The sequence below is a fragment of the Proteus mirabilis ATCC 29906 genome (genome assembly GCF_000160755.1).
Taxonomy (GTDB): Bacteria; Pseudomonadota; Gammaproteobacteria; order Enterobacterales; family Enterobacteriaceae; genus Proteus; species Proteus mirabilis.
In genome coordinates this window covers 69,888-168,513 of the sequence record NZ_GG668582.1, presented here as the reverse complement: position 1 = coordinate 168,513, position 98,626 = coordinate 69,888, and the positions used below count along the sequence as shown (strand labels likewise).

General features: G+C 39.1%; 84 protein-coding genes and 2 pseudogenes. 46 read left to right on the top strand and 40 right to left on the bottom strand.

Features of this window, described 5'->3' with window-relative positions; all coding sequences use genetic code 11:
• Window positions 1–1,266: 1,266 nt before the first annotated feature.
• The 8 genes from HMPREF0693_RS15730 (at window position 1,267) to HMPREF0693_RS15695 (ending at window position 13,640) form a co-directional block, all read left to right on the top strand.
• A complete protein-coding gene (locus tag HMPREF0693_RS15730; protein WP_004246554.1) occupies window positions 1,267–1,662 on the top strand; it encodes a hypothetical protein in 396 nt (131 codons plus the stop codon).
• A 147-nt stretch (window positions 1,663–1,809) separates the two neighbouring features.
• Window positions 1,810–3,924, top strand: coding sequence for a UDP-forming cellulose synthase catalytic subunit (bcsA, locus tag HMPREF0693_RS15725; protein ID WP_050765219.1), 2,115 nt, complete (start codon window positions 1,810–1,812; stop codon window positions 3,922–3,924).
• Window positions 3,925–3,926: 2 nt separating this feature from the next.
• Window positions 3,927–6,275 carry a cellulose biosynthesis cyclic di-GMP-binding regulatory protein BcsB gene (bcsB, locus tag HMPREF0693_RS15720; RefSeq protein ID WP_004246552.1) on the top strand — a complete coding sequence of 783 codons (2,349 nt, stop codon included), beginning with the start codon at window positions 3,927–3,929 and terminating at the stop codon, window positions 6,273–6,275.
• A 10-nt stretch (window positions 6,276–6,285) separates the two neighbouring features.
• On the top strand, window positions 6,286–9,972 hold the full coding sequence (locus HMPREF0693_RS15715; RefSeq protein ID WP_036932490.1) for a cellulose biosynthesis protein BcsC: 3,687 nt from the start codon (window positions 6,286–6,288) through the stop codon (window positions 9,970–9,972).
• Window positions 9,973–9,987: 15 nt separating this feature from the next.
• Window positions 9,988–10,458 carry a cellulose biosynthesis protein BcsD gene (gene bcsD, locus HMPREF0693_RS15710; protein WP_004246549.1) on the top strand — a complete coding sequence of 157 codons (471 nt, stop codon included), beginning with the start codon at window positions 9,988–9,990 and terminating at the stop codon, window positions 10,456–10,458.
• A gap of 38 nt (window positions 10,459–10,496) precedes the next feature.
• On the top strand, window positions 10,497–11,402 hold the full coding sequence (locus HMPREF0693_RS15705; protein WP_004246548.1) for a sensor domain-containing diguanylate cyclase: 906 nt from the start codon (window positions 10,497–10,499) through the stop codon (window positions 11,400–11,402).
• A 173-nt stretch (window positions 11,403–11,575) separates the two neighbouring features.
• On the top strand, window positions 11,576–12,538 hold the full coding sequence (gene galU / locus HMPREF0693_RS15700; protein ID WP_004246546.1) for a UTP--glucose-1-phosphate uridylyltransferase GalU: 963 nt from the start codon (window positions 11,576–11,578) through the stop codon (window positions 12,536–12,538).
• 73 nt (window positions 12,539–12,611) lie between these two features.
• Window positions 12,612–13,640 (top strand): family 8 glycosyl hydrolase, encoded by a 1,029-nt coding sequence (locus HMPREF0693_RS15695; protein ID WP_004246544.1) that lies wholly within the window; start codon window positions 12,612–12,614, stop codon window positions 13,638–13,640.
• A gap of 148 nt (window positions 13,641–13,788) precedes the next feature.
• Here HMPREF0693_RS15695 and HMPREF0693_RS15690 read toward each other — a convergent pair whose 3' ends face one another.
• The 7 genes from HMPREF0693_RS15690 to fdnG form a co-directional block, all read right to left on the bottom strand.
• Entirely contained in the window at window positions 13,789–15,438 is a 1,650-nt protein-coding gene (locus HMPREF0693_RS15690) for an LTA synthase family protein (protein ID WP_012368625.1), read from the bottom strand.
• Window positions 15,439–15,546: 108 nt separating this feature from the next.
• On the bottom strand, window positions 15,547–17,409 hold the full coding sequence (selB, locus tag HMPREF0693_RS15685) for a selenocysteine-specific translation elongation factor (RefSeq protein ID WP_004246541.1): 1,863 nt from the start codon (window positions 17,407–17,409) through the stop codon (window positions 15,547–15,549).
• The gene (selA, locus tag HMPREF0693_RS15680; protein WP_004246540.1) at window positions 17,406–18,797 is read right to left on the bottom strand and encodes an L-seryl-tRNA(Sec) selenium transferase; all 1,392 of its coding nucleotides are present in this window, start codon (window positions 18,795–18,797) and stop codon (window positions 17,406–17,408) included. Before selA ends, selB begins: the two co-directional genes overlap by 4 nt.
• Window positions 18,798–18,812: 15 nt before the next feature.
• A complete protein-coding gene (gene fdhE / locus HMPREF0693_RS15675; RefSeq protein WP_004246539.1) occupies window positions 18,813–19,733 on the bottom strand; it encodes a formate dehydrogenase accessory protein FdhE in 921 nt (306 codons plus the stop codon).
• A 198-nt stretch (window positions 19,734–19,931) separates the two neighbouring features.
• A complete protein-coding gene (gene fdoI / locus HMPREF0693_RS15670; protein WP_004246538.1) occupies window positions 19,932–20,588 on the bottom strand; it encodes a formate dehydrogenase cytochrome b556 subunit in 657 nt (218 codons plus the stop codon).
• A complete protein-coding gene (fdxH, locus tag HMPREF0693_RS15665) occupies window positions 20,585–21,523 on the bottom strand; it encodes a formate dehydrogenase subunit beta (protein WP_004246537.1) in 939 nt (312 codons plus the stop codon). The genes fdoI and fdxH overlap by 4 nt, the downstream gene beginning before the upstream one ends.
• Before the next feature lie 11 nt (window positions 21,524–21,534).
• On the bottom strand, window positions 21,535–24,582 hold the full coding sequence (gene fdnG, locus HMPREF0693_RS15660; RefSeq protein ID WP_080633831.1) for a formate dehydrogenase-N subunit alpha: 3,048 nt from the start codon (window positions 24,580–24,582) through the stop codon (window positions 21,535–21,537).
• 179 nt (window positions 24,583–24,761) lie between these two features.
• Here fdnG and fdhD point away from each other — a divergent pair, with 179 nt between their 5' ends.
• Complete coding sequence (fdhD, locus tag HMPREF0693_RS15650) at window positions 24,762–25,592, top strand: formate dehydrogenase accessory sulfurtransferase FdhD (RefSeq protein WP_004246534.1); 831 nt, start codon at window positions 24,762–24,764, stop codon at window positions 25,590–25,592.
• Here fdhD and HMPREF0693_RS15645 read toward each other — a convergent pair.
• The 3 genes from HMPREF0693_RS15645 to umoA form a co-directional block, all read right to left on the bottom strand.
• The gene (locus tag HMPREF0693_RS15645; RefSeq protein WP_036919413.1) at window positions 25,589–26,350 is read right to left on the bottom strand and encodes a GNAT family N-acetyltransferase; all 762 of its coding nucleotides are present in this window, start codon (window positions 26,348–26,350) and stop codon (window positions 25,589–25,591) included. The genes fdhD and HMPREF0693_RS15645 overlap by 4 nt on opposite strands.
• Window positions 26,351–26,369: 19 nt before the next feature.
• Window positions 26,370–27,245 (bottom strand): ATP-grasp fold amidoligase family protein, encoded by an 876-nt coding sequence (locus HMPREF0693_RS15640; RefSeq protein ID WP_004246527.1) that lies wholly within the window; start codon window positions 27,243–27,245, stop codon window positions 26,370–26,372.
• Between the two features lie 291 nt (window positions 27,246–27,536).
• Window positions 27,537–28,079, bottom strand: coding sequence for a flagellar biogenesis regulator UmoA (gene umoA / locus HMPREF0693_RS15635; RefSeq protein ID WP_004246526.1), 543 nt, complete (start codon window positions 28,077–28,079; stop codon window positions 27,537–27,539).
• Window positions 28,080–28,286: 207 nt separating this feature from the next.
• On the opposite strand from umoA, the gene HMPREF0693_RS15630 reads away from it, so the two are divergent.
• The 6 genes from HMPREF0693_RS15630 to HMPREF0693_RS15605 all read left to right on the top strand — a co-directional run bounded on the left by HMPREF0693_RS15630 (window position 28,287) and on the right by HMPREF0693_RS15605 (window position 36,953).
• Entirely contained in the window at window positions 28,287–29,258 is a 972-nt protein-coding gene (locus tag HMPREF0693_RS15630; RefSeq protein WP_004246525.1) for a nitrilase family protein, read from the top strand.
• A gap of 124 nt (window positions 29,259–29,382) precedes the next feature.
• Window positions 29,383–30,270: a LysR family transcriptional regulator gene (locus HMPREF0693_RS15625; protein ID WP_004246524.1), complete on the top strand. Its 888-nt coding sequence runs from the start codon at window positions 29,383–29,385 to the stop codon at window positions 30,268–30,270.
• A 414-nt stretch (window positions 30,271–30,684) separates the two neighbouring features.
• A complete protein-coding gene (locus tag HMPREF0693_RS15620; protein ID WP_004246523.1) occupies window positions 30,685–31,497 on the top strand; it encodes a Slam-dependent surface lipoprotein in 813 nt (270 codons plus the stop codon).
• Window positions 31,498–31,671: 174 nt separating this feature from the next.
• Complete coding sequence (locus tag HMPREF0693_RS15615) at window positions 31,672–33,024, top strand: surface lipoprotein assembly modifier (RefSeq protein ID WP_004246522.1); 1,353 nt, start codon at window positions 31,672–31,674, stop codon at window positions 33,022–33,024.
• A gap of 44 nt (window positions 33,025–33,068) precedes the next feature.
• Entirely contained in the window at window positions 33,069–36,122 is a 3,054-nt protein-coding gene (locus tag HMPREF0693_RS15610) for a TonB-dependent receptor domain-containing protein (protein ID WP_004246521.1), read from the top strand.
• A 27-nt stretch (window positions 36,123–36,149) separates the two neighbouring features.
• Window positions 36,150–36,953, top strand: coding sequence for an energy transducer TonB family protein (locus HMPREF0693_RS15605; protein ID WP_004246520.1), 804 nt, complete (start codon window positions 36,150–36,152; stop codon window positions 36,951–36,953).
• 53 nt (window positions 36,954–37,006) lie between these two features.
• Here HMPREF0693_RS15605 and HMPREF0693_RS15600 read toward each other — a convergent pair whose 3' ends face one another.
• The 10 genes from HMPREF0693_RS15600 to rpmH all read right to left on the bottom strand — a co-directional run bounded on the left by HMPREF0693_RS15600 (window position 37,007) and on the right by rpmH (window position 46,590).
• The gene (locus HMPREF0693_RS15600; protein ID WP_235046430.1) at window positions 37,007–38,863 is read right to left on the bottom strand and encodes an insecticidal delta-endotoxin Cry8Ea1 family protein; all 1,857 of its coding nucleotides are present in this window, start codon (window positions 38,861–38,863) and stop codon (window positions 37,007–37,009) included.
• 136 nt (window positions 38,864–38,999) lie between these two features.
• Window positions 39,000–39,929: a metallophosphoesterase gene (locus HMPREF0693_RS15595; protein ID WP_004246518.1), complete on the bottom strand. Its 930-nt coding sequence runs from the start codon at window positions 39,927–39,929 to the stop codon at window positions 39,000–39,002.
• Window positions 39,930–40,113: 184 nt separating this feature from the next.
• On the bottom strand, window positions 40,114–40,578 hold the full coding sequence (locus HMPREF0693_RS15590; protein WP_004246516.1) for a DUF1097 domain-containing protein: 465 nt from the start codon (window positions 40,576–40,578) through the stop codon (window positions 40,114–40,116).
• Window positions 40,579–40,980: 402 nt separating this feature from the next.
• Window positions 40,981–42,294, bottom strand: a complete 1,314-nt coding sequence (locus HMPREF0693_RS15585) for a type II toxin-antitoxin system HipA family toxin (RefSeq protein ID WP_004246515.1) — start codon at window positions 42,292–42,294, stop codon at window positions 40,981–40,983.
• Complete coding sequence (locus tag HMPREF0693_RS15580; RefSeq protein WP_004249771.1) at window positions 42,295–42,552, bottom strand: helix-turn-helix domain-containing protein; 258 nt, start codon at window positions 42,550–42,552, stop codon at window positions 42,295–42,297. It abuts the gene before it with no gap.
• Between the two features lie 148 nt (window positions 42,553–42,700).
• Window positions 42,701–44,065: a tRNA uridine-5-carboxymethylaminomethyl(34) synthesis GTPase MnmE gene (mnmE, locus tag HMPREF0693_RS15575; protein WP_004246513.1), complete on the bottom strand. Its 1,365-nt coding sequence runs from the start codon at window positions 44,063–44,065 to the stop codon at window positions 42,701–42,703.
• Window positions 44,066–44,202: 137 nt separating this feature from the next.
• Entirely contained in the window at window positions 44,203–45,843 is a 1,641-nt protein-coding gene (gene yidC / locus HMPREF0693_RS15570) for a membrane protein insertase YidC (RefSeq protein WP_004246512.1), read from the bottom strand.
• Between the two features lie 2 nt (window positions 45,844–45,845).
• Window positions 45,846–46,106, bottom strand: coding sequence for a membrane protein insertion efficiency factor YidD (gene yidD / locus HMPREF0693_RS18675; protein ID WP_012368639.1), 261 nt, complete (start codon window positions 46,104–46,106; stop codon window positions 45,846–45,848).
• Entirely contained in the window at window positions 46,070–46,429 is a 360-nt protein-coding gene (rnpA, locus tag HMPREF0693_RS15565; protein ID WP_004246510.1) for a ribonuclease P protein component, read from the bottom strand. Before rnpA ends, yidD begins: the two co-directional genes overlap by 37 nt.
• A gap of 17 nt (window positions 46,430–46,446) precedes the next feature.
• Window positions 46,447–46,590, bottom strand: a complete 144-nt coding sequence (rpmH, locus tag HMPREF0693_RS15560) for a 50S ribosomal protein L34 (RefSeq protein ID WP_004246509.1) — start codon at window positions 46,588–46,590, stop codon at window positions 46,447–46,449.
• Window positions 46,591–47,312: 722 nt separating this feature from the next.
• On the opposite strand from rpmH, the gene dnaA reads away from it, so the two are divergent.
• Genes dnaA through gyrB form a run of 4 tightly spaced genes read left to right on the top strand, consistent with a single transcriptional unit; the run spans window position 47,313 to window position 53,356 of the window.
• Window positions 47,313–48,713: a chromosomal replication initiator protein DnaA gene (dnaA, locus tag HMPREF0693_RS15555; RefSeq protein ID WP_004246507.1), complete on the top strand. Its 1,401-nt coding sequence runs from the start codon at window positions 47,313–47,315 to the stop codon at window positions 48,711–48,713.
• A 4-nt stretch (window positions 48,714–48,717) separates the two neighbouring features.
• A complete protein-coding gene (gene dnaN / locus HMPREF0693_RS15550; RefSeq protein WP_004246506.1) occupies window positions 48,718–49,821 on the top strand; it encodes a DNA polymerase III subunit beta in 1,104 nt (367 codons plus the stop codon).
• Window positions 49,822–49,832: 11 nt separating this feature from the next.
• On the top strand, window positions 49,833–50,921 hold the full coding sequence (recF, locus tag HMPREF0693_RS15545; RefSeq protein ID WP_004246505.1) for a DNA replication/repair protein RecF: 1,089 nt from the start codon (window positions 49,833–49,835) through the stop codon (window positions 50,919–50,921).
• Window positions 50,922–50,941: 20 nt separating this feature from the next.
• Window positions 50,942–53,356: a DNA topoisomerase (ATP-hydrolyzing) subunit B gene (gyrB, locus tag HMPREF0693_RS15540; protein WP_004246504.1), complete on the top strand. Its 2,415-nt coding sequence runs from the start codon at window positions 50,942–50,944 to the stop codon at window positions 53,354–53,356.
• A gap of 79 nt (window positions 53,357–53,435) precedes the next feature.
• On the opposite strand, the gene asd is transcribed toward gyrB, so the two are convergent.
• Window positions 53,436–54,542, bottom strand: a complete 1,107-nt coding sequence (gene asd, locus HMPREF0693_RS15535) for an aspartate-semialdehyde dehydrogenase (protein ID WP_036932487.1) — start codon at window positions 54,540–54,542, stop codon at window positions 53,436–53,438.
• A 499-nt stretch (window positions 54,543–55,041) separates the two neighbouring features.
• On the opposite strand from asd, the gene HMPREF0693_RS15530 reads away from it, so the two are divergent.
• Complete coding sequence (locus HMPREF0693_RS15530; protein ID WP_004246502.1) at window positions 55,042–55,605, top strand: class I SAM-dependent methyltransferase; 564 nt, start codon at window positions 55,042–55,044, stop codon at window positions 55,603–55,605.
• A gap of 275 nt (window positions 55,606–55,880) precedes the next feature.
• Window positions 55,881–56,780, top strand: a complete 900-nt coding sequence (gene murQ / locus HMPREF0693_RS15525) for an N-acetylmuramic acid 6-phosphate etherase (RefSeq protein WP_004246500.1) — start codon at window positions 55,881–55,883, stop codon at window positions 56,778–56,780.
• Between the two features lie 356 nt (window positions 56,781–57,136).
• On the opposite strand, the gene HMPREF0693_RS15520 is transcribed toward murQ, so the two are convergent.
• From HMPREF0693_RS15520 to HMPREF0693_RS15500, 5 genes are all read right to left on the bottom strand, one after another.
• Window positions 57,137–58,375 (bottom strand): type II toxin-antitoxin system HipA family toxin, encoded by a 1,239-nt coding sequence (locus HMPREF0693_RS15520; RefSeq protein WP_004246499.1) that lies wholly within the window; start codon window positions 58,373–58,375, stop codon window positions 57,137–57,139.
• Between the two features lie 12 nt (window positions 58,376–58,387).
• Window positions 58,388–58,702 carry a helix-turn-helix domain-containing protein gene (locus tag HMPREF0693_RS15515; RefSeq protein ID WP_004246498.1) on the bottom strand — a complete coding sequence of 105 codons (315 nt, stop codon included), beginning with the start codon at window positions 58,700–58,702 and terminating at the stop codon, window positions 58,388–58,390.
• Window positions 58,703–59,108: 406 nt separating this feature from the next.
• Window positions 59,109–59,492, bottom strand: a complete 384-nt coding sequence (locus tag HMPREF0693_RS15510) for a type II toxin-antitoxin system death-on-curing family toxin (RefSeq protein WP_004246497.1) — start codon at window positions 59,490–59,492, stop codon at window positions 59,109–59,111.
• Entirely contained in the window at window positions 59,489–59,710 is a 222-nt protein-coding gene (locus tag HMPREF0693_RS15505; RefSeq protein ID WP_004246496.1) for a type II toxin-antitoxin system Phd/YefM family antitoxin, read from the bottom strand. Before HMPREF0693_RS15505 ends, HMPREF0693_RS15510 begins: the two co-directional genes overlap by 4 nt.
• A gap of 244 nt (window positions 59,711–59,954) precedes the next feature.
• Window positions 59,955–60,818 (bottom strand): YicC/YloC family endoribonuclease, encoded by an 864-nt coding sequence (locus HMPREF0693_RS15500; RefSeq protein ID WP_004249947.1) that lies wholly within the window; start codon window positions 60,816–60,818, stop codon window positions 59,955–59,957.
• Window positions 60,819–60,944: 126 nt separating this feature from the next.
• On the opposite strand from HMPREF0693_RS15500, the gene rph reads away from it, so the two are divergent.
• Both rph and pyrE read left to right on the top strand, forming a co-directional pair.
• Entirely contained in the window at window positions 60,945–61,661 is a 717-nt protein-coding gene (gene rph, locus HMPREF0693_RS15495; RefSeq protein WP_004249946.1) for a ribonuclease PH, read from the top strand.
• An 80-nt stretch (window positions 61,662–61,741) separates the two neighbouring features.
• On the top strand, window positions 61,742–62,386 hold the full coding sequence (gene pyrE, locus HMPREF0693_RS15490; RefSeq protein ID WP_004246493.1) for an orotate phosphoribosyltransferase: 645 nt from the start codon (window positions 61,742–61,744) through the stop codon (window positions 62,384–62,386).
• Window positions 62,387–62,704: 318 nt separating this feature from the next.
• Here the strand turns inward: pyrE and slmA are convergent, their stop codons facing one another.
• The 3 genes from slmA to coaBC all read right to left on the bottom strand — a co-directional run bounded on the left by slmA (window position 62,705) and on the right by coaBC (window position 65,080).
• Entirely contained in the window at window positions 62,705–63,310 is a 606-nt protein-coding gene (gene slmA, locus HMPREF0693_RS15485; protein ID WP_004246491.1) for a nucleoid occlusion factor SlmA, read from the bottom strand.
• A gap of 119 nt (window positions 63,311–63,429) precedes the next feature.
• Window positions 63,430–63,888, bottom strand: a complete 459-nt coding sequence (dut, locus tag HMPREF0693_RS15480) for a dUTP diphosphatase (protein ID WP_004246490.1) — start codon at window positions 63,886–63,888, stop codon at window positions 63,430–63,432.
• Complete coding sequence (gene coaBC / locus HMPREF0693_RS15475; protein WP_004246488.1) at window positions 63,872–65,080, bottom strand: bifunctional phosphopantothenoylcysteine decarboxylase/phosphopantothenate--cysteine ligase CoaBC; 1,209 nt, start codon at window positions 65,078–65,080, stop codon at window positions 63,872–63,874. The genes dut and coaBC overlap by 17 nt, the downstream gene beginning before the upstream one ends.
• Before the next feature lie 286 nt (window positions 65,081–65,366).
• Here coaBC and radC point away from each other — a divergent pair.
• From radC to HMPREF0693_RS15440, 7 genes and pseudogenes are all read left to right on the top strand, one after another.
• Window positions 65,367–66,039, top strand: a pseudogene (radC, locus tag HMPREF0693_RS15470) (RadC family protein).
• A 247-nt stretch (window positions 66,040–66,286) separates the two neighbouring features.
• Window positions 66,287–66,523 carry a 50S ribosomal protein L28 gene (gene rpmB / locus HMPREF0693_RS15465; RefSeq protein ID WP_004246485.1) on the top strand — a complete coding sequence of 79 codons (237 nt, stop codon included), beginning with the start codon at window positions 66,287–66,289 and terminating at the stop codon, window positions 66,521–66,523.
• 11 nt (window positions 66,524–66,534) lie between these two features.
• The gene (gene rpmG, locus HMPREF0693_RS15460; RefSeq protein ID WP_004246483.1) at window positions 66,535–66,702 is read left to right on the top strand and encodes a 50S ribosomal protein L33; all 168 of its coding nucleotides are present in this window, start codon (window positions 66,535–66,537) and stop codon (window positions 66,700–66,702) included.
• Window positions 66,703–66,851: 149 nt separating this feature from the next.
• On the top strand, window positions 66,852–67,979 hold the full coding sequence (locus tag HMPREF0693_RS15455; protein ID WP_004246481.1) for a glycosyltransferase family 4 protein: 1,128 nt from the start codon (window positions 66,852–66,854) through the stop codon (window positions 67,977–67,979).
• Window positions 67,980–68,117: 138 nt separating this feature from the next.
• Window positions 68,118–69,119: a glycosyltransferase family 9 protein gene (locus HMPREF0693_RS15450; protein WP_004246480.1), complete on the top strand. Its 1,002-nt coding sequence runs from the start codon at window positions 68,118–68,120 to the stop codon at window positions 69,117–69,119.
• A 3-nt stretch (window positions 69,120–69,122) separates the two neighbouring features.
• Window positions 69,123–70,229 (top strand): glycosyltransferase family 4 protein, encoded by a 1,107-nt coding sequence (locus HMPREF0693_RS15445; protein WP_004246479.1) that lies wholly within the window; start codon window positions 69,123–69,125, stop codon window positions 70,227–70,229.
• On the top strand, window positions 70,226–71,404 hold the full coding sequence (locus tag HMPREF0693_RS15440) for a glycosyltransferase family 4 protein (protein ID WP_004246478.1): 1,179 nt from the start codon (window positions 70,226–70,228) through the stop codon (window positions 71,402–71,404). Before HMPREF0693_RS15445 ends, HMPREF0693_RS15440 begins: the two co-directional genes overlap by 4 nt.
• Here HMPREF0693_RS15440 and rfaL read toward each other — a convergent pair.
• Entirely contained in the window at window positions 71,397–72,665 is a 1,269-nt protein-coding gene (gene rfaL, locus HMPREF0693_RS15435; protein ID WP_004246477.1) for an O-antigen ligase RfaL, read from the bottom strand. The genes HMPREF0693_RS15440 and rfaL overlap by 8 nt on opposite strands.
• A 121-nt stretch (window positions 72,666–72,786) precedes the next feature.
• Between rfaL and mutM the strand changes: the two are divergent.
• Window positions 72,787–73,612, top strand: a pseudogene (gene mutM, locus HMPREF0693_RS18990) (bifunctional DNA-formamidopyrimidine glycosylase/DNA-(apurinic or apyrimidinic site) lyase).
• Here the strand turns inward: mutM and coaD are convergent.
• Genes coaD through waaA form a run of 3 tightly spaced genes read right to left on the bottom strand, consistent with a single transcriptional unit; the run spans window position 73,609 to window position 76,140 of the window.
• Window positions 73,609–74,094, bottom strand: a complete 486-nt coding sequence (coaD, locus tag HMPREF0693_RS15425; protein ID WP_004246474.1) for a pantetheine-phosphate adenylyltransferase — start codon at window positions 74,092–74,094, stop codon at window positions 73,609–73,611. The pseudogene mutM and the gene coaD sit on opposite strands and share 4 nt — an antisense overlap.
• Window positions 74,084–74,863, bottom strand: a complete 780-nt coding sequence (locus HMPREF0693_RS15420) for a glycosyltransferase family 2 protein (protein ID WP_004246473.1) — start codon at window positions 74,861–74,863, stop codon at window positions 74,084–74,086. The genes coaD and HMPREF0693_RS15420 overlap by 11 nt, the downstream gene beginning before the upstream one ends.
• Window positions 74,863–76,140 carry a lipid IV(A) 3-deoxy-D-manno-octulosonic acid transferase gene (gene waaA / locus HMPREF0693_RS15415; protein ID WP_004246472.1) on the bottom strand — a complete coding sequence of 426 codons (1,278 nt, stop codon included), beginning with the start codon at window positions 76,138–76,140 and terminating at the stop codon, window positions 74,863–74,865. The genes HMPREF0693_RS15420 and waaA overlap by 1 nt, the downstream gene beginning before the upstream one ends.
• A gap of 217 nt (window positions 76,141–76,357) precedes the next feature.
• Between waaA and rfaQ the strand changes: the two genes are divergently transcribed.
• From rfaQ to HMPREF0693_RS15380, 7 genes are read left to right on the top strand one after another with little or no spacing between them, the layout of a single operon-like run.
• Window positions 76,358–77,422: a putative lipopolysaccharide heptosyltransferase III gene (gene rfaQ, locus HMPREF0693_RS15410; protein WP_004246471.1), complete on the top strand. Its 1,065-nt coding sequence runs from the start codon at window positions 76,358–76,360 to the stop codon at window positions 77,420–77,422.
• The gene (locus HMPREF0693_RS15405) at window positions 77,419–78,549 is read left to right on the top strand and encodes a glycosyltransferase family 4 protein (RefSeq protein ID WP_004246470.1); all 1,131 of its coding nucleotides are present in this window, start codon (window positions 77,419–77,421) and stop codon (window positions 78,547–78,549) included. The genes rfaQ and HMPREF0693_RS15405 overlap by 4 nt, the downstream gene beginning before the upstream one ends.
• Window positions 78,546–79,661, top strand: a complete 1,116-nt coding sequence (locus HMPREF0693_RS15400; RefSeq protein ID WP_004246469.1) for a glycosyltransferase — start codon at window positions 78,546–78,548, stop codon at window positions 79,659–79,661. Before HMPREF0693_RS15405 ends, HMPREF0693_RS15400 begins: the two co-directional genes overlap by 4 nt.
• Window positions 79,661–80,749: a glycosyltransferase family 9 protein gene (locus HMPREF0693_RS15395; protein WP_004246468.1), complete on the top strand. Its 1,089-nt coding sequence runs from the start codon at window positions 79,661–79,663 to the stop codon at window positions 80,747–80,749. Before HMPREF0693_RS15400 ends, HMPREF0693_RS15395 begins: the two co-directional genes overlap by 1 nt.
• A complete protein-coding gene (locus HMPREF0693_RS15390) occupies window positions 80,740–81,831 on the top strand; it encodes a glycosyltransferase (RefSeq protein ID WP_004246467.1) in 1,092 nt (363 codons plus the stop codon). The genes HMPREF0693_RS15395 and HMPREF0693_RS15390 overlap by 10 nt, the downstream gene beginning before the upstream one ends.
• Window positions 81,828–82,790 (top strand): polysaccharide deacetylase family protein, encoded by a 963-nt coding sequence (locus HMPREF0693_RS15385; RefSeq protein ID WP_004246466.1) that lies wholly within the window; start codon window positions 81,828–81,830, stop codon window positions 82,788–82,790. The genes HMPREF0693_RS15390 and HMPREF0693_RS15385 overlap by 4 nt, the downstream gene beginning before the upstream one ends.
• A 1-nt stretch (window position 82,791) precedes the next feature.
• The gene (locus tag HMPREF0693_RS15380) at window positions 82,792–83,868 is read left to right on the top strand and encodes a glycosyltransferase family 9 protein (protein WP_004246465.1); all 1,077 of its coding nucleotides are present in this window, start codon (window positions 82,792–82,794) and stop codon (window positions 83,866–83,868) included.
• A 16-nt stretch (window positions 83,869–83,884) separates the two neighbouring features.
• Here the strand turns inward: HMPREF0693_RS15380 and rfaC are convergent, their stop codons facing one another.
• The 3 genes from rfaC to rfaD are packed head-to-tail and all read right to left on the bottom strand — an operon-like array spanning window position 83,885 to window position 86,841.
• Window positions 83,885–84,844: a lipopolysaccharide heptosyltransferase RfaC gene (gene rfaC, locus HMPREF0693_RS15375; protein WP_004246464.1), complete on the bottom strand. Its 960-nt coding sequence runs from the start codon at window positions 84,842–84,844 to the stop codon at window positions 83,885–83,887.
• Window positions 84,841–85,893 (bottom strand): ADP-heptose--LPS heptosyltransferase RfaF, encoded by a 1,053-nt coding sequence (gene rfaF, locus HMPREF0693_RS15370; RefSeq protein WP_004246463.1) that lies wholly within the window; start codon window positions 85,891–85,893, stop codon window positions 84,841–84,843. The genes rfaC and rfaF overlap by 4 nt, the downstream gene beginning before the upstream one ends.
• 9 nt (window positions 85,894–85,902) lie before the next feature.
• Window positions 85,903–86,841 carry an ADP-glyceromanno-heptose 6-epimerase gene (gene rfaD, locus HMPREF0693_RS15365; protein ID WP_004246462.1) on the bottom strand — a complete coding sequence of 313 codons (939 nt, stop codon included), beginning with the start codon at window positions 86,839–86,841 and terminating at the stop codon, window positions 85,903–85,905.
• Window positions 86,842–87,108: 267 nt separating this feature from the next.
• Here rfaD and HMPREF0693_RS15360 point away from each other — a divergent pair, with 267 nt between their 5' ends.
• Window positions 87,109–88,308 carry a glycine C-acetyltransferase gene (locus tag HMPREF0693_RS15360; protein ID WP_004246461.1) on the top strand — a complete coding sequence of 400 codons (1,200 nt, stop codon included), beginning with the start codon at window positions 87,109–87,111 and terminating at the stop codon, window positions 88,306–88,308.
• A gap of 9 nt (window positions 88,309–88,317) precedes the next feature.
• Window positions 88,318–89,343 (top strand): L-threonine 3-dehydrogenase, encoded by a 1,026-nt coding sequence (gene tdh, locus HMPREF0693_RS15355; protein ID WP_004246460.1) that lies wholly within the window; start codon window positions 88,318–88,320, stop codon window positions 89,341–89,343.
• A gap of 539 nt (window positions 89,344–89,882) precedes the next feature.
• On the opposite strand, the gene HMPREF0693_RS15350 is transcribed toward tdh, so the two are convergent.
• The 4 genes from HMPREF0693_RS15350 to HMPREF0693_RS18665 form a co-directional block, all read right to left on the bottom strand.
• A complete protein-coding gene (locus tag HMPREF0693_RS15350; protein ID WP_036932486.1) occupies window positions 89,883–90,848 on the bottom strand; it encodes a divergent polysaccharide deacetylase family protein in 966 nt (321 codons plus the stop codon).
• Window positions 90,849–90,850: 2 nt separating this feature from the next.
• Window positions 90,851–92,143 (bottom strand): murein hydrolase activator EnvC, encoded by a 1,293-nt coding sequence (gene envC / locus HMPREF0693_RS15345; protein WP_004246458.1) that lies wholly within the window; start codon window positions 92,141–92,143, stop codon window positions 90,851–90,853.
• Window positions 92,144–92,362: 219 nt separating this feature from the next.
• Entirely contained in the window at window positions 92,363–93,694 is a 1,332-nt protein-coding gene (gene rimO / locus HMPREF0693_RS15340; RefSeq protein ID WP_004246457.1) for a 30S ribosomal protein S12 methylthiotransferase RimO, read from the bottom strand.
• Window positions 93,695–93,759: 65 nt separating this feature from the next.
• On the bottom strand, window positions 93,760–94,047 hold the full coding sequence (locus HMPREF0693_RS18665; RefSeq protein WP_004246456.1) for a hypothetical protein: 288 nt from the start codon (window positions 94,045–94,047) through the stop codon (window positions 93,760–93,762).
• 3 nt (window positions 94,048–94,050) lie between these two features.
• Between HMPREF0693_RS18665 and HMPREF0693_RS15335 the strand changes: the two genes are divergently transcribed.
• The 6 genes from HMPREF0693_RS15335 to HMPREF0693_RS15310 all read left to right on the top strand — a co-directional run bounded on the left by HMPREF0693_RS15335 (window position 94,051) and on the right by HMPREF0693_RS15310 (window position 98,525).
• Entirely contained in the window at window positions 94,051–94,488 is a 438-nt protein-coding gene (locus HMPREF0693_RS15335; RefSeq protein WP_004246455.1) for a rhodanese-like domain-containing protein, read from the top strand.
• A 70-nt stretch (window positions 94,489–94,558) separates the two neighbouring features.
• Window positions 94,559–95,032 carry a protein-export chaperone SecB gene (gene secB, locus HMPREF0693_RS15330; RefSeq protein ID WP_004246454.1) on the top strand — a complete coding sequence of 158 codons (474 nt, stop codon included), beginning with the start codon at window positions 94,559–94,561 and terminating at the stop codon, window positions 95,030–95,032.
• Window positions 95,032–96,045 (top strand): NAD(P)H-dependent glycerol-3-phosphate dehydrogenase, encoded by a 1,014-nt coding sequence (gene gpsA / locus HMPREF0693_RS15325; RefSeq protein WP_004246453.1) that lies wholly within the window; start codon window positions 95,032–95,034, stop codon window positions 96,043–96,045. Before secB ends, gpsA begins: the two co-directional genes overlap by 1 nt.
• 111 nt (window positions 96,046–96,156) lie before the next feature.
• Window positions 96,157–96,978 carry a serine O-acetyltransferase gene (gene cysE / locus HMPREF0693_RS15320; RefSeq protein ID WP_004249733.1) on the top strand — a complete coding sequence of 274 codons (822 nt, stop codon included), beginning with the start codon at window positions 96,157–96,159 and terminating at the stop codon, window positions 96,976–96,978.
• Window positions 96,979–96,980: 2 nt separating this feature from the next.
• Window positions 96,981–97,538, top strand: coding sequence for a serine acetyltransferase (locus tag HMPREF0693_RS15315; RefSeq protein WP_004246451.1), 558 nt, complete (start codon window positions 96,981–96,983; stop codon window positions 97,536–97,538).
• A 9-nt stretch (window positions 97,539–97,547) separates the two neighbouring features.
• The gene (locus HMPREF0693_RS15310; protein WP_004246450.1) at window positions 97,548–98,525 is read left to right on the top strand and encodes a glycosyltransferase; all 978 of its coding nucleotides are present in this window, start codon (window positions 97,548–97,550) and stop codon (window positions 98,523–98,525) included.
• The last annotated feature ends 101 nt before the right edge of the window (window positions 98,526–98,626 follow it).

The following is a 98,626-nucleotide window of genomic DNA, read 5'->3' as shown; positions in this document are numbered from 1 at the left end:
GCATTTTGTGATCTTGTCAGGAGGTGAAACGTTTTTTCTAACCCCATTTTTAATAGAAAAAACTATCATAAAATGACTAGTTTTTAGGTTTTAATAAAGAAAATATGGATTAATATGATAGGAATACTCTTAAAAGGAGTGGTTCCGAAAATGTTATCGTTAACATTATATCTAAAATAGATGGTTGTTATTTGATGTATTTTTATTAGTATAAAAACGTAGTTAAGTGCTATTTAATGATATAAAAAAACAAAAATATACGTATTAATACTTGTATATAGTAATAGTATCTACAAGGTGTGTATTATTTATTATAAATCAGTCAGTTAAAGATTCATTGTTATTATAGTGTTAAAGTTAATTAATGTATTCGTATCTAGTATATTTATTCTTTTTATTAAGTATTATTAACAATATTATTTAATACGTAAAATATAATCTTGGTTAATTATCCTGATTTTATGGTTAATGATAGTTGTTTTTCCTATTAATAAACAATAAAGAATATTGTTATTAAATCATCTCTTTTAAGTTATTTTTTTTAGATTATCTTAATGGGTCTGAATAAATAAAGTTATTTTCTTTTTATAGCATGACAATGTGTTAGCTACTCTATGAAAAAAATACACTTTTCGCTTATAAAAATGTGTCTTTTTTTGATGATGATCAACACAAAAAAACAACATCGCATTTTGCTTTGTGAGCCATATTTTACATTTAAAAAAGATCAGTAGCTGAAAAATTTCATATTACTTTTCTCAATGTTTTTTCTTCTTAGAATAAATTATATTACAAGGTAATAATTACAGGATTTTATTTTTATAAAATTTATACAATTTGTTATTAGTTTTATTACGTTATTAGATGGGGAATTAACCTGCTTTTTTACGTTAAAAAGAGACTTTTTTTTTGTGTTTTTCATTAACATTGTATTAAGTAAAAATACACAGTTAGATAAAATAAAATACAATCTGAGCGAAAAATAGTTATTTTGAAGGCGTTGTATTTCCTATTAAAATAATTATACAATTCAAATTAAATAATCATTACTTACAATTAGACAGTGTCTTTTTTATTAGATGAAATATTTTACAAGTAAAATTACTCTGCATGATTTAGGTTTGTATAAATAAATGAAAGTTGTCCTGCAACTCTTAGGTGTTAGCTTTTAAATAAGCTTATTTTAATTGTTTTTGTATCCTTATCTTGGTGAGGTTTTTAATTGTTTGACAAGGTATTAGGTGCGATTATTTAAGGGTTCATATTATGTATGATGATATAGATAATTTAAAAAATAAGTTTCAGGAAGAGGGGTTTACTTTTCAAGATTTCTCTTCTCAAACGACAGGTAATATAGCCTGTAATATTAGTAATAGTGTTATAAATCAACAGGATAATAAAGACTCCCTATCAGGGGATAATGAAGAGTTCTTGAATATATCTAAAGTTAAAAAGAGACAAAAACAAACAGCTAATATAGCGACTTCTCTTTCTTATTCACAAGATTTAGCCTCGGAAGTAAAAGAAAAAAATAGAGTTAATAAGCAAAGTAAGTGTTTGCTAGATAATCAGTTATTTGAAAAAAAAACCACAGATAAGTGCCTAGTAAATGAAAAGCTCTCATTGCAAAAGATATTTTTATTTATTGCATCAGCTAATTAAACAAGCTCTTAAATATAAATAATATTGACTTATGTCAATTTATAGCTATTGGTATTTTCTTTTTTTAAAAGAATTTATTGGTCTATCGTACCAAGAATGAATTTTTTCTTAAAAAAGAAAATAATAGCAATGGCAAGGTATGGGGTTATGAATAAATTATTTAAACTATTAATAACAGCTTTTTTATTAATAACAATGTTTTCGCTTATTGTTATGCCAATGAGTGCTAAACAACAATATATATTTGGAATAATTAATATTCTGCTGTTATTTATTATTGGCTCTAAAAAATCAAAAAAACGATTATTAACAATGATTTTTTTATCATTGTTAATGTCTACACGTTATCTGTATTGGCGAGCAACCCACACACTTAATTTTAATACCTCTATTGAAGGGATATTGGGTACAGGATTATTTTTGGCTGAGATCTACTCTTGGATTATTTTAGTTTTAGGTTATTTCCAAACAGCTTGGCCATTAAATAGAAAAATAGCGCCATTACCAAAAGATATCTCGTTATGGCCAACAGTGGATATTTATGTACCCACATATAACGAAAGTTTAGATGTGGTACGTGATACGGTTTTAGCTGCACAAGGTATTGATTATCCAAAAGATAAAATGAAAGTTTATCTTTTGGATGATGGTAGCCGTGAAGAGTTTAAGCAATTCGCCAATGATGTTGGTGTGACTTATATTGAGCGTGAAGAGCACGATCACGCTAAGGCAGGTAATCTAAATCACGCAATGGCATTAACTGATGGTGAGCTTATTTGCGTCTTTGATTGTGACCATATCTCTACCCGTATATTTTTACAGGCAACGGTGGGTTATTTCCTTGAAGATCCAAAATTAGCTTTGGTGCAAACACCACACTATTTCTATTCACCCGATCCTTTTGAACGTAATTTAAGTGCCGCCAAAAACGGCCCTCACGAAGGTGCACTTTTTTATGGCCCTGTTCAACGAGGTAATGATAATTGGAATGCAACCTTCTTCTGTGGTTCATGTGCGGTAATGCGTCGTAGCGCCCTAGAAGAAATTGGTGGTATTGCGGTTGAGACAGTCACAGAAGATGCCCATACGGCATTAAAATTACAACGTTTAGGTTGGAATTCGGCATTTATTGATATTCCTTTAGCTGCAGGTCTAGCAACAGAGCGTTTAGCATTACATGTTAATCAACGTATTCGTTGGGCTAGAGGAATGACACAAATCTTTCGTGTTGATAACCCTATGTTAGGCCGCGGCTTAACGTTTCCTCAGCGGTTATGTTATCTCAATGCGATGATGCATTTTCAGTATGGGTTGCCTCGGATTATCTTTTTAACCGCACCTTTACTGTTTATGTTATTCAACCTCAATATTATCGCCTCTTCTGCCAGTATGATTTTTGCCTTTGCATTACCACATTTAATTATGTCGGTGTATGTAAACTCACGAAATATTGGTAAATATCGCTATTCTTTCTGGGGAGAAATCTATGAAACAGTGATGGCATTTAGTTTAGTACTGCCTACATTGCTCAGTTTAGTCTCACCTAAATTAGGTAAATTTAATGTCACTGATAAAGGCGATTTGCTTGATAAAAGCTATATGGATTATCTAACGGTACGCCCTTTGATTATTACTGCACTGCTTCTAGTTATGGGTATTTCATGGGTCATCATTCGTTATTTATTAAATGATTTTCAAGGCATCGACCCTTTAGTCATTGTATTGAATTTGGTTTGGGCAACTTATAGTTTATTTATTGTGTTGGCATCGATCGCAGTAGGTAAAGAAACACGCCAAATTCGTAAAAATACCCGCATTAAGGCATCACTTCCTATCACTTTACATTTTGATGATGGCGCTGAATTACAAACTACCACCGAAGATATTTCGATGGGGGGAGTGCGTATTGCGATTAATAAAATAGCTGAATTACGCCAGCGTACCGTTAATAGCATTACGTTAATGGTGCAACGTGATGTTGTTACGCTTCCTGTGGAAATGGTCAGTTTAGAAAATAGCCAGTTACGTCTCGCTTTTTTACCAATGGATTTAAATCTACGCCGTAAGTTAGTACGGGTGATCTTTGGTCGTGCAGATGCTTGGGTTCATCAAACACAATATCAAGACAAACCATTAAAAGAGTTAGGTGCTATCACTGGCTGTATTTTTGAGTTGTTCTTTGGTCGTCGTCAAAAAGTAAAAGCACCGGTAAAAAGAGCAAAAACCTCTCTCTCTGTGCAATCTATTAATGGGGATGACTAGGTATGAAAAAGAAACTGACATCAATACTAAGTCTGACGGTTATTGCCATGGCGAGTATTCATTTTTGCTATGCGACAACAGGAATGCTAGAGCTAGATGGTGAAGTATTACCAGAGCCAACATCTTATACTCATCCGCCACTACAACCCACAGTAAGTACGCAACTATTTGATAATGTTGCACTCTCCGAGGCGCGTAATATTGAAGAGCAGTTAACATTAGCTCAAATGGGGAGTCCATCACCAATAGTATTATCCGGTCGACGGTTATTATCCGGCGTGACATTTCGTATGGCAAATGATCTGTTTATCGATAGTGCGACACTCACCATGAAAGTGAAAGCTTCATCGGGATTAGTGCAAGCCGATCAAACGTTACATTTGATGCTAAATGGTCAACCTATGGGATTTTTGCCTTTAGAAGAAGGTGAGCAAGAACATGAGTATATGTTAGAGATCCCTGAAATGATGTTGACCAATATAAACAACTTGAGTTTTCGCCTTGCCAGTCGCGATGCTTTAGATGAAAAGCAGTGTATGCCTCCTTTAGCTGATGAGTTAAGTTTGGTGATTTCGCCCGATTCATCATTAAATTATCGAGGTCGTTGGATTAATGGCGGGTATAGCTTGGAACGACTGCCCCTACCGTTCTTTGATCCTGATAGAATGACAGCGACCTCGTTACCTATTGTTTTAGCCGATAAACCAGATAATGGGCAGGTAACAGCTGCCGCTATTGCTGCTTCTTGGTTTGGTAGTTTTAGTCATGATATTAAACAAATAGATTTACCTGTATTAATGAATCAACTACCTGATAGCGATGGTGTTTTAATTGGTTATGCCGGACAGACTATTGCAGGTATTACCTTACCATCAGGAAAAAATGGGCAGCTCACGATAGTCGATAACCCCGTTGATCCCGTATTTAAATTATTACTGATTAGCGGTGATGATGAAAAAACATTACGTCAAGCTGCATGGGCATTAAATAGTGGCAAATTACCACCAAATGACCAATTAACGGTTGCTGCTCAACATATTCCGGTACGTCAGGATTATGATGCCCCACGTTGGTTAAATACCAATCATCCCGTAACATTGGGGGAGATAGCTCATGGTCGTGATGATTTTACTCGCCAAGGAATAAATCATGCTCCTAATCAATTTTCGTTTCGTGTCTCACCCGATCTCTTTTGGTGGGATGGAGATGCGCTACCTTTAGATCTGCAATATGTTTTTCCTCATTCAGATAAAATAAATAGCCGTCGCTCTTCGTTAATTGCCTCTTTAAACCATCAATTTATTGGTGCGTTATATCCTTCTCGTTCAGAGCCATTAGGAATATTAAGACAGTGGTTAGGGATGGAGAGTGCACAGCAAAGTAGTACGCTTTATTTAGATCCACGACAAATCTACAGTCAAAATCAATTAGAATTCTATTTTGATTTACATGAGTATGATGATGCCCCCTGTATTTTAACGGATGGCCAAGGATTGATTAGTCGTATTGATCCGCAATCAACCTTACAATTTAAAAATACGTGGCACTATTCCAGAATGCCTAATTTAGCCTATTTTTCAGGTGCATCGTTCCCATTTAGTCGCCGGGCAGATTTTTCTCAAACCACATTATTATTGCCAGAAAATCCCACAACTGAAGAGCTATATACGTTAGTTAATTTAATGGCGAGATCGGGCTATTCAACCGGTACACCTGTTTCTTATATTTCTGTTTTTCTTGGTGCGCAAGACTTAGAAAAAAATCAGTTAGCACAAAAAGATATCTTGGCGATTGGAGAGTTAGGTAGTAACGGCTTTTTGCCAAGTGCTTTTTCACAAAAAACCTTCTCTTTTATAAATAACCAACTTGAGATCCAATCTCCCTCATTGATAGATAAAGCTAAAAGTTGGTTAGCCGGTGATCCATTATCACCAAGTAGTGATGCGGCAAATTATCTTGCTCCGTTAAATGATTGGCGGGGAATGATGAGTTTTATCTCTCCTTGGGCTAAAGATCGTGTGGTTGTTTTAGTGACTGCAAAAGGTAATGACTCAATTAAAAACATCATTGGTGATTTGAACCATGCAAATGTTAATGCCGCTATTAAAGGGGATCTGACTTTAATTAGTGGTCAAGATACGGTGATGAGCTTCCATTTAGGAGAACATTTTTCACAGGGAGACCTGCCTCTATTACAGCAATTTCTTTGGTATTGCACCAGACATGTCTATTTGCTTGGCATGTTGGCAGTCGGTTTTTGTGCGCTAACAGGGAGCGTGGTTTATTGCTGGTTACAACGCCGCTCAACGCGTCGCCTGAGTGAAATATCAAAGCGTCATGTTGATAAATAGGGGGAATAAAATGAAAAAACAGACACTTAATATGATTGTTAAAGTGATTTATGCCAGTTGCTTATTAGGCGTTACCCATTCCACGCTTGCTAATGCAACAGATGCGAATATTGTCAGCTCGTTAATAGAGCAAGCAAATTACTGGCATGGAAAAGCGCATGATGAACGAGCCATTGAAGCGCTACAAAAAGTGCTGATCATGGAAAATAATAATCAAGATGCGCTGTATTTAATGGCTTTTTTTACTGCGCAACAAGGAAATGAAAAACAAGCCAGCTATTGGCGTGAAAAACTGGCACGGATTGCACCTCAAGATCCGCGTATTGCGGGATTAAAAAATATTCGCTCATCTCAATTTAGTGAACAGCAATTGGGTTACGCGAGAGAATTAGCCCAAAAAGGGCAACATGAAGAGGCAATAAAAGCCTATCAGCGCTTATTTGTCACACATGAACCACCTGATTCGCTATCACTTGAATATTATCAAACTATGGCTGGAATACCGGCAATGTTGCCACAAGCGATTGCTGGGTTAAAACAACGTGCTCAGCGGATGCCAGATAATAAAGAAACACAAAAAGCATTAGGATTAACATTAACTTATAACGAAGAAACTCGCCGTGAAGGGATTGCTATTTTAAGTAAGATTTCTGGTGATGAAACGGCGAAAAATGGATTAAGACAAGCCTTACTATGGCTTAATGTACGTCCTGATGATGAAGGGCTGTATCAATCTTATCTACAAACTAATCCTCACGATAAAGCTATTGCACAGCATTACCAAGGAGCAATACAAGGTAATGCCCGACAAGCAGGTTATGAAGCGCTAAACACAGGCAACCTAAAGCAAGCAACAACTTACTTTAAACAAGCATTAACGGTCGATAGTCAAGATGCTCAAGCGTTAGCAGGATTAGGTTATGTGGCTCTACGTTCAGGTGATTTGGCAACCGGACAAAAGTTATTAAACCAAGCCTCTCAGTCAGGGGGGGAACAAGGGCAAAAATGGAAACAACAAGCAGAGGATGCGGGTTTTTATTCTCAATTACGAGAAGTGCAACGACAAGCTAAGCAAGGTAATACTCAGCAAGCACTGGATAAATTATTACCTTTAACTCACTCATCGGGTGAAAAAGGATTATCAGCACATTTATTGCAAGCGGATTTATTGCGCAAACAAGGTAATTTACCTGCTGCTTATCAGCTATTATCTGAACTATATCAACAGCATAGTCAAAATGAAAAAGTTATTTCCGCATATTACTACTTGCTTATTCAACAAGGAAAAAACAGCCAAGCTGAGCAATTAGTAGCAAAACAACCCGCATCTTTACGACAAAAATTAACGGCAAATACTGATCCATCAGAAAGATTACGTCGTGATGCGCAAAAGGCGTTAGAAAATGGTCATCGCACTCAGGCAAGACAATTATTAACTCAGGCACAACGTAAAAACCCGCAAAATAATTGGGTATACCTTGATTTAGCCCGTTTAATGATAGCCGAAGGTGATAAAACGCAAGCGGATCAGCTCATTTTACAACTTGAACGTCGTCAAACACGTGATGCCAATTATATTGCGGCGCTCTTTTATGTTGAACAAAAACAGTGGGATAAAGTTTTTACCCTACTGAACAGTCAACCTCAACAAAATGAGGCGGAAAAAGCGTTATTAGAGAGAGCGCGTTTTTATCGTCAACTGACACAAGCTGAGCGTTACTATAAAACGGGCAATCTCGTTGCGATGCGCAATACGCTACGTCCTTTAATCAACCAAGTGGCTGATTATCCAAATGATGTAGGGGAATTAGCTGAAAAACTGGTAAATAGTGGTGCACAAGATGAAGCACTGCAATTGATTGAAAATGATCTGGCTAAAGGGACTAAAGGCTCCGTGGGAAATTATGCAGGGCATATCAATGTGTTTAATGCGTTAGGACGTTATGCACAAGCCTCGAGCTTGATTAATGATCCAGCATTACAGCAACAAACGCCAGCAGCCGAGAAACAACGTTTAGCTATACTGACAAATGTTGCGCAAGCGGATAGTTTACGGGAAAAAGGTGAAATCAAAGCCGCTTATCAAACTCTCGTCACCTCATTAAAGGTAAGTCCTGATGATCCAGACTTATTAATGGCATTAAGTCGTGTGTATTTAGCGCAATCTATGCCAGAGCAGTCAAATAAAATTCTCTCTTACCTTGAAAAACAGCAAGGGAGAGATAGCAAATTACTTCAAGCACAAATTGAAGTTGCTCTGGCGCAAAAAGACGGTCGTAAAGCCAAAACACTGTTACAACAAATACCGACATCTTCACAACCTGCTTATCTATTACAAGCAGCACAAGTAGCGCAATTAAACGGTGAAAATCGTCAGGCATTGGCGTTATTGCGTAGCGCACAATGGCAAACGACAAATAACACAACAGGTACGGTGAATACCGCAGCAGGGCAGTTAATGGCACTAGAGAGTGAAAATAGTGTGATGACTGGCTCTATAAATGAAGATAAACAGATGGTTGCTGTTCAACGCTCCATTCGTCAATTAGAGCAGCAGATATCTCCTTGGGTACAAGGTGGTATTGCTATTCGTCATCGTAATGGTGATAAGGGATTATCAAATTTGACTGAAATATCGGCACCGATTGCTATCTCAAGTGTTCCTGGTGAAGATTGGCGCTGGCAATTTAATATTAATCCCGTTTCAATCACCAGCGGTACGGCTTCTGGAGAGCGCGCTAATCGCTTTGGCTCGGGGCAATTGCAGCATGCTGAACGTTTTGCGAAAAACAGTGATAATCATGATGAAAAGAACAAAATAAACGCAGATGATGCGGGAAGCCAGCGGGCTTCAGGTGTTGAATTAGGATTGATTTTATCTGATCACAATACACGTTTTGATGTTGGAACAACACCTTTGAATAAAGATAGTTCCACTATTGTTGGTGGACTGACTTACTCACCAAAAATTGGCCAAAATGGACAGTTAACATTAACCGCAGAGCGTAGAGCGATTAAAGATAGCTTACTTTCCTATATGGGACGTACCGATCCTATAACGGGAGAAACCTGGGGACAGGTCACGCGTAATGGTGCTAAAGCGCAATATGCATGGGATGATGGCAAAGTCGGTGCTTATATTGGTGGGGGATACTATAACTACCAAGGGAAAAGTGTTGAAAGTAATGAAGAGGTAAAAGTTTGGCTTGGCTCTTATGCAAACTTCTACAAAGATGAGCAACAAGAAGTCAAAGCAGGTGTTCATGTGGACTATATGAACTTTAAAAACAACCAAAATTACTTCTCATTAGGGCATGGGGGGTACTTCAGCCCACAAGATTATGTCGCTGTCTCTTTGCCTGTTGCTTATACCCGTCGTTTTGAAAAAGGAGAGGTATCGCTAAATGGTGCGATAGGGGTACAGAGTTACAAGCAAAAGGGGAGTGATTATTTTCCAACCCATGCTTATATGCAAAATGCGTTAAACAAACGTCATACGAGTGACTCACGTATTAAATCTCGTTATGAAGAGCAAGATGAAACCAATATTACCTATCGTTTAGGGCTCGATGCTAAATATTATTTAAATAAAGAGTCAGAATTAGGGCTCAGCTTATCTCATGATACATCGGGTGATTATGCTGAAGATAATATGTGGTTATATCTAAAATACACCCCAGACTTTTTATCTAAATAATTAAGGAGATAAGTAATGAACCAACATGATAGCGATATATTACAGTTACCTTTTGAAAGCGGTTGGCAAGATCTGACACAACTATTATTTTTTCAAATAGTTAGTGATAACGATATTACGCAGGCCGAAAATAAATTAAGAGATATCGGGAAAGATATCGCTCAACGTTACCCATTACCTGATAGCGAAAATATCCAGTCATTAGAATCACATATCAATCAAGTTTTAACACTGTTTAAGTGGGGCTTTGTGACTATCTCTCCAGCAATGAGTGAGTTGCTATTAGTGCACTGTGCATGGCCACATTTTTCAGCAAATGAAGAGGAAGCTAATTGGCGTGCAGCGAGTGCCAGTGTATTAGAAGGGCTATATGAAGGCTGGCTTACTCATCAAGGGGGAAATGATAAAATGCATGTGCACCGTCAAGCTACAGATGCAAAAGATGCCTTTATTTTTCGTTATGCGAATAGTTCATCAGATAAATAATAAAAACTATGCTTTATTGATAAGCATAGGAGGAAAAAATGAGTGAATTAGTAATTAATAATAATATTGTTAATGACTTATTAATAAAGCAATTTACTAATTATGTATTTATGATGATAGTAACAGATATAAAAGGTAATATTATCTACGCTAATAAAAAATACTGCCAATTTAATCATATTAATTTTGAAAGTATAAAAAATAAAAGATATAACTTGTTTTATTTAGTTGATGAAAATCAAGATGTGTTTTCTAACATTAGTGATAATAAAGAGGTAATAAGATTAGAGGCAAAACACCCAAATAAAAATAAACAAGAAGTATGGGAAGATATTAATATCGTTCCAATTTTTGATAAAAATAATCTAATTTCTCATTATGCATTTTTAAGTTTAGATATCACGGATAAAGTAAAGTTAAGAAATGATTTATTAAATAAAAGCTATATTGACTCTTTAACTGGAATGGCTAACCGTCTAAGTATTATTGAGAAAATTGAACAGGAGCGATTAAATATTGCGACACCTTCATCTTTTTGTCTTGGGATTATTGATTGTGATAAATTCAAAACGATTAATGATCAATATGGCCATGCTATTGGTGATCATGTTTTATGTGAGATAGCGCAGCGTTTATTAGCCTTAGAACGCCAGCAGGTTTACTGTGGACGACTTGGTGGCGATGAATTTGCGGTACTTTTCCCTGCTGGATTACGTTCTTGCTCTTTATTGTTATTGGAGATCATCGAATCGCTATGGCGAGGAATGGAAAAACCGATAAAAATCAATAAAGAAAAAACAATTGTTCCTTCTATTAGCTTAGGTATTGCTGAATACCCTAAGGATGGCAAGACATTATCTGAACTATTAAAGTCAGCAGATAAACAGCTTTATGCAATAAAAGAGAAAGGAGGAAATAAATACGGTTTTTATTCAGAGTATTAAATAACACTATATTTCAAATAAAAGTCATTATTAATAAATAAAAATCTCCTTATCTGGAGAGGGATACTTATATTTTAAATAGAGAGTTTTTTAGGAAAGAAAATAAAAGAAAATTATTTTCAATTAATAACAATGTATTGTTTTTATATAAATAATTATTTGAGGAGTATATTATGATGAAAGCTGTTATTCCTGTCGCTGGATTAGGCACACGTATGTTACCTGCAACTAAATCCATTCCAAAAGAAATGTTACCGATAGTTGATCGTCCTTTAATTCAATATATTGTTGAAGAGTGTGCACAAGCGGGCGTTGAAGAAATTATTTTAGTGACACATTCATCTAAAAACTCAATTGCTGATCATTTTGATACCAGCTTTGAATTAGAGAATATGTTAGAGCAACGAATAAAAAATAAATTATTAAAAGAAGTTCGCTCTATTTGTCCTGAAAATGTAAAAATTATCCAAATTCGCCAAGGGCAAGCATTAGGATTAGGGCATGCCATTTGTTGTGCTCACCCTGTCATTGGTGATAATCCTTTTATTGTATTACTCCCCGATGTGCTATTAAATTCTCACTACTGTGATCCTTGCCATGATAACTTATCTGCCATGATCAAACGCTTCCAAAAAACAGAGCGTAGCCAAATTATGGTTGAACCTGTCGCTCTCACTCAAGTACATCAATATGGAATTGTTGATTGCCAAGGTGTTTTTTGCCCACAAGGTAACTGGGCGCCTATTCGTCGTATTGTGGAAAAACCTAATCCAGAACAAGCACCTTCTAATCTTTCTGTGGTGGGGCGCTATGTTTTCTCTGCAGAAATCTGGCCGTTACTCGATGGGTTGCCTGCGGGGGTTGGCGGCGAAATCCAATTAACGGATGCTATTGATCTCTTATTGAAAAAAGAGGTTGCCGAAGCTTACACCTTAGTTGGTAAATGTCATGATTGTGGTAATAAACTCGGTTATATGAAAGCCTTTGTTGAGTATGGTTTACATAATAGCGAACTGAAAGAAGAGTTCGCTCTTTGGATACAAGAGTTGTATGCAAAAGATGTATTATCCCAAACTATGGCCAATAATCGCCCAACACTAAAAGAAGTCGATAACAGTGTGATGACAATTTTTTGAGGCTATTTTGCAATAATCAGTAGTATGCCGACCGAGTTCATTTAGCGGTCGGCAAAAGAAGGAGAAAGAGACAATGTCCATAAGACAGTTATCTCGATTGACTCATCGACTTGGTATTTTGCTAACACTAAGTGTGATGTTAATGATATCCCCAATGGCACAAGCGACAGAAACCCAAGCTGGATGGCAACAATTTAAAGCGCGTTACATTACTCCCGAGGGGCGTGTCATTGACAGCGCTAATCAAAATATTTCACACTCAGAAGGTCAAGGGTATGGCATGTTAATGGCGGTTATGAGTGACGATCGCCAAACCTTTGCACAATTATGGCACTGGACGGCAATGTCGCTGTATCGTGGTGATCTTGGCTTATTTAAATGGCGTTATGAACCCGAAAATAACCAACATACACCCGATCTTAATAATGCAACAGATGGTGATATTTTAATTGCTTGGGCATTATTAAAGGCTGGGGAAAAATGGCATGATGAAAGCTATCTTTCAGCGTCAGATTCTATTCAGCATGCGATCCTTGAACACACTTTAGTGAAGACAGAAAACTACAGTGTACTCTTACCGGGAATTAATGGTTTTAAAATCCCCGAAGAAATTATCATTAACCCCTCCTATTTTATCTTTCCGGCATGGAAAGATTTCTATCGAGTTAGTCATGATAGTCGCTGGAAAAATTTAATTAACGATAGCCAATCCTTATTAAGAAAAATGCGTTTTGGTAAATATAAATTACCAAGTGATTGGGTAAGTTTATACCCTGATGGTCATCTTGCCCCGAGTGAAAAATGGCCAGCACGATTTAGTTTTGATGCTATTCGCATTCCTCTTTATTTAGCATGGGCACAAGATAAACTCGCATTACAACCTTTTGTGAATTATTGGCAACAATTTGATCGTGATAAGACGCCTGCGTGGATCAGTATTGATGGTAAAGAGCGCGCTGATTATAACTTAACGCCAGGTATGATGGCGGTAAGAGATCTGACAATGAAAACAGTAATTGAAAATGTTGATTTAACTAAGGATACAGATTATTACTCTTCAGCCTTACATTTATTAGCCGCCTTTGCGCAGAATAATAACTGATGATTATTAGTTAACCCCTGTGGATATAACTAATAAAATAAAAAGAGGCCAGTTATTAGCCTCTTTTTTGTTCGATATCAGGACGAGTCAATAATCGTGTTGCTACTGATTAGTAATCCCGATCACCTTTTATCAGTAAATTTGAAAATTAATTATCTTTGCCACCGGCAACGTTTAATTTGTCATAAATATAGTTCTTATAACTATTAACTAATTTTTCATCCTCACAATCATTTAATTTGCCTTGGCATAAATGGCGCATTTGAATATTGGCTTTATAGTAAGGTGATAAAGGTAAACGAGCGCGCTCTAACAACATTCCCCCTAAAAAATTAATATCCGTTAATTCTCCAGTAGAAAGGGTTGCACCTTGCGTTAAATTATCCCTTAAGGTGAATTGAGTAATATGTGCTGGATCACTAAAAGGTGATTGATAATTTTTTAGGTCAATATTAGGTTGATGATCACCAAAATAAAGAAACAGGGTGGGGCGCTCTCTATTTGCGACAAAGTGAGAAAAATCTTCAATAGCCGGATCACTGGCAATAATTTTTTCCATATAGTGGCTAAATTTACCCGGTGCATCAGGGCTTTCTGTTTGGCCAGCTAATTGATAATCATCACTATGTGAGCCTTTATAAGGGCCATGCTCATACATAGTTAAAGAAAAGATAAATAATGGCTTATCTGTATGTGTTTTTAAGATTTCTTTTAGATAATTAATCATATCTTGGGTAGGGATAGTCCATAAATTCTCTTCTAAACTCCCCGGATAACCCAATTCTTGTGGCTGGATAATCTCATCTACCCCTAATTTTTCATAAGCATATCCCGCGTGATAGGCGTTACGATTAAAGGGAGTGAGCAGTACGGTGTAATACCCTTGAGATTTGAGTTGGCGGAATAAACTTTCATTGAGTTTATCAACCACAAAATAGAACACAGAGTTTTTACGCGCACCAAAATCATCGGTATTTAGACCGGTTAATACTGAGAATTCAGAAAGCCAAGTTCCTCCACCAAAGGTTTGTACTCGTAATGGGCTTTGGGCACTGACACCTTCATCTTTTTTAAACATAAAAAGATCGGGCAAATCCACGTTTTTATCAAATTGGTAAATGCTTGGGTTTACGGTAGATTCTTGTAGTAATACAACAATATCGGGTTTTACCTCGGTTTGTGTTTCCGGTAAGACCACACGGTTGGCTTGCTCGATAAAGTAGTCTGCACTTTGTGCATAGTAAGGGGGATGATAAGCCGTTTGATAACCCGACATAATTAGATTAGTCACAGTTCCTCGACCACCGGGAAGCGTACCTTCCCACTCCGATTGCCATTTATTCACCGTAAAATGAATAGTTGTAAGGCCAATAATAATGAGTAATAAGCTACTTAGGCGTGTAGCAATAGGTGATTTACGGGAGAAACGCCACGCGGTAACCATATTAATGATTAGCCAAATAGCCATGGCAATAATCGCGACACCGGCTTCCCAATACTGCGTTAAGGTGCCTAAATTTGAGCTATCAAAAGCAAGGTTAAAATCTGAAAATAGCAGTGACTCTTTATAATAGTGGACTTTAAGCTGATTGATAAACTTGATAATGATAAAGAGTGTCCCTGTTGTGATTGCCGAGAATAGCGCGCGGGACGATAAAACAAAACACAGCGTAAAAATAATAAAATAAACACTGACAGACAGTAGTGCGGTATAAATTAGAGAAGCTTTCTCAAAGACAATAAATAATGAAGCAATAAGAACAAGCGCAAGATATATACGCCCTGATAATTTTTTCATATCTCTTCCGAGCATAGTGATTAAAAGTTTATTGATAAAGACAAGCGAAGAATACCTTAATTGGCTGAATGCTCATATCCAGCCAATCATAAAGAGTAACCAGTTAAGTTAGAATAACCCTTTATCTCGTAAGATATGAAGATCTTTTTTACGTCGAGTGAACCCTGTTCGGTCAAAATACTCAAGAATTTGTACGGCAAGTTTGCGACCTACGGCCAGTTCATCACGAAAATCGGCTGCGGTTACACTGCCGTTGGTTTCGTTATATTTTACGATGATAGCGGCAAATTTTTCTATCGAATCATGAGTATAATAGCGATCGGCAATAATGGGGATAATAAGACCTAGTTGAGCGGCTTTGCGTAATAAGCCTCGTATGACTTTTTCATCATGTTTCATTTCATGGGCGAGATCACGAACCCACCAAGGCTCTGATTGTTGAAAATAGTTTTTGGCAATCTGCCATAGTGCCTCTTGCTCTGCTGTGAAAGCTAACCCATGTGTTGGTAGATGTAGCCAGCCTCGAGTTTGCTTAATAGCGCCTTCTTGGCGTAACTGATCAATTAAGTGATAAACCAGCTCATCGTGATAAGTGGGAAGAGCCATACGTTTTAAACGGGAACGGCCCACACCCATTTGATCGTTATGTTGCTGGTGATATTCTTCTAGTGTGCGTAATAGTTTTGCTTTAGCCTGTTCGGCATTGGCTTTCGAAATGACGACGCCGGAAATAGAAATAACATCAAAGGTGGTTAATAGCGTATCAAGTGCGGTTTCCGTCAGTTGCTGTGCCCAAGCAAATTGTGTCAATAACAATTCACCTTTGGGTAAATAGAGTGCGAGGTTATCACTCACCGTGTTGGCTTTATCAAGTGCACTTAGCCAAGATAAAAATTCAGCTTGTCGTTTACCCCGACGAGGAGAGTGTAAGCAGAGCACTTTGGCCGCCGCTAAAGTTCGTTGTGCACTGATATCACGTAAAATCAGTCTATCGTTATCCACCAGCCACAAGGGTTCATCAAGAATAAGCTCTGCTAATAGCGGTGTTTCATCGGTATTATTTAATAGTGCAATACGTCCTGTAATATGGCGTGTACCATGATGAATATGAACCGGTTGCCAATGTTTAATAGATTCATCAGCTGTTAGACTGACTAATATTTTATGTGAAGGATAAAGTGGTGCTTGTGATAGTAACCAATCACCACGAGAAACCGTTTCTTTACTGACATCACCACTAATATTTATCGCAATGCGCATACCTGCACCGGCTTGTTCTACTGGCTGATTTTGCGCATGTAATGCCCTAATTCTTACCGGTTTATCTGCACCGGTTAGCCAAAAAGTATCACCTAGCGCAATTTGCCCGGCAAGTGCAGTACCTGTGACCACCAAACCCGCACCTTTAATACTAAATACACGATCAATCGCTAAGCGAAAACGCTTATGCCATTGAGGGTGTTGTTGCTCTTGCTGATGTAGGGTAACTAAATAGTCTCGTAATGGCGCGATACCTACGCCAGTTGAGGCTGAAGTGACAAAGATTTGTGGTGCTGACCAACCTAGATTAAGTAAGTGTGTGGTTATCTGCTGTTTAACTTCATCAATACGTGGTGGCTCTACACGATCTGCTTTGGTGAGGATCACGGTGATGTTAGGACAACCGGCAAGACGTAAGATAGCTGTATGTTCAATAGTTTGTGCCATCACACCGTCATCACAAGCGACAATTAATAAGGCGTGAGAAATTCCCCCAATACCGGCCAACATATTAGAAAGAAACTTTTCATGACCGGGGACATCGACAAAACCAATGACTGATCCATCGGTTTGTGGCCAATAGGCATAACCTAAATCGATGGTCATACCGCGTTTTTTCTCTTCAGGTAAGTGAGTTGTATCTACACCGGTGATCGCTTGTATTAATGTTGTTTTTCCGTGGTCTACGTGACCGGCTGTCGCAAAAATCATAGTGATAGAGCCTGTATTAATGCATTTTCATCCTCAAGACAACGTAGGTCGAGCCATAAGCGACCATCCGTAATACGGCCGATAATAGGTTTTTCTAGGTTACGCCAATGTGCCGCAAGGGCATCTAATTGACTTCCTTTCCCATCTTTGGCAGCAAAGGTAAGGGCTGCACTGGGTAAGCTTTCAATCGGTAACGAGCCACTTCCTATTTGCGAAGCACATGAGGATATTGTGATATGGTAGTTATCGCCATAATATGCCTGAAAATGAGGAAGTAACCGTTGCGCCATATCATGAATTTCGGTTTGTGTACGAGTGAGTAAACGTAATGTCGGGATATCCTTGATCATTTTTTCAGGTTGTTGATAAAGTCTTAAGGTGGCATCTAATGCTGCCAATGTCATTTTATCGACACGTAACGCTCGTTTTAGAGGGTGATGTTGGATGGCTTCTATCCACGCTTTTTTACCTAGAATAATTCCTGCTTGTGGGCCACCTAATAGTTTATCTCCTGAAAAAGTGACTAAATCTATACCCTGTTGCAAATAGTCCTGTGGCATCGGCTCGCTAGGTAAACCCAGTGCAGCCAAATTGGTCATAGAGCCACTGCCTAAGTCTATGGCGGTGGGTAAATTCATCTCTTTACCCAGCGCAGCAAGTTGTGCACCTTCAACTTCAGCGGTAAAGCCTTGAATGCTGTAGTTGCTGGTATGAACTTTCATTAGCAACCCAGTATTTTCGTTAATCGCGTTACGGTAATCTTTTAGATGGGTACGGTTAGTGGTTCCCACCTCTTTTAAACGACATCCCGCTTGGCACATCACATCAGGAATACGAAAAGCACCGCCGATTTCAACTAATTCGCCACGAGAAACAACCACTTCTTTATCTGGTGCGACGGTGGCCAGCATTAATAAAACGGCAGCTGCATTATTATTAACAATACAAGCATCTTCGGCGCCAGTTAATTCACATAACAGATCGGCAATGGCTCGATCACGATGTCCTCGAGAAGCACCATCAAGGGAGTATTCTAATGTTGCCGGAGAGCGCATGACTTGGCTTACCGCTTCAATCGCTGACTCTGCCATTAACGCACGACCTAAATTGGTGTGTAATACCGTCCCTGTTAAATTAAAAACCGGTTTTATGGCGGCTTTTCGTTGTAATGCAATACGATTTTTTAATTCTTCCGCCCAATTATCATGCCATTGCGGTAACTGATTATTTTGTCGAATAATGATACGCGCTTCTTCTTGTAGTTTGCGTAAATGTTCAACGATAAAGGTCTGCCCATAACCATCAACTAAAGTTTGAATGTCAGCCTGATGGAGCAAACTGTCTATCGATGACAGTTGACTGTAAAGTGAACGCGTATCATGTGTCATGTTAATACCTAATTATTATTCATTGGGGAATAGAAGGGGGTTAATACTACTGCGTGCAAAACCTTCTTCTTCCATTTTTGCATCAAGAATAAGGGAGGCTAAATCGTCAGCTACAGCATCGACGTTAGCATCTTTTTCTTGGTATAAAATTTTTAAATAACTACCACAATCGCCACAGCTTTCTGCTTTGACTGGCGCATTTTCACTATCAAGAGACCAGTAATTTAATTTGCCCGTTAGTTCACAATTAGTACATTTTATACGTACCACGTGCCATTCGGTTTCACATAAATTACAGTGTAAATAACGCAGTCCTTGAGTGGTGCCAATTTGTACCATACTCGATACAGGCATACTGTTACAAACGGGGCAAAATTGGCGATTTTCGCCATATTCTGTTTTCGCTTTACCGGGAATGTTTGCCGCCAGTTGCGCCCAGTAAAGTGATAATGCCGCCCAAATAAATACTGATTTATCAGCGGAAACTTTTGAGTATTCATCGTTTAATAGTGCTGTTGCCATCTCTTCTAATTCGGTTTCAGAGGCTTTAGAGAGATTTTCTAAGGCAATTTTAGCACTTTCAGGTACAACGGATTGTAATTCCGCAATGATTGAGGCGAGTAATGCATGCCAATGCTTACTACGCTTAAAGGTCTTTTTATCTAACGGCGCTATACCCGTTTGTTGAGAAAGTAACGGAGTTAAATCTAATTCAAGCGGGTTATCATGTAATGCTTTTTCTTGTGCTAAGGCAATTTCGGCAGCAAATTCAAGATAATCAGCGAAAGGATTGTCTTTGGCTAATGCTTGAAAACGTTCAGCACGACGTTGGTAGAGGTTTTTTAAATTAGGGAATAACACCGGTGGAATAAAGCTGATGCTTTTTTCTGATGGCTCTTTACCTAATTGCTCTTTAGGAACGATGCGAATACTCATAACGTTCTATCTTCCTTCATAGTGTATTACCTACAAATATTGGCATCAGAATAATGCAAAATTTTACTTGAAGCCATGACAGCAGGTAAGGATATAGTCAATTTCTTGTTTATTTACGCTTGAAGATGATCGGGTAAATAAAATAAAAACGGAGGCAACAGTCAGCCTCCGTTTGTTCAGCAAATTAGCGTTAGTGCATTATTTCTGTGACTGCTTTTCGGCTTCTTTTTTCTCTTCTTCCAGTACTTCACGATACCAGCGAGGATGGTGTTTTTTCGCCCAACCGCGAGTCACCCAACCTTCAACCATGCTACGAATTGAGCCTTTCACCCAAAACGCTGCATAAGCGTGAACGATAACGGTAATAATCAGTAAGATTGCGGCAAATGAGTGCACCAGCAATGCAATACGAATCACCGGAATGGAGAAATATTCAGCAAAATAAGGACGCCAGATGATGATGCCACTGACCGTCAGCAGGATCAAACTGATAGATAATGCCCAGTAAATGCCTTTCTGACCTAAGTTATAGTGACCAATATCACCCGCTTCTTCATTTTTTAGCACTTTATGAATATTTTTAGCCCAAACTAAGTCATCTTTATCAATAAAGTTGTACTTCAGGTATCTGAAGAACATAAAGATAAACAAAATCGCCATCGCACTCCCCACAAATGGGTGAAGTAAACGTGACAGTTGAGGCGTACCTAAAATGTTCATAAACCAGTTCAGAGATGGGAAGAAGAAACCCAAACCACTGATGGCTGTGAATAGAAATACAATCACAACAACCCAGTGATTAATTCGCTCTGATGCGGTATGGCGAAGAATTTTATCACCTTTCTTCTTCATCATTTTTGCTCCTCCTTATTCACAGAGGTCTGTGTTTTAGAAGATGCTTCCATCTCTTTTTGTGCCGCTTCTTCATCTTCTTCGGTGGTGCGGTTAGGGCCAACACCTAAGTAGTGGAAGATAGCACCTGCAAATGTAGCAGCAAAACCAACCGCCGCTAATGGTTTCCAAATACCTTTCCAGAATTTAACCGTTGAGCTAATTTCTGGGTTTTCTGGTAAACCATGGTACAGGTTGGGTTTATCCGCGTGATGAAGCACGTACATAACGTGTGTGCCACCAACGCCTTGTGGATCGTAGAGTCCAGCGTTGTCATAGCCACGAGTTTGTAACTCTGTAACACGTTCATTGGCAAGATTAATCATCGACTCTTTTGAGCCAAAATGGATAGCACCAGTCGGACAGGTTTTAACACAAGCCGGCTCTTGACCCACTTCAACACGGTCTACACACAAGGTGCATTTATAAGCACGGTTATCTTCTTCATTAATACGCGGTACGTTAAAAGGACAACCAGCAATACAGTAACCACATCCGATACAGTGCTCAGATTGGAAGTCCACAATACCGTTAGCATATTGAATGATAGCGCCTTCTGCAGGACATGCTTTTAAACAGCCCGGATCAGCACAATGCATACAACCATCTTTACGGATCAACCATTCCAATTTGCCATTCTCTTCAACTTCAGAGAAACGCATCACTGTCCATGATTTAGCCGTTAAGTCCGTTGGGTTGTCATAAACACCGACGTTAGTACCAATTTTATCGCGGATATCGTTCCATTCAGAACAAGCAACCTGACAGGCTTTACAACCAATACAGGTGGTAACGTCGATAAGTTTTGCCACTTCTTCCTTGTAATCCCGCACTTGTGGTGCGGGAGTAAGGGAATTGGTGGCAGAGCGACGAATAATGTCTTGTGATTGCAGTGACATAATTTATCTCCTTACACCTTTTCCACATTAACAAGGAACGCTTTAAATTCTGGCGTTTGTGTATTTGCATCACCGACGAATGGCGTTAGGGTATTAGCAATAAAGCCTTTAACCGCAACCCCTTCAAAACCCCAGTGGATCGGAATACCAATGGTATCCACTTTGCGACCATCAACATCAAGTGTTCTAATACGTTTGGTCACTACAGCTTTTGCTTTAATGTAACCACGTTTGGAACTGACTTTAACGGTGTCACCTTGAGAAATACCTTTTTCTGCCGCTAACCGTTCACCGATTTCGATAAATTGTTGAGGCTGAATAATGGCATTTAACAGCGCATGTTTTGTCCAGAAGTGGAAATGCTCAGTCAGACGGTAAGTCGTACCTACATATGGGAACTCTTCTGCTTTACCCATCTCTTCCCAGTCATCTTTAAACACACGTGCTGCTGGGTTTGAAACAACATTTGGATGCAGTGGGTTGGTACCTAATGGGGTTTCAATTGGCTCATAGTGTTCAGGGAATGGACCTTCTGCCATCTTGTCGATAGCGAATAAACGCCCCATACCTTCAGGTTGCATAATAAATGGACCAACATCAGAGCCTGGTGCGGCATTGCTATAGTCAGGTACATCAATACCTGTCCATTTGCTACCATCCCATTCGATTAACTTGCGTTTTGGATCCCATGGTTGACCTTGTGGATCTGCTGATGCACGGTTGTAAATAATGCGACGGTTTAAAGGCCATGCCCACGCCCAACCTAATGTGTTACCCAAACCTGATGGGTCTGAGTTATCACGGTTAGCCATTTGGTTGCCTTTTTCTGTCCAGCTACCCGCGAAGATCCAACAGCCACTTGCCGTTGTACCATCATCACGTAACTGAGCAAATGAGCTTAGTTGCTGACCTTTCTTCAAAATGATATTGCCATCAGCGTCTTTTAAGTCGACAAGGGCTTTACCATTGCTCTCTTGAGCCACTTCTTCAGATGTTGGATTATTAGGATCAAAGTAATCCCAAGTCATATTCAACACCTGCTCAGGCATTGCGCCACCTTCTTCTTTATAAAGTTGGCGTAAACGATGGAAAATACCTGAGAGAATTTCACCATCAGGCAGTGCAATTCCTGGGGCATCAGCACCTTTCCAGTGCCATTGTAACCAGCGTCCTGAGTTAACAATAGAGCCGTTCTCTTCAGCAAAACAAGTCGTAGGTAGACGGAAAACTTCAGTTTGGATATCTGCTGTTTTCACATCATTCTCTTCACCGTGGTTTTGCCAGAAACAAGATGTTTCTGTATTTAACGGATCCATGGTGATAAGGAATTTCAGTTTTGATAATGAGCGGATCACTTTGTTCTTATTCGGGAATGAAGCTACAGGGTTAAAGCCTTGGCAGATATAGCCATTGACTTCACCTTTATCCATCATTTCGAAATATTGTAGAACGTCGTAAGGTTTATCCCATTTAGGTAATAGTGAGAATCCCCAATCGTTATCACGTTGAGCATGATCACCATAAAATGTCTTCATCATACTGACGAAGAATTTAGGATAGTTACCCCAGTAGTTAACCTGCCCTTGGACGGTCGGTTTTGGCGTATTGGCTGCTAAATAGGTTTCTAACGATGTTTGCTTTTCAGAAGGCAAGGTTAGGTAACCTGGTAAGCTTTGTGATAACAGACCAAGATCTGTTAAGCCTTGAATATTAGAGTGACCACGTAGAGCATTAACACCGCCACCTGCCATACCCATATTACCTAACAGTAATTGGATCATCGCCATAGTACGAATGTTTTGTGCACCAACAGTGTGTTGAGTCCAGCCTAATGCATACAGGAAAGAGGCTGTTTTATCTTTCGCTGCTGTTTCAGCAATATATTCACAGACTTTTAAGAAATCTTCTTTTGGTGTACCGCAAATCTGAGTGACCACATCAGGTGTGTAGCGACTAACGTGTTCTTTTAATAGATTCCAGACACAACGAGGATGTTGAAGCGTGGTGTCGCGTTTAGCGAAACCATTTTCATCCATCTCGTAATTCCAAGTGGTTTTATCATATTGACGTTTTTCAGGATCGTAACCACTAAAGAGACCATCATCAAAATGGTAATCTTCGCGCACAATCAAGCTGGCATTGGTATAAGCCTCAACGTACTCTTTTTGATATTTTTTATTTTCGAGCAGATATAAGATAACCCCCGATAAGAAGGTGATATCTGTACCTGAACGAATAGGCGTATAGAAATCCGCAACAGACGCAGTACGTGTGAAGCGAGGATCAATCACAATTAACTTGGCTTTATTATGGATTTTAGCTTCCATTGCCCAGCGGAAACCGACAGGGTGTGCTTCAGCCGCATTACCGCCCATAACGACGATAAGGTTGGCATTTTTCATATCAACCCAGTGGTTGGTCATCGCACCGCGACCAAATGTTGGAGCAAGACTTGCTACCGTTGGTCCGTGTCAGACACGCGCTTGGTTGTCGACAGCCAGCATCCCAAGTGCTCTTGAGAATTTCTGGGTCAAAAAGCCTGTTTCGTTACTTGCTGCGGAGGCACAAAGCATCCCCGTTGATAACCAACGGTTTACTTCAACACCTTCTTTATTGAATTTTTCGAAGTTGGCATCGCGATCTTTTTTCATTAAGCGTGCGATACGATCAAAGGTCTCTTCCCATGAAAGTTTTACCCATTTATCTGAGCCGGGAGCACGATATTCAGGATATTGTAAACGGCCTTTACTATGGATAAAATCAACGAGACCAGCACCTTTAGGACAAAGTGCACCACGGTTTACTGGGTGGTCAGGATCACCTTCAATATGGAATATGGTTTCTTTTGCGTTTTTCGCGCCATCGCCCAGACTATACATTAATAGTCCACAACCGACAGAACAGTACGTACAGGTATTGCGAGTTTCACGGGCACGCAGTAATTTATACTGACGTGAGCCTGCTAACGCAACAGCGGGTGCAAAACCTAAGGCAGCCGCTGTAGTACCTGCCATACCGCCAGCACAGATCTTAAAGAACTGTCTTCTGCTGACCTGCATGGGGTCTCTCCTCATCATACATTGCTTTTACTGACTCTGATTTTCTTCACGAAAACAGGAGCTGATTGTTTTTTTATTCCTATTATCCTTAATAGGATCAGGTTCATTGCCTGATAGGTAGTGTAAAATCGTTTTACCCGTATTGTTATTATGTATTAATAAAATTAGGAATTCATCTTATGGATGAAACAAAATCGACAAACTTGTTAACTAAACGTGTAATTGTTGGCATAGATCAAACAACTGTGCAACACAAAGGCTCCCTTAACCAAGCAGAGCAGGATTATATTGCACTCGAAGTTCCAGTTGCATTAGTGTACAACGGAATATCTCACGTTGTTATGATGGCAAGCCCTAAAAATTTAGAGTTATTTGCTGTCGGATTTTCCTTATCTGAAGGCATTATAGGATCTTCTAACGAAATTCGCAGTATTGAAATCGTTGAAAGTTGCCATGGTGGCACAGAAGTACAAATTGAATTATCAAGTCGGCGCTTTATGCAATTAAAAGAGCGACGTCGTAGTATGGCGGGGCGCACCGGATGCGGTATTTGTGGTACAGAACAATTAGCAGAAATTTTTCGCCCTATAGCCCCATTACCTTTTACACAAACATTTTCACTCTCTTTGCTTGATAACGCACTCGAGCAACTAAAAACCGTACAGGAAATTGGCGAGCTAACAGGATGTACTCATGCCGCAGCTTGGCTATCTCCTGAGGGGCAATTACAAGGTGGTTGCGAAGATGTCGGGCGCCATGTAGCTCTTGATAAGTTGATTGGCTTAAAAACACAACAAAAGTGGACAGAGGGTGCAATATTAGTATCAAGTCGTGCAAGTTATGAAATGGTGCAAAAATCAGCAATGTGTGGTGCCGAAATTTTATTTGCGGTTTCCGCTGCTACCTCACTCGCCGTTGAAGTGGCGAATCAATATAATTTGACGCTGGTGGGTTTTTGTCGCCGTGGAAGAGCAACTGTTTTTACTCATCCACAACGACTCACTGATTAACGTATGCGGTGAAACATCCAAAGGTTGGGTTCCAGATAGACACCATATTGACGTTGAATATCGATATTTAACGGTGCCAGCCCCATAGGAATGGTGTAGTCACCACTGACAGGAAATCGTAATGAAGTCCATTGTTGCCATTTTTCTGTCGGTGCTTCAATTTTCATAGACTGTGGGGCAATTTTGATCGTGGTGGCACCTAAGCGCCAATGTGTACGTATCCAAGGATCAAAAGGCTCATTATTATCGTTTTTCCATTGGCAATATTCAGCAAAAGAGTGCAATGGATAACAATGTTTTAATGTAGGGCGTACAGGTACAGCAACACCGAGGTAACCTTGTTTTTTTGCATGCTCCTTTAAGGTATTAATTAAGCGTTGAGCAATACCTTTCCCCCGATAATGATGATCGATAGTAACCGACAAAGCAGAAATAAGATGGCAAGGTAATTGTTGTTCTTCAGCCTCCATGCCTAGCTGAAAAACACGATCCCAACCTTCATCCGGTAAATCGTTGAGAGAGTTGGTTTGCCAAGGTAACGCAATGGAGTTAATTACACCGATAACCTTTTCTTCTGTTTGCGTTTTTAATACCGCCATAAATTGGTAATGGGAAAAAGGCACATCATATAAGCGTTCCCAATAGCTATCATCAACAGAAGTTCCCATCATAAAAGCAGGCCAATGGTTGGCTATCATGGCTTCTGCTTTATCTAACAAATCGTTGCGATGGTAAAAATCGGTGATAAATATATTCATGATATACATATACCTTTTGTTAAGAAGCAATAGGTGTCCATAGTTCACCTAATTTATAGTCCCACTCTTTTGGTTTAATGGGAATGCGCCCTGCATTGGGGGTAAAGGTCATTTCACTAAACAGTAGTGTGGTTTCTGACATTAAAAAATCGACCCGACAATAGGCAAAACCGTTAGCTAATTTGTTGGCTAATGTGAGCATATTGTCAAATTGTAGCGGTTTTTCAATATATTCTGGGGTATTGGGATCTTCTAAAGTAAAAGGCTGTAATTGCCATTGTGTATCATAAACATTGATATACTCGCATCCCTTTGTATCCGAAATATCAATTTCCGCATAATGAGGCTGACCATGAAAACAGTGGATACGGCATGTGGTTGGGATCATCGGACATTGAGTATCAAAAAGGTCGATATACTCTTCACAGATAATTTGCGCACTAATATTTTTATAATGCCATTCACGAGTAACGTGGTAGAGATTTCTCTTTAAATGAAAATTAAGTTTCTTTTTTGCCATCTCCAAATCAAATTGAGATTTATCAAGGCAAATAATAGTACTGCCACTGTCATGATTACATTTTAATACGAAACGGTTAGGTAGTGTATTAAGTTCGATTTCATTTGGATGGCGATAAGTATTAAGGATTTTGACCAGATATTTTTCGCCTATCTTTTCTTTTACATACTCCCTGACACTGATTTTATCTGCTAAGCGTGTATAGATAGGATCTCTATCAAATAACATACGTGCATTGATTTTTTCATTCAATGACATGGGGTGGCGAAAATTAGGTTGATAACCTAAGTTACGAATAAATTTATTTTTTAGATAAACACGATCTGGCTGTGCGAGCGTGCGTAATTGTTTGAAATAATATTCTAAAATTTTCATATGCAACTGTTTATTTTAAATATTTAAGTAAGATAAATATAAATTTTTATTTATATAATTTTGCCTTAGGAGAAATTAATTTTTTATTAATTTAGCCTTAATGTTTTTATGTATTTATAGAAAACAAAAATACAAAAGAATACAGATATATTCTTTGTTGTATTATCATTTTTTTATATAGAATCAATGGCTTTCTAGATAAGCTTTATAGAATAAAAAAACTATTATAGAAGAGAAAGCAATATTGACATTAAGAGAGAATTAATAAAAAGATGAGAAATTAAATATATATTAATATGTAGACCAATTTGTTATATTTATAGGTCTATCCCAGCGGTTAAAACGCAATCCTTTGCCTGTCCTATTTCCATGTGTATCTAAAATCTCATAATACTCTTCAACTATTTGGCTACGACCGCGTTGCCATTCATTGGTGGTAGCAGCAGGATCGATTAAATAAATATCACCTACAACGGTATATAACTCACCTAAATAACGAACTTTACGTGTGGTGGTGGTGGAATAGTGAGAGAACATCACTTGGTAGGTTTTATAGTGTTCAGGTTGCCCATAAGGGCCATATTTCATCGCAATATAGCGAATTCCTTTAGTACCAACAGGACTCGTGCCACCTGGCGTTGGCATATCGGGTGTAATATTAAAAAGAGTATAACGTGAGCCAACCGTTGGTTGCCTTAGCGCTTGGCGATAACTATAGCTATCCATTCCTGAAGCTGTCCATGTTCTATCCACCAGACCATTTCCTGCCCAACAATAGCAAGATAAGGCGAGTAAAGGGAATGAAAGAGGGATAAACAAGGCTCTAGCCAACATAAATACTCCTTTTTATTACTATTATGATGCCAGAAAACTAGGGGGTTATTCCGTAAAATAACGCTATAACAGCGTGCCATTTCTGATGCTTATCCCTTTCCATTCCAAAAGGTTATTAAAAACAGAAAATAATTGATTATATTTTGGACAAAAAAAAAGTTTAAGATAATAAAGGTGATAAATAAGACAGTGTAGAGGTAACCGTTTATGAACCCATTAACGACATTACGTGTTGCAAGCGTACAACTACAACATAAGGCTAATGATAAAGATTATAATTTAGCCAAAATACATCAGTTTATTGAGATGGCTGCCAGTGAAAAAGTGAATCTTCTAGTATTTCCTGAAATGTGTATCACGGGATACTGGCATGTCCCTAAATTACCGGCGCAACAGGTTTATGCATTAAGTGAAAAACTGGCTGATAGCGCATCATTAAAATCCATTAAACAAAAAGCACAACAGTATGCAATGGCTATTGGTGTTGGATTAATTGAACGGGATAACAATAATAATTTGTATAATACTTGGGTTGTTTGTATGCCTGATGGTTCATTACAAAAACATCGTAAATTGCATGCATTTGAACATCCGGTTATTTGTAGCGGAGATCAATACACCGTATTTGATACCCCATGGGGGATTAAAATGGGTATTTTAATTTGCTGGGATAATAATTTAGTTGAGAACGCACGGGCGACGGCGTTATTAGGGGCAGATATTTTATTGGCTCCTCATCAAACTGGCGGAACCCACTCTCGTAGTCCACACAGCATGAAACCTATTCCAATGGCGTTGTGGGAAAATCGTCAGCAAGATCCACAAGCGTTACAAGCTGCTTTTCAAGGTGAACATGGCAAAGGATGGCTAATGCGCTGGTTACCTGCTAGAGCTCACGATAATGGTATGTTTATCATCTTCAGTAATGGGGTTGGGCGTGATGAAGAAGAGGTGAGAACGGGTAATGCGATGGTTATCGATCCTTATGGACGTATTGTAAAAGAAAGCTGTGCGATAGAAGACGATATGGTCGTCACGGATATTGATTTAACGCTTTTGCCTGAATCAACAGGGAGACGCTGGTTAACGGGCAGAAGACCAGAGCTATATCAGATCCTCACCACTCGACAAGGTAATGAACAAGATCCGATTTCCGTTCGTTTTGGTAACAAGGACTAATAGAGATAATTATAAAAAGAGCATAATTATTTATCAGACAAAAGATTAACACCTAATATTAATTTTACTAATTTATTTTATGTTAGAATAATAAAAGAAACTAATATAGGTTTGATGATAAATAATGGATACACGTTTATTAAATGCTTTTGTGGTGTTAGCTGATACAGGGCACTTTGGTGAAGCTTCCAAACAGCTTTGTATTAGCCAACCTGCATTAACTAAACAGATTAAAACGTTGGAATCACAACTGGATATCGTGTTGTTTGAGCGTGGTCGCCATGGTGCAAAGCTCACGCAAGAAGGACAATATTTACTCAATCAAGCTCAAGTGGTATTACGGGAATCCCATATTTTAGAAAAACAAGCTCGTCAATTAGTTGAGCCACAAAAAGTCTCACTTTATGCGGGATTCGGTCTGTCATCATTAAGTTTTATTACTTCACTATTGGCGAGATTTAATCAAATTGAGCCAAATATTAGCGTCAATATTGATGATATGTCTTCTCATAAAATGGAAGAAAAATTATTAATGGGTGAACTTGATGTGGCTTTTTCTCGTTTACCCGTTATGCCCCCTTTACAAGGGATAGCGTTGACACAAGAGCAACTGATGTTAGCTATTGCAACACAACATATTACGGTGTTGGAGGCAGATTATAACCCATTACATTATTTCGACTCATTAGGGCTTATTTTACTTGCTCCAGAAAAAGGGAAAAAACTGTATCAGCAGATACATGCTTTTTTACAACAGCATAAACTAGCACCGCGTTTATTACAGCAATCTCAAGATATTCAGACCCAATTAGCGCTAGTCGCGGCTGGATTAGGGATAGCATTAGTGCCTAAAAGCGCGCAATTAATTTGTGATAAACAAAGAGTCACATTGTTACCTCTATCTGGGTTATACACACAATGGAAAATTGGTGTAATTTGGAATAGTAATATTAAAAATAAAGAACGTGATCTTTTTATTAAAATAATTACTGAAAAAATTGATATTAAATAAACAATTAGCTTTCTTTATTTCTTTTAATATAAATATTATATTTCAAATTTTAGTCTCTATTAAATATTAATTAGTTTTAAAATAAATAGGAATAATCAACTGAGATCACTCTCACAAAAAATAAACATAAGTTTATAAAGGTTTTATTTAAGCTTTATGATAAAAAATAATTTAAAACATTAAGTTAAATGATTTTTGTTTTGTTAAATGTATTTAATGGGAATTAGCGTGCTTTAAAAGATCTATTTACAATAAAATAAGAATGTTTAATATCAAAGGGCAGTCAACTCAAGAAAGGTACTTGCCTTGTTTTAATATTGAGTAAGAAAGAGAGAATTAAAATATCTCTCTCATGGATAATTTATTAGTGATAATAAATTATGATCTTATGTAATAAATAATAAGGAAGTTATTATGACAAAAATAAACATTTTTACGGGTACTCTATTTGTTTTATCTAGCATAAGTATGGCACAAGCAGAAATCCATTCTAATCAAAGTGGCCCTTTAACCACCATGAGTGTGGGGGCGAGTGATCCCGTGACTCGTGGCCCTCATCAATCAGCAGGTGGGGAGCCGGGTGTCGGTATTTCTAATCTATATGGAGGGAAAAAAATTGGTTTTGCGTCATTAACACCAAATAATATGAGTGGTGGGGCGGATAGCCATGGTGTTTATACAATACAACCCAATGAAAATACACCAGCTAGCCATAGTAATATGGGGGTATTTCATTTTTCACAGGTGACTGATGCCAATGTCTATTTTGGTACTTGGGCAAAAACAGCCTCTGTTACAGATATCACTCATCAGTCTTATTATGTAGGTAAAGAGGTTACTAGTACGCTACCGACAGACAGTGCAACTTATACCGTAACAGGTATCAGTCAATATAGTGGTGATAATTTACTGTCTGGTACTTTTGATGTTGATTTTTCACAAAAGACAATTGGTGGCTCACTGGCTAATAACCTACGTACTGTCGAGTTAGAACGTGGCAATATTTATACCGCAAATAACCAAGTAACTTTCTCTGCAGATGCAAAAGAAGATACCACATCCGGTATTGTTGAAGGGGCGTTCTTTGGTGAAAATGCTGAAACATTGGCAGGTATTGTCGTCTTCCACACCGATCATACTAAAGATATTGGTTTTGGGGGAAGCAAAAATAGTGCTGAAGTAGATACTGCAACAGATAGCGTAACAGATAGTGCAGAAGCCTCTTAACGTTAGGTTTTAAGTTCGGAGCTTAAAAACAATTTAGTCCTTTTACATACGTGGTATTAGTGGTCATTAAGCTAGTTTTTAGCAACAGATAATCAAATATACGGTTATCTGTTTTTTTTTGCCTTAAAAAACGGATTGTAAGGAATAGATCTATTGTTATTATAAGGATAAACCATGCGTTATTATCAAAGGCTAATAAAGTCATTATTTATTATTAATATCTTATTTCATTCGTCACAGGGGGCGGCAACACAACCTAATCAAGAGTCACTTAATAAAGAGAAGGTCGCTCAATTAGGTCAACAACTGTATCATCATTTACAGCAACAGCAGTGGTATCAAGCGGAAAAACTACTAGTTAATTATCAGCAATTACCATTACACGAAACTTTATTAGTCTATTATGCTCAAGCACTATTAGCACAGAAGAATGGTAATTTCTTACAAGCTGAATTTTATTATCAGCAGCAACTTAAGCAGCAAGCAGATTTTATTCCGGCACAAACTGGCCTAATTCAGCTCTACTTTTCTCAAGGAGAATATAAAAAAGCACAATACCAGCTAAATCAATTAAGTCGTTTATCGGGATTATCACCTACCATTAATCAAGCAATTATCTATTATCAGAAACAGCTTAACGATTATTTTAAAGCTAGGCGTTTTTATCAAATCAGTTTTTTTTATGATGATAATATTAATCATGCACCTTATCTTGATGAGCAAATTGTTTCGCAATCAACGCAAGTCATCATGACCAGAAAAGGCGCTCAACCTATAGCATCGATGGGGGTTAGTCATCTTTTTTCTTTCTATCAGCCCACTTTTATTTACGCTAATAATACCCTATCAGGCTATTTTTCAGCACGCTACCGTGATTATTTTGCATATAAACAAGCTAATTTTACACATTTATATACTCAATTAAGTTATCAGTACCAAAAAAAGGATTATCGGTGGACCTTATCTCCTTATTATGAAATAAAATTACCTAAAAAGGCGTTTGAGTATCAATCTATTGGGGTATATACCGGGCTATTTTTCTCCATTAATAAATATCATTCTATTAATTTATCTATAAATTATTATATAAAGAAATATAATAAAGAATTAATAAACTTAAATAATCATAAGCAGATATATGCTATTAGCTATTACTATACATTAGCAGAGAATGTTCAATTAGTTAATCAATTAAACTATTATAGTAGTCGTAAAAAAAATACTTTATTAAATTATCAGCAATATGATATAAAAACGGGTGTTTATTACTTATTACCAAAAAATTGGCAAGTTTCTCTTTCTTTACAATATCAATTTAAAAGTTTTAATAATTATAATCCATTATTAAATAAGAAAAGAGAAGATAATGGCTTTGTTTTTACAACAACTATTAAAAATAAAGCACCTATTATCTGGGGGTTTTATCCAGCAATAGAATTAAGTTATACCCGTAGATTAAGCAATGTGGATTGGTTATATCAATATCAGCAGCATGAAGTCTTATTTAAATTAGAAAAACAATTTTAATTAATTTAATGCATGACTTCTTTATTAATTAAGTAGGTAACACAATGCATGTAGTGCTTTTTCACAAACGTACGTTAGTCTCCATGATGGTTTCACTCTCCTTATTTTCTCTCAATAGTTATTCCAAGACGAAGGATAATACAACCGATCTTGGACAAATTCAGGTTGCAGATAATTTAGAAAAAGATCAACAAGGTTATGCTCAAGTCTATGAAAAGGATGTGGCTAATATTTATTTAGGTAAAGCCCTTATTGAACGTTATCAAGGGGTATCGCCTGCAGATTTATTTAAAAGCGCGATAGGTGTTTATAGTGGTGAAGCCCGTAATGGAGGAGCATTGGATCCGAATATTCGTGGTATTCAAGGCCAAGGGCGTATCCCCGTTACTGTGGATGGTACTGAGCAGGCGATTACGGTTTATCGTGGTTATAGCGGTGCATCTAATCGTAACTATATTGATTCAAATTTGATAAGCAGTATCTATATAGAAAAAGGTCCTTCACTTAATCCTAATATAAAAACAGGGATTGGCGGAGGGGTTGCCATTAAAACATTAGATATACGTGATATTGTGCCCATTGGTGAGTCTTTTGGTATTAATTTTAAAGGTGATATTAGTAATAATGCCACAGGCTATAAAGATATTTATACTAATATGATTGAAGAGTACCGTTATTATCCAAAATTCTATCAACAAAATGCTTATATTATCGATCCTGCATTAGAAATAACACCTAAAAAAAGTAAAATAGAAAACTTTCAAGATTATTCATTTCGCTTAGGTGTAGGATTTGAGAAAGAAAAATTTAATTTACTTTTTGCATATGCAATACGTGAAAAAGGTAATTATTTTGCAGGAAAGAGAAATGTAGAAGAGTATAGTAAAGTAGATGAGCAATTGCTTAATTCTGTTTATATAATGGACGGGAAAAGACATTTTGAGCCTTATTTACCTTTTATTGCTCATATTTATCGACCTGGTAATGAAGTACCAAATACATCTAATCGTAACCGCTCTTTTTTAGTAAAAGGAACTCTATTTCCACAACAAACGCATCGTTTCTCCATTAATTATCGATACACCGATTTATTATTTGGCGATATTATGCCATCACGATTAAGTTGGGTTCGTTATCAAGAAAATTTAGTTAATCAATGGCCTTTGGCAAATATTACACAACAAGCAGGCACATTAACCTATCAATATAAACCAGAAGATAAAAAAACAGATTTATTACTGCGTTTATGGGGTAATTTAACGTTAGGACATACTAATACTCGGGGAGGAAAACCAAGAGAGCCTAAAATGGTTGATTTTAGAGCTAGCAGAAATACAAGGTGGGATCCCTCTATTGATACAGGCTTTTTAGATACAGCTTCTCTATATCAAGATAATAATCGTTATGGTGTTGATTTTTCATCGTTATTTAAATTATCACCTCAGTTTTCTATTTCTTTTTCCGGTCAATATCAATTGGAAAAATTAGATAGTCATGAGCTTGAACTTCCCATGGGTTTTGATTTCGTGACCGAGGGGCGAGCAGGGCAACGTCATGAAGTCAATTTAGCGTTAGCCACAGATTGGAAACCATTACCCTGGTTTGTGATGAATATTGGCGGTAAATATCATTACTATCATCTGACGGATACCTTTTTAAATAATAAACGGAAGAATAGGGTTAAAAATTACGAGAAAACAGCCCCTATCCGCGGTTATCTGATCTCTTATCGACGAGTATTAACGCCAGAAGAGTATTTACTCTATCGCGCGGTTAACAAAATTGATGTCGATACTTTACCTGACGAGTTAAAAAATTACCGAAGTTCTGCTGAGCTGAGTAAAAAAATTAGAGACTTTCAACAAGCGGTTTTAGTTTACCCTGAAGGTGGCGCTTTGCTAGAGGAAATCAAGGAGCAGGTTGCTAGGCCATATCTTCAGAGAATACAGCATGATATGGAGCATGAAGATTTTCTTCGTAATAACCATGGAAAGATGCAAATAAAAAACGCTAAAGCCATCCCGATGAAAAGAGAGTTTAGCCTTTGGTTATTTGATGAAAATGGCGTACTACTTAAGAGTAAGAATATTTTACTTAATGGTTTTCTTGATATGGAGGAAAAAGTCCCTCATCCAGTGACGGGGGAGTTAGTCTATCGCTTTGAAAAAGATGTTATTAATCCTCAGGCATTTTCTCTATCAGAAGATATTCAAGATCCCTACGCACTGGAGCCTAGCTATCAGCATGGCGCATTTTCCCCTTTAATCTCTGCCACCCTTTATGCCAACGATATGGTGCGTTTTTATGGCCGTTATACTGAGCAATTGCGTTTACCTAACTTATTTGAAGATACCAGTGGTTTTTCAGGCTCTAAAGCTCGCTATTATGGCTTTAAGTTAAAGCCAGAGCGTGCCAAAAGCAGTGAGTTTGGTGTGGTTGTTGATTTTACGCATTGGTTGAATATAGAGCGCCACGCTGATATTAAAATTAATTACTTTAAAACGAACATTGAAAATGTATTTGATAGAGATGCTAATTGGCAAATTAGACAGTTAGAAAAACAAATATTAGAAGGTGTAGAGTTACAAGCCCGGTTTGATAATGGATTTATTTTCTTTGATACCGCATTAGTGTATAGCCATAAAAATAAAGTCTGTGATGAAAATGCTTTTTATGAGCTTGATGCATCAGGATTATCGGGTATTAAAAACTGTATGACAGGGGGATACCCTGGCGGATTTTTGCGCACCTCAATGCAGCCTAAATACTCAGTTAACCTACATTTAGGCACGCGCTGGCTAAATGATAAATTAGAATTAGGTAGTCGCTGGCTCTATTCATCAGAAGTTGAAAATAAAGATGAGAAATGGCTTAAAGAAAATTTACCTAATAGCTATTTTGGCATAAATAATAATCCGATGCGTTGGGCAAAAGTATTTACTATTGATGCTTATGCAACCTATCAATATAGCCCCAATTTATCTTTTGAAATAACAGGAAGTAATTTATTAAATGAATATTACATTGATCCGCTGACCCGTTCTGGTATGCCGGCACCAGGAAGAAGTTTGCGATTAGGTGTAACAGCCCAATTTTAATACAAGGATAAAATAGGAGTTTTATTTATGTTGGCACTTTCTGTCAGACAGCCACTTAATATTTATTATTGGCTCATTGCGATATCATTAGTTTATATCAGTTTATTGAGTTGGGTACTTAATTCATGGTCTATGACAGAAAGTGCGCATCATATTGATCAGCAACAGCAAAATACATTATCGGTCTATCAGGTGATGTTTTCGCCACCTAAACAATCTACTACCATGATTGAACCGAGAATAAAGATCGAGTCACAACAACCACCTATTGCACTACCAAGAAGTGAGAACGGTGAATTGATTGAAGCGCCCAAACAACCCGCAAAAAAGCGTCAACAACAACCGACCCCAATAACACCTAAAGCGATAAAACAGGTAAAAAAACAGCCAGTAGTAGACAAAACAGTACCTATAAAACCACGTGATTTAACAAATCACAACATAGTTCAAAGTACATCACAACCATCAGCAGAAAACTTAACACAGCATACCGCGAGTTCATTGGCAGGGAGCAGTCGTGCATTAAGTGAACATGGTATTGGACAGGGAGAGTCTGAAAATCATTATATCAGTTTATTGCGCCGAGAAATTGAGCGTCATAAGCGCTATCCTGCGCAAGCTCGTCGTATGCAAGATGAAGGGCTGGTTGTTGTGCGTTTTTCATTAACCAATGAAGGCTATATTTCATCCGTTGTACTTGAGCAGACCTCAGGGGTGGCATCTCTTGATAATGCAGCACTTGCCGCGGTAAAACGGGTAAAACCAATTGGCCCGAAACCTAATAACTTATCTGATCCTTTAACTATCTCGTTAAAATTTCAATTAAATTGAATAAAAAATACCTAAGTCAATATTACACTTAGGTATTTTATGGAAATAAAACATTAGAATAAAACAGTCATATCAGCCAACAAGGTATTAGGCTCAAAGAAATAGAGATGAAAATAGAGATTTTTTTGATCTTCTTGACTAAAAATACAAGATAAATCAATTTGATAAGTATAAAAATAACTTTTATTATCGGAAATAGGATGATTAAGTAATGGGGTTATTTTATAAATAATATTATCTTGATCTGTGGTGAGCTTAAATTCAGCAGAACCAATAATAGTGCCTTGGGTCGCATCGCCCGTTCTTGCCACTATGGCTAACGATTGTTCCTGCGTAATTGCACACTGTAATAACAAGGTGATTTTTTGTGATAAACCCACTTTGCCAATCGGCTCTTCTGATGGTAAGCAAAAATAGGCATCGTGATTTAATAAAATACAATTTTTCCCCACTAACATATCACTATAGCCATATTGAGCTTTGCTTAATTGAGTCATAAATCCATGATTTAAATCGAGTTCATAGCTCTTTTTTGCTGTGGGTAAATGATTTTTAGTGTCAAGGGGTAAGGATGCATAACCATCATAAAAACGAAATATAGGTGCAGATTCGGTTAACCAAGCTCCAGAGTCAGCTTGACAGCTTTTTCCATTGTGACGACTTAAATAAAGATTTACGCCATTAAAGCAGTAGCCAGGAATATTAAGATACGATTTATTATCTCGATTACCTTGACCGATAGTAAAACTATTATTGTTAACATCATCAAGTACCATATATTTTAACCCTCCCCAAGGTGTGTCAGAAATATAGCGAACGGAGGGTAAAATTTGCGTTGGTGACAGATAGGCTTTCTGACTGTCTGGGGTAAAAAATGTGTCGTTTTTTATAACATCATGGCTATCTCCTGCCACGCCATTACAGCCTTCATATTGAAAACTATCTACCTCTTTTTCAGGTGTTAAGTAGTTCTGTTTTAAACGGATCACTGCATCAATATGAGAGTAGGATTCAATACTTTGTAGCATGGATGTTCTATGTAATATATCTTTTCCCATCTCAACGTAAGTCTTGTAATAACTGATTTTTGGATCATGGCTATAGTCATTTCCATAAAGCTCTAAGCTATTCCAACGAGCAAAGGGGGTTGTAAATTCAATTTCAAAACTACGTTTAACCCAAGTTTGATAGAAAGATAAACCAGAAGTATAGATACCCACTAAAAAAGTATTACATTTATTATAATCATCTTTAAAAACTTGGGAGGTCTGCTGATAAATCGCTTTATGAATATTGGCGTTAAATTTATCAATGCTGTTTCTTAATGTTTTTAGATTATTTTTGAAATAATCCTCTTCCAGAGCAAGTTTTTCTTTATTGGTTAATATATCGCAATGGGCGGCGACAAAAAGTGCGCAACAGTGGCAATAAAAGGGCAATCCTGCTGATTGTGCTAAATTTAATACTAATGGTTGTTGAGCAATAATTGTCGAAATCACATCATCAAAACGGTTAAGAACTTGTTCCCGTAAATCTCGTAGTTGTGTTTCTGAATAATGCACATTGGGGTCAAGGTAACGAGCGAGAGAATCTGAAAATAATTGATAAACGTCGCTAATACCTTCTGTGGTGAGTTTAATGATTTTTATATTGTTATCAGTGATTTTAGCATCAATAATACGAGAGACATGGGCAATAATTTGCTCAGCTAAAGAGCTATCTTTCATATTTTTATTCATGAGGCCAAAAAGTGCGGAAGTAATTTTTGAAAGTACCCCCCCAACAACGGGTATTAGACCAATGATATGACCCACGACCACTTCACCCACCATAATAGGCGCATTAAGCGGATCTTGTTGATTAAATTCATCCACAACAGTGGGTAATATATTACTGTTGCGATTAATCATATCTAACATCCCATCCTTTAAGTCCTCATATTCAATGCAGGTTAAAGGTTGAGTGCAGGGGAGTGACGAAGGGCTTATTGATATTTTTAACGGATTTAAATGCATAAAAGAGACTCCTTCTCTGACGTAGTATTATTTAATTCCATTTTTCTATTAATTGAGGTGTACCTGATAAGCCGTTATAAACAGTGATAGATAGTTCAGTACCACGGATTTCTACGGCTAAATAATCTCCTTTAAATAGCGCACCACTATTATAAACTGGGACATCGCCGAAGATCTCACTGCCACCATAACGGTTATCTTGACCAACATAATGGGTATGCCCAACAAATACCGCCTTTACCCCGTAATGTTCTAGCATATATTTAAAGAAGGTCAGCTCTTCTTGAGATGATTTTTCTGGGAAGTGTTGGTTTCCATCATGGAAGTTTAATATGATGGTTTTATTGCTATTTCGCGCCTGAATTAAATCTTTTTCTAACCAATCAATAGAATCTGTGACATTAATAGTTGAAGCTGACCAGTGATCGAGCACCACATGATAAGTGGGATAGTTTTGTAATTGCACAAAATGAATATCACCATATTCCCAAGAGTAAGCCTTACTACCTGAATATTCGCTACTATCGTATCTAAAATTACCTGAAGTCGCATAATTACGATATTCTTCAATACGGTAGTGCATATCAAAAACCATGCCCCTTGCACAGGCATTCATACTGTAATCGGCATTACTCGGCTCTGCACAGTCCCCCACATTGTTTTGATAGTCGTGATTACCAAGTCCAACATAGGTATTAAATCCTAAAGGTGAAGGGGCAAACAGTGCACGAAAACTCTCACGTTGGGAGCGACGGCCAAATTCTGTTAAGTCACCATTTATAATGCCAAAAGCAAAAGATTTTTCACGGTGTAATGCTTGAATACTGTCTCTAACGCTTTTTACGGTGGTTTCCCAACGGGATTGATCATTATTGGGGTCATTATTATCCAGATCTAGACGCCAAGGTTGTGGATCTGACATGACAATAATATTGTAATCAGTAGATTGTGTTGTTGTCATTGCGATACTCCTTGTTACATTTTTATGGGTTAGCCCCCTTTTTGACCTAAATAGCCATAAACTACAATTGCAAAGTTTATTAGTGGACTGTGAGAAACATTGGAGAAAGTAGTGAAAAAGAGAAAGCGGCGCTCTAGAAATAAAACCTATAGAGTTACCGCTTTTTTATGGTGAGGTAAATTGATTAAATGGCTTTCTTCTGTGATTTATTCGCGATCCACAGTCCGCTCATTTTCATCGAGTAACCAAATAAAATACCGAGAATGAGTGAAAGGATAGTTTGTGTTAAATCACCTTGTGCGGCAAAAATAGTACATGCGCCAATAAAAGTACCCGGAATATAAGCCAGTAATGTGCTTTTAGCTTGTACACACATTACAAAGGCAATTACACCGGTGACGGCGTAGCCAAAAACCGCACTATCATTAAACAGTTGGCTACCATAAATAATCGCTAATGCCCAAATAACACCACTCATAATAGTCGCAATCGTCACGACTAAGCCTTTAAAACCTTCTTTAGGGTAGGCGAAATAAGCCGTGCAACCTAAAAAACCAGCCCAACTTAATAAGTCAAATTGGCTAGCAACAAATGCCCAAATGGCAGAAAGAATGCCTGTTGTCAGCGCAGTAAAATAAAGCGTTCTCACGATAGACTCTTAAAAGTAGTAGGGATATTTACCCTGTTAACTAAAGGTGAAGTTTAGCATTGTCATTAGTTGATTTACTATATTTAGATCATTAAACATCATCATTTAAATAACAATTTTTTTGCTATCTGAAATCTATTTATCTATTGAAAAATAAAAAGATAAAGTAAACGATTGCTTTATTAGATTTGTAGTTAAATAAAAAATAACCAAGTATGTTGTTTGATATATATTATTAATAGGTTAATTAAAATCGAGTATATAAATAATATAAGAAATAAAAATAATTAATTTATGACACTCTTTTTGAAAAAAGCATTACCTAACTTTATATCGTATATATGTAATTTTTACCTGCTATAACCGGTAAAGTAATATTTACACGCTATAGCAGGTAAATGGCTAAATGTTAGCTAATCTAACAGCGCGTGCTTTCATTCCATCTAATATTGTATTGCTAATCTCAGAAGGGAAATCCTCGGGTAATTGCTGTTTTACGCGTTGTATGACATCGCCCATTTCTTGATAAAAATAACGAAGAATATCGCTCATTAATGAAGGATCGAAACCGACAGCTTCAGCTGTTTGGTAGAAATGACGAGGAAAAATTTGTTCTATTGCGTATTTTTTGCCTCGGCTTGCTTTTAATCCCATAGCAAGTTTTGCATCTCGTGGATTAAGTCCTCGTCCTCCGAAATTGGGATAGATGGACATAATGTCATAAAGGGGAGTGAGATGGAAACGTCCTTCTTGGTTGATAAAAACAGAAAAATTCTTTGCGTGTCCATCCGTTGCAGCCAAAAGCCAAAATAGCACTTGTGCCTTCATAAAATGAAAACGATCTTGATCGGCATTTGATGAGCCAAGTAAATATTTCATAATATCGATAATGCCAGGCCCTCCTTCATTTTCATATTTTAGCGCAGAAGGTATATTTAAAATTTGGCAAAAATCTTCTTGAGGTAAACGTATTATCCACGATTTATCAGATGAATATTTTCTATCAAAACGTTCTACAGCAAGCGCTTTAACATTTTTTGTTTTAATAATAGAGCAGTGGGGGACGGGAAGATCAAATTCTTTGGCAATTAAGGTACAAAGATACTCATTTTCTACACTATTGGATAAATCCATTGTATAAGAATGACTTTCAATAACACCAATTGGCAGTTTAATAATATGGGTAGTTGGTGTGTTATTATGTGGCACACACCAATGATTATCTTTTAAAAGTAATGCTGTTTTTTCTTGTGCTCCAGCGATGGAAATTCTGAAATCAGTATATTCTTTAAGCATACCGAGTGGAGTATTGGATTTATATCCTAGTAGAATTTTTTCAAGCTCAATATCATTGAGTTTTTGATATTCTATTTTTTTGATATCCGCAGGCGTACTGCCACTAGGAAGTAACCTTAATGCACCAACAGTATCTGCACCGATAGCCGCTAATAGGTCAAAGGGTTGATTTGAGTTCGCATTATAGCGACTCACAATACGATTTCTAATTTCAGTATTATCAGGTAACAGATTATCAAAGAAATTATAGACACAGTCTCCTTGATATTCTTGAAGCTGTAATGGCATCGAAAGAGAGATGGGACGACTTCCTGGTTGATTAACCCAATCTTCAGTATATTGGAATGAATGCGCACCTGAGCTTTTTTTAGTAAAGATGCCCACATAGTATTCATTCATATATACATCAAGACTCGCCATTTACCACTCCTCTTTCCATTCACTTTTGTGTGCTAAATTATTTTTAGCATCTTTAGGATGAATTTCCATCTCTAAATTTAGTGCGGAGAGCAGTTTGAAAAAGGTTTCTAGTTTGGTGGAATTAGGATTAAGTTCAAAATTGGACACGGTATCTTGTCGGATCCCTACTTTTTGGGCGACTTTACTTTGAGACAGTTTTTTTGTTAATCGGACATCTTTTAGATGCACACTGAGTTGATAGGCATTAATTATGATCATCATCTTCTACCGGTTATAGGCGTTAATATCTAATATACCGGTTATAGCGTGTAGATCAAGATTTAATGGTTATAGCGTGTAGAGTTATAATTACCTGCTATAACCGGTAAAGTAATATTTACACGCTATAGCAGGTAAAGTTTGGTCGTTACTTCCCAATACAGAAACTAGAGAAAATTCGCCCTAATAAATCATCCGATGTAAATTCACCAGTAATTTCGCTTAATGCTTGTTGAGCAAGTCTTAACTCTTCTGCTAATAGCTCACCTGACTTGGCATAAACCAATTGCTGATAGCCTTGTTGTAGGTGTTCAGCGGCTGTGTTTAATGCTTGTAAATGACGACGGCGCGCTAAGAAGCCCCCTTCAGTATTGCTGTTAAAGCCCATGGCTTCTTTAAGGTGTGAGCGTAGTAATTCAATGCCCATTCCATCACGGGCAGATAAACGGATCATCGGATAGTCACCTTGCGAGGTGATCTCGGCAGGTTCACCCGTTAAATCTGATTTGTTGCGAATAACGGTGACCGGCAGTGTGCTAGGTAAACGAGCCATAAACTCAGGCCAGATCTCTTCCGGTGTCGTCGCCTCGGTGGTGGTACTATCAACCATAAAGAGGACTCTATCTGCTTGCTCAATCTCTTGCCATGCACGCTCGATACCAATACGTTCTACTTCGTCACTGGCTTCACGTAAACCTGCTGTATCGATAATATGTAATGGCATACCATCAATATGGATATGTTCGCGTAATACATCTCGTGTCGTACCCGCTATATCGGTGACAATGGCCGCTTCTCTTCCCGCTAATGCATTTAATAAGCTTGATTTACCGGCATTAGGGCGCCCGGCAATGACGACTTTCATTCCTTCACGTAATAGGCTGCCTTGGCGCGCTTGCGCACGAACATCGTCTAATTGACTGATAACCGTATTGAGTTTGCCCTCAATCACCCCGTCAGAAAGAAAGTCTATCTCTTCATCAGGGAAATCAATAGCCGCTTCAACATAGATACGCAAATTGGTTAAGGACTCGACCATCTCATTAATATGAGAGGAGAAAGCACCTTGTAAAGAGTTAATCGCAGAGCGTGCCGCTTGCTCTGAACTGGCATCAATTAAATCGGCAATCGCTTCAGCTTGCGCTAAATCGAGTTTATCGTTTAAGAAGGCTCGCTCTGAGAACTCACCGGGCTTAGCAATACGGATACCGGGAATTTGTAGAATACGCTTTAAGAGTAAGTCGAGAATAATTGGGCCACCATGGCCTTGTAGTTCTAAAACATCTTCACCCGTAAAAGAGTTAGGATTAGGGAAGAAAAGGGCGATACCCTGATCAAGCACTGAGTTATCTTCATTGCGAAAAGGAAGATAGTCGGCATAACGTGGCTTAGGTACTTTGCCTAAAATAGTTTGTGCCACAACAGCCGCTTTAGGGCCAGAAACGCGTAGGATACCAACACCGCCTCTTCCAGGAGGTGTGGCCTGAGCGACGATAGTATCAGTGCTATGCATGGTGAACTCGCTTAATCAGAATAATCATTAATCGTATAAAAATAAAAAAACAGAAGGCGGCCTATTAGACCGCCTTCACTATTTTATGTCACTTTTCTTTGAATGTAACCAAAGAAGAGGTTTTTCCTGATGTGACCTTATTTTTTGTCTCTACTATGTAGCCCACGTTTTTCCAGACCGCGGTAGATTAACTGCTGCTGGATAATGGTTACTAGGTTACTGACGATATAGTACAGAACCAGACCTGATGGGAACCACAGGAAGAATACAGTAAATACAACCGGCATAAAGGTCATAATTTTTTGTTGCATCGGATCAGTGACTGCTGTTGGTGACAGTTTCTGAATGATGAACATCGTCACACCCATTAATAATGGCAGGATATAGTACGGATCTTGTGCTGATAAGTCTTGGATCCATAATATAAATGGTGCATGACGTAATTCAACCGAGCCCATTAACATATAGTATAAGGCAAGGAAGATTGGCATCTGGATAATCAGCGGTAAACAACCACCAAGAGGATTAACTTTCTCTTGTTTGTATAATGCCATCATTTCTTGGCTCATACGTTGTTTATCATCACCAATACGCTCACGAAGTGCCGCCAGTTTTGGTTGCAGTAAACGCATTTTCGCCATAGAGGTGTATTGCGCTTTCGTGAGTGGATACATAATACCACGAACGATAAAGGTGATCATGATGATGGAGAAACCCCAGTTACCGATAAAGCTGTGCAGGAATTTCAGCAGCTTAAACAGTGGCTGAGAGATAAACCATAACCAACCATAGTCAACAGATAGGTCTAAATGTGGTGCGATTGCAGACATTTCAGACTGGATCTCAGGCCCGACCCATAATGTTGAAGTGATATCCTGTGTGCTATTCGGTGCAACAGTAATAGGTGCTGATTTATAACCAATCAGTGCGATAGATTTATTATCTAAAGTGATAGAGTAGAAGTTGTTATTCTGACTATCTTTAGCTGGGATCCACGCGGTTGCGAAGTATTGTTGTAACATCGCAATCCAACCATTGTTGGTTGTGATAGAAAGGTTTTTATCTTCGATATCACCAAAGCTATATTTTTTATAGTTGGTTTCATCTGATGAATAAGCCGCACCACGATAGGTATGTAGCGCAAAGTTGCTACTTCCAGTATCACGGTGTTCTGGTAACTTAACAGATTGTTTTAACTGACCATAAAAGTTCATTGTCAGTGTTTTATCTGTTGGGTTCTCAACTTTGTATTCAATACCAATGTCATACTGACCTTTTTTCAGAATAAAGGTTTTGACGAATTTCACGCCTTCTTCATTCACAAAAGTCATAGGCACACGTAATTCATCTTGGTTTTCACCTAAGATAAATTCTTGTTGTGTGGCACTGTAGACAGGGCGAGATTTCTGATCTGGACCATCAGGGCCAATTAAGCCACTTTGAGCCTGATACAGGAATTGAGGTGTAGTTTCCAGTAAACGGAAAGGGGTTTTTGAATTAAGCTCGGCGGGATAGGCTAACAAATCAGCCTCATCGATAGTACCGCCCTGAGTATTGATACGAAGATCAAGTACGTCAGTTTTTACGGTAATCAATTTTGCCTGCTCATTGCTGTTACCAGTCACAGCAAGACTATCACTGCTTGGCATGTCCGCTTGTTGCGAGACCTGAGTAGTAGTGGTGGTGTTTTGTGATACTTTATCACCCTCCCACTGCTGCCAGATCAGGAAAGAAACGAACAGTAAAGCGATGAATAGAAGATTGCGTTGCGAATCCATCGTTAATTTTCTCTGTTATCGTCGTTTTTTCTAGGTGGGACAGGATCATCACCACCTTCGTGTAAAGGGTGGCATTTTAATATGCGTTTCACTGTTAACCAACTACCTTTTATCATTCCAAACCTGCGCAATGCCTCAATACCATAATGAGAGCACGTAGGATTGAAACGACAACGAGGCCCCAACAGAGGACTAATCCCCAGTTGATAGCCCCTAATCAGCAAGATCAGGATTTTTGAGCCAAGCGACAATGACGACGCCATAATTTACCCAACACTTCCGTCAATTGGTGGTTATCAAGTTCAGCTACCCCCTTCCTTACTAATACCACAAAATCCATAGCAGGTAATTGATGCTGATGTAAACGAAAGTATTCACGGGCTAATCGTTTAATCCGATTACGCTCATGAGCACGTTTAACGTTTTTCTTTGCGATAGTTAGACCGATGCGGGGATGCCCCAGCTCATTCTGGCGACCCAAAATTGTAACTTCTGGTGAACTCGCACGCTGTGGCTGCTGGAAAACAAAATTGAAATGCTTGGGAGTTAACAAACGTAACTCCCTTGGAAAAGCGAGCTTAACCACGGAATGGTTAGCTTTTATTATTTCGAAGAAACGGTCAGACGAGCGCGGCCTTTCGCACGACGGCGAGCCAGAACCTGACGACCATTTTTAGTGGCCATACGAGCGCGGAAGCCGTGGTTACGGTTGCGCTTCAGTACAGACGGTTGAAAAGTGCGTTTCATAGCGATTTCTACCTACTTTATATTATTACTGATTCAGCAAATGCGTTGACAGACAGGAGTGCAATAAATAAACAAACCAGTACTTCAATCGCAGCATCAATGATGGAAAGATGCGGGATTGTAATAAAATCACTCAAATGCGTCAATGAAGATGACGTTTTAAGTACCGATTTTTGTCGTCTTTTTTAGCAAACCCGATTATCAATCCTTACTTATGCGCAACGCTCGCTCTTATCGACACCCTAAAAAGGGAAGATAAAGGGCGAATTGTTGGTACAAGCACGCAGGGTGCAAGATTATACGGACTCAGGGTGAAAGCGCAAGGATCTTTGGTGGATCATCATGCAGATAATTGATCATCCTTTATAAGAAGAGCAGAAATTTACTTACAGAAAGTTATCCCCAATTGCTATTTATAGGGTGACTCAAGTACACTAGAACTCCCTTACCTATTTATTTCGGAGAATTATCACAAATAGGTAAGCCTGTGGATAAAAACCATAAAAACTGTGTAAAAGAAAGAGGATCTTCGTTTCATTTTGCGATATGATCCCCCGTCACGATCAGAACAACCAGTCTGCGATCGTGAAGCACGATGTAAAAATCGTGGTCATCAAAGTTGTTCCTTATTAAGAATTGAAGAGGAACGGTGTTGTGTACCTAAGTGTTTAATCACATTTTTCCTGTTTATTTTTTAGTCTTGTTTTTGAGGGGAGTCCGCCGTGTCACTTTCGCTTTGGCAGCATTGTCTTGCCCGATTGCAGGATGAGTTACCTGCCACTGAATTTAGTATGTGGATACGTCCCTTGCAGGCAGAACTAAGCGATAACACGCTGGCACTGTATGCACCTAATCGTTTTGTGTTAGATTGGGTAAGAGAAAAGTACATTAATAATATTAATGCGTTATTAGTCGACTTTTGTGGTTCTGATGTCCCTTCGTTGCGTTTTGAAGTGGGGAATAAACCTGTATCAGCACGTACCACCGAGAGTGTTCCCAAAACCGTGACACATCCCGCGGTTAATTCCACACCGACTAACAGCCAGCCTGTGCGTCCTAGCTGGGATAATCAACCGCAATCCCAGTTACCTGAACTTAATTATCGTTCTAATGTTAATCCTAAACATAAATTTGATAATTTCGTTGAAGGTAAATCGAACCAACTTGCTAGAGCTGCCGCAAGACAAGTTGCTGATAATCCTGGAGGAGCTTATAACCCACTGTTTTTATATGGGGGAACGGGTCTGGGTAAAACGCATCTATTGCATGCGGTGGGCAACAGTATTATGGAACGTAAAGCCAATGCTAAAGTTGTTTATATGCATTCGGAACGTTTCGTGCAAGATATGGTAAAGGCGTTACAAAATAATGCTATTGAAGATTTTAAACGCTACTATCGCTCTGTAGACGCGCTATTAATTGATGATATTCAATTTTTTGCCAATAAAGAGCGTTCACAAGAAGAGTTTTTTCATACCTTTAACGCTTTGTTAGAGGGAAATCAGCAAATTATTTTAACCTCAGACCGTTATCCTAAAGAGATTAACGGGGTAGAGGATCGATTAAAATCGCGCTTTGGTTGGGGATTGACTGTAGCCATTGAACCACCAGAATTAGAAACGCGTGTGGCGATTTTGATGAAAAAAGCGGACGAAAATCAAATCCAGTTACCTGATGAAGTGGCGTTTTTTATTGCTAAACGACTCCGCTCTAACGTCCGTGAGCTAGAAGGTGCATTAAACCGAGTAATAGCTAACGCAAATTTTACCGGTCGAGCTATTACCATCGACTTTGTGCGTGAAGCATTACGTGATTTACTCGCATTACAAGAGAAACTCGTTACTATCGATAATATTCAGAAAACTGTAGCAGAATATTATAAAATTAAGGTAGCGGATTTGTTGTCGAAGCGACGATCCCGATCGGTTGCCCGTCCGAGGCAAATGGCAATGGCGCTGGCAAAGGAATTAACAAACCACAGCTTGCCTGAAATCGGGGATGCCTTTGGTGGTCGTGACCATACTACGGTACTGCATGCTTGCCGAAAAATAGAGCAACTGCGTGAAGAAAGTCACGATATCAAAGAAGATTTTTCTAACTTAATCAGAACATTATCATCCTAGCGCTATGAAATTTATCATTGAACGAGAACAGCTGCTAAAGCCGCTGCAACAAGTCAGCGGCCCTTTAGGCGGTCGCCCAACTTTACCTATTTTAGGCAACCTGTTGCTTAAGGTGACGGAGAATACCTTATCGCTAACAGGTACAGACCTTGAGATGGAGATGATGGCAAGAGTGAGTCTTAGCCAATCTCATGAAATCGGTGCAACGACTGTTCCTGCGCGTAAGTTTTTTGATATTTGGCGCGGATTACCTGAGGGAGCAGAAATCAGCGTAGAATTAGACGGTGATCGCTTACTCGTTCGTTCAGGAAGAAGTCGTTTTTCTTTATCGACACTCCCTGCGTCTGATTTCCCGAATTTAGACGATTGGCAAAGTGAGGTTGAATTTACTTTGCCACAAGCCACTCTAAAACGTTTGATTGAATCCACACAGTTTTCAATGGCGCATCAAGATGTGCGTTACTACCTCAACGGTATGTTATTTGAAACGGAAAACACGGAATTGCGCACGGTTGCTACTGATGGTCACCGTTTAGCGGTCTGTGCCATGGATATTGGACAATCTTTACCCGGACATTCTGTTATTGTGCCACGTAAAGGTGTTATTGAACTGATGCGTTTACTTGATGGCAGTGGTGAGAGTTTATTACAGTTACAAATTGGCAGTAATAATTTACGCGCTCATGTAGGCGACTTTATTTTTACCTCGAAACTGGTTGATGGTCGTTTCCCTGACTATCGCCGCGTATTACCGAAAAATCCGACTAAAACAGTTATCGCAGGTTGTGATATCCTCAAACAAGCGTTCTCTCGTGCGGCGATTTTATCGAATGAAAAATTCCGTGGGGTGCGTATTAACCTCACTAATGGACAATTAAAAATTACCGCTAACAACCCTGAACAAGAAGAGGCAGAAGAAATTGTTGATGTTCAGTATCAGGGGGAAGAGATGGAGATCGGTTTTAATGTGAGCTACCTTCTTGATGTGTTAAACACACTCAAGTGTGAAGAGGTAAAATTATTACTGACTGATGCTGTTTCAAGTGTACAGGTTGAGAATGTGGCAAGTGCAGCCGCAGCTTATGTTGTTATGCCGATGCGCTTGTAATCACGATTAATATGATTTTATCCCGTTTATTGATCCGCCATTTTAGAAATATTGAACAGGCTGATTTGCCATTAGCGGATGGTTTTAATTTTCTTGTAGGACCAAACGGGAGTGGGAAAACCAGTATACTTGAAGCGATTTACACATTAGGCCATGGACGGGCATTTCGTAGTGCCCAAGCGAATCGAGTGATCCAGCATGATGAAAATGCGTTTATTTTACATGGGCGTTTAAGTGGCCTTGATGAAGAAAGTCGCGGTTACTCGATTGGTTTAAGTAAAGATCGCGAGGGTAACAGTACGGTACGTATTGATGGTAGCGATGGGCATAAAATTGCAGAGTTAGCGAAGTTATTACCGATGCAATTAATCACCCCTGAGGGGTTCACATTACTTAATGGTGGGCCTAAATATCGTCGTGCTTTTATCGATTGGGGTTGTTTTCATAATGAGCCTCGATTTTTTGCTGCATGGTCAGATTTAAAACGCGTCTTAAAACAGCGTAATGCAGCACTCAGGCAAGCGTCGTCTTATCGACAACTCTTACCTTGGGATAAAGAGCTTATCTTACTGACAGAACAGATAAGCCAATGGCGAGCTGAATATACAGAAGATATCGCCAAAGATATTGAAGAAACGTGCCAATTATTTCTCCCTGAATTTACCTTGAAAGTCAGTTTTCAACGAGGATGGGATAAAGAAACCGATTATGCACAGTTGCTAGAACGTCAATTTGAACGTGACAAAGTGTTATCATATACCTCGTTAGGTGCTCATAAAGCGGATTTACGTATTCGTGCTAACGGCACTCCGGTAGAAGATATGTTGTCACGGGGTCAGCTTAAGTTGTTAATGTGTGCATTAAGGCTGGCACAAGGTGAATATTTCACTCGTAAGAATGGGCAAAGATGCCTGTATCTGCTCGATGATTTTGCTTCTGAATTAGACGCAAATCGGCGCCAGTTGTTAGCCGAGCGTTTAAAGTCTACGCAAGCTCAAGTGTTTGTCAGTGCAATCACTTCTGGGCAAGTTAAAGATATGCTAGATGTAAATAGCAGGCTATTTAGCGTAGAACATGGCAAAATAGAGGTTAAACCATAGGAATAAAGCGAGAAACGTTGATGTCGAATACATATGACTCCTCAAGTATCAAAGTATTAAAAGGGCTGGATGCGGTGCGTAAGCGCCCGGGGATGTATATCGGGGATACAGATGATGGAACCGGTCTGCATCACATGGTCTTCGAGGTGGTCGACAACGCTATCGACGAAGCCCTCGCGGGTTACTGTGATGAGATTATTGTCACTATCCATTCAGATAACTCAGTCTCTGTTCGCGATGATGGCCGTGGTATTCCAACGGGTATTCATGAAGAAGAGGGCGTTTCTGCAGCAGAAGTGATTATGACGGTTCTGCATGCGGGTGGTAAATTCGATGATAACTCCTATAAAGTCTCTGGTGGGCTGCATGGTGTAGGGGTTTCCGTTGTTAATGCGTTGTCTGAAAAACTTGAACTGACTATCCATCGTGATGGTAAAATTCATCAACAAATTTACCGTTCAGGTGTACCTGACGATCGCTTAAAAGTGATTGGTGAAACAGATAAGTCAGGAACCTTTGTTCGTTTCTGGCCAAGTCTTGATACCTTTAAAGGTGAGACTGAATTCCAATATGATATTTTAGCGAAACGTCTGCGTGAGCTCTCCTTCTTAAACTCAGGAGTCTCTATTCGTTTAATTGATAAACGTGATAACCGCGAAGATCATTTCCACTATGAAGGTGGTATCAAAGCATTCGTTGAATACTTAAGCCGTAATAAAACGCCTATTCACCAAAATGTATTCTATTTTTCTACAGAGAAAGATGGCATTGGTGTTGAAGTGGCGATGCTGTGGAATGATGGTTTCCAAGAAAACGTTTATTGCTTTACCAATAATATTCCACAACGTGATGGTGGTACTCACTTAGTTGGTTTCCGTACCGCGATGACTCGTACGCTAAACAACTATATGGATAAAGAAGGCTTTAATAAGAAATCGAAAATCAGTGCAACGGGTGATGATGCTCGTGAAGGCCTGATTGCGGTTATTTCTGTTAAAGTACCTGATCCGAAATTCTCATCACAAACGAAAGATAAACTGGTTTCTTCTGAAGTTAAAACAGCGGTAGAAACGCTGATGAATGAGAAGCTGGTGGAATATCTATTAGAAAATCCGACTGACGCAAAAATTGTTGTCGGTAAAATTATTGATGCTGCTCGTGCCCGTGAAGCTGCGCGTAAAGCACGTGAGATGACGCGTCGTAAAGGCGCACTCGATTTAGGTGGTTTACCGGGTAAATTGGCGGACTGCTCTGAGCGTGATCCTGCTTTTTCTGAACTCTACTTAGTGGAAGGGGACTCTGCGGGTGGCTCGGCAAAACAAGGGCGTAACCGTAAAACGCAAGCCATTTTACCGTTAAAAGGTAAGATCTTAAACGTTGAAAAAGCGCGTTTTGATAAGATGCTGGCATCTCAAGAAGTGGCAACGCTTATCACGGCATTGGGTTGTGGTATTGGCCGTGATGAATATAACCCAGATAAACTGCGTTATCACAGCATTATTATCATGACGGATGCGGACGTTGATGGTTCTCACATTCGTACATTATTACTGACGTTCTTCTATCGTCAAATGCCAGAAATTATCGAACGTGGTCATATCTTTATTGCTCAGCCACCTCTCTATAAAGTGAAAAAAGGGAAACAAGAGCAATACATTAAAGATGATGATGCGATGGATGAATATCTGATGTCTATTGCGCTTGATGGTGCAGCGCTTTACGTCAGTGAACATGCCCCTGCTATGCATGGTGCACAATTAGAAAAACTGGTTGTCGACTATCATGCTGCGCATAAAATTATTCGTCGTATGGAGCGTCTCTATCCACTGAGTATGTTAAATAGCTTGGTCTATCACTCAACGCTGACAGAAGATGATCTCTCTGATAAAGCGAAAGTGGAAGAGTGGATGAGTGGCTTGGTGAACCGTTTAAATAACGCGGAAGAGCAAAGCAGTACTTACAGCTATACCATCACACAAAACGAAGAAAATCGTTTATTTGAGCCAGTATTACGCATTCGTACTTACGGTATCGATACAGACTATAAATTGGATTACGATTTTATTCATAGTAGTGAATATCAACGTATTACTAATTTGGGCGATATTATTGGTAACCTGATTGAAGAAGGGGCCTATATTGAGCGTGGAGAACGTCGTCAGGCGATTTCAAGCTTTGAAGAAGCCCTAGAATGGTTAACCAAAGAATCACGTCGTGGTCTTGCTGTACAGCGTTATAAAGGTCTTGGTGAAATGAACCCAGAACAATTATGGGAAACCACCATGAACCCAGATACACGTCGTATGATGCAAGTCACTGTGAAAGATGCGATTGCGACCGATGAGTTATTCACAACCTTAATGGGTGATGCTGTTGAACCTCGTCGTGCTTTTATCGAAGAAAATGCACTAAAAGCAGAAAATATCGATATCTAATAACGTTTTCTTGAGTCAAACAAAACCCGCTAATTCAATAGGTTAGCGGGTTTATTATATCTATAATATTCGTTGTGTTTTAAGCTAAGATCTTCAGCATACGACGAAGTGGCTCTGCGGCACCCCATAACAACTGATCACCCACTGTAAAGGCAGAAATAAATTCAGGTCCCATATTCAGTTTGCGAATACGTCCTACAGGGGTACTTAATGTGCCCGTTACGGCTGCTGGGGTTAATTCGCGCATTGTTAATTCACGATCGTTTGGCACTACTTTTACCCAATCATTATGTTGGGCAAGCAATTGCTCAATTTCGTTAACCGGTAAATCTTTTTTCAGTTTTAAGGTGAATGCTTGGCTATGACAACGTAATGCACCTATACGAACACAAAGACCATCCACAGGAATGATATTTGAACCGGTGTTTAAGATCTTGTTGGTTTCAGCTTGGCCTTTCCACTCTTCACGGCTCTGGCCATTTTCCAATTGTTTATCAATCCAAGGAATTAAGCTACCAGCCAGTGGAACACCAAATTGCTCTGTCGGCATAGTACCACTGCGAGTAAAGTTAGTGACTTTGCGCTCAATATCTAAAATTGCCGAAGCTGGATTTTCTAGCTCTTTAACCACTTGGTTATGTAATGCACCCATTTGTGACAATAATTCACGCATATAACGCGCACCGGCGCCGGATGCGGCTTGGTAAGTGGAGACACTAGCCCATTCAACTAAATCGTTAGCAAAAAGTCCGCCCAAAGACATCAACATTAAGCTTACGGTGCAATTCCCCCCCACAAAGGTTTTAATACCTTTATTGAGGCTATCTTGGATATGTTGACCATTAACGGGATCAAGAATAATCACCGCATCATCATTCATGCGTAGTGCAGATGCCGCATCAATCCAATAACCTTGCCAACCCGCTTGACGTAATTTGGGATAAATATCATGGGTGTAATCACCCCCTTGGCAACTGATAATGATATCGAGTGAGGCGAGCGTATCAATATCATAAGCATCTTGCAGTGTACTACGATGATTGCCATAAGCAGGTGCTGCTTCACCTAATTGAGAAGTGGTGAAGAAAACAGGGTTTATCCCATCAAAATCACGTTCTTCAACCATTCTTTGCATTAAAACGGAGCCGACCATACCACGCCAGCCCACAAAACCAACATTTTTCATTGTAATTACCCTGTCTTTGTCTGTAGGAATAGTGAGAGACTTCACACTAACCTGACAAAATATAGAGAGAGGTGCAAGTGAATTTATTGATTATTTACCAAAGAATTAGAAGTGTTTCTAATAGTCTGCATAGAGTTAACAAAAGGAAACCACAGAACGAACAAATATCACGAATTTGTTAAAAATAATGCGCCATTAATTAAGTGAACATTAAGCATAAATCATTTATAAAAAAGATTAAGATGATTCCGTTATGACTTATTTCATTTTTTTGATAAATAAATTTATATTCTTGTCTAATAAACAATGATAAAAATAGAAAAATGTAAAATAGTGTAATATATAAGAAAAACGTATTTACTTAGAGATAGCTCCAAGCTTTATACTGAAATCCGTCATTAGTGAGATGACATAAATTCATAAATAAAAAATAACGATGAATGTACTTCATTTTATCTGATTTTTATTTTATCTAGATAAAAGCTTTAGGGGGCGCAAGATGGATTTATCAACCTACTTTCCATTATCAACCTATTATTCATATTTAAAGCGGTTTGTACTGTCTCCTACCACAATGGGAACTATTGCGCCTTCATCACGTTGGTTATGTTATGAAATGCTCAATAAATTAAATTGGCAACAAGATATCCAAATCGCCGAATTAGGTGCGGGTACTGGGGTGATTACGCAACAGATCTTAAAACGTATGTCATCAAACTCGGTATTAGATGTTTTTGAGATAGAGCCAGCATTCGCTAATGAGCTGAATAAGATTAATGATCCCCGTTTAACCATCTATACAACGTCGGCTGAAAAGTTAGATAGTCATTATAATATGATTATTTCTGGGTTGCCTTTCTTGTCTATTAACAGAAGGTTAGGGTTAAAAATCTTAAAACGAGTACATAGCGAATTATTAAAAACCCAAGGTTGTTTTGTGTTGTTTCAATATACCACTCGATATGAAAAAACATTATCTCGTTATTTTCATTTAGAGAAAAAACGTGTGATGTTAAATGTACCGCCAGCTTGGGTTTATTATTGCACCCCAAAAATAGTGTAATAACATTACATCTTAAATTGTCATTATTGTGACTCTCTATTTTTACGCAAATATTGTGTATCAATAAAAGTATGTATCTTATTTTTTAATTTAAATAGTAAGATAAAAAAGACGAAAAAATGTATCTATAGTCTGATAAATATCGAAATATCATGCCGCAATGTCATGTAAAGTCGCCTAAGTCATGATTTTGAAAAACTCACCTATCATAATTGGGTGTATAATCGTTGATGTTTTTTGAGATTAACAGATAAATAGCAATTTAGGGACTTAAAATGGCAATCGACCTTGGTCATCTGGTGACAGAAAGTCGCAATCATCACAGTGAACATATTGATACACTTTCAACACTTGAAATGCTAAAAGTCATTAATAATGAAGATAAAAAAGTGCCTTTTGCGGTTGAAGCCACATTACCCCATATTGCACGGCTGGTGGATAAGGTCGTAACAGCATTTTCTCAAGGTGGTCGATTAATTTATTGCGGTGCAGGTACTTCTGGTCGTTTGGGAATTTTAGATGCCAGTGAATGTCCTCCAACCTATGGAACCCCCCATGATATGGTGATTGGCTTAATTGCCGGGGGACACAAAGCCATTTTACAAGCGGTTGAAAATGCAGAAGATAATGTCCAATTGGGGGCGGAAGATTTACGCCAGCTTAATTTTAATGCCAAGGATGTGCTAGTTGGGATTGCAGCAAGTGGTCGAACGCCTTATGTGATTGGCGCATTAGAATATGCACGCTCACTAGGTGCAGTGACCGGGGCGATTAGTTGTAATCCTGATAGTCCCATTGCGCAACGAGCCGATATTGCCATTACGCCGATTGTGGGGCCGGAAGTGGTAACTGGCTCATCACGTATGAAAGCAGGCACGGCACAAAAACTGGTATTAAATATGATAACCACAGGTGCCATGATAAAGATGGGGAAAGTGTTTGGTAATTTAATGGTAGATGTTGAAGCCACTAATGCCAAATTAATTGAACGCCAAATTCGTATTGTGATGCAAGCGACAGAGTGTGAACGAGCTACTGCTGAACAAGCACTAGCACAATGCCAACGTCATTGTAAAACAGCGATTTTGATGATTTTAGCCGGCGTAAATGCACAACAAGCAACACAGCTGTTGGCGCAAAATAAAGGGTTTATTAGACAAGCTCTAGCAAAATGATAGCGTTACAGATTTGCTTTTAAACGGAATGTTAAATGCTATCTTCGCATTGGTGAGTGATCCGTCGCAATGTTAATAAGCGAAAATTCAATATGTCACTACCTTGTCATATTTGGTATGAAATATTGAAAGGAGCCTTTATTTTATGTCCATGTTTATAGAAATAAGCGCAATATGAATATTCTGGTATCCAAAAAATAATAGGTCTGAGTGTCGTGAAGTAACCCTATCAATTGTTACCTATAAAGTAACTTTGTGTAGATCTCTGGCCGCTGTATTTCTCCGTTCAGTAAAAAGAATGGTTCAGTAATCAATTTACCTTTCACACTTTATGCGCATAAAAGTGCGATGGCGTTCTAGTCGAATCTAAAGCAGTCCCTCAATAGTTCTCTTTCTTCTTTGCAGATACCCGCTTGTTGGGCAAGGCTTTCCCATTGTGAAACCGCTTTGAACAATCTTTGGTATATGGACTTCGCTTTACTTTTGGTAACGTGAAAATACTCTGCGACGTCAAATGCCAAGTCGGTAGAAAGCGCATTGCTGACGTCATCAATATTAAGGTGTAGACCAGAGGCGTATAACATAGGGTTAATATCGTAGGCGGGAGATAGTCGCCAACCAGTAGGCTCTAGAATGAATCCGTGATTTCTAAGATGATCATCACAATTAGATACCATGATATTAAACAGTATTCTAGTCCAAAGTTGTTCAAGATCTGACTGAGTATTCGAGCCGTTTTTGATCAGAAACTCAGCCAGCTCTAAGTAACTTGCGCCATTATCCTGACCATCAAAGTACTCTAGTTGAGTCATCGCTGAACTGAAGTGTAGCCGCTTTCCTGTTTTGGTACGGTCGAATCTTTTTGTTAAAAAAATATGATGTTTGCCAATAGCCTCAGCTTTTGATTCAGCCATTTCGATCCCAGATTCAATAGCCATTTGATAAACAATGAACTCCCATAAGCCAATATCGTAATCATCGTGACGGCTAGGGAATTTAGCTAACCACAAACTATCGTCGTGATTTCTTATTGATGCCTTTGGTCTGGCTCCGCCTAGTGATGATCCCGGTGAGATCAACATATTGAGCCACTTCAGATAATCTGGATTATCTAAATCCGGAGTTTCTTCGATTTTATTGGCGGCATGTTGTAGCTCGGGTAAACTGGTTATTGTGGGTGCTGCAAGCTCATGGTTATCATCTAAAAATGGACCATTTGGAGATGTACGAAAGCGCAGTGCTCCCATGCGAAATGAATCGTGAACGCCTAGTAAGTAATCCGTCTCATATAGGCTTTTCGCTCGCCGTTTTTCTTGCCTAGCCACCACCGCTTCTCTGCGTTGCATTAATAGTCGACCCCAACGATCAGGGCATGAGTCGAGAAATATTTTGAAATTCTTATCGTCCTGCGCATGTTGCTCGCCAACGAATAGTTTTAAAGAAGGGTCAATCTGGCGGACATAATCGGAGGTTAACCATGTCTTGTCATAACTAAAGCTGAAATGTTCTTTGCCTCTAATTTCTGATGATCGTAATGTACCAACTAATACAGGGTCAGTTGATTCAGTCCAATCAGCATAAACGTAGATTTCCATAATGCGATACCCTTATTTTTTTTTCAGCAATTGGATGTCTTGCAGCTTTCTTCCCAATTCGTCATCAAAGGCAACTTTGGTTAAGTCTTCTAAGAGGCCTAAGGAGGCTAATACGTTGACATAGTGACCAAGCGAAACGGAAGGATCGCCTTTTAGGATTTTTCGTAGCGTTGGTTTAGACAATCCTGTTCGATTATGCATCATTTCTTGGGTAATACCACGTCGCTTCATTGCTAGAGTTAAGTTCTCGCCCAAAATGCTTAACACCTTTTTATGTTTTGGAAAAACGACAGCAGTGCGCTTTGTTGTTGATTCGATGGTATTCATAGTGAAACTATATTTTCTTAAATCTTCAGTTAGTGAAAGTATAGCTTCACTTTTGGCTTTGAGTAAAGTGACTGTTTGATATTCTCAAACAGATTAAAGTGAAATAATGTTTTCATTTTTAATTGAATAAGGAAATTATAGTTTCACTTTCATCCAGCTGCGTCGTAAAATAAAGTTACTTCAGAAATCAGTGCTGGAGAGGCTTTTTTGCTGAATGTGTACATTGTAAAAATTAAGTTTTCAGTGGACTGGGATTGGGAGGTATTGAGAGGTAAAGTTGTTAGCTGTCCTTAATGCGGTAAAACTAATTATAGCTATCTCATTTTAGGGGAAGTGGGCTGTGCCACCTTGTCATATTTGGTATGAAATATTGAAAGGGGCCTTTATTTTGCTAATGAAAACTATTTTAGTTAGTTTTCTCTACCAAGTTTTGTAGATGTTTTGCTAATTGGTCGACGGTTTTCTCACCTGTAGCTGCTTCTACTGTTAAGTTTTCCAGCATATTGCCAGTATCGCGGATCCTGATGCCATTACGATAGAGAAATGTCATGGTCACAAAAAATGCGGTACGTTTATTACCGTCATTAAATATGTGCCCTCGAGCGATAGCGACCCAATAAGTTGCTGCCAGTTCAAACACATCTGTAATGCCTTCATAATGTTTACGGTTTTGCACCCGGTAAATAAGAGCTTCCGCTCTGCCAGGATCGGACATACCGGCCACACCTGGGAAACGTTGTAATATACGATCATGGAAAGCGATAACTTCCTGTGCGCTAACCCATATCATCGATTTGTCAGTGCCTCTACGGTATGTCCATGACGTTGCATCATCATATCAAACTCTGCATCTAGCTTAGCATTCTGGTATGACTCAAATTCAGTTTTACTGATAACAACCGCTGAACAACCGTCTCTGCGGGTGATTTCAACAGGTTCACCGTGGGTCGCAATATCTAATACTTCTGAGATATTGGCTCGGGCTTGTGTCGAGGTATATGTACGCATAATATTTCTCCTATAATGTACATCTTAAGTGTACATTTTAAATAATAAATATGCAATTGTACTCAGTGATCAGAGATAACTATTTGTTGATGTAGTTTATACAAGCTTTTTAAACTCGTCCAAATTCTCTTGCGCTTTTATTTAGTGATATCAAAATATGACTTAAGTAACTTAAAAAGCCAGCATTTACACTGGCTTACTATGTTGGGTGATGTCGTGAGACTGAATAAATATAAGCGATAATTTACTCAATATTTTGGATCTGCTCTCGCATCTGTTCAATTAATACTTTTAATTCAATAGCGGAATTGGTGACATCCGTATTAATTGATTTGGATGCTAGTGTATTGGATTCACGATTAAACTCCTGCATCATAAAATCAAGGCGACGACCGACAGCCTCTTTTTTGCTGAGAATTTTGCGTGTTTCTTTAACGTGGGCATCTAATCTATCAAGCTCTTCAGCGACATCTAAGCGTTGCGCTAACATCACTAATTCTTGCTCTAAACGATTATTATCAACTTGAACTTGTGCTTCTTCTAATTTGCTGGTTAAGCGCTCACGTTGCCATTGGAGAATTTCTGGCATCTGTGCTCTTACTTTTACGACCTCAGCACTTACGGCATCTAAACGTTGCTCAATCAGCGTTTTGAGTGCTTGGCCTTCAGCTTCTCGACTTGCAATAAAGGCATCGATAGCTACATCAAGCTCTGCTAATAGTTCGCTACCAATGGCATCTAAATCTTGCTCTTGGGCTGAGATAACCCCAGGCCAACGTAAAATATCAAATGGGCTGATAGTACCTTCATGGCTTTGGCTTTTTACCCAGTTAGCAGAAACAATCAGTTGCCTTGCTAAATTTTCATCCAAAGTCAGTTCACCTTGTGAGTGAGCATTGAGTTCAAAACGCAAGTTACATTCTATTTTACCGCGTGTTAAGCGATTACGTAGACGTTCACGAATAACAGGCTCTAAACTACGTAATTGCTCAGGTAAACGGATATATGTTTCAAGGTAACGTTGATTAACGGAACGCAGTTCCCATGCGGCGCTACCCCACTCTTTTTTGATATCTCGACGAGCGAAAGCGGTCATACTACGGATCATAATAGGGTCTCAATATTGTAAATGATGTAACGATTATAACCCTAGGTATCAACACAAGGATAGGCATAAGCCGTTTTAGGTCGTATAATGCGCCCCCAATATGTCAGAGAAAGCGGAGATAACACCATGCGTCCAGCAGACAGACAAGCAGACCAAGTACGTCCGATTACCATTACTCGCCACTATACAAAACATGCTGAAGGTTCTGTATTAGTTGAATTTGGTGATACCAAAGTCTTGTGTAATGCCACTGTAGAAGAGGGTGTACCTCGTTTTCTTAAAGGACAAGGGCAAGGCTGGGTGACTGCAGAATATGGCATGCTTCCTCGCGCCACTAACAGTCGTAATGCTCGTGAAGCCGCTCGCGGTAAACAAACTGGCCGCACAATGGAAATCCAACGTTTAATCGCTCGCTCACTACGCGCCGCTGTGGATTTAAAGGCCTTGGGTGAATTTACTATCACGGTTGATTGTGATGTTATTCAAGCCGATGGGGGTACTCGCACCGCCTCTATTTCTGGTGCTTGTGTCGCGTTAGTGGATGCTTTAAATAAAATGGTTGCAGAAGGTAAGCTGAAAAAGAGCCCTCTTAAATCAATGGTAGCTGCTGTTTCTGTGGGTATCGTTGATGGTCAACCATTATGCGATTTGGAATATGTTGAAGATTCCGCAGCCGAAACGGATATGAATGTGGTGATGATCGATGATGGCCGTATGATTGAAGTACAGGGTACGGCAGAAGGTGCACCATTTAGTCATGAAGAGTTACTTGCTTTACTCGCCCTTGCGAAAGGGGGATTAGAAAAGATATTTGAAGCGCAAAAAGAGGCGCTAAAGCAATAAATTCTATTTTTAAGGCGACTGAAAAGTCGCTTTTTTTATGTCTAAAATCTGTCATTAAGCAATCTTAATAGGAGAAAAAAATGAAAGCCTACCAGCGCCACTTTATCGAACTTGCATTAGCAAAAAATGTATTAAAATTTGGTGAGTTTACGCTGAAATCAGGTCGTGTTAGTCCTTACTTTTTTAATGCAGGTTTATTTAATACTGGGCGTGACTTGGCTTTATTGGGACAGTTTTATGCACAAACATTAATAGATAATCATGTGCCTTGTGATGTGCTGTTTGGACCGGCTTATAAAGGTATTCCCATCGCGACAACGACCGCAGTGGCCTTAGTTGAACATCATGATATGGATGTTCCTTACTGCTTTAATCGTAAAGAAGCTAAAGATCATGGTGAAGGAGGGACATTAGTCGGCAGTCCATTAACAGGGAATGTGGTGATTGTTGATGATGTTATTACCGCTGGAACGGCTATTCGTGAATCGATGGAAATAATCAAACAACATGATGCGACGCTGTCAGGGGTATTGCTTAGTTTAGATAGACAAGAAAAAGGGCGTGGTTCGCTTTCTGCAATACAAGAATTAGAGCGCGATTATCAATGCCAAGTTTATTCAATTATTACTTTGGATGATTTAATTAGCTACTTAACTGAAAGTGAGACATTATCGGCACATTTGCCAGCAGTAAAAGCCTATCGTGAACGTTATGGCATTAATTAAAAAAGCAAAAATACAATAAAATCGCTCAATAGCTGTAAAAAAAAGCCCTCGCCCAATAATGGGCGGGGTGAGTAGTACAATGAATTTTCTGCGATAATTATCACAGATATTGAAAGATAAAAAGGACTTTTACAGTAGGGACAAGGCGCGTTGCCACTGTCACAGATTGGGGATCGCTTAGTGCCATTCCCAGTAAATCTATTTAGATACTCTGATATCAATAGAGCGCATGTTAACACAAATAAGAAAAAAACGGCATATATGTCATTTTCAAATTATTGAGTTAAGTCACGAGTCCACTCTTTCATTGTTACTTGCTCACTGTAATTGCGCCTGAATTAATGGCCAACGTGCTTCAAATTCCTGTGTAGGATGATAACGAAATTCCGTACGTACAAAACGTGCTAGCATACCTTCACAAAACGCAAGCAGTTGTGAAGCGAGTAGTGCTTCATCATGTAAAAAGGCACTTCCTTCGCGAATTTTACGCTCTTTAATCACTTGGCGAAGTTGTACTTCAATTCGCTCATACAATTGGTTAATGCGCCCTTGTAATCTATCTTGCTCAAACATTAATGCGTGTCCGGTAAGAATGCGAGATAGCCCAGGGTTTTTCTCTGCAAAGCCAAGGATCAAGATAAGAATAAGGCGAATGCGTGCGATAGTTTCTTTCTCATCTTTTAAAATCAGGTTGATACGCGAAACTAAGCTATCTTCGATAAACTCAATTAGGCTATCAAACATCTTTGTTTTACTGGGGAAATGTCGATAAAGTGCTGCTTCAGATACCCCAACGGTAGCCGCTAATTTGGCTGTAGTAATACGTTGACTACCATCACTAGACTCCAACATTTGAGCGAGCGATTGTAGTATTTCATCCCGTCTATTTCTGCGTTTCTTTTTGGTTTCTTTTTCTTCTGCCATGACTGATAAGGCCCCTGCTAAAAGCAAAACAAATCAGTAAACCTTTGCACTAAATAAAAGTGTTAGTGCAAAGGGAGTGATATCGTCATTGATATTAAAATAAATGCAAGACGTCGTGCTTATTGGCGACCAGAGTGTCCAAAACCGCCTGTACCACGCTCTGTTGCCGTAAAATCTTCTACAATATTAAATTCTGCTTGAACAACAGGTACGATAACCATCTGGGCAATACGTTCGCCGGGTTCAATAGTGAACGCTTGTTGACCACGATTCCATACCGATACCATCAGTTGACCTTGATAATCAGAGTCAATTAATCCCACTAAGTTACCGAGTACCACCCCATGTTTATGACCGAGGCCTGAGCGAGGAAGCACCATTGCCGCTAACCCTTCATCAGCAATATGTACAGCAAGACCTGTAGGTAACAGCTCAGTTTGTCCTGGTGCTAATACCAGTGGAGCATCAAGGCAAGCACGTAAATCTAAACCAGCAGAACCTGTTGTTGCATACGCAGGGAGTGGATACTCTTGTCCAATTCGTGGGTCAAGGATTTTAACGTCAATTTTTTTCATCATAATGTTTGGCTATCTCGTCAAGTAGGCGATGACTCAGTTGCGTTTTACTACTATGTGGTAAACGCGTTTCTCCATTTGCCCAGATAAGGTGTAATGCGTTGTTATCACTATTAAAACCAGCATCTTTTAGTGATACATCATTAGCACAGATTAAATCGAGTTGTTTTTGTTCTCGTTTACGGCGGGCATATTCTTCCACATTCTGGGTTTCGGCTGCAAATCCGACAACAAATGGGCGATGCTCAACCATTTTTCCGACACTGGCAACAATATCGGGGTTTTTTATCATAGTTATCGTTACTTCATCACCTTGTTTTTTAATTTTTTCAGGGGCAACCTGTTTGGCTCGATAATCGGCAACGGCAGCACAACCAATAAAAATATCTTGGGATGGCACAATATCCATCACTTGTTGATACATCTCTTGGGCACTTTCGACGTCGATACGTTTAACACAAGCAGGTGTCGGCAATGTGACAGGGCCGGCAATGAGTGTCACTTCTGCCCCCCGTTGAGCGGCCGCTTGCGCAATAGCAAAGCCCATTTTTCCTGAGCTATGGTTGCTGATAAAGCGTACTGGATCTAAGGCTTCACGTGTTGGGCCTGCGGTAATGGTGATTTTTTTACCTTTAAAATCGTGTTGAGTCGCAAATTGTTGCTCAGCTAATGCCACCAATTCAAGAGGATCTAACATTCTACCGGGTCCTACATCACCACAGGCTTGGCTACCAGAGTCAGGCCCCCAGATAAGACAACCTCGTTGTGCCAAAGCCGTTAAATTTTCTTGTGTAATCGCCGCACGATACATTTGTTGATTCATCGCTGGGGCAATCGCAATAGGTGCTGCACTGGCTAAACAGAGTGTGGTTAACAGATCGTTTGCCATCCCCATGCGTAAACGAGCAATCAAATCCGCGGTAGCAGGGGATAATAAAATCAGATCAGCCCATTTTCCTAGTTCGATATGTCCCATTGCGGCTTCTGCGGCAGGATCAAGCAAATCATCCGCAACAGGGAAGCCTGATACCGCTTGTAGCGATAACGGGGTGACAAAGGCATGTGCTGCAGGCGTCATAACGACGCGCACAATAGCGCCTTTATCACGTAAACGACGGACTAGCTCAGGCGCTTTATAGGCCGCAATACCACCACTGATACCCAGAATAATCTTTTTGTCGTGAAGTGTAGTCATGATGAAATGCCTAATTGCATAAATAAATGTCCATAATTTTACCACAAGCTAAGCCAGAGTTAGGCATTCTATGTAATACGATGTTTTATAAAATAAATTATTGTGTATTACCTCGCACAAATTTTATCTGTGGCTTTTTCATTCAACTTGTACAGTTTATAGTAAATTAACTGTATATAACAACAGTTGTTTTGTGATAAATATTGCATGAAAGATAAAATAACAACATAGGCCAATTATAACGTATTGATGTTTAAATGCTTGGCGAAAAGGGAGAGCACAAAGAATGGAAAACGCAACCATAGAGACACTCTTACCGAGAGAAAAACTGCTGTTGCATGGTGTAGAATCGTTAACGGATGCAGAGTTATTGGCCATTTTTTTACGTACAGGCACCTATGAAAAATCGGTATTAGAATTAGCAGACTTTTTACTTTAGAAAGTGTGGTTCTATCTATCATGTGATCAATGCGGATTATGAAACATTAGGCTGTTTTAAGGGGATAGGCGTGGGTAAATTTACCCAATTACAAGCCATTAATGAGATGGCTCAACGCTTTATTAAAACAAAGTTTATGCATAAAAATATCCTCTCCTCATCCGCAGAAACCAAAAGTTATTTGCAAAAACGACTTAATTGGCGTGATAGAGAAGTATTTGTCGTGCTATTTTTAGATAACCAAAACCAAATGATCGATTGTGAGGAAATGTTTAAAGGAACGGTGGATCGTGTTGAAGTTCACCCCAGAGAAATTATTCGCCAGTCGATTAAAAAGAACGCTGCATCGATTATTTTAGCCCATAACCATCCTTCAGGTCTGTCTGAGCCAAGTCTTGCCGATAAGCAGATGACAGAAAAAATTTTTACAGCCTGTCAATTAGTCGGTATAAAAGTGCTTGATCACCTTGTGGTAGGGCATGATAACTGTGTTTCTTTTGCTGAACGAGGTTGGTTATAGCCAATATTTTTTAAAATTATTGACAATCTTTATTGTACGGGTCTTGAGCGTTGAGGCCATTGGGCGTATACTACGCCACCTTTGAGGATCTTGGGTTTGGCGAGAAGAGCCTATCTCAGCAAGTTTTTTCTGAGGTGTTTACACAGTTTTTCAATCGTTAAAAGTTGCTGAGATGGGCTCCAAAGCCTGACGAGGCGGCCAAACCTGATACTAAAGCTCGAGCTGATTAGATTTTTGGAGAATAGACATGTCCCGAGTCTGCCAAGTTACCGGCAAGCGTCCTGTGAGTGGAAACAACCGCTCTCACGCATTAAACGCGACTAAACGCCGTTTTCTGCCAAACCTGCACTCTCACCGTTTCTGGGTTGAGTCTGAGAAACGTTTCGTAACTCTGCGTGTATCTGCTAAAGGTATGCGTGTGATCGATAAGAAAGGCATCGAATCTGTATTAGCAGATTTACGTGCCCGTGGTGAGAAGTACTAAGGAGCTGAAAAATGGCTAAAGGTATTCGCGAGAAAATTAAACTCGTTTCTTCTGCTGGTACAGGTCACTTCTATACCACTACGAAGAACAAACGCACTATGCCAGAAAAACTGGAAATGAAAAAATTCGATCCAGTTGTTCGTCAGCATGTGACTTATAAAGAAGCTAAAATTAAATAATTTTAGTTCTCTGAAAAAAAACCCGACCTTAGCGTCGGGTTTTTTGTTATCTGGCTTGCGCTAAGTATAACAAAGTAAAGCTATTATGATCTTTATTGACTCTTTCGTTATACTAGTGCCCTTTTTATCTATCGAGTGAATAGTTGCAGATGAGTAAATCGGTGTTATCTATCTTACATACAGAGTCGTCTTGTGGTTGGGGTGGTCAAGAAATCCGCATTTTGACAGAATCTCAAGGCATGGTGCAAAGAGGGCACCATGTGACACTGGTTTGCTGTCCAAACTCAAAAATTGCCAAAGCAGCCCCTGACTATGGTATTGAGGTTGTCACATTACCGATTGAAAAAAAACGCGGATCTGCACTGATGGCATTGCGTAATTGGTTAAAAGTCCATCGTCAGCAATTTGATGTGATTAATACCCATAGCTCGACAGATGCTTGGTTAGTTGCGCTATCTTGTGCTTCATTACGCCACTCTCCCGCCATAGTACGTACTCGCCATGTATCTACCGATGTATCACGTTCACTGCCCACGCGTTGGCTCTACCTGTCTTCAAGTGCCCATATTGTCACTACCGGTGAAAAATTACGCCAAACCTTACATCAATATAATCGTTTTCCGCTCAGTCAAATGACCTCAGTTCCTACGGGGATCGATTTAGAAAAGTTCTCGCCACAAAATAAACAGCAAGCACGAGAAAAAATAGGTGTGCCTAATAAACCTACATTAGGGATTGTGGCAACAATGCGGGTATGGAAAGGACATAAATACCTAATAGAAGCTTGGAAAACATTGCATCTACAATTTCCTGACTGGCAATTACTTCTCGTCGGAGATGGCCCACAACGTAAAAATTTACAACCGATGGTTAAACTTGCAGGGTTAGAAGAGAGTGTCTTTTTCTTAGGCAACCGCAATGATGTGCCGGATTGCTTAAATGCAATGGATTTATTTGCCTTACCCTCTTTTGGTAACGAAGGGGTGCCACAAGGTATTATGCAAGCGATGGCTTGCGGATTACCGGTGGTATCAACCACAGTAGGTGCAATTAGTGAAGCGGTGATTGATGGTAAAACCGGCTTTACATTGGCACCTAAAGTACAAGAAACCCTAATCAATTACCTTGCTAAATTAATGGCCTCTGATGAGTTACGTCAACAAATGGGGCAAGCGTCATTAGCCCATGCCAAAGCTCAGTTTGGTTTAGATAACATGCTAGATAAAATGGAAAAAATATTTATTAACGCCATTAGCCTTAAAGATAAATCACGATAATTGATATCCAATAAAGTCGCTAAGGGCTAATTATCCTGTATCTGATGTTATATTTTCATTCTGTTTATGAATATTTGTAATGCTTTTTAGTGTATAGTCTGGAAAGTAAATGTATCATTTAAACTAAATAAAAAGTGTATGGATCCAAAAAACATATTGGTTATAGCAATTGCGCGTTTTGGTGATACGTTACTGATCACGCCGGTGATCCACGCACTAAAAGAGCGTTGGCCGAATGCCCGTATTCATGTATTGGCGCATAAACGCAGTGCCTGCATTTTGCAGCACAATCCTGATATTTTTAGTGTTAAGCCTTTCTCGAAAAAGCGCGCCCGTTGGCGAGGATGGTTACCCCATAAACCTTATGATTTAGCTTTGGTATATGGAAATGATCATTCATTAGTGCAGTATGCCCGCCGTCAATCACAACATGTAGTGGCTTTTGCTGAAAATAACCAAAAGCAATCAGGCATAACATGGGTGGCTTACCCTAAAGAGTTAATGGTGGCACAAAAAGAGCGTGCTTTATTAATTAATGCGTTAGGAATTTACCCAACCAATTGGCAATTACGCTACTCTATTAGTTCAGAAGAAAAGCAATTTGCCCAACAGTTTATAGAGAGTAATGCATTAATTAATAAGCACATTATTGGCTTACAATTACAAAGTTTTCCTGCCAAAGCTTACCGAGATTGGCCTATAGAACACTTTTTGCAGTTAGCCAAACAGATAATGACTCATGACGAGCAGGCCTATTTTCTGTTATTAGGTGGGAAAGAGAGCCAACAAGTCGCCATTGAACTGGCGAAAAAAATAGGTACTGAGCATTGTTTGGCATTAGCAGGGCAAGTTTCTATGCGCGAAAATGCTGCCATTATGGCGCATTTGTCGCTCTATATCGGGGTTGATACAGGGCCGACGCATTTAGCTGGCGCGTTAGGTATTCCGATGGTAGCCATGTATCACAGCTATCATCCCGGATGTTATTTAGCGCCATTACAACATTCATGTTGTCATATTATCCAACATCCTATTGCGTTAGCCGATGCAAGTCGTGAAGATAGTATGTCTGATATTTCTGTCGCCAATGTTTGGCATGCCGTTAGCGATATTTTAAATGGAATAAAGGTGAAACAGTAACTCATGAAGATTGGCTTAATTGATGTCACAATCACAATGTCTTATGGTGGGATCCAAACCGCAGTATGGGAGCTTGCCAAACAGTTACATGATGCGGGACATGAGGTACATCTTTATGGGGGCAATGGTGATGTCAGGCATGAACTAGCAGGCCGACAAATTCATATTCATACCTATCCTTATACACCAAGAGAGAAAGTTATCGATCTCGGTGGTCGTTTTCGTCGTATTGTTGAACGTTATAGTTTTGCTCGCTATGCTAAACAAGATGTTATTCGACAAAATTTTGATTGGGTTATTTTAACTAAGCCGTTTGATTTCTTTTGGCCTGCAATGATGCCCAAATCTTGCTCGACACGTTTTTGTTATATGAGTGGTGGCACCAGCTTTTTTAAAGGCGATCGTAAACTGGCGAAAAAAATCTCTGCCTGGGTTGCGTGTAGCCATTTTAATGCTTGGCAAATTCAGCAACATTTTAAACAATTTCCTGCGGTTATCTATAATGGTGTTGATATGGCAAAGTTTAAGCCCATGACAACATCTTTGCGCCAACAGCTCGGGGTGAGTGATCCTACGTTTTTATTGGCATTTGCGGGGCGTGTAGTCGGTTGGAAAGGCTTAAGTGTTGCTATTGATGCAATAGCCCAATTGCGAGATGAAGACGTTAAGTTACTGATCATTGGCGCGGGGGATGCGCTGGAACAATTAAAAAATAAAGCGATGGTAAAAGGTGTTGCTGAACAAGTTATTTTTCATCAACCAGTTGAGCACGCAATGTTACCTGAGTTTTATGCCGCTTGTGATGCGGGGGTTTTCCCGAGTATCGGCGATGAAGCATTTGGGATCACCATTGCAGAAGCAATGGCATGCGGAAAACCGGTGATTGCCAGCTATATCGGCGGTATTCCTGAGGTGGTAGGCAATGAGCAAAGTGCAGGATTATTGGTAACCCCAGGTGATGTAACCGCGATGGTGAAAGCCATCAACCATCTTCGGGCATTGCCGGATAGAGGTAAAGCAATGGGCGAAAATGCACGCCAACGCATTGCTTCTCACTATACTTGGCAACATTCAGCACAACGATTACTACAGGCATTAAAAACAGAATGATGAAAATCGCCTATCTTGATCCTTATCCCGTTCCCGATTTGCGTGTGGCTTCATTGCAAATATTGCAAAATGTTGATGCGTTTGCCCGTGCCGGTGCACAAGTGACGCTAGTCACCCCTAAAGGACAGTATCGAGATAGCGATATTCTCGGGCGTGATATTCATAGCAATGCGCGGTTAATTGCGCTAAGAGATATCAGACGTAAATGGTATTTTCCCTTTAATTCGCAAAAGCTATTTTCATTACAAATTGCACGTTGGTTAAAACAACACCCTGTTGATGCACTATTTACGCGTAATTTAAAACTGGCCTGCTATCTGGCTGAAAACCATGCAGATATTCCGCTTTTTTTCGAAAGCCATGAGATTTTTGCGCAATCTTTTGCAGAGTCGCACTCTTTTGAAACGAAAAAAAATCGCCTCAAATACCATAAACTGCTAAAAATGGAGAAGTTGGTATACAGTCGCGCAACGGCAGTATTTGTGCTGACCTCGCTGTTAAGGGACGATATTATTTCGCAATATCAAGTAACCACGCCTATTACTATTGTACCCGATGGGGTGGATTTATATGCCGCAGATAGCAACAAAGATAGCCATAGAGATATAACCGCTACTACCAATAATGTAACAGAGGTACTTTATCTAGGTAGTTTGCATAAATGGAAAGGGATCCCCACCATGATGCGAGCGATGAAATATCTGGATAATGCTAGACTGAATATTGCCGGTGGAACGGCTGAGCAAATTAAAGGGCTACAATTGCTTGCTAAGGAGATGGATGTAAAAGAGAAAGTTAACTTTCTTGGTTTTATCGATCCTAAACAACGCTTTCAGGCGATTGCTCGACATGATATTTGTGTGTTGCCTTTAACCTTAACCAGTATCGGTAGTCGCTACACCTCTCCGTTAAAACTGTTTGAATATATGGCGATGAGAAAACCGGTGGTTATTTCAGATTTTCCATCAATTCGTGATGTGGTGGATGAAAAAGCGGTAAGTTTTGCTGATAGTGGTGATGCGCAGAGTTTTGCCCAACAAATTAAATTACTAAGAGAAGAGCCACAACGTACCAGTGAGAAAATCAATCACGCCCGCTCATTAGTTGAAAATTATTACAACTGGGATAAACGGGCAGAGACGATTTTACATACCATCAATAAACTGATTAGCTAACGGATTTATCTTCTTGGGTCGGTGTTGCTGAGGGCTGATTTAATAATGAATAGCGCAATGCTAACATTAACCCTAATAAAATACCCACTTGATTAATATAGGCATTTTCAAATAATCCACGTAGTACATAAACCCCTAAAAACGATATTAATAACACCAGCGCTGCTTGGCGAATAATCCCCTGATTTTTGCGGATCAATTGAATACCTTGAGCGATAAAAGACGCGCAGAAATAGAGTAGACTTATTAACCCCAAAATACCGCCGGCAAACCAGAAAGCTAAAAATACATTATGGGGGCCAATGGATTTTTTAAAGACCCAGTTTTTATGCTGTTTTACTTGCTGATTATAAACATTATGGTAAAGCTGATTACCATAACCATAGCCTTTAATAGGTTGTTCTAAGATTAAATCTAAGGCTGAGCCTTGGGTACCACCATCAAATCTTAGTCCGCTATTGGTTTGCGATAGTTTATGTTTAAGTTTGGCGTTAATAAATTGGTTATTAGGTAATTGTGTTACACCGAAAAAGAGCGCAACGCAGATACCCATGCTGAGTAAAGTAAATATCCACTGGCGATTAATGATTAAGATAAGTAATGTACTAATCGCTAATGCGACCCAAGCCCCGCGCGCTAATGTGCCTAAAATTGCAAATAAAAATAATAGGCTAACCACACTTAATAAAAGCCAATTAATTATCGAATGATTTTTTTTCAATGCCCATAAGGCCAGTATAATAGGAAAGAAAAATAGTAGTGCATAAGAGATTTCTCTATGCGCTAATTGACTTTTTGTTGTAAAAGGCAAAAGATTTTGCTGATATTCCAAATAATACTGCACCAACTCCTTTGCCATAATCACCAATAACCCCATGGCGAATGACACCATCACCATCTTTGCAATTGCCGTAGGTGTTTCTTTATACAATACAATGGGAAACGCAATAGCAAAGAGCAGTAAGCCATTTAAAATCGGCTTATTAATCTCTTTTAGACTCAGTGCGGGCTCTACGGAAATCACCACTGAATAGCCAATGGCGAGCAATAAGAAAAACAGCGCATAGGCGAGATTATTTTTAAAAATCTGACCAATAGTGCGAAAATCACGCACCAGGTACCAAAGTGCCGTTGCACCAATTAGCCCCATCACTATATTTTTATAGCGAGTGATATCGGGTAAGTAGATCAATATAATGTAAAGTCCAATAATGGATAAATTCCATAAAGATTTTTTACTATCGTCTTTAAACAACATCATAATAAGCTACCACTGTCCTTTATGTTATATTGCTCTAGCGGTTTGTGGGGATGAATGGCTCATCATACAATAAAAATGATGTTATCGCTGTATTTCTCAAGTGACAATAATGGAGTGACTTGTGCCAGAATTACCAGAAGTTGAAACCAGTCGCCGAGGTATTGAGCCTCATTTAGTGGGCAATATCTTGCACTACGCGATAGTGCGTAACAGTAAATTACGTTGGCCTGTTTCTGAAAAAATCAAAACCTTGCTGGATGAACCGATTTTAAGTGTTAAACGGCGCGCTAAATATCTGTTAATTGAATTAAATCAAGGGTGGATCATTGTTCATTTAGGCATGTCCGGCAGTGTACGTATCTTGCCAGAAGAGCAGCCTGAAGAGAAACACGATCATATTGATTTAGTGTTTCGTGATGGCAAAGTACTACGCTATACCGATCCGCGTCGTTTCGGTGCATGGCTATGGTGTGAAGATCTAGCCACCAGCTCCGTATTAGCCCATTTAGGGCCAGAGCCGCTTTCGGCGCAATTTAACGCGCAATATTTATATCAACAGAGCAAAAATAAAAAAAATCGCCATCAAACCATGGCTAATGGATAACAAGCTGGTGGTGGGTGTTGGCAATATTTATGCGAACGAAGCACTCTTTTCATCAGGGATCATGCCAGATAGAAAAGCCAGTAGCTTAACCGAGCAAGAGTGTGACGTATTGGTTAATGCCATTAAAGCGGTATTAACTCGCTCGATAGAGCAAGGGGGAACCACCTTAAAAGATTTTCTACAATCTGATGGTAAACCAGGTTATTTTGCCCAAGAGCTATTTGTCTACGGGCGCAAAGATAAAGCGTGCTTAATTTGTGGTCATACTATTGAAAGTATTAAGCAGGGGCAACGTAGCACTTTCTTTTGCCGACATTGCCAACATGGTGAAATAACCGATTAACGCTTACCGAGTTTTTGTAGCATTGCTGTAGCAACCACTTCAGGTAAAAAAGTCGATACATCGCCGTCATGACGCGCCACATCTTTAATAAGCGAAGAAGAAACAAAAGAGAGATTTTGTGAAGGTAACAAAAAGACACTATCGAGATCTGGGGCAAAATGACGGTTCATATTCGCCAGTTGCCACTCATATTCAAAATCAGAAACCGAGCGTACGCCACGGATCAAAATGGTCGCTTGCTGTTTTTTAGCAAAATTCGCCATTAGCTCACAAAAGCCGACAACTTCCACATTAGGCAGGTGTTGGGTGACTTCTTTTGCTAAAGCGACACGCTCTTCTAAACTAAACATAGGGTTTTTACGGGCGCTGGCAGCAATAGCTAATAACACCGTGTCAAACATACCCGCAGCACGAGTGAGAATATCAATATGCCCATAGGTGATGGGATCAAAGGTTCCAGGGTAGATAGCTTTATTTTTCATATTCACGGTTTTTCCGGCTAAGTTCCCATAATGAGGCGTATTTATTAAAGGTATACTGTGCATTAACAAATGCCAATATTAATCCCTGTTTTCCATCTAAAATACCCATTCTCAGTAACCAAGTTTTAAAAAACGCCCCCAGCGTATGGCTAATAATGGCGCTATAACGGGTGGTTTTACCCTGCTGATTGCGCTCTTGTGCCCATGCTTTAGCGTATTTTAGCTGTTTTTGTTGGAACTCGATTAAATCACGACAAGTAAGATGCAGCAGATCCCCTGGTAAAGTTTTAATGGTTGCGCCTTGGGTTTCTAATGACTCATGAACCAAATTATCATTATATTGATACTGTTCGCGAGCATAAAGGCGGGTTACTTTATCGGGATACCAACCACTATGTTTCATAAAACGGCCCATAAACAGGTTACGGCGAGCACAATTATAAACCACACCCGATTCAGGTTGTTGTAACACGGCTTGAATACTGGCTTTTAACTCAGGGGTAATACGCTCATCACTATCAATCATAAAAATATAATCGCCTGTGGCGTATTGCTGTGCTAATTGTCGCTGTTTACCAAACCCCGGCCATGGAGTGTTGCTAAATACTTTAGCCCCTTTTTCACGGGCCAATTGGCAAGTTGCATCGTCGCTCCCTGAGTCTAAAACAATAATTTCATCAGCCCATTGTACCGAGTCTAAACATGCTTCAATAACATCCGCAACGTTTTTACTGATCATCACGACCGAAAGACGTTTACTTTCACTCATCAGTGACTCCGTGGTGGCAGATAGGGAGAGAGTAAGGTTAATAAGCGCAATAACGCCCCTTGATTCTCATGAAGTACCTCTACGGCATGATGTCCATAATAGCGGCGATAATCTTCATCATTGAGTAATGAGGCGATAGCCGTCGCCATAGAGTCACTATCAGTGACGGTAATTAGCCCTTCAGCTTGGTCTAACTTGGCACAGATATTTTTAAAATTAAAAGTATAAGGGCCCATTAATACCGGAATAGCATGGGCTGCGGCTTCTAATGGGTTATGTCCACCACGCTCGACTAAACTGCCTCCAACAAAGGCCAGATCAGCAATACCATATAGCAACATTAACTCCCCCATAGTATCGCCTATCACCACTTGGGTTTGTGCATCGGGAATAGCATCGCTACTGCGTAGGGTATATTTAAAGCCGGCCTCTTGGGTAAGTTGCTCTGCTTTTGCAAAACGTTCTGGATGGCGGGGAACTAAAATCAGCAACAGTTGAGGAAATTGTGCCAGTAATTTTTTATGGGTATCTAAGACAATCGCCTCTTCCCCTTCATGGGTACTGGTGGCTATCCAGACAGGACGATGTGCTGCCCACTGACGACGTAGTGCCACGGCTTTAGCAGCGAGCTCAGGGGTGACCGAGATATCAAACTTTAAGCTACCGGTAATATGCAGATGTGAGCGTTTTAGCCCTAAAGCAATAAAACGTTCGCCATCTTCCTGATTTTGGGCAGCAATTAAGGTAATTTTTCTCAGCATCGTTTTGACAAAACTACCTAGTTTTTGATAACCCGCAGCTGAGCGCTCTGATAAGCGAGCATTAGCGATTATCAATGGGATTTTGCGACGATAAAGCTGTGAGATAAGATTTGGCCACAGCTCTGTTTCCATGATGATCACCAATTTCGGATCAACCGTTGTAAGAAAACGATTAACCGAGCCGGGTAAATCATAAGGAAGATAGACATGGTACACATCGTCACCAAATGCAGAGCGTACGCGCTCTGAGCCTGTTGGTGTCATGGTGGTGACGGTAATAGGTAAATCGGGATAATGGTGGCGTAATGCACGAACAAGAGGTACAGCGGCAAGTGTTTCACCCACTGAAACGGAGTGCAATAAAATGCCATGAGGCGCGACTTTGCCTCGACAAAAGCCATAGCGCTCACCCCACCGTTTGCGATAGGCGGGTGCTTTGCGGCTGCGTAATAAAAGACGTAGCCAAATCAGAGGTTGAATAAGGTAAAGAAGTACCTGATATAAACGCAACAACATGCTATCAAATTCACTTATCTGGACGAAAGCCTATAGTACCACACTGTGTAGGAGAAAGTGTGTAAAAACAAATGATATGATGATAGACCACGTTATTTATCATTTAACGGCTTTTTGGTGTACTAAAAACAGATTATTCAGATTATTTAAGAAATTAGTGAGGAAATTTTTTATAATCAAATAATAGAACGGATCAATAGGGTGCTTTTGGAGCGTTATGAGTAAAAAAATGACATTAATACAACGGGTTCTAATTATAAAACTACGCCATCATGGTGATACGTTGTTAATTACCCCTGTTATTAATACGCTAAAAGCGAATTATCCAAATGTGGAGGTTGATGTTTTAATTAACAAAGAAACCGCACCCATGATTGAGAATTTCTCTGCTATTGAAAATATTTTTTCCTTAGATAAGGCTTGGAAAAAAGAGGGTAAATTAGCTCGATTTCGCCATGAGTGGCGGTTAGTTAATCAGTTAAGACATCGACAGTATGATGTGGTGATTAATTTAGCTGATCAGTGGAATAGTGCGCTTATTACCCGCTTTACAGGCGCAAAAGTCCGTATCGGCTATGATATTTATAAACGACAAAGCCCTGTTTGGAAAAAGTGTTTTAGTGATTTAATCCCATTAGGCTCAGTTGATAATCGACATATTGTTGAACAAAATTTAGCACTACTACAACCGCTGTCATTGCAACAAATAGATACGCAAGTATCCATGACATACAGCCATCAAGACAAACAGGCCGTAGTGGAAAAATTAAAAGCTTATGGTGTATTAACCCCTTATATTGTGATCCAGCCGACGTCTCGGTGGTTCTTTAAATGTTGGGATGAGCATAAATGGTCTGAATTAATAGATACTCTACAACAGCAGGGACATCAAATTGTTTTAACATCAGGGCCAGACTCCCGAGAAAAAGAGATGGTTGAAACCATTATTCAAGGATGTAAGACAAATGATAGCGTCTCTTTATCAGGGCAGTTATCTTTACCGCAACTTGGTGCATTGATTGATAACGCTGAGTTATTCATTGGAGTTGATTCAGTACCAATGCATATGGCTTCAGCACTAAAAACGCCGTTGGTGGCACTGTTTGGTCCATCAAAATTATTTCATTGGTCGCCATGGCAACATATTGGCGAAGTTTTATGGGCGGGAAATTATGGAGAACTCCCAGATCCTGATGATGTGCATACCAACACGCAAACGCGTTATTTAAGTTTAATTCCTGTTAAAGATGTACTTGAAGCCGTAAGGAGACAACTAAAATGAATACATTCCGCTTGGCGATAGTACGTCAAAAATATCGGCCAGACGGTGGCGCTGAGCGTTTTGTTTCTCGCGCACTGGAAGCGTTAGATAATCAATCCGTAGAGTTGAATGTAATTACACGATCTTGGATTGGCGCGGTGCAACCACAATGGCATATTCATATTGTTAACCCTTTTAAATGGGGACGGATTAGCCGTGAAAAAGGGTTTGCACAAGCAGCAAGACACTGTTGGCAACAAGAAAAGTTTGATTTAGTACAAAGCCATGAACGCATTGCTGGTTGTGATATTTACCGCGCAGGAGATGGTGTACATCGCCGTTGGTTACTGCAACGCTCTCGGGTTTTATCACCCTTACGAAGTAAATTACTGCTAAATAGTTGTTATCATCGTTATGTAATGAACGCAGAAAAAGAGATGTATCAATCTCCTGAGCTAAAACGGGTGATTTGCAATTCAGAAATGGTCAAACGTGAGGTGATGGAAGATTTTGGCGTTGAAAGTGAACGTATTAGTGTGATTTATAATGCGATTGATCATCAGCGTTTTTTCCCTGCCACGGCTCTTTATCGGCAACAATTACGTCAGCAATATCATATTCCGGTTGAGGGTAAGTGTTTTATTTATGTCGGCTCAGGGTTTGAACGTAAAGGGTTAAGAGCTGCTATTGAGGCGATTAGTCATACTAATGCTTACCTGTTGGTGATTGGCCAAGACAAAGAGTACAAGAAATACCAACAATTAGCTCATCGATTAAACTGTCATCAGCGGATCTTATTTTTAGGTGTACAGAAAGACACCTTACCTTTCTATCAAATGGCTGATGGACTATTGTTACCCACTCTGTATGATCCTTTTCCTAATGTTATTTTAGAAGCTATGGCATGTGGATTACCGGTGATCACCAGTGATACATGTGGTGGAGCAGAATTTATTGAACAAGGTATAAATGGATTTGTCACAGATGCATTAGATACACCTGCAATGATCGATGCAATAGAGAGTATTCCGGCCGATAACTTAGGTAATAAGATGTCTAAGGCTGCACGAAATAAGATACTACCCTATACGCCTGAGAATTTGTCTCAACAACTGATCGAGCTTTACCAAAAGGTTCTTAGCCTATGAAGGAACATATACTTTTTATTATTGATGGATTACCGGGTGGTGGCGCTGAAAATGTCACGATCAGGCTTTGTCATGGCTTAAGTCAACGTGGTTATCAAGTTACATTACTCTCATTAGCAGAAAAATGTGACTATGCCATTCCTGCAGATATTGAACTATTAATTGATGCAGATAGTTACCATGGCTTATTTTATCGACAAACAGAATTAAAACGACGTGCCAACTCGATGGATAAGACCCTTCAAGCATTGTTTGCGCGCAAAGGCATTCCTGCGTTAATTGTTTCTAACTTACATAAGACTGACAGAATTGTTGCACTATCAAAACAACTGGCAGATAAGAATATATGGTATTGTATTCACGGTATTTTTTCACAGTCTTATTTAGGCAATAAAAAAGGTTTTTCCCGCTGGTTAAAACAGAAGAAAATTCAAAAAGTCTATCAGGGTAAAAATATTATTACGGTATCAAATGCGGCAGGACAAGATTTAATAGAGAATATTAAAATTGTCCCTAATCAATTAAAAACAATTTATAACCCATTTGATATTCAAGAAATCAGAACACTGGCATCAGAAAATAATCCCTACCAAAAGCAGGATTATTTATTGCATATTGGTCGTTTTCATCAAGTAAAGCGCCATGACCGCTTATTAGAAGCGTTTGCTTTAGCCAATCTACCTTGTAAGTTATTGATTGCAGGACAGGGATCTCCTGAGGTCACCAGCAATATTAAAAATAAAATTGTTGCACTAAATTTAGAAAATAAAGTGAGCTTAATTGGCTTTTTAGCCAATCCATTCCCTGTGATCAAAGATGCTAAAGCAGTGGTATTAAGCTCTGATAGTGAAGGCTTAGGAAATGTTTTAGTCGAATCACTTATTTGTAATACCCCTATAGTGAGTACTAATTGCCTTGGTGGGATCAGTGAAATTATGGAAGGTGAATTAGCAGATTATAAGTCTGAATTAAATTCAGCATCCTTGGCTGAAAAAATGCGTTTAGCTTACTTTCACCCGCCTAAAATTACGCCTAATATGTATCAAAAATTTGATATTGATGAAGTGATCCGTCAGTATATTGAGCTTATTATAGTCAGAGAATATCAATAATGAGTCAGAAACGTTTTAGTACAATTCGACGTCTAAATAGGCAAAAAAACTACTTTTTAAAAAAAGTAAAATTTGCCATCGCAAAATTTTTTATTGATCCTATTTCACGTAAGCCTTTCGCTTTGAAAAAGCAGCCTAAAGTCCTTTTTTTGCGCGATGATGACAAGATTGGCGATATGGTTGTTTCGACATCAATCTTAAGAGAACTAAAGAATAGTGGATATAATATAGATATAGTTACTGGGAAAAGTAATTTCTGTGTTATTGAATACTCTGACTTATATAATGATCACTATACATATGAAGAGAAATTATTTTCTATAATAAAATTAGCTTTAACGTTAAGAAAGAATAACTATGATCTTATAATAGATATGGGAGAATTAATATCTATACCATATTTGATGTTTATAAGGTTGATTAATGCTAGGAATGTTGTAGGTTTTAATAAAAATAATATTAAATCTTATAATTTAAATATTAATTATAATGAGTATACATCACATGTTATTGAAAGATATAAAAAAATGCTTGATGCTCTTAATGTGCCTTTTGGTGATCTTAAATATGAGATTAACATACCTGAAATAGTAGAAAATCGTATAGTAGATTTTATTAATAATTTACCTTATAAAAAAAATGTAGTAATAAATCCTTTTTCTGCATCAGAAAAAAGAGATATTTCAAAAGAGCAGTTATTGTTTATAATTTCTTATTTAAAAAAATATTCTGTAAATATTATATTTATTGGGCGTCAAGATGATTTAGTTAATCTTCAGGTCGATAGTTTTTTAAGTAATCCTATTGGAGATTTTATTAGTGCGTCAGCAATAATAAAACATGCTGATTTAATTATAACACCAGATACATCTATTGTGCATGTTGCTACTGCTTTTGATAAACCTACGCTCGCTTTATATGGAAATGATTATCATGGTAAGTATGTAAATAATTTTATGTGGTCACCTAATAATAAAAAAGCAATTCAGATAACACAGAAGAAAATAGATAGTAAAGTGAGTGATATATCAATAGACCTAATTAAATCTAAATTAGATTTTCTTGTGGATAAATATTTATGTCAATAAAAAAAATAGTTATAGTTGGTATTGAATTGCAAGGCTTAGGAGGTATGGAAGTTGTTTTTAATAAATTAAATGATTTATTAAAAGAGCACTATCCAAATATTAGCCTGTCTATAATTCTTCTAAAAGAAAGAGATATATGTATTAATGAAAATTGGCATAAAAACCTAAATGTAAGATTTATAAGATGTAAAATAAGAAATCATAAGATAAGACGATTTATGTTCTCATGTAAATTATCAGGTATCTTAAGGAAAGACAACCCAGATATTATTATTGCATCAGATGTTATTGGTTGTTATATAGCAAATTTAGCCTCTAAGTTTTCATTGAGAAATATCCCTGTTTTTTCTTGGATACATACATCATTATGGACAGCATATAAAGCAGTATATACTTTAAATGTAAATTATCATATCCCAATTAGCTCGGGTAATAAAAAATACTTATTAAATCATAATGTACCAGAATCTCATATTAATGTGGTTTATAATCCAGTTGATAGAACAGATAAGATAATTCATCGTCCATCAAATAAGATTAAGTTTCTTTATATTGGGAGATTATTGTCTAAAGAAAGTAAAAATCTTGAATTTATGTTCTATGCATTAGGTAAACTTAAGGGAAATTGGGAACTACACTTAGTGGGGGATGGGAAAGATAGAAGTAAACTTTTTTCTCTCGCCCAAAAACTACATATTGATAAAAAGGTTATTTTTCATGGGTGGCAAGATAATGCTTGGGATTATGTATTAAATCATATTAAAGAAGTCACGGCTTGTTTATTGACATCTACTCATGAAGGACTTCCCATGGTCTTAATTGAAGCTCAATCTTATGGGATCTATTGTGTTAGCTCTGACTGTTTAACTGGGCCTTCTGATATTATTGATGGAGATAATGGACAATTATTCCCTGTTAATGATGAATTATCATTTTTAAAAATATTAAATGATATCATCAATGGTAGATTAGATTTACCTGAATACAGCAAAATAAAAAAATCGATTAAAAAATTTTATGGAGATGTCTACATAAAAAACATGATAGATTTTTTTGAAAAAAAGAGTAAAAAAATACAATGAAAAAACCAGCATTTATTATCACATTAGATACCGAAGGCGATAATCTTTGGGAAAATGAGCATAATATTACTACGCAAAATACGCATTTTTTACCCCGTTTTCAGCAACTTTGCGAACGTTTTCAATTTAAACCCGTTTGGCTAACCAACTATGAAATGGCAATAGATGAAGCCTATATTGAGTTTGCACAAGATGTGATAGCCCGTAACACTGGGGAAATTGGTATGCACCTTCATGCATGGAATAGTCCCCCACTTGTTGCGTTAACGGACAATGATCTCCATTATCAGCCTTATTTAATTGAATACCCCAAATCGCAAATGCGCGACAAAATTGCCTTTATGACTGACTTACTAGAAAATAAACTACAAACAAAAATGTTAAGTCACCGTGCTGGGCGTTGGGCATTAAATGAAACTTATGCGCAGCTATTGATTGAATTTGGTTATCAAGTCGATTGCTCGGTCACACCCAAAGTCGATTGGCGTTTTACTAAAGGTGATCCGGCACAATCCGGCGGTACAGATTACAGTAATTTCCCAAGCCATGCATACTTTATGGATGTTAATGATATCAGCAAAGCAGGGGATTCAACGTTACTTGAAGTGCCAATGAGTATTCAATATAAACATTCCCCTTTTATGAATAAAATTAAGCAAGGGTACGATAGGCTAAGAGGTAAACAACGCTCACCTTCAGTGAATTGGTTACGCCCTAAAGGGGGAAATGCACAGCAAATGATTGAAGTGGCACAAAAATCTTTAGCCCAAGGTCACTCTCATATTGAATTTATGTTGCACTCTTCTGAGTTTATGCCTGGTGGAAGCCCTACTTTTAGAACAGAACAAGATATTGATGGCTTATATAATGATTTAGAAACACTATTTAATTTCTTACAAGATAAAGTACAGGGAATGACATTGGCTGAGTATTATCAAAATAAAGTGCAGGCAAAATAAGATGAAGTTAAAGAAATTAAAATGGGTGCACTATTTTTTAAATCTCTATAACCCACTCTTTGGTAAGATGAAAAAAACGGCAACATTTTCATCTGATATCAAATTTAACAGTATTGTTATTTTTTCAACCACGGCGCTGGGGGATTTTATGTTTAATACCCCAGCCATCAGAGCAATTCGTGCACATTATCCTGATGCACATATCACACTGGTTTCTAGTGTAAAAAATAAGCTATTAGTGGAAAACTATGAGCAAATAGATAGTGTGGTGTATTGGGATAATAAGATCAGAAACTTGTTACCGGTGGCTTTACAAGCTAAAAAGTATAAACCTGAGTTAGCGATTATTTTACATTCCCACCTTCCTTATGACGTATTATTTGCCGTGATGGCAGGTTGCCAATATATTTTACGTAATACATCAGATATTATTCCTAAATGGTTTCAAAAATGGATTATTGCTGATCATAATCCAGCTGGAGGTCATGTTATTCAAAGTAAACTTGATATTATTGGTTATTTAGGAATTGATAGTACTGATACTAGAATGGAGCTCCCTTGTAAAATAGAATCATTAGCTCAAAGTAAAAATAGCATTGTTGGTTTTCAGATGGGAGCATCCACACAAGAGCGTAGATGGCCTGTTGGATCTTTTGTGGAATTAGCGAAAAAATTAATTGATAGTGCGCCATCATTACAAATAAAGCTAATAGGTTCATCGAGAGAGCTGGAATTGCCAGAAGAGTTTTTTGCTTTATTACCTGAAAGATATCATCAAAATATAGAAAATCTGGTAGGAAAAACCTCACTACCTGATCTGTTAAGTCAAATAAAAACCATGGCGGTATTAGTTACGGGAGACACCGGCCCGCTACATTTGGCAATAGCATTACAAGTACCTACGGTAAGTTTATTTGTAACCGCAAATCCAAAGTGGACAGGACCTTATCAAGATCTTGATATTCATACTATTATCCATAAGATCCCGCAACAAGATGAAAATAGAGCACTTTCGATGGATTTGATTACTGTTGATGAGGTTCTAACTGCAGTAAATAACACCCTAAAAGATAAATAACTTTTAGGGTATTGGGTTAAATCTTAAGTATATTAAAAACCTTTTGAGGCGTGATCTCCCCAATATCCCCACCTGCTGCTTTTAACGACCTTTGTGCCTTACCATAACCGCCGATTAATCCCGGATCGGTAGGGCCAAAAAGGGTAATATTCGGCTTATCTAAGGCTGCGGTTAAATGGCTTAATCCGGTATCGACAGAAACGACACTTTGCGCTCCAGCAATCACTTGAGCTACTTCTGCGAGCGACATTTTGGGTAATACATCAACATAGTCAAAACCTTGTGCAAGGCGTATTGCACGCTGATGTTCATGCTCTGCGCCCCAAGGTAGTTTGATACGCAAATCTGAATTCGCCAATAATGCAATTAACTCTCGCCAATGGGTCTCGGGCCAATGTTTCTCATCACGGGTAGTGGCGTGTAAGAAGACTAAATAAGGGCGTTTATCAATAGCGGGTAATGAGAGAAAATGCTGTGCTATACCATAGTCCCCTTGAGTAGTGGGGAGTGGGTAATTAAGGCTGAGGGCAAATAGCTGGCGGATACGCTCTACCGCATGCATTTTTTTACTGACATTGTGGCGAATATTATAGAAAAAACTCGCTAAAGGCTCTCTAGCACTTTGACGAGAATAGCCGTGTTTAGTGCCTTTCGCATAGCGTGTAACTAAAAAAGCGCTTTTTAGTAAACCTTGGGCATCAATCACCGCATCATAGTGATGTGCTTGTATCGCGTGACGAAATTGTGCACGCTCAGCGCGAATAGGCGCACTAAACCAGTTTTTACGCCAACGGCGTATTGCGACAGGAATAACGGTATCAACAGCTGGGTGCCAGCTTGGAATTTGTGCAAAACCCTCTTCAACGGCCCAATCAAAACAGATCTCAGGATATGCTGCTCTTGCATCAGTTAATGCTGGTAGGGTATGCAGTACATCCCCCATGGAAGAGGTTTTAACAATCAGTACCCGCTTCATAGCGATGGCTCCGTAGCGAGTAATTGCTCGAGTTCGCTAAAGACTTGTTCCGGTTGAATGTCGATTAAGCTTTGGTGATAACCTTGTTCAGCATCGCCTTTACGCACTTTGTGATAGCCAGTAATTAAACGAATAACACGGGCTTTATCAGATAACGGGGGGGTAAAGTCGGGACTACTTGGGCCATAAAGGGCAACTAATGGACGCTCTAATGCTGCGGCGACATGCATTAAGCCAGAATCGTTACTGACCACGGCTTTACAAGCGGCAATGAGGTTAACGGCTTGCTCAAGAGAAGTCTCACCGGCCAGATTAATACAAGCAGCTTGGGCATCGGGGGTTAAGGCGTGTTTGATCTCTTCCCCTGCAGGCTTATCTTTTTGTGAACCGAATAAGAAAATCTGATAGCCATATTCGCTAATAAGTTTCTGGGCTAATGTCGCGTAGTGGTAATGAGGCCAGCGTTTAGCTGGACCAAATTCCGCCCCCGGACAAAAACCGATAGCAAGGCGCTGTGTAGATAATGAAAAGTGCTTAAGTGTGGTAGTGATATCTTTGTCAGAGACAGCCAGTTTTGGCCATAATAACGGCTTTGGTAACTCTGCGGCTGAATGTACCTGCTGTTTATCGTAAGCTAGCGCGACATAACGCTCTACCATTAATGGAAATGCAGCTTTATCCAATGGGCGTAAATCATTTAATAATCCATAACGCATTTCTCCTCGCCAGCCAGTACGTTTAGGAATAGCGGCAAAGAAAGGCACTAAAGCAGATTTAAATGAGTTAGGTAAAACATAAGCATGAGTATAACCTTTGGCTTTTAGTTGTTTACCTAAGCGGCGACGCTCACCAATTGCTAAGGCACCGTGACCTAAAGGCATAGCAATGGCATTATCGACCTCGGGCATTTTCTCTAATAATGGACGACACCAAGCGGGTGCCATCACATCAATAGTTGCCGCGGGATGTAACGCTTTTAATGTACGATATAGGCTTTGGGACATCATCATATCCCCAACCCAAGAAGGCCCTACCACAAAAATTTTCATAAACCGCGATTACTTATCCTGATTTAACCATTGCATATAAAGAGCAACACCTTCTGCGACCGTTTTAAAAGGTGCGCTGTAGCCTGCTTTGCGTAGATTTGTCAGATCAGCTTGTGTAAAGGCTTGATAACGACCTTTGAGTTTCTCAGGGAATTCAATATGCTCCACAGAGAGCTCTTTATCGTTATGATAAGCGATAACTGCATCAGCCACGGCTTGGAACGATTCTGCGCGGCCGGTACCACAATTATAAATACCGGAGACATTGTTGCGCCAGAACCATAAATTAACCGCAGCCACATCACCTACATAAATAAAGTCACGTTGGAAGGTTTCACTACCTTCAAATAATTTGGGATTTTGCCCGTCATTGACTTGTGTATTTAAATGGAAGGCGACACTGGCCATACTGCCTTTATGCCCTTCACGGGGGCCATACACATTGAAATAACGGAAACCACACACCATAGATTGTGCTTCAGGTAAAATTTGGCGCACATATTCATCAAATAAGAATTTAGAGTAGCCATACACATTAAGTGGGGCTTCATATTTTCTTTCTTCAATAAAATGATCAGTACGGCCACCATAAGTGGCAGCAGAAGAAGCATATAAGAAAGGAATTTGGCGATCGAGGCAATAATGCAATAACTCTTTAGAATATTGATAGTTATTATCCATCATATATTTGCCATCCCATTCGGTAGTAGAAGAGCATGCTCCTTCATGGAATACGGCATCAATATCACCAAAATCATCACCGGCTACAATACTGGCAATAAAGTCTTCTTTATCCATATAGTCAGCGATATTAAGATCGACAAGATTCACAAATTTTGTGCCATCTTTTAGGTTATCAACCACTAAAATATCGGTATAACCTTCATCATTTAATGCTTTAACAATATTGCTGCCGATAAAACCTGCACCGCCAGTGACGATAATCATATGGCTACCCCTTTATATAAAATCTAAAAATTAGCTCTGCAACTATAATAACACTGAACAGCGTGAACGGTAGCATTCATCATAGAAGAGTAGAGTGAAATTCTTGAAAATCGCAGTGATTATTAGTGATCTTAATTACATAAATAACATTATTTATTTACATTTGTCGTTTTTAATCGAACAAAAGCATAAAATAAGAAACAATAATGATTATATTATAGTCAACTCTAGCTCTTATCTCTTTTCGTCTCTGCCTTAGGAGAAAGCATGTCTACTCACTCTTTCTATCAACAAATTAATCAACAACTCGAACAAACACGTCAAGATGGCTTATTTAAAAATGAGCGGATCATCACTTCTTCGCAAAGTGCCGATATTGCGGTTGCTGATGGTAGTCATGTTATTAACTTTTGTGCCAATAACTACTTAGGTTTAGCTAACCATCCACAACTTATTGCAGCGGCGAAAGCGGGAATGGATAGCCACGGTTTTGGTATGGCGTCGGTGCGTTTTATCTGCGGAACGCAAGATCTACATAAAACATTAGAAAAGAACATCGCTGAATTTTTGGGTATGGAAGATGCCATTTTGTACTCCTCTTGTTTTGATGCCAATGGTGGGTTATTTGAAACACTGATGGGATCTGAAGATGCAATTATTTCTGATGCGCTAAATCACGCATCGATTATTGATGGTGTTCGTTTATGTAAAGCCAAGCGTTATCGCTATGCCAATAACGATATGGTGGCGTTACGTGCCCAACTTGAACAGGCCAAAGCAGATAATGCCCGCCATATTATGATTGTCACCGATGGGGTGTTCTCTATGGATGGGGTGATTGCTGATCTAAAAAGTATCTGTGATTTGGCTGACGAATATGGCGCATTAGTGATGGTGGATGACTCGCATGCGGTGGGTTTTGTCGGCGCACAAGGGCGCGGTACTCATGAGTATTGTGATGTATTAGATCGCGTCGATATCATCACAGGAACATTAGGTAAAGCTTTAGGTGGCGCATCGGGTGGTTATACCGCAGCTCGTAAAGAAGTGGTGGAGTGGTTACGTCAACGCTCTCGTCCTTATCTATTCTCAAATTCTTTAGCCCCTGCGATTGTGAGCGCCTCTATTGCAGTTTTAGATATGCTGAAATCAGGGGATGAACTGCGCGCTCGTTTATGGCGTAACGCAGCACTTTTTCGTGAAAAAATGACGGCAGCAGGTTTTACTTTGGCGGGGGCTGATCACGCGATTATTCCTGTGATGTTAGGAGATGCCAAATTAGCGCAACAATTTGCAGCACGTTTACTTGATGAAGGTATTTATGTCACCGGCTTTTTCTACCCAGTAGTACCACAAGGGCAAGCACGTATTCGTACACAAATGTCAGCGGCACACACCCCAGAACAAATTGAACGTGCTGTTGCTGCATTTATTAAAATCGGTAAGCAACTTAATGTGATTGCATAAGGTTCTAATATGAAAGCATTGTCAAAATTAAAAGCACAACCCGGTATCTGGATGACCGATGTACCCGTACCTGAGCTTGGTCATAACGATGTGATGATCAAGATCCGTAAAACTGCCATTTGTGGTACAGATGTTCATATTTATAACTGGGATGAGTGGTCACAAAAAACCATACCGGTTCCCATGGTGGTTGGCCATGAATATATTGGTGAGATTGTTGCTATTGGCCAAGAGGTTAAAGGTTTTAATATTGGTGATCGCGTCTCGGGGGAAGGGCATATTACTTGCGGTCATTGTCGTAATTGCCGTGGTGGGCGTACACACTTATGCCGTAATACCATTGGTGTTGGCGTAAATCGTCCCGGTTGTTTTGCTGAATATCTGGTTATTCCCGCCTTTAATGCATTTAAAATTCCTGACAATATTCCGGATGAACTGGCGGCTATTTTTGATCCCTTTGGTAACGCAGTACACACGGCGTTATCTTTTGATTTAGTGGGGGAAGATGTACTGGTTTCAGGTGCGGGACCCATTGGTATTATGGCGGCTGCAATCTGTAAACATGTGGGGGCACGCCATGTGGTGATCACCGATGTTAATGAATACCGCCTTGATCTGGCTAAAAAAATGGGTGTCACCCGAGCAGTCAATGTTAGCAAAGAAAATCTAACAGATGTGATGAAAGAATTAGGTATGACCGAAGGCTTTGATGTTGGATTAGAAATGTCCGGTGCGCCACCGGCTTTTCGCACCATGCTTAGTACGATGAATCATGGTGGTCGTATTGCTTTACTGGGTATTCCTCCTTCAGATATGGCTATTGATTGGGGACAAGTCATTTTTAAAGGATTATTTATTAAAGGTATTTATGGTCGTGAGATGTTTGAAACATGGTATAAGATGGCGGCGCTGATCCAGTCGGGTCTTGATCTCTCACCGATTATTACTCATCAATTTCCTATCGATGAATTCCAAAAAGGCTTTGATATTATGCGTTCTGGTCAATCGGGCAAAGTAATTTTAGATTGGCAGTAGGAGTTATAAAGCGCCCTGAACGGTGAAAGGGCGCTACCTCTTTTAAATAAATACCTATATTAAGGGGAAAATAGGTTTGTATTATATTTGTCGATGAGGCTTTTCTATTATTCCTCTAACAAGATTATTTGAATTTGTAACAACTAGATATTTTATTTTTTTACTTTGAAATATTTTCTTTGCATGAAGAAAACTTTCAGAATCACCAAAAATAGCAATATTCTTTTTAATGTGCTTTTTGTTTTAAGTTAACTATTTCTGTATATGGGTAAGGTTGTTGACTTTCCGCCATGTTTTTCTATAATCCCTTTCAGAGCAGTTTTTTGGCCCCACTGGCAACTTGTGTTGTTATACGCCCTTAAACAATCTACTTAGAGTCCCGAGGCGAGCTTTAGTTAGCAGACCTTGGGATTTGTCTTTTGGGGATATAATAAACAAAACAATTAGCCTAGTCCTCTCAAAAAATAGAAATTAATATCATCTTCTTTTTCTTCAAGTAACCTAATTTGATCTGAATATTTTCCACTAAATATTTTTATTTATTCGACTTTATCTTTGTTGCTTTCTAAATGCTGGGAAGGGAATTGCTTATCTTGTTCGAAGGTCATTAATTTTTTAGTAAGTACTTTCATAAGAGTACTTTTTTTCATTGAAATAATGGCTTGTTGTGCTGGTTTTAACCATGTTGCAGGTTTTGGCTCTTTAGATTGTTCTGTTAGCGGTATAACAGCGGGTGGCTCTTGTACCATTGGGCTGTCTGGTGAAGGGGTTAACAAACCACTGGGTGCGACTAACTGAATATCGGCAGGTAGTAGTGGCAACTGCTGTTGTAATGCCCTTACGGTTGAAGGGTGGGGGTGACCAATGGCAATGGCAAAGCCATTTTTACGCGCTAAATTAATAGCACGATTAAGCTGTTGTCGGGTTTCTGCTTCTGTTTGCACATTATCTAAAAATACATGCCGGCGTAAAGAAGGAACGCCAGCCGCTTTGGCTGCCGTGGCCGCTTGCGTATTGCCTATAGTGACACTATCAAGAAAATAGAGATCAGAATGATTAAGGGCTTTGATCACTCTATCCATCGCTTGCCTATCCGATGTCATCGCACTCCCCATATGATTATTCATACCCACAGCATAAGGCACACGATTAATTGCATTTTGAATAATACGATTAATTTCAGCCTGATCCATGGAAGGCTTTAAGGTATCTTTTTCTAATGGCTGTTTGCTAATGGGTGCCATTGGCATATGAATAAGAATTTCTCGTCCTTGGGCATGGGCTTTCGTCGCCATCTCTTTACCATGGGGTGAGTTGGGTAAGATGGCAATAGAAACGGCTGTTGGCAGTTGTAAGATTTGGTTATCTTCTTTTTTTCGATAACCAAAATCATCAATAACAATAGCCAATTTTGCCGAAAAAGCAGGTGCACTGAATAGAAAACTTAGCAACATTAAACTAAGTGTTAGCGCGATATTTCGTTGTAATGTGCCAAGTAAATGCAAAACTACCTCCCAAGCCAAGGAACTGGGTTGACTGCTTTTCCTTGGCGTCTAATTTCAAAATAGAGCGCTGAGCGCTCTTGTCCACCACTGTTTCCTACCAAGGCGATAGGTTGTCCAGCTTTGACTTGTTGACCAACATTGACTAACGCACTTTGGTTATAGCCATAAAGGCTCATATCCCCTTTACCGTGCTCGACGACGACCACTAAACCATACCCTTGTAGCCAGTCGGCTAACAGCACCCGACCATCCGCAATCGCTTTTACTTCAGTGCCTTGTGCCGCGGGGATCACAATTCCTTTCCAACGTAATTCACCCGAGCCGGAAATAGACTCACCAAAGCGGTGTAATAAACTGCCTCTAATAGGCCAAATAGCCTGACCTGCAGGTTTACCCAATCCGCCAGTACGGGACATTAAAGAGCGTTCTTCGGCGGTGGGTTTATAGGTCGAACCACGCTGTTGCGCTTCACGTTGCTTGGCGGCAATACGAGCAGCTTCCCGTGCTTCACGCTCAGCTCGCGCTTTGGCTTCACGCTCTGCTTGAGCAATTTTATTTCTTAAGCGTGTTTCATTAGCACGCATGGTGGCTAAATTGCGTTGATCTTCTTTTAAGGTTGATTCTAGTTGCGTTAATGTTTTTTGACGTGCAGCTAGCGCATTATCTAGTTTTTGTTTCTCTTGTTGCTGTTTGGTGAGTACCTGCTTTTGCTCGTTCTGTTTCGCTTGTTGGGCGTCTTTTTCTGCCTGTAGCTCTTTGGAAGTTTGAGCCAATTGCTCCATTGACTGTTTACGCGCTTCATTTATATAACTGTAATAGGCTAAGATCCGCTCTTCTCGCTGACCTTCTTCACCGCGAAACAGTAACTCAATACCTTGATGTTTCCCTTGTCGGTAAGCCGCATCGAGTTGGCGTGCTAGCAGTGCTTGTTGCTCGTTATATTGCTTTTGCAATCGGGCAATATTTGCTGTGATGGTTTTGATCTCTTTAGCTAAGGTTTGTAAGCGGTTTTGCGTCTCATGCACAGAGCGGCTGGCATTAGCGATTTGCGTCTCTTGTGATTTGAGTTGTCCAAGTAAAGCCGTGCGCTGTTTTTGTTGCTCTTGAACGCGCTTTTCTTTTTCAGCAATGGTGGTTTGCAGATCTTTTAACTGACTACGATTATCCGTTAATGTATTGGCAAAAGCGCTGGTTGCAGAAAACAGAGATGTGCTAATCAGTAGCGTGATTAACGGTAAAGAAAATACACGGTAAGTACGGTGTGTTGTGTTCTGAAGATCCTTTTTCTCTGCCATCTGACCAAAGTACCTTTAATAACAGTTTATAAGATTATTTCATGTCGCTAATCAACTGACCAGTTAACAGGAAATAAAGTCGTAATTTCAGATAATACCTAACAGTTAATCTAATGAACTCAGAGATGATAATAAAGCAATAATAGTCGGAAAGAGGAAAAAAGCAGCACAATGTGTAACAGCGCAATAGAATAGCTATCACGCTGTACACAGGATAAGTTATTGTTCGACGATGGTACCCCACAGATCATATTCATCGGCATGCTCAATCAGCACACGTACAATCTGTCCTGGCTCGACATCAAACTGCTCATTAAGGTAAACAGCACCATCAATTTCCGGTGCATCCGCCATACTACGGCCAATAGCACCTTCTTCATCCACTTCATCAATGATAACCGGTAAAACTTTACCTATTTTCTCTTGCAGACGCTCGGTGGAAATTTGCTGCTGTAGTTGCATAAAACGATGGTAACGCTCTTCTTTTACCTCTTCAGGAACTTGATCGGGTAATTCATTCGCTTTCGCACCTTCAACGGGGCTATATTTAAAACAACCCACGCGATCTAAACGAGCTTCGGTTAAGAAATCCAATAGCATTTGGAAATCTTCTTCTGTTTCCCCCGGGAAACCGACAATAAAGGTTGAACGTAACGTTAATTCAGGACAAATTTCTCGCCAACGTTTTACGCGCTCTAAAGTACGCTCAACAGAGCCTGGGCGCTTCATTAATTTCAGCACTTTCGGGCTAGCGTGTTGTAGCGGAATATCTAAATAAGGCAAAATTTTGCCTTCTGCCATTAATGGAATAACCTCATCCACATGTGGATAAGGGTAAACATAATGTAAACGTACCCAAATCCCCAATTTTGCCAGTTGTTCACATAAACTGACCATACTGGTTTTAACTGGCATACCATCCCAAAAACCGGTTTGATGTTTGGTATCAACCCCATAAGCGGAAGTATCTTGTGAGATAACCAGTAACTCTTTCACCCCAGCATTGACTAATCTTTTCGCTTCATTTAACACTTCACCAATTGGGCGACTGTCTAAATCGCCTCGCATTGAAGGAATAATGCAAAAAGTACAACGGTGATTACAACCTTCAGAAATTTTTAGATAAGCGTAATGACGAGGGGTTAATTTAACGCCCTGCTCGGGAACCAAGCTGGTAAATGGATTATGGGAAGGTTTGGGAACATAGTGATGAATATGTGATAACACTTGTTCATAACTATGAGGGCCGGTGATCTCCAGCACTTTTGGGTGAACTTCACGGATTTGATTTTCTTTGGCACCTAAACAACCGGTGACGATAACTTTACCGTTTTCATCGAGTGCTTCGCCAATGGCTTCAAGAGATTCTTGTACTGCGCTATCAATAAAGCCACAGGTATTGACGATGACTAAATCAGCATCATCATAGGTAGGAACAACTTGATAACCTTCTGTACGCAGTTCGGTGAGGATACGTTCAGAGTCCACTAAATTTTTAGGACAACCTAAAGAAACGAATCCAATTTTAGGCACTTGATTTGTTTGCGACATGCTCGTGTTCTCAATACTTTTAATAAATAACAAATAGTGGTTGTATCTCAGACAGGTGTGAAATTCTACGTACGAGTGACTATTTTTGTCACAGGCATTGATGATGAATGCTGATTTCTTAATAGCTTACCTGAAGAGAGATCCGGTAAAGTGAAAAGAGAGACTCTTTTAAACGCTGTTTTACAGGATTTTTCGGCGCTAATGGTACATAAATCCGTCAATAAAAAAAATGATTGTTGAGAAACTTTCCGCAAAAACTGAAAGAGAAACGAAGGAATAGGCTGTAATTGCGCCATGACAAAGGTATACTTTGGCTCTTTAATACTATTTTTAACTAACGAGAGTGATTGCATCCTATGCTGCAAGAAGTAATGCAATTTTTTAGCCGGCACACCCTGTTAAGTTTTATCTGGATTGCGCTGCTGGTGGCGGTCATTGTATTGACCTTTAAAGGCCTTTTTTCTAAAACGAAAAATATTTCCCGTACAGAAGCGATTTCTTTGATAAACAAAGAGAATGCGGTTTGTGTTGATATCCGTAGCCGTGATGAGTTCCGTAAAGGACACATCATCGATTCTATCAATTTAACGCCTTCTGAGATCAAAAGTAACAATATTGCTGAGCTGGAGAAATATAAATCACAGCCGGTGATTGTGGTATCACCATCAGGTATTGAAGGTGCAAAACCTGCTGAAAGCCTTATCAAATTAGGTTTTGAAAAAGTCTTTATTTTAAAAGATGGTCTTTCAGGTTGGAGTGGTGAGAATTTGCCACTGGCAAAAGGTAAAAAGTAACGAGCGGGCAGATTGAGTTCTATACTTACTGCTATTCAATTTAATAAGGATATAAAAAGGTAAGATTATTATGTCAGAACAGCAAAACCAAGAGATGACTTTTCAAATTCAACGTATCTACACAAAAGATATCTCTTTCGAAGCGCCAAATGCCCCACAAGTTTTCCAAAAAGAGTGGCAACCAGAAGTTAAATTAGATTTAGATACTTCTTCTAATACGCTAGCTGAAAATGTATATGAAGTTATCTTACGTGTCACTGTTACGGCAACAATGGAAGAAGAAACCGCTTTCCTGTGTGAAGTACAACAAGCAGGTATCTTTACTGTTGAAGGTATCGAAGGTACACAATTAGCACATTGCTTAGGTGCATACTGCCCGAACGTATTATTCCCTTATGCACGTGAATGTATCACCAACTTAGTAGGTCGTGGTACTTTCCCACAATTAAACTTAGCACCTGTTAACTTTGATGCGTTGTTTATGAACTACTTACAGCAACAACAGCAACAGGATGCAGCAAACTCAGGAGTTGAAGAAGCTTAATGAACGCTTCTATGACAGTTATCGGTGCCGGTTCATACGGCACCGCTTTAGCGATTACCTTAGCGCGTAATGGGCACGATGTTGTGCTGTGGGGGCATGATCCCAAGCACGTTGCGGCATTAGAACAAGCGCGCTGTAATCAAGCCTTTCTGCCCGATGTTTCCTTTCCTGATAGTTTATATATGGAAGCTTCTTTGCAAAAAGCGATTGAAGCGAGCCGTAATATTCTTGTGGTGATCCCAAGCCATGTGTTTGGTGAAGTACTGCAACAAATCAAACCCTTTTTACGTCAGGATGCACGTGTTGTTTGGGCGACAAAAGGTCTTGAAGCACATACTGGTCGCTTATTACAAGATGTTGCCCGTGAAGTATTAGGTAATGAAATCCCGCTCGCAGTATTATCTGGCCCTACTTTTGCTAAAGAGCTTGCCGCGGGTTTGCCCACCGCGATTGCAGTAGCCTCGACGGATAATCTCTTTTTAGAGCAGTTACAACAGCTATTTCATTGTGGTAAAAGTTTCCGAGTCTATAAAAACCCTGATTTTATCGGTGTGCAACTGGGTGGCGCTGTTAAAAACGTGATTGCTATTGGTGCGGGTATGTCTGATGGTATGGGATTTGGCGCTAATGCGCGTACCGCACTGATTACCCGAGGTCTAGCCGAAATGAGCCGCTTAGGTAAAGCCTTAGGTGCAGATGCGGCAACTTTTATGGGCATGGCTGGTTTGGGTGATTTGGTTTTAACCTGTACAGACAATCAATCACGTAATCGTCGCTTTGGTATGATGCTAGGTCAAGGTTTAGATGTTGATACAGCCCAAGAGAAAATTGGCCAGGTAGTCGAAGGTTATCGTAACACCAAAGAAGTTCGCGCATTAGCCGAACAAGTGGGTGTAGAAATGCCAATCACCGAACAGATTTACCAAATTTTATATCAACATAAAGATGTAAAAGAGGCTGCATTGGCTTTATTAGGGCGAGCAACCAAAGATGAGATAGACAGTAGCCTGTAGTCAGTTTATTTTAAATAATATTCTTAGGGTATCTGTTTTAACTATCCATTTGTTTGAAAATTCAAAGCCTAAGTATTTACTTAGGCTTTCGTGTAAAAAATGAGAGTGAGTATGTCGCTAGAAGAACTAACAAGAGTCTGGGATCATATTAAAAGCGAAGCGCGTGCATTGGCAGATTGTGAGCCAATGTTAGCCAGTTTCTTTCATGCGACACTTCTCAAACACGAAAATTTAGGTAGTGCATTAAGCTATATGCTGGCCAATAAGCTGGCAACTCAGACTATGCCAGCCATTGCAGTTCGCGAAATTGTTGAAGAGGCTTATAGTCACGATAGCTCAATGATTGAGTCGGCCGCTTGTGATCTCTCCGCGGTACGCCTACGTGATCCCGCGGTGGATAAATATTCTACCCCACTGCTCTATTTAAAAGGGTTTCATGCACTACAAGCCTACCGTATTGCCCATTGGCTATGGCAACAAAATCGCCAAGCGCTAGCTATTTATCTACAAAACCAAATATCAGTCACCTTTGGGGTGGATATTCACCCAGCGGCACGTATTGGACACGGTATTATGCTCGACCATGCGACAGGTATTGTAATTGGTGAAACGGCGGTGGTTGAAAATGATGTCTCCATTTTACAATCTGTGACCTTAGGGGGAACAGGTAAAACAGGAGGCGATCGTCATCCGAAAGTGCGTGAAGGGGTAATGATTGGCGCAGGAGCTAAAATTCTTGGTAATATCGAGATTGGTCGTGGTGCCAAAATTGGGGCTGGCTCGGTAGTATTACATGAAGTACCGGCTCATACTACGGTGGCGGGGGTGCCTGCCCGTATTGTCGGTCGTCCTGATAGTGAAAAACCGTCATTCGATATGGATCAACACTTTAATGGTGTTGTACCCGGCTTTGAGTGTGGTGATGGTATTTAACTATGCATGCTCAAGCTAAGGTTACTCTTGCTGAACTAAAAGAGTGCTTACAGGCTGAATATATTGGTGATAAAAAACCCTTTAGTTGGTTAAGGCTATTTCATCGAGTATTTTTCTGTCAGCGTTCCCGTTACCTATTTTGGTGGCGGGTAGCACAATATTTTTATTTCTCTCCCCATCGCTTTTTACATAAATTAGGTATTCGGATCGGTGCTAGCAATAACCGTAAATACTGTAATGATATCTCGTTAAAAACTCGTATTGGTAAAGGCCTTTCTTTACCACACCCGATTGGCATTGTACTGACTAATTACTGCCAACTGGGGGAATATGTCACTATTATGCAAGGGGTGACTATTGGCGTAAAAGAGAAAGAGGGAAAAGCCAATATCCAAGTAGGAAACCATGTTTATATTGGCTGTAATTCGTCCATTATTGGTGGAGAGATTAATATTGGTGATAATGCGATTATTGGCGCCCATGCATTAGTATTAAAGGATGTAGGGGAAGGGTGTCGGTATATCAATAAGATGAATTTTGAAATTAATAAATATTGCTGAAAATAGATAATGAAAAACAATATGCCCAAAATTACCGTATTAATGTCGGTATACAATGATGAGAAATACCTTCAGGAGTCTATTGATTCTATATTAAATCAAACATTTAAAGAATTTGAGTTTCTTATCATTAATGATGGCTCAACGGATAACTCATTATCTATCTTAAAAGAAAACGCCAAAAAAGATCCCAGAATAAAACTGATTATTAATGAACAAAATATCGGATTGATCGCTTCTTTAAACAAAGGATTACAATTAGCTTCATGTGATTTAGTTGCTAGAATGGACTCTGATGATATTGCCGTTTCAACCAGACTAGAAGCGCAATATCAATTTATGTTACAACATCCTGAAGTGAGTGTTTGTGGTGGTGCTTTTATCTACCAAGAAGAGCCAAATAGAATTAATACTTATCCAGAAACACATAATGATATTGTGATTTCTAGTCTTTATGATTGCTCCTTAGCGCATCCAACCATTATCTATCGTAAGCAAGATATATTATCTGTTGGTGGATATGATAAAGCAGACCTCTATGCAGAAGATTATGGTTTATGGGTGAATTTAATTATTGCTGGAAAATTTAAGCTCCATAATCTTCCTGTACCACTTCTTTATTATCGTACTCATCCAAATGTCGAACGTTCGCAATATAAAGCGATACAAAAAGATACCGCGGAAAGAGTAGGACGAAAATTATTAATGTATTTTGGCATTAACGTGAATAAAGAGGATTATTCATTATTATTGGATAATGATAAAAAAACAGTAGAGCAAGTAGTACGCTGTAAAAGGTTACTTGAAAAGATTAATCAACAATTTAATGCTAAAGAGTATCGAAAAGAGTTAATACAAAAAAATGAATTTAAGAAAAAATTATTAGAAAGAAAGGTATTAGTAACTGATTTCTCATCATTTTTAATAAAAATAAGTGTAAGATGGTATTTCTTGATAAGAAAAATAACTAAAAAAGCTAAGAAATAAAACCGAAAGATAAAAAAGATAAAAAGAAGATATAAAATAAGAAAAGCTAAAACTAGCACAAAGCATATACATAAAAAATGACCTCGAGACAATAAAGTCTA

Excerpts from the sequence above, each read along its gene's own strand:
- HMPREF0693_RS15730 (WP_004246554.1), top strand. The coding sequence starts at position 1,267 with ATGTATGATGATATAGATAATTTAAAAAATAAGTTTCAGGAAGAGGGG.
- bcsA (WP_050765219.1), top strand. The coding sequence starts at position 1,810 with ATGAATAAATTATTTAAACTATTAATAACAGCTTTTTTATTAATAACA.
- bcsB (WP_004246552.1), top strand. The coding sequence starts at position 3,927 with ATGAAAAAGAAACTGACATCAATACTAAGTCTGACGGTTATTGCCATG.
- HMPREF0693_RS15715 (WP_036932490.1), top strand. The coding sequence starts at position 6,286 with ATGAAAAAACAGACACTTAATATGATTGTTAAAGTGATTTATGCCAGT.
- bcsD (WP_004246549.1), top strand. The coding sequence starts at position 9,988 with ATGAACCAACATGATAGCGATATATTACAGTTACCTTTTGAAAGCGGT.
- HMPREF0693_RS15705 (WP_004246548.1), top strand. The coding sequence starts at position 10,497 with ATGAGTGAATTAGTAATTAATAATAATATTGTTAATGACTTATTAATA.
- galU (WP_004246546.1), top strand. The coding sequence starts at position 11,576 with ATGATGAAAGCTGTTATTCCTGTCGCTGGATTAGGCACACGTATGTTA.
- HMPREF0693_RS15695 (WP_004246544.1), top strand. The coding sequence starts at position 12,612 with ATGTCCATAAGACAGTTATCTCGATTGACTCATCGACTTGGTATTTTG.
- HMPREF0693_RS15690 (WP_012368625.1), bottom strand. The coding sequence starts at position 15,438 with ATGAAAAAATTATCAGGGCGTATATATCTTGCGCTTGTTCTTATTGCT.
- selB (WP_004246541.1), bottom strand. The coding sequence starts at position 17,409 with ATGATTTTTGCGACAGCCGGTCACGTAGACCACGGAAAAACAACATTA.
- selA (WP_004246540.1), bottom strand. The coding sequence starts at position 18,797 with ATGACACATGATACGCGTTCACTTTACAGTCAACTGTCATCGATAGAC.
- fdhE (WP_004246539.1), bottom strand. The coding sequence starts at position 19,733 with ATGAGTATTCGCATCGTTCCTAAAGAGCAATTAGGTAAAGAGCCATCA.
- fdoI (WP_004246538.1), bottom strand. The coding sequence starts at position 20,588 with ATGATGAAGAAGAAAGGTGATAAAATTCTTCGCCATACCGCATCAGAG.
- fdxH (WP_004246537.1), bottom strand. The coding sequence starts at position 21,523 with ATGTCACTGCAATCACAAGACATTATTCGTCGCTCTGCCACCAATTCC.
- fdhD (WP_004246534.1), top strand. The coding sequence starts at position 24,762 with ATGGATGAAACAAAATCGACAAACTTGTTAACTAAACGTGTAATTGTT.
- HMPREF0693_RS15645 (WP_036919413.1), bottom strand. The coding sequence starts at position 26,350 with ATGAATATATTTATCACCGATTTTTACCATCGCAACGATTTGTTAGAT.
- HMPREF0693_RS15640 (WP_004246527.1), bottom strand. The coding sequence starts at position 27,245 with ATGAAAATTTTAGAATATTATTTCAAACAATTACGCACGCTCGCACAG.
- umoA (WP_004246526.1), bottom strand. The coding sequence starts at position 28,079 with ATGTTGGCTAGAGCCTTGTTTATCCCTCTTTCATTCCCTTTACTCGCC.
- HMPREF0693_RS15630 (WP_004246525.1), top strand. The coding sequence starts at position 28,287 with ATGAACCCATTAACGACATTACGTGTTGCAAGCGTACAACTACAACAT.
- HMPREF0693_RS15625 (WP_004246524.1), top strand. The coding sequence starts at position 29,383 with ATGGATACACGTTTATTAAATGCTTTTGTGGTGTTAGCTGATACAGGG.
- HMPREF0693_RS15620 (WP_004246523.1), top strand. The coding sequence starts at position 30,685 with ATGACAAAAATAAACATTTTTACGGGTACTCTATTTGTTTTATCTAGC.
- HMPREF0693_RS15615 (WP_004246522.1), top strand. The coding sequence starts at position 31,672 with ATGCGTTATTATCAAAGGCTAATAAAGTCATTATTTATTATTAATATC.
- HMPREF0693_RS15610 (WP_004246521.1), top strand. The coding sequence starts at position 33,069 with ATGCATGTAGTGCTTTTTCACAAACGTACGTTAGTCTCCATGATGGTT.
- HMPREF0693_RS15605 (WP_004246520.1), top strand. The coding sequence starts at position 36,150 with ATGTTGGCACTTTCTGTCAGACAGCCACTTAATATTTATTATTGGCTC.
- HMPREF0693_RS15600 (WP_235046430.1), bottom strand. The coding sequence starts at position 38,863 with ATGATTAATCGCAACAGTAATATATTACCCACTGTTGTGGATGAATTT.
- HMPREF0693_RS15595 (WP_004246518.1), bottom strand. The coding sequence starts at position 39,929 with ATGACAACAACACAATCTACTGATTACAATATTATTGTCATGTCAGAT.
- HMPREF0693_RS15585 (WP_004246515.1), bottom strand. The coding sequence starts at position 42,294 with ATGGCGAGTCTTGATGTATATATGAATGAATACTATGTGGGCATCTTT.
- HMPREF0693_RS15580 (WP_004249771.1), bottom strand. The coding sequence starts at position 42,552 with ATGATCATAATTAATGCCTATCAACTCAGTGTGCATCTAAAAGATGTC.
- mnmE (WP_004246513.1), bottom strand. The coding sequence starts at position 44,065 with ATGCATAGCACTGATACTATCGTCGCTCAGGCCACACCTCCTGGAAGA.
- yidC (WP_004246512.1), bottom strand. The coding sequence starts at position 45,843 with ATGGATTCGCAACGCAATCTTCTATTCATCGCTTTACTGTTCGTTTCT.
- yidD (WP_012368639.1), bottom strand. The coding sequence starts at position 46,106 with ATGGCGTCGTCATTGTCGCTTGGCTCAAAAATCCTGATCTTGCTGATT.
- rpmH (WP_004246509.1), bottom strand. The coding sequence starts at position 46,590 with ATGAAACGCACTTTTCAACCGTCTGTACTGAAGCGCAACCGTAACCAC.
- dnaN (WP_004246506.1), top strand. The coding sequence starts at position 48,718 with ATGAAATTTATCATTGAACGAGAACAGCTGCTAAAGCCGCTGCAACAA.
- recF (WP_004246505.1), top strand. The coding sequence starts at position 49,833 with ATGATTTTATCCCGTTTATTGATCCGCCATTTTAGAAATATTGAACAG.
- gyrB (WP_004246504.1), top strand. The coding sequence starts at position 50,942 with ATGTCGAATACATATGACTCCTCAAGTATCAAAGTATTAAAAGGGCTG.
- asd (WP_036932487.1), bottom strand. The coding sequence starts at position 54,542 with ATGAAAAATGTTGGTTTTGTGGGCTGGCGTGGTATGGTCGGCTCCGTT.
- HMPREF0693_RS15530 (WP_004246502.1), top strand. The coding sequence starts at position 55,042 with ATGGATTTATCAACCTACTTTCCATTATCAACCTATTATTCATATTTA.
- murQ (WP_004246500.1), top strand. The coding sequence starts at position 55,881 with ATGGCAATCGACCTTGGTCATCTGGTGACAGAAAGTCGCAATCATCAC.
- HMPREF0693_RS15520 (WP_004246499.1), bottom strand. The coding sequence starts at position 58,375 with ATGGAAATCTACGTTTATGCTGATTGGACTGAATCAACTGACCCTGTA.
- HMPREF0693_RS15515 (WP_004246498.1), bottom strand. The coding sequence starts at position 58,702 with ATGAATACCATCGAATCAACAACAAAGCGCACTGCTGTCGTTTTTCCA.
- HMPREF0693_RS15510 (WP_004246497.1), bottom strand. The coding sequence starts at position 59,492 with ATGATATGGGTTAGCGCACAGGAAGTTATCGCTTTCCATGATCGTATA.
- HMPREF0693_RS15505 (WP_004246496.1), bottom strand. The coding sequence starts at position 59,710 with ATGCGTACATATACCTCGACACAAGCCCGAGCCAATATCTCAGAAGTA.
- HMPREF0693_RS15500 (WP_004249947.1), bottom strand. The coding sequence starts at position 60,818 with ATGATCCGTAGTATGACCGCTTTCGCTCGTCGAGATATCAAAAAAGAG.
- rph (WP_004249946.1), top strand. The coding sequence starts at position 60,945 with ATGCGTCCAGCAGACAGACAAGCAGACCAAGTACGTCCGATTACCATT.
- pyrE (WP_004246493.1), top strand. The coding sequence starts at position 61,742 with ATGAAAGCCTACCAGCGCCACTTTATCGAACTTGCATTAGCAAAAAAT.
- slmA (WP_004246491.1), bottom strand. The coding sequence starts at position 63,310 with ATGGCAGAAGAAAAAGAAACCAAAAAGAAACGCAGAAATAGACGGGAT.
- dut (WP_004246490.1), bottom strand. The coding sequence starts at position 63,888 with ATGATGAAAAAAATTGACGTTAAAATCCTTGACCCACGAATTGGACAA.
- coaBC (WP_004246488.1), bottom strand. The coding sequence starts at position 65,080 with ATGACTACACTTCACGACAAAAAGATTATTCTGGGTATCAGTGGTGGT.
- rpmB (WP_004246485.1), top strand. The coding sequence starts at position 66,287 with ATGTCCCGAGTCTGCCAAGTTACCGGCAAGCGTCCTGTGAGTGGAAAC.
- rpmG (WP_004246483.1), top strand. The coding sequence starts at position 66,535 with ATGGCTAAAGGTATTCGCGAGAAAATTAAACTCGTTTCTTCTGCTGGT.
- HMPREF0693_RS15455 (WP_004246481.1), top strand. The coding sequence starts at position 66,852 with ATGAGTAAATCGGTGTTATCTATCTTACATACAGAGTCGTCTTGTGGT.
- HMPREF0693_RS15450 (WP_004246480.1), top strand. The coding sequence starts at position 68,118 with ATGGATCCAAAAAACATATTGGTTATAGCAATTGCGCGTTTTGGTGAT.
- HMPREF0693_RS15445 (WP_004246479.1), top strand. The coding sequence starts at position 69,123 with ATGAAGATTGGCTTAATTGATGTCACAATCACAATGTCTTATGGTGGG.
- HMPREF0693_RS15440 (WP_004246478.1), top strand. The coding sequence starts at position 70,226 with ATGATGAAAATCGCCTATCTTGATCCTTATCCCGTTCCCGATTTGCGT.
- rfaL (WP_004246477.1), bottom strand. The coding sequence starts at position 72,665 with ATGATGTTGTTTAAAGACGATAGTAAAAAATCTTTATGGAATTTATCC.
- coaD (WP_004246474.1), bottom strand. The coding sequence starts at position 74,094 with ATGAAAAATAAAGCTATCTACCCTGGAACCTTTGATCCCATCACCTAT.
- HMPREF0693_RS15420 (WP_004246473.1), bottom strand. The coding sequence starts at position 74,863 with ATGAGTGAAAGTAAACGTCTTTCGGTCGTGATGATCAGTAAAAACGTT.
- waaA (WP_004246472.1), bottom strand. The coding sequence starts at position 76,140 with ATGTTGTTGCGTTTATATCAGGTACTTCTTTACCTTATTCAACCTCTG.
- rfaQ (WP_004246471.1), top strand. The coding sequence starts at position 76,358 with ATGAGTAAAAAAATGACATTAATACAACGGGTTCTAATTATAAAACTA.
- HMPREF0693_RS15405 (WP_004246470.1), top strand. The coding sequence starts at position 77,419 with ATGAATACATTCCGCTTGGCGATAGTACGTCAAAAATATCGGCCAGAC.
- HMPREF0693_RS15400 (WP_004246469.1), top strand. The coding sequence starts at position 78,546 with ATGAAGGAACATATACTTTTTATTATTGATGGATTACCGGGTGGTGGC.
- HMPREF0693_RS15395 (WP_004246468.1), top strand. The coding sequence starts at position 79,661 with ATGAGTCAGAAACGTTTTAGTACAATTCGACGTCTAAATAGGCAAAAA.
- HMPREF0693_RS15390 (WP_004246467.1), top strand. The coding sequence starts at position 80,740 with ATGTCAATAAAAAAAATAGTTATAGTTGGTATTGAATTGCAAGGCTTA.
- HMPREF0693_RS15385 (WP_004246466.1), top strand. The coding sequence starts at position 81,828 with ATGAAAAAACCAGCATTTATTATCACATTAGATACCGAAGGCGATAAT.
- HMPREF0693_RS15380 (WP_004246465.1), top strand. The coding sequence starts at position 82,792 with ATGAAGTTAAAGAAATTAAAATGGGTGCACTATTTTTTAAATCTCTAT.
- rfaC (WP_004246464.1), bottom strand. The coding sequence starts at position 84,844 with ATGAAGCGGGTACTGATTGTTAAAACCTCTTCCATGGGGGATGTACTG.
- rfaF (WP_004246463.1), bottom strand. The coding sequence starts at position 85,893 with ATGAAAATTTTTGTGGTAGGGCCTTCTTGGGTTGGGGATATGATGATG.
- rfaD (WP_004246462.1), bottom strand. The coding sequence starts at position 86,841 with ATGATTATCGTCACTGGCGGTGCAGGTTTTATCGGCAGCAATATTGTT.
- HMPREF0693_RS15360 (WP_004246461.1), top strand. The coding sequence starts at position 87,109 with ATGTCTACTCACTCTTTCTATCAACAAATTAATCAACAACTCGAACAA.
- tdh (WP_004246460.1), top strand. The coding sequence starts at position 88,318 with ATGAAAGCATTGTCAAAATTAAAAGCACAACCCGGTATCTGGATGACC.
- envC (WP_004246458.1), bottom strand. The coding sequence starts at position 92,143 with ATGGCAGAGAAAAAGGATCTTCAGAACACAACACACCGTACTTACCGT.
- rimO (WP_004246457.1), bottom strand. The coding sequence starts at position 93,694 with ATGTCGCAAACAAATCAAGTGCCTAAAATTGGATTCGTTTCTTTAGGT.
- HMPREF0693_RS18665 (WP_004246456.1), bottom strand. The coding sequence starts at position 94,047 with ATGCAATCACTCTCGTTAGTTAAAAATAGTATTAAAGAGCCAAAGTAT.
- HMPREF0693_RS15335 (WP_004246455.1), top strand. The coding sequence starts at position 94,051 with ATGCTGCAAGAAGTAATGCAATTTTTTAGCCGGCACACCCTGTTAAGT.
- secB (WP_004246454.1), top strand. The coding sequence starts at position 94,559 with ATGTCAGAACAGCAAAACCAAGAGATGACTTTTCAAATTCAACGTATC.
- gpsA (WP_004246453.1), top strand. The coding sequence starts at position 95,032 with ATGAACGCTTCTATGACAGTTATCGGTGCCGGTTCATACGGCACCGCT.
- cysE (WP_004249733.1), top strand. The coding sequence starts at position 96,157 with ATGTCGCTAGAAGAACTAACAAGAGTCTGGGATCATATTAAAAGCGAA.
- HMPREF0693_RS15315 (WP_004246451.1), top strand. The coding sequence starts at position 96,981 with ATGCATGCTCAAGCTAAGGTTACTCTTGCTGAACTAAAAGAGTGCTTA.
- HMPREF0693_RS15310 (WP_004246450.1), top strand. The coding sequence starts at position 97,548 with ATGAAAAACAATATGCCCAAAATTACCGTATTAATGTCGGTATACAAT.